This window comes from Panacibacter microcysteis, assembly GCF_015831355.1.
Classification (GTDB): domain Bacteria; phylum Bacteroidota; class Bacteroidia; order Chitinophagales; family Chitinophagaceae; genus Panacibacter; species Panacibacter microcysteis.
Genome location: NZ_JADWYR010000001.1, coordinates 173,015 through 288,357, shown reverse-complemented (window position 1 = coordinate 288,357; position 115,343 = coordinate 173,015). Strand labels below are relative to the sequence as shown.

The window sequence follows — 115,343 nt, the reverse complement described above, 5'->3', positions numbered from 1 at the left end:
GTACAGCCGGCATCGCGCTTTGCTATTGTGGGCTGCGCCATAATGCGCAAGCCCGATGGCACCACCAATATTGCTTTTACAGGAGTAAGTGATACGCCTTTCAGAGATGGTGGGGCAGAAGCTGCTGCATCATCATCAATCGATGCTGCGCTTAATGCTGCCATAGCAGGTGTATCTGTCATGAGCGATCATTATGCATCTGAGGAATACAGGAAACACCTGGCAAAGGTGTACCTGAAAAAAGCGTTGCAGGCGGTTTCGTAAAGCGATTCGTTTGTTAACAGGTATAAAGGCGGCAGCATGCCGCCTTTTTTGTGCCGGTGCAGGATTGTAATGGTGTAAGAAGGTATTGCACTGCTGAGTAGTATTGTTGCCGTACAAGTGTGCGACGCAACGAACGATGAGCAGTATTGCTGCAGCCGGGTACACAAAATATCCCTTTATTGTAACAGCCCGTACGCGGAAAAACACAATCCATCCGCACAGGCAGCAGTTCATCTGGTGAAACACGTAAAATAGGCAACGCTATTGTAAATTGCAGGAAGGGTTAATGCATACATGATTAAACTTCCGCAATATACCAGGCAAGACAGGCTGATCATACTGATCATTATGCCGGTGCTGGCTTTTATGGTAAACTTTGTTTACCTGGGAAGCGGTTACTTTACTTTATGGGCTTTCCCGGTTGCTACGCTGGTCTCTGTGGTGGCTATCACGGTTGCCTGGCAGGTGCTTACGTGGATTGCGGTTACGCTGCGCAACAGGTTCCCGGATGATAAGCAGCTGATCAGGCGTTTGTCCATAGCACTTGTGCTGTTTGTGATCATTACTGCACTTACTTTTTCGGGCATTTTCTGGGTGTTCAGCAAACTGAGCATCACCAGCAATTTTGCAGATGAAACGCGGCTGAAGTGGATGTTGATGGCCGGTGTTATCATCAATATTTTTATAACGCTCCTGCATGAAGGAATATCAGGTTTTGAAAAATGGAAGACCACCATTACTGAAACCGAGGCGTTGAAAACAGAATACATGCAAAGCCGTTTGCTGGGGTTGAAGAGCCAGCTAAACCCGCATTTTCTCTTTAACAGCCTCAACTCTTTGTCTTGCCTGATACATGATGAACCTGTAAAAGCCGAAAAGTTTTTGGATGAAATGAGTAAGGTTTACAGGTACCTGCTTAAGAACAGCGATGAACAACTGGTGGATCTTTCTACAGAGTTGCAGTTTACACGTTCTTATTTCTACCTGTTAAAAGAAAGACACGGCGAGGGCCTGGAACTTACGATTGATATTGAAGAATCACAGATGAGCAGGCAGTTGCCGCCGCTTACTTTACAGATATTGCTCGAGTCTGCATTCAACATGAATGCAATAAGTAAAGATCAGCCATTGAAAATAGCACTTACGGTAACGGAAAATGGCTGGCTGCAAATAAAAAACAATGTTCAGCGTAAACTTACCGATACATTGGTTGACAGAACGGGCATTCAAAACCTGTCTAAAAAATTCAGGTTGTTGTGCAACAAATATATTATTGTTAAAGATACCGGTGCATACCAGATGATCAATGTGCCATTGATCGGGGAAAAGGAGGAGGTGCTGATATGAGCCCCTGGAAACCCAACAGAATGGAATGGATCACTTTCTTTGCATTGATGCCTTTTATTGATGTGCTGCTTAATTACCTGTTGTTTGGGGAAAGAATATGGAGTGATGTAAAAGTGTGGTTGTACTCTTTCCCGATCATTTACCTGCAGGGCTTTTGCTCATGGTACCTGCATATAGTGGCCATGCATTTTTACCGGGTAAGGTTCCCGTTTTTAAAGCAGGCCGTTTACCGGCTTTTACTGTTGTTTTTTACGCATGTGGGTCTTTCATCGCTAACTTTTGTAACGCTTTTTTATGGTTATGACATGCTTCATTTCCTGGGTTATGTATTTGACGGTAATAACCTGCGACTTGCCATTATAGCTGCCGTAGCACTTACGCTGATTGCCACTACCGCATGGGAAGCGGAATACATGATCTCGAAATGGAAAGAAAGCCTTGCCGAAAAAGAACAACTGGAGCAAATGGCTTTACAATATGAATTTGAAACACTTAAAAGCCAGGTAAACCCGCACTTTTTGTTTAATTGTTTTAATACCCTTTCTTCCCTTATAACAGAAGACCCTGACAGGGCAGAAATATTCCTGAACGACCTTAGCAAAGTGTACCGCTATCTGTTACGCAATAATGAAGACGGGCTTTCCACATTACAGAATGAACTAACGTTTATCAACTCTTATTTCGAGTTGCTGAAAACAAGGCATGGCGATACAATAAACCTGCAGGTAGAAGTAGACAGGAAATACCACAACTATTTAATTCCGTCACTTACGCTGCAGTTGCTGGTAGAAAATGCGGTAAAGCACAATGTTATTTCAAGGCAATCGCCTTTGTCGATAGATATTTTCAGTATGCCCGGTAATAAACTTGCCATCAACAACAACCTGCACCGGAAAACGCAGAATGTACACTCCAACAAAGTGGGTTTATCAAACATAAAAATGAAGTACGAGTTGTTGCAGCAGCAGGGTTTTAAAATATTGGAAGACCAGCGGAATTTTACCGTTATTCTTCCGCTGATCTGGAACAATACAGGCGATAAACACTTAGCCTTTCATACACAACCATCTGTTCAATCATCACCATAACCAAAAAACAATTGACACATGAAAATATTGATTGTAGAAGACGAAGACCTTGCTGTAAAAAAAATACAGAAAACCCTGGCAGAAGTAGATGATGCCGCAGAAGTAATTGGCGTAACAGACAGTATACAAAGTACCGTAAACTGGCTTGAAACGCATACGGCACCAGATCTGATATTGATGGACATTGAACTTTCTGACGGGCAGAGTTTTGAAATATTCAGCCGCACAAAAGTAAAGAGTGCTGTAATCTTTACTACTTCTTACGATGAATATGCACTGAAAGCATTTAAAGTAAACAGTATCGATTATTTGCTGAAGCCGGTGCAGAAAGAAGAACTGAGTGCTGCACTGGAAAAATTTAAAACCATGGTTGGTTTTAAGCCTGCAGATAAGAGCGAGATAAGTATGGACGCACTGGTGAAAGAACTGCAGCAAAAGCTACAGCCAAAAGAATACAGGAAAAGGTTTCTCGTTAAGCATGGCCAGAAACTGGTGTCTATTGAAACAGATGATATTGCTTACTTCTTCAGTGATGGCCGGTTGAACTTCTTTAAAACAATTGATAACAGGAAGTTTGTGGTAGACTACACAATGGATGAGCTGGAAGATATGCTCGATCCGCAACGTTATTTTCGCATCAGCCGCTCTTTCTATGTTTCTGTAGAGAGCATAGAGCAGATACATGATTACTTTGGCAACAGGTTGCTGTTACAGTTAAAACCATCTATAGACAAAGAAACGATTGTAAGCCGCGAAAAAGTTACCGACTTTAAAAAATGGATGGGTAAGTAAGTATGTGTAACCGGCAGCGGTGCAGGTGGCATCGCCCGTTGTGTCACTCACTTCAGCGTTCTACTTTTATGGCGGCTGCGGCGTTTTGTATCTGCAGGCAGCGCATGGGAAAATATTCATTTGTGCATGGCTGCGTATAAAGCTTCGCTTTGCCCAATAATGCTTCAACAGTACAAGAGTGCGACGCAACAGGCGATGCCATAATTTACAAAAGCACGGCTCAAAAAAAAAACCCGCAATTCTGCGGGTTCGTTATTGATAAGCCTTTTATTACGCATACATTTCTTCGCGTAGTTGTTTTACCCTTGCATCTTCCATGTATTCATCAAACGTCATCAGCCTGTCTATGGTGCCCTTAGGCGTTAACTCAATTACACGGTTGGCAACAGTTTGCATAAATGTATGGTCATGAGATGTAAGCAAAACAATACCCGGGAAGGTTTGGCAACCATCGTTAAAGCTTTGAATGCTTTCGAGGTCCAGGTGATTGGTTGGCTGATCGAGCACAATGAGGTTGGGGTTTTGCAACATCATGCGGCTGATCATACAGCGCACTTTTTCACCACCGCTCAATACGTTTGTTTTCTTCATGATGTCATCTCCGCTAAACAACATTTTACCAAGAAAACCACGGAGGAAAGGTTCATCTGCATCAGTAACATGTGGTGGTACAAACTGGCGCAGCCAATCCATCAGCGTTAGGCCTTCTGTAAAGAATTCCTGGTTCTCTAATGGCAGGTATGCTTTGGTAATTGTTGTGCCCCACTCAAACGAGCCACCATCTGCGGTGCCGTTACCATTGATGATTTCGAAGAAATTGGTTACAGCCAGCGGGTCTTTACTAAGAAAAGCAATTTTTTCGCCTTTATTAATGCTGAATGAAAGGTCTTTAAACAATGGACGGCCATCAACGCTTTTACTCAGCTTCTCAACATTTAAAATCTGGTTGCCCACTTCGCGCAATGGCTGAAAGATGATGCCGGGATATTTCCTGTTGGACGGTTCAATTTCTTCGATATTCAGTTTTTCCAGTGCTTTCTTTCTCGAAGTTGCCTGCTTACTCTTCGATGCATTGGCAGAAAAGCGTGCAATAAAGTCGATGAGCGCCTGGCGCTTCTCTTCCATCTTCTTGTTCTTGTCTGTAAGCTGCCGTGCAATTAATTGTGAGCTTTCGTACCAGAATGTGTAGTTGCCGGTATAGATCTTGATCTTGCGCTTATCAACATCTGCCACGTGTGTGCAGATCGTATCCAGGAAGTGACGGTCGTGGCTTACCACCAATACCACATTCTGGTAGTCTGCCAGGAAGTTTTCCAGCCAGCCGATTGTTTCAATGTCGAGGCCATTGGTAGGCTCATCCAGCAACAGGATGTCGGGGTTGCCAAATAAAGCCTGCGCCAGTAATACACGCACTTTAAGCGTACCCGGAATATCTTTCATCAGGCTTTGGTGGTATTCGTCTTTTACGCCAAGGTCGTTTAACAGGCTGCCGGCATTGCTTTCCGCTTCATAGCCGCCCATTTCACCAAAGTCGGCTTCCAGTTCGCCGGCACGCATGCCATCTTCTTCTGTAAAATCTTCTTTGGCATAAATGGCTTCGCGCTCATGCATTACATCCCACAGGTGCTTGTGGCCCATGAGTACAGAGTTTAAAACCGTTTGTTCATCAAATTCAAACTGGTTTTGTTTCAATACCGCCATACGTTCGCCGGGCGTAATATCTATAGAGCCTTTGTTAGGTTCAATTTCACCGCTTAATATTTTAAGAAATGTACTTTTACCGGCACCATTCGCACCAATAACGCCATAACAATTGCCTTTGGTAAAGTTTAGGTTTACCTCATCGAACAGCACCCGCTTGCCGTAAGCCAGTGTTACATTTTTTACACTAATCATTGATTACTTGCTAAATTTTGAGGGTGCAAAAGTACGGCTAAACACGGGAAATAAAAAGGAAAGAAACTTATGGGGCCGGCGATAGTTTTTCATGGCATCGGCTGTTGCCACGCTCGTTTCAACGTTCCGCTTTTATGGCGGCTGCAGCGATCCGTGTTTTTGGCCTGTGGCGAAAGCGAAGAGCAATATTGCATTGGCAGTTATTTTTTGAATGGCAATTTGGCTAAAGCCATCAGGAGTTGTTTTCCTCCCACGCCCTGAAGGGCGGGGTAATAGCAGAGTAAAAGTGGAATCTGTCTTCTTTTAATCAGCGTGCATGCTTCTTTATCACAATGCTTTCTCAGGTATTGCCGCGCCCTTAAGGGCGCGGCAAATGAAAATATTTAATTGGCTTTAGCCAAACAGGGCCTTACTTTCAGCATTAAAATGCCATATATAAAAGTGTGGATACATTATGTCTGGAGTGTTAAAAACAGGCAACCAATCCTCATAGATAAGTTCAGAGATAAATTGTTTCAACACATAAGGGAGAATGCAATAAAGAAAAATATTTACCTGGATAGGGTAAATGGCTACACTGATCATGTGCATTGCCTTATATCTTTAGGCTCTGATCAAACAATAGAAAAAGTAGCCCAGCTTATAAAAGGGGAATCATCTTTCTGGTTTAACAACAAATCAGGATTTAAATCCCACCGTCTCGAATGGCAGGATGAATACTTTGCTGTGTCAGTAAGTGAGTCAATGCTTGACACCGTGCGAACTTATATTGATAAACAGGCAGAACATCATAAAAGGAAGAGTTTCGAAGAAGAGTACAATACATTCATTGATAAATATGATTTTCGGCAATTTGGCTAAAGCCATCAGGAGTTGTTTTCCTCCCCCGCCCTGAAGGGCGGGGTAACAGCAAAAAATGACTTTCTCACTCCATTTATTTTTATAGCCACTCTTACTGTTTACAAGAAGCTGCAGCAAGCTCATAACGTTTTCTCAACGGTCAAAATCTATCAATAATCAGCACACACAATGCAACACATCTCAGGGCGTTCAGCAATGATAGTATCTTAACCACGCTTCTGTAAAATTCCAATATAAGATGCACGTCAGAAACACCTGCTATATATTACGTACACAATTTCTCCACTGCAAACGTTTGTACCCTATATTTATTCACCGTTTTCAAACATAAAGCTGCATTATCACGTTCTTACTTTAGTGCTAATTGCATTTTAATGTGTAAGAAATACGGTTTAAATAATAAAAGCTAAATTGCGGCGCATTTTTCACCAAAACGATTGACATGAATTTTAGAAGTTTTCAGGTTCCTTACCAGGTAGATGAGCAATATTCTAAACGTGTTGCCTATTTCTCAATGGAGTTTGCTGTACACAATGCATTAAAGATTTACAGTGGTGGTCTTGGCTTCCTGGCTGGTTCTCACATGCGTAGTGCGTATGAACTAAAGCAGAATCTTATCGGTATAGGCATTTTGTGGAAATACGGCTATTACGACCAGGCACGCAACCAGGACCAGACATTACAGGTCACCTGGATGGAAAAAATATATTCTTTTCTCGAAGATCCAGGAATCAAGTTCCAGATATTGATACATGAACATCCTGTTTGGGTAAAGGCATATTACCTCAACCCTGAGACGTTCAACACAGCACCTATGTTCCTGCTCAGTACAGATTTGCCGGAAAATGATTACGTGTCTCAAACCATTACACACCGGTTGTACGATGCAAACGTAGCAACAAAAGTTGCCCAGTTTATACTGCTGGGTGTAGGCGGCGCAAAACTGGTAGATGAGTTGGGTTTTGCTCCCGATTTTTATCATCTTAATGAAGCGCATGGTATATCTTCTGTTTTTTACCTGCTCAATAAATTCAAAAGCGTGGATATGGTACGCAAACACCTTGTGTTTACTACCCACACACCGGAAGAAGCCGGCAACGAAAAACATGACATTTACCTCTGCCATAAGATGAGTTATTTCTGCGGTCTCAGCATAGATGAAGTACGAAGACTTACCGGCTTAACAGATGACCAGTTTAACCACTCACTCGTAGCATTGCGTTTTGCAAAAATTGCCAACGGCGTATCGCAGCTCCATGGTCATGTGTCGAGGGAGATGTGGGGTAAGTACACCGGTATATGCCCGATCATTTCTATTACCAATGCGCAAAACTGGCGCTACTGGGCAGATAAGCAGTCTTATCGTGCCATGGAAGAAGGGAATGACTGGGCCTACGATGACAGGAAGAAATACCTCAAAAGAAGGGCATTCAATAATGTGATTGCAGACCAGACAGGAAAACTGTTTGATCCAAATATCCTCACTATTGTATGGGCACGCAGGTTTGCAGGTTATAAACGTGCAGACATGATTACCCACAACAAAGAAAGGTTTGAAGCACTTATGAACAATAAGAAATACCCTGTGCAGATCATCTGGGCAGGCAAGCCTTACCCGTTAGATTATCCTGCCATTTCACAGTTCAACAGCCTGGTACACCTTAGTAAGAATTACAAAAATATGGCTGTATTAATCGGGTATGAATTGTGGCTGAGCAAACGTTTGAAGCAGGCAGCAGATATATGGCTCAATAACCCACGTGTCCCCCGCGAAGCTTCGGGCACAAGTGGTATGACTGCAGCCATGAACGGTGCAGTAAACTTTTCAACAGATGATGGTTGGATACCTGAGTTTATCAACCATGGTCACAACGGTTTTGTAGTGCCAAAAGCAGACTATGAAAACATGACTGTTCATGAACAGGATCAATACGATCTCGATAAAATGTACGACATTCTCGAAAACCAGGTATTGCCATTATACTATGACAATTACGATACCTGGCGCCAGATCATGAAAAACGGAATGCGTGATGTGCGCTTCCAGTTTGACAGTAATCGTATGGCCCACGAGTATTATGAACTGATGTATCAATAACATACTGTGTATGTCAAATCAGATCCCGCCAGGAAACTGGCGGGATTTTTTTTATACACGAAATATTATGTACCCGGCTGCAGAACATGCATCAGGCTGTTGTTGCGTCGCACTCTTGTACTGCAAGCGCTCTATGCAGCAACGGGCACAGCCTGGCTGCATACATCACCGTCTCGTTTACAATATGGCTGCTAATAACATACTATAAAATCATAGCCTGGCAATTTAACGCCTATTGCCTTGCAGCTAAAATTTAAAGGGTGCTGTTATGGAAATTATAAATACCTGCATCTGGTAGTATAAAAGCATTATTTTAAAGGCGTGAACAAGAACGCATACACAAATATCACCGATCAGCAATTGCTCGACCGCTATTATGCAGAGCAAAACAACCAGTTGCTTGGTGTATTGCTGGAGCGCTATACCATGTTGTTGCTTGGTGTATGTATGAAGTACCTGAAGAATGAAGAAGAAGCAAAAGACGCGGTACAACAAATATTCCTGAAAGTAATTACTGAATTACAGAAATATAAGGTGGATTATTTTAAGAGCTGGTTATACATGGTTGCACGCAATCATTGCCTGATGAAGCTGAGAGACAAAAGTGGCAGGTTAATAAAAGAGATACAGGATCATATGCCCATAGCAGCTGAAACAACAGATGCAGTAACCTTACAGGAAAAGGATGCCATACTAAATCACATCGGCGATTCTCTGGAAGAACTTACCGAAGAGCAGAAAACATGTGTAACTTTATTTTACCTGCAAAAGAAAAGTTATAACGAGATTGCCTCTGTTACCGGCTTTACCCTTATGCAGGTGAAGAGCTATATACAAAACGGCAAACGAAACCTGAAAATACTTGTAGAAAGAAAGATGAATCAATAATGGCAGACCTTGGAAACATATTAGCCAACGATGATCAGTTGAATGAAGATCAGTTACGCAGGTATCTTGCAGGTAATGCTGATGCCAGTGATATTCATGCTGTGGAAAAGCAAATGGCTGATGATGATTTTATGAATGATGCTGTAGAAGGTTTACAGGATTTTTCTTCTAATGCCAGGCTGGAAGATTATGTATCGCAACTTAATAAAAAGCTGCACCAGCAACTGGAAGTACCAAAGGAAAGAAAAAAGAAAAGAGCTATTAAAAACCTTACCTGGGTTGTAGTTGCAGCAATCATTATATTGTTGTTATGCATTATTGGTGCATGGATCATTCGCATACAACGCGAACGGGAAAGCCAGAAAAAAAATATTATTACAACCGCTTTTGTAATGCAACACAAATCTATACACGGGTAAGCCTGTTAATAATGGCTGCGTGTTGCGGGTATTGTGTTACAAGCTTGTTCCTGCCGGCAAGTTCAAAATCTTCAAAATCAAAACCCGGGGAGACCGTACAACCCACAAAGCAAAAACTGCTTTCTGCTGCCGGCTCAGATGCAAACCAGCAACCCGCCGGTACAACAAACTGGAATAGCTCCCCATTTAAAACACTACAGCCAAGCCTTGTGGTGGTCAGTTGTCCGTTTACATCTATAACATGAATAAGCAGGCAATCACCGGCATAAAAATGCCAGCATTCATCACTTTGAATACGATGAAATGCCGAAAAGTTTTCCTGTTGCAGCAAAAAATAAATAGCGGTCGAAAAACTCCGGTCTCCTTTAAACCGCGCTGGCAGAGCAGCTTTGTCCACTGTTTCGAAAGACCTGTATGTTTCTTTGTAGAAGCCTCCTTCAGGATGTGGAAGCATATTGTATGCAGCTATTAATGCAGCTGCGTTTATAGCCTGGTTATGCATGCGTAAATATAATGATCAAAAGGTTTTTATTGCGTATGGTTATGTGTACAGAGACCGGTTGTGCTACTGCCCAATTGTATTGTTGCAGTTAAAGTGTGCGACGCAACAGGCGGTGATAGTAGTAATGCAGCTGACATACAAAAAATAATGCCTGTAATAGATAACCTGTAATGTTCAATTACGTTTTTCATTTTGGCGGCTACACATACAGGAGTACATTTACAACACAATATCTAACGATAAAATGTTGCACTATGGCACTCGATAAATTTGGCATTGCTAAAAGAATTGCGCAGGAACTTGAAGACGGGATGTATGTAAATCTTGGTATTGGTATTCCAACGCTCGTGGCCAATTTTATTCCGCAGGGAATGACGGTTATTTTGCAAAGTGAGAACGGGATGCTCGGTATGGGGCCGTACCCTACGGCAGATGAAATTGATGCAGACCTGATTAATGCGGGCAAAGAAACCGTAACAGTTATTCCGGGTGGTGTATTCTTTGACAGTGCGGAGAGTTTTGGCATGATAAGAGCCGGGAAAATTGATCTTACGGTATTGGGAGCAATGGAGGTGAGCGATTCGGGTGATATTGCCAACTGGAAGATCCCCGGCAAAATGGTGAAAGGCATGGGTGGTGCAATGGATCTTGTGGCGAGTGCAAAAAATATTATTGTTGCCATGCAACATACAAACCCTAAAGGCGAGAGTAAGCTGCTTCGGGAATGCTCTTTGCCGCTTACCGGTGTAAAGTGCGTTAAAAAAGTAGTAACCGAACTTGCCGTACTGGAGATTACGCCAGATGGATTTTTATTGACAGAAACTGCGCCCGGCGTAACGGTAGAAGAAGTCATTGCCAAAACAAAAGGACGCATACGTGTGGCAGATGATGTAAAAGAAATGTTGTTGTAGATTTTGTGTTAACCGAATCTGTTACAGCAGTTTATTCGTATCTGGAGACATTGTTGATGTTTCAGATTTTAATGATGTTGAAAATACGGTGCCCGGAACTTGAAAAAAAACTTAAAATGCCCTTAACTTTACCGCGTTGTTGTAGATAGCTTAAGAGCACAAGTCAGCCATTAAACCGTATAAATTCTGTCTTTTATGAGTATTGCCCTTTTAGGTGTGTACCCGGCTGCAAAGCCTTTATCATCTTCGTTGCGTCGCACTCTTGTACTGCAGAATAACATGCGGCAAAAATGTCTGAAACGGACAAAAAAAGCTTTATCAGGCGAAATATTAAATTCCGTACAGCGTTTATAGTTTTTTAGCGTTTTCTAAACCAGTTGGTGAAGAATGATGCGGTTTTAAGTTCCGCATGGAAAATACCCATTATAAAATATTACACGCAGCAGGTATTGCAGGAAGCAGGTAGTCTTTCGTTACTGTGCAAGAGGCGTGGGTGTGTGGTAATAAACACTCTAAAAAACACCGGGTTAACTGTTTTAAAAGTTTGAAGACCAGTAGAAGCTTATGATCTCAATTTGCACATTGTGGCAGCATCGTATTTTTTTGTTCAGGCGTCTTACACTGCTGGTAATAGCGGTTTTTTCATGTGTAGTTGTTTTTTCGCAGGTAACTGCAGATTTTAATGCTTCGGTTACTACGGGCTGTAGCCCTCTGCTGGTAAAATTTACAGACGCATCGTCAGGCGCTCCATCACAATGGCTGTGGGACCTTGGTAATGGTGTAAGATCAACGATTGACAACCCCAGTACAATCTATTCTACACCGGGTACTTATACAGTAAAGCTTCGTATACGAGGTGCAGGCGGGGAAGATTCAATAATCAAAACAAATTATATAACGGTTTACGCAAAGCCGACACCTAAGTTTAGCGTTTCGCCGGCAACAGGTTGTATACCCCTGGATGTAAATTTTGTAGATTCCAGTGACCCTGGAAGTGGTACCATTCAAAGCTGGGTGTGGGATTTTGGTGATGGAACTTCATCAATTGACCAAAGCCCTGCCCATACATACATATCGGCCGGCACATTCAATGTCAGTTTATTCCTGGTAAATAGTTTTGGTTGTCAGCAATCTGTAATAAAACCAGCCATTGTTAACCCTTCAGACTCTGTGCATGCAGATTTTGATTATAATTATACTAACATTTGCCGCCCGCCAACGCTGGTTAATTTTACAAATAAATCGGTTTCTGCATCGCCACTCACTTATGCATGGGATTTTGGCAATGGCGCAACATCTGCGGCTACTAATCCATCGCAGACATACACCACGCCGGGAACGTTTAATGTGCGGCTGATTGCAAACAACGGCACTGGTTGCGCTGATACCGTTACCCACCCTATTTCAATAGGTAACGTTTCGGCCAATTTTTCCATACCGCAGGGAATTTGTATAAACGAGCCGGCGGTTATGCAGGACTCATCCAGCCCTGTTGCAGTTTCAGCCACCTGGGATTTTGGCGATGGCACAACAGGTACCGGCTTGAGCGTTACGCATACATACACTACCCTTGGTACTTACACAGTTACCTATACTGCAAATTTTGGAGGATGTACAAGTATTGTGACCAAAACGGTAAATGTAACAGGCAAGCCGGTTGCGGCTTTTAACTCTGCATCAGTACTTACATCGTGTACGGCACCTTTAACGGTGGCATTTAACAATACTTCTGCCGGGGCAGCAGGATACCTGTGGGATTTTGGAGACGGCTCAACATCAACCGAATTTGCACCGCAACATACTTATACCATTAGCGGTAACTTTACTGTTAAACTAACAGCAACAAGTGCAGGCGGTTGTAGTCACACTATCACAAGAACGAACTATGTACGTATCAATCAGCCAAAAATAACAGGGTTTTCGAATTTACCATTTTTAGGCTGTGCACCCGCAACTGTTCCATTCAAGGCCATCATTACCAGCCCGGAGAAGATTGATACATACCTCTGGAGTTTTGGAGACGGTGCTACATCCGGCCAGCAGGCTCCTACGCATACATACCAGAATACCGGAACATTCAATGTAACACTAACTGTAACCACTGTCAGTGGTTGTACCGCTACATACACTTTACCATCTGCAGTTGATCTCTCTCCAAAACCGGTTGCTGCCTTTAACGCCACTCCTGTAAGCGGTTGTGCATCTGATAGTATACATTTCAGGGATGAAAGCATTGGTAATGTGGATACATGGACGTGGCTTTTCGGAGATGGCTATGCAAGCTCCAGCCAAAACCCTATACATCATTACAGAGATACAGGTAACTTTTCTGTAGTGCTTATTGTGGCTTCGAATGGTTGTAGTGATACGTTGGAAAGACTGAACTACATTAACATCGACCCGCCCGTTGCCGCGTTTACAACCAATGAAAGCTGTGCTTTGCCATACATAAAGGATTTCCAGGACAATTCGATAGCTCCACAAAGCTGGAACTGGGATTTTGGTGATGGCTCAACATCAACAATACCCAGCCCATCGCACACATACACAACACCTGGAACATACACAGCTACATTGATCGTAAAGAATGCAGGTTGTTCTGATACGCTTTCCAATACTATTTTGGTGATTGATGAGCAGCCTAAATTTAAAGCACGTCCTTTAACAGGTAAAGCCTGTAAGTATAACGATATTGAATTCTCGGCAGGCAATCTTAATATGGCGAACGTTACGGGTATAAGATGGATTTTTGGCGATGGCATTACCACCGTTTTTAGTGTTAACAACGACACAATTATCCATCGCTTTGACAGTGCTGCAACATTCAACACAAGAATGATCGTAAGCTATATCAACGGCTGCTACGATACCATTTTTTCGGAAACACCGATTGTTATCAAAGGGCCTAAAGCAGATTTTTCCAATGCAGCAGGAACCTGCGCAGGTTCTTTGTTTACGTTTACAGATTTGTCAATACCAAATACGGCAGCACTTACACGTTGGGATTGGAATTTTGGCGATGGTAACACCGCTACTTTTAACAGTCAGCCTTTTCAACATACTTATGCTGATTCCGGAACGTATGCGGTACAATTAAAAGTCTATGACGCTGATGGTTGCTATGACAGTGTGCTTAAAGCTGCGTCTGTAATAATTGGCAAGCCCTATGCTATTTTTTCCATTGCCGACACTTTAAAGTGTACCTCTAATGATGTGGTATTTGTGGATTCATCGGCCGGTTTGTCGTTGCAGTATACGTGGGATTTCGGTGACGGTACTACTTCTGCACAGCAGTCGCCCGTGCACAGATACCAGAATGAAGGCATCTACACCGTTAAACTTAAAGTAACAGATGTGTACGGTTGTATGGATTCGATGGTTAAACCAGCTTCTGTCACCATTTCTAATCCTATAGCCGCATTTACAATCTCAGATTCTGCTTCTCGTTGTACATTGCCTGTTCAGACTACCAGCCAGTCTCAAAACTACAGTACGCTAAACTGGGATTTTGGAGACGGCGGTACATCAACTCTGGATGATCCATTCCATTTATACACAGTACCGGGTCCATACAAAATAATGTTGGTTGCCCAGGGTTATGGTACATGCTACGATACCGCCTACCGCAATGTTGAGTTAAAAGGTCCGTATGGTACATTTCAATTCACCAATAATGATGGCTGTTTTCCTCATGCTGTAAATTTTAAAGCTACTGCAACAAGTACCGTGGCATATATATGGGATTTTGGTGATGGTGCGGTAAAGAAAACAATACCTGACAGCACTTCTTATACTTATACAACTCCGGGTATATTCGTACCCAGGCTGCTGCTGGAAGATTCCAGCGGTTGTACGGTTGCAATAGAGTCTTCAGATACAGCGAAAATACTTGGTGTAAAACCCAAGTTTTACTTCCAGGGCAGTATTGGTTGTGATTCGTCGCTGGTTTTATTTACCGATTCGTCTTATGTTTCATTAGATCCATTAGCAAGCGTAGTATGGAATTTTGGTGATGGAAATACTTCCGGTGTTGTAAGCCCGGGCCATTATTATAAGGCATCAGGAGATTACCTCGTTACCCAAACGGTTACTTCCGTAGCAGGATGTATTTCAACCTATACTTTGCCAATACAGGTTGACATAAATAAAGCGCCCAAACTTGTACTCAGCGTAACTGATTCTGCCTGCGTGAACAGTGAAGTTCTTTTCGGCGTAACAGATACGGCTGCAATTCCAGAAACCTTGCAATGGCTTTGGAATATTGGCAATGGCAATCAATACAACACGCCGTCATTCAGCTATACATATACCGCACCGGGTGTATATACAGTAAGTGTAACAGCTACTGCAGATGTAACCGGTTGTGCAGATACAGTGTCAAAAAGCCTCACAATACTTGGACTACCTGCGGTAAACGCCGGTGTAGATACGTCTATATGTGTAAACACATTTGCAACCCTTAGTCCATCGGGTGCGGCAAGCTATGTGTGGGTTCCAAATGCTTCATTGAGTTGCACAAATTGTACAAACCCGTTGGCCGGTCCTTCGGCAACTACTACCTATTATGTAACCGGCGCCGATGCTTTTGGTTGCCAGGCATCAGACTCGGTTGTGGTAAACGTGGTATTGCCTACCAGGCTCGTATTGTCAACCAACAGCGATACATTATGTACCGGTAGTTTTATACAACTGGCCGCGAGTGGTGCTGACAGATATCAATGGCAGCCGCCAACAGGCTTAAGCAATCCAGGTATCAGCAATCCTGTAGCTACGCCCTCTGTAAGTACTTTATACACTGTGACAGGTAGTGATAATGTTGGGTGTTTCGCCGATACACAGCAGGTATATATAGAAGTAGCGCCGTTGCCTGTCTTCTCTATAAAAGATAGTTTTGTTACGCTTAATGCAGGTTCTCAGTATACCATCACCACTACCAGTTCTCCGGATGTAATTTCCTGGAAGTGGGAGCCGCCGACAGGTTTACAAACACCTGTATCAGCGCAGCCGGTGGCCTCTCCCAAAACCAAAACAACTTATATAGGTACCGGTATAAATAACTGGGGTTGTACCGCCACCGATCAAATAACCATTGATGTGTTGTGCAATAATGCCAATGTATTTATTCCAAATACTTTCTCTCCAAACCGCGACGGTGTAAATGAAATATTCCTGCCACGCGGTAAAGGGTTGTACAGCATTAAATCGATGAAAGTATTTAACAGATGGGGTGTAGCGGTGTTTGAGAAATGGAATTTTGCAGCAAATAATCAAACGCAGGATGGCGGCTGGGATGGTAATTACCAGGGTAAGCCGCAGCCATCAGATGTTTATATTTATGTTATTGATATTGTTTGTGAAAATGGTACACCGCTTAGTTATAAGGGTAACGTAACGTTGATAAGGTAGTGTACAGGAATACTTAAAGAACTACAATGGTAGTTTGAGAATAATTAACCGGGTAGTGCTGTTGCCGCACAATGATATGGCGTACAAGAGTGCGACGCAACAGGAGCTTAATAAAGGATCAAAAAGCCGGGTACATAAAATAAATAACCCGTAATGCATGTTTAGAACTAAAAAAGAAAAACAGAGACCTGTGAGTTTACCGATACGAAAAAATGTGAAATGTAATATTATGAAGGCTGCCAGCGCCATAATACTGTCAATGACAGGTTTTGCTATGCATGCTTTGGCACAGGATCCTCACTTTTCGCAGTTTTTTGAAGCGCCTCTTTTACGAAATCCATCACTTGCGGGGCTTTTTGCTGGCGATATACGTGTACAGGGTGTATATCGTAACCAATGGGGCAGCGTTACTATACCTTACCAGACCGGTTCTTTGAATGCAGAATATAAACAGCCGGTAGGCCAGGGAAATGATTTTCTTACTACAGGCCTGCAGTTATTGTACGATAAAGCGGGTATTACAAATTTTACCACCACCAATATTTACCCGGCCATTAATTATCATAAGTCTTTGAGCGATGTGGAGAACAGGTATTTATCACTTGGGTTTATGGGTGGTTTTGTACAAAGGCGTATAGACAGGTCTAAAATGACCACCAATAATCAGTATGACGGCAATGGTTATAACCCGGGCCTGGCAGATGGCGAGTTGTTTACCCAAACAAATTATAATTACTGGGATGGCAGCTTCGGCATGTCTTACAACTCTTCTATAAAAGGCAGTGAAACAGACAATTATTTCATCGGCGTGGCGTATCACCATTTTAACAGGCCGCTCAACTCTTTTTATAAAAATCCGCCGGTGGAATTGAAACCGAAATGGGTGGTTTCCGGCGGTATGCGCTTTACCACATCTGAAACGTCTTTCATTACCATACAGGCAGATTTTAGCAAGCAGGGTGAATATAATGAAGCTATTGCCGGCGCAACTTATTCTGTAAAAATTGGAGAAGATTATACAAAGCCGAAATATGTTATTCATGCCGGCGGCTACCTTCGGTTGAAAGATGCATTTATACCGGTAATAAAACTAGACTACAACCCGTTTTCCATATCTATGAGTTACGATGCCAATGTTTCCCAGTTAAAAACTGCAAGCCAGGGCAGGGGCGGGTTCGAGCTGGCTATTTCCTATACAGGCTTTCTCGATCGCAACAATACCACGCAAAACGCGGTACTTTGTCCAAAATTCTAGGAAAGTAATGGGCCCGGCAGCAGAACATGTATGATGCTTCCGTTGCGTCGCACTCTTGTACTGTTGAAGCTATACGCAGCCACCGCGAAGACCGAAGCGGACTTCTTTCCGCATAATCTTTCCTGTCTCACCGTTGCACAATAAGTATTAATACTGATTTTTTGAGGTGTTTTTCAACAATTGGCCCTTAGATTGGTTAATGTTCCTGTATTTTGCATTATTAATAATCAATTAAAGAACATGAGCACAATAATAGGACAAAAAGCACCGGAGTTACAACTGTACGATACAGAAAGAAACCTTGTAAACCTGGCCGATCTTCAGGGCAGCAATGTACTGCTACTCTTTTTTCCATTGGCATTTACAGGTGTTTGTACAAAAGAGCTGTGCAGCGTAAGAGACAACATTGCTGCCTATAACAATATAAATGCAAAAGTGCTTGGCATTTCAGTAGATTCTCCGCAAACCCTTGCCCGGTTTAAAGAAGAGCAACACCTGAATTTTCCGTTACTGAGCGATTTTAACAAAGAGGCTTCTGCAGCATACGGTTGTTTGTACGAGTCATTTATTGGATGGATGAAAGGTGTTTCCAAGAGGTCTGCGTTTATCATTGACAAGGATGGCCTCGTGCAGTATGAAGAGGTGTTGGAAAATGCCGGAGAACTGCCAGACTTTGAAAAAATCAACCAAAAATTAGCGGAACTCAATTAATATTTGATAAAAACGTTAAATTGCAGATTCGTAAACAATAATATGTTGGTACTTTTATTGTACCAATTTATCTTATGAATAGAATTTTACACATTTCTTTTCTTACAAAGCGTTTGCTAACCTTCATCATAATAATTTTGATGACAGGTTATTCATTTGCTTCAGGTACCCAGGTAAAGATTATAAAATGCTATCCCAACCCGGCTACATCTGTTGTAAATTTTGAATTTCAAAATGGTGGTGATAAAAATGCAATCTTGCAGATTTACAGCTTCTCAGGAAAAAAAATGAAAGATGTTTCACTTGCATCAGGAAAAGCAACTGTAATCCTGGATAATGATTATTATCGTGGTATTTATGTTTACAGGCTTACAGATAAAAATGGACGCATAATAGAAACAGGTAAATTCCAGGTTGTTAAATAAGATTAGCCAAAAATATTCTTACAAACCACGCTTACCAGCGTGGTTTTTTGTTTAGGCAAGCCTGTACATTTTACCCGGCATGCTTATTACAACGTTTTGAAGTTCCAGGCTAAGTATACCTGCTGCTATTGCGCTGGTGCTGAGGTTACTTTTCAGCAACAACTCGTCTATATGCATACCCGGATTGCCGGACAGCAGATTTACAATCGTTTGCTCGTCAGCAGATAATTCTATAAATAATTCTTTTTGTACTTTACGTGTATTGTTTTTTTTCTGCCAACCCATTTTTTCAGCGAACTGTTGGGCATCTGTTAATAAAGTGGCGTGGTTATTTTTAATCAGATAGTTGCAACCCGCGCTTTTTGCATCAATAATTCTGCCCGGGCAGGCAAAGACATCGCGTCCATAGTTATGTGCCAGTTCCGCCGTTATCATGCTGCCGCCTTTGATGGCGGTTTCAACAACAATAGTTGCATCTGCCATGCCTGCTACAATGCGATTGCGCCTTGGGAAATTATGCCGGTCTGCCTTTGTATACCTGGTGAATTCAGTTAACAAGCCGCCCTGCAACATCATATCTTTTGCAAGTGCTTTATGCTGCGGAGGGTAAATATTGTCAAGGCCGTGTGCCAGCACACCAATTGTTGGTAACCCGTTTGCAAGTGCCGCCCTGTGCGCAATAGCATCTATACCAAAAGCCAGGCCGCTAAGTACTAAAACATGCTGTTCCCGAAGGTCTTCCACCAGTTTTTCTGTTACCTGTTTGCCATAGTCTGTGCTCGTTCTGGTGCCGATAATACTGATGATTTTAGCATGATTAAGATCTGCATTTCCACGGTAATAAAGCAGGACCGGCGCATCAATACACTTAAGCAAGCGCTGCGGGTAATCTTTGTCTTTTATGAAAAAAGTTTGTATTTTATATTTTTCAATGAACAGCAACTCATCTTCTGCCAGGTTGAATTGAGTAAAGTTTTTTACTGCGGCAGCCCTGACTTCGCCAATCAAATCTACCTTTCCCAGTTTTGAAGCGGAGGCTTTAAAAACAGCTTCTGCGCTGCCAAAATGCTCTATAAGCGCTTTTGCCTGAACAGCACCAATATTTGGAACCATGGTAAGAGCAACCTGGTAAAGTGTGTCATGACACATGTAGCTATCCGTTTTTTACGGATAAAGATAAAGGGTTTGCTAAAAGTTATGATGATATTTAATAATATGTACCGGTGAGCTTCTTTAAATCATGCACCATTGAAATATTCGCCTGGATCTTCGCAGTTGCTGCATATAGCTTCAACAGTACAAGAGTGCGACGCAACGAACGCTTAATATTGCTACAGGAGCCTGGCTAATAAAAAAATGACCGCCTGTAAAGACGGTCATTTATAAACTTAAATGTTTGTTTACTTTTTTAGCGCTTCTGCCATGGTTTTACCAATATCTGCAGGGCTTGCCACCACATGAATGCCACACTCAGCCATGATCTTCATTTTAGCTGCAGCTGTATCATCTGCACCACCAATGATAGCGCCGGCATGTCCCATTCTGCGGCCTGGAGGTGCAGTTTGACCGGCAATGAAACCAACAACCGGTTTGGTGCCATTTTCTTTTATCCAGCGGGCAGCCTCAGCTTCCATACCGCCACCGATCTCTCCAATCATAATAATTCCGTCTGTATCAGCATCATTCATAAGTAATTCAACAGCCTCCTTTGTGGTGGTTCCAATAATAGGATCGCCACCAATACCGATTGCTGTAGTAATACCCAGGCCCGCCTTTACAACCTGGTCTGCGGCCTCGTATGTAAGGGTGCCGGATTTTGAAACGATACCGATTTTACCTGGTTTGAAAATGAAGCCAGGCATAATACCCACTTTAGCCTCGCCGGCGGTGATAACGCCGGGACAGTTGGGGCCGATCAATCTTGTAGATTTACCACGCAGGTAATCTTTTACTTTCACCATATCCTGCACAGGAATACCTTCTGTTATACAAACCACCAATGCTATACTGGCATCGGCTGCTTCCATAATTGCATCGGCAGCAAAAGCCGGTGGTACAAATATGATGCTTACGTTTGCGCCGGTATTTTTTACCGCATCTGCCACAGTATTGAATACCGGTTTATCCAGATGTGTACTGCCACCTTTGCCAGGTGTAACACCACCTACTACATTTGTTCCGTACTCTATCATCTGGCCTGCATGGAAAGTTCCTTCTGTACCGGTAAAACCCTGTACAATGATCTTCGAATTTTTATTCACTAATACTGACATGATGCAATTTTTTTCGGTTGCGCAAAAATAGGTGAAAGCACTTATAGTTTAGACTTTATCATCAGCAGTTTTTAGCATGTATAAGATGCGATGAGCTTTTCTTAGCCCCGTTATTTTGCTGCCGGGTTAAGCTTGCCACTTGACTGCCCTGGCCAACAACATTGCCAAAGTATTACTATTTTTACACATTCATTCAAAACCTGCTCTGCAATAAGAATCGTAGATCGATGGATGATAACACCCATTGTTAAACTAATTGTAATTGCCTGCCGTATGTAAAAGAGTTGAGATTCCTTTTTTTAACTGGACTAATTTTGGTTTTGTATGGCATTGAAGAAAAAGCTGGGTTTGATTATTTTGTTGCTAACGGCGTATGTAAACATCATTCATGCGCAGTCGAAGACATTGAGCGGAATTGTATTGGATAAGCAAAGTGATGAGCCTATACCTTATGCATCTGTGGTGTTTAAGGTTAGCGGCCGCGGTATGATAACGGATTCTGCAGGGAAATTTTCCTTCTCATTAAACACATGGCCTGCAGGCGACACACTGCAGGTACTCAACGTTGGTTATAAAATAGCTGAAATCCCCGTTGCACTGCTGAAAGATTCTGCATCTGTTACCATTTATATAGAAGTTGAGGCACCCAAAAATGAGGCTGTTGTAAAAGCCAAATACAACAGGGCGCTCTGGTTCTGGCGAAAAATCATTTCAAAGAAACCAGTTAATGACCGTTCCAACTACAGCAACTTTGGCTATGAAGTGTACAACAAGCTCGAACTGGATCTTAATAAAGTAAACAGGGATAAACTGGAACGGAACTTTGCACTAAAGCCGCTGAAATTCGCTTTTGACTATACCGACACGTCTTCTGAAAAAGACCCTTTTTTGCCGGTTTACCTTACTGAAACAATCTCTGATTATTATTACGAGAAAAAACCTTACCGTACAAGAGAAGTAATCAAGGCCACCAATGCAAGCGGGTTCAACAACGAAAGCTGGATGAAACAACTGGGTGCAACCTACCAGAATGTAAATGTGTACAGCAACCTTATTCCTGTGCTGGATAAATCTTTTATTTCGCCTTTCAGTGATAATGCAGACAACTATTACAACTTCAAATTACTCGATACACAATACCTGGGCGGCCGAAGGCTGGTGCATTTTCAATTTAAACCTAAACATGTAGGTGAGAATACTTTTGAAGGTGATAGCTGGATACATGATACAACATTTGCGGTGCAGAAAGTTACCCTGCGGCCGGCACTCGATGCAAACATCAACTTTGTTACGGGGCTTACATTGATACAGGAGTATAAACTGGTAAGCGATTCTTCGTGGTTTTTGTATAAAGACAAGTTCGTGGTTGATATTGCTCCGGTTGGTGCCAACCGCCTCGGTTTTAAAGGAAGAAAAACCACCACCTACAGAAATGTGTTGATCAACAGCAGCACAGTGATCAACGAACTAAATAAAGGTAAAAGCAATGAAGAGATCATCCTCGTTCCAAATACCACAGACCTGCCAGATTCTTTTTGGGTGCAGCACCGTTTCGAGCCCCTCAACAAAAACGAACAAAACATTTATAAACTGCTCGATACACTCGAGAACAATAAAACTTTTCTTTTCTATAAAAATTCAATAGACTTTCTTACCACCGGTACAAAGTATATTGGCAATTATGTTATTGGTCCATGGTATTACTGGTTTTCCGGCAACAGGTGGGAGGGTACAAGGGTACGTTTCGATCTGTCTACCAATCGTGGTTTTAGCCAGCACTGGTATTTGCACGGTTACCTGGCTTATGGGTTTACAGATAAAAAATACAAAGGCCAGGCTGAAATAAAGTACCAGTTTAGCCGAAAGCCATGGAGCTACCTGCTTGCCTCTTACAAAAGTGATCTGGATAATGGCCAGGTTGTGTACGACCAGCTGGGCAGCGATAACGTATTTGCTGTATTTGCACGTAAACCCAATGTGCCATTTAAATTTCAGCAGATAACAGAAAAGAAACTCGAGTATTTTACCGAAACCAATAAGAATTTCTCCGTTGGGTTAACGCTTTCCAGCAGGCAATACAAAGCATTGCTCAATCTGCCTGGCAAGGACGCTTTTCCCACAACTGATGGCGAGCCGCTTAACTCTTTTGAAACACGTCTCAGGTTACGATATGCATACCAGGAGCGTTTCCTGGAAAGCAATTTTGATCGTTCCAGTTTTGGCAGCCAGTACCCCATTGTGCAACTAGTCTTCACACATGGCTTCAGCGGCGTACTCAACAGCAGCTACGATTATAATAAAATCGATCTGAGTATTTCTGATTACCTCAAAATTCCGCCATACGGCACACTGCGTTACAATTTCTTTGCGGGCAAAGTATTTGGTACGCTGCCTTACCAGATGCTGGTACACCAGCCGGGCAATGAGTGGTACTACTACAGTTATCATTCATTCAATCTCATGAACCGTTTTGAATACCTTACCGACCGCTATGCTGGCTTTAATATCGAGCACAATATTGGCAGTGGACTGTTCAGGTACATACCCATTACACGTAAACTTAAACTCAGGCAGTTTTGGGAGGTAAAAGGGGTTGCAGGCAATCTTAGCAATGCCAATAAGCAGCTCAATTTTGTTACCGGTGCGCCATTCAAATCGCTCGACGGCAACCTTTATATGGAGGTGGGAACCGGTATTGATAATATCCTCAAATTCTTCCGCATCGATTTTATATGGCGTGTGTTGCCACGGCCTCTGCCGGATGTGAAACAGCAACGTTTTGGTGTTTTCGGCGGCTTCAGGTTTACATTGTAAGATTTATGGGGAGCCGGGCATTGGAACAACTATTGAGCTCCTGTTGCGTCGCACTCTTGTGCGCCATAAGCGGTGGCAGCAACGATACTGCATTTCAACACAGGTCCTGTGCAAACAGTTTGAAACCTGCAAACTCAAACTTTCCTTCTATTTTTACCGCATGTTATTACCAAGGTTCCTGCATTTTCTAAAAGAGCAGTTTCATTTGCAGCCCGCACAAACAACATTACTGCTGGCCGTAAGCGGTGGCATAGACAGCGTTGTATTAACCGATCTGTGTGCTAAAGCAGGATTTGATTTTCTTATTGCGCATGTTAATTTTCAACTGCGTGGCGCGGAAAGCGACAGAGATGAAACCTTTGTACGATCGTTACAGACGAAGTACAATAAAAAGGTATTTGTACAGAAATTCGATACCGCAGCGTACGCTGCAGAATACAAACTATCTATACAGGAAGCAGCCCGCAACCTGCGTTACGAATGGTTTGCATCACTGCTGAAAAAAGAGCTGCCTGCAGGTTCAAAACTTGCAACTGCGCACAATGCAAATGATAATATTGAAACGCTGCTCATGCATTTTTTTCGCGGAACGGGTTTGCATGGTTTAACAGGTATGCCTGTAAACGATACCAGCAGGCACATAATACGCCCCTTGCTGTTTGCCAAACGAAACGATGTTGTTGTTTATGCGCAGGATAACAATTTAACATGGGTAGAAGACTCTTCCAACTCCACAGATAAATACACCCGCAACTATTTTCGGTTGCAGCTTTTGCCCGCCATTAAAGAGGTTTTTTCCAACGTAGAAGATAACCTGCTGGCAAACATTCAGCGTTTTAGCGAGGCTGAAGATCTTTATATGCAGGCTGTAAAGCTGCACAAAGCAAAACTGCCGGAGCAAAAGGGTAATGAATGGCATGTACCAATATTGAAATGGCAAAAGGCACAACCGCTGCAAACCATTACCTGGGAAATTATCAGGGACTTCGGTTTTGGCAGTGCACAGGTTAATGAAGTACTCAAGCTTTTTACAGCATCTAACGGCAGTTTTATAACAAGCGATACCCACAGGATCATCCGTAACAGGCAATGGCTGATTATAGCGCCGGTACAAAATGAAATTGCCGCAAATATTGTGATAGGGCAATTAACCGGCCCCATACATTTTGAGCATGGGGTACTGCTTTTCGGGCAGGTAACAAAACCACAGTCAGTAACACAAACAACAGCACTTGCGGTAAATGTAGATGCGGCTTTGCTAAAGTTGCCGCTGTTACTGCGTAAGTGGAAGCAGGGCGATTATTTTTACCCGCTTGGCATGCAGAAAAAGAAAAAATTGGGTAAGTTTTTTATAGATAATAAATTGTCAAAAACAGAAAAAGAAAAAGTGTGGGTGATTGAATCTGATAAACGGATTGTCTGGGTTATCGGTTACAGGATAGATGACCGCTTTAAAATTACCACGCACACCAAAACCGCTGTTTCTATTGCTTTTGAGCCCCGGACCTGACTAGACGTTGTCAGACCCCTGTTTTTTTCATTTGCAACATCGAGGTCAGCCGCTGCTTAATATGCAGTATCGTTGCTGCAGCAAATTATACAGTACAAGAGTGCGACGCAACGGAAGCTTAATGCCCAGGCAGATGCCCGGCCCCTAAAAATTGTTGATATAATTTTTAACCTCTTCAATAAAAATAGATACCGGCCTGTAATCGCTGAGGAAGTAACAGGTTACAATCATAAACGCAAGACCGTAAAGTGCTCCCCAAATATGTGCGGAGTGGCCAATATTGGTATTGCCCTTCTTGTCAAGGTAAGCGGAAACAATGATAAACAGTGGTGCGAACACAAAACCCGGAATGGGGATTGGAATCGGGAATATGGTAATGCCGTCTGCCGGTCTTAACAATATGCCAATAAATACAACCGCAGAAACAGCCCCGGATGCACCAAGGCTTGCATAACCATAATTATTCTTATGCTTGTTATAGCTGGGCAGCTCACTTACAATTAAGGCTGACAAATACATGAGTATGTACAACAATGCACCGGTTTGTTCAAAAATGCTTTTGAATGCAGCTTCTGTAATGCGCCCAAAGAAGTAAAACGAGATCATGTTAAACGCCAGGTGTGCAATGTCTGCATGTATTAAACCATGAGTTAAGAAGCGATACCACTGGTTGCGTTCAGTTATATAAGGCGGGTAAAAAATGAGTTTGTTCTTTATAGCTTCATCAGAAAAAGCTACAAACGAAACAATACAGGTAATAACCATTATCGTGATGGTGACTTCCATTGATTTTTGCTTTAAGGCTCCGTAAATATACCCTAATGAACCAAAAACCGCCTGTGAATATTGTGTAAAGCCTTTATTGATTATGAATGGTGATACTTTTCGTTCTTTAAAATTGTACATGCACGATACACCTGTTCTGCGAGGATAAGCCTTACCAGCATATGTGGAAAAACAAGCTTGGAGAGGCTCCAGGTAAAATTTGCGCGGTCGTTTACGGTGGCGTCTACACCAAATGCGCCACCGATAAGGAATACCAGTCTTTTACTGCGCTCATTGGCGCGTTGCTGTAGTAAGTTTGCCAAATCGGGCGAAGAAAGTTGCGTGCCACGCTCATCGAGGAGAATTAAATAATCATCTTTTGAAAGAACCTGGAGTATTGCTTTCGCCTCCTGTTTTTTCAGTTCGTTGTCAGACAATGCGGCAGCATTTTTCGGCGGTGCAATAACCTGCCACCCGGCAGCGAAATACTTGCCGATGCGATGGGTGAAATCTTCCACGCCGTGTTTTATATAAGGCTCATGCGCTTTGCCTGTAGAACACAATAATATTTTCATCCCCTAATCTTTTTATATAACGGCCTTCCATTTAAACCCGGCTTCAAATGTCAGCAAAATGTTATTTCAGTATATTTATTTCTGAAATCAGAATAGTCTACTAATTTTGTCGTCAATTAATTTTAAAACATGCATGCACCTGTTAACTGTTGTTGTTGTATTGCTACTCCGTAAACAGAGAAGTGCGTGTGTAATTATAAAAGCATAATTATTCCCTTCTCCAACAAAGAAGGGTTTTTATTTTTTAAAAGATACCTGAATGGAATACCCCGGCTATATTCTTACAAGGCACCTGCCATCGGTTAAAGAGATCAACACATTTACAGATGAATTAATGGCTTATTTGTTTCCGGTAACGGATGAGCCGGATATGTTTATTGAGCACCACGAAAGCATGATGTATAAACTGAAAGAACATTTTATGCGGCTGCTTCAATCAGTAGATACCGGCGACAAGCTTAACAAGGATGCCGTGGCAGATCAGTTATTTGCAGCGTTGGCAGGCATTAAAGATCTGCTGCTGAAAGATGCCAACCTTATTCTTGATTTTGACCCCGCAGCCAGCTCGCTGGAAGAGGTGATTCTTTCTTACCCCGGCTTTTATGCTATCATGGTACATCGCCTGGCGCATGTTATTTATAAAGCAAAAGTGCCGCTTATTCCGCGGTTTATGAGCGAATGGGCACATAGTAAAACTGGTATTGATATCAATCCCGGTGCTACAATTGGTTCACCATTTTTTATTGATCACGGAACAGGTGTTGTAATTGGTGAAACTGCAAAAATTGGCAACAACGTAAAAATATACCAGAGTGTAACACTGGGTGCCATGGCCGTACGCAAAGAAGATGCACAGGTAAAGCGCCACCCTACCATAGAAGATAATGTGATCATTTATGCCGGTAGTACCATATTGGGTGGTAATACAAGTATTGGGCACGACAGCATCATTGGCGGTAATACCTGGGTTACGCAAAGTGTACCGCCCTTTAGTGTGGTGTACCATAAAAACCAGACGATCGTTAACGACCGCAAAGATTTTGAAGAGCCGTTGAATTTTATCATATAAAAAGCAACAACCCATCAACATATTTATACTTATAATGGTTAAGACAATTGAAAAACTTTGAAGAATGAAAGCGAACAATATTTTAGAAACGATCGGCAATACGCCGCACGTACGTGTAAACAAACTCTATCCATCAAATATTGAAGTGTGGAGCAAGCTTGAGAAAGCAAACCCGGGCGGTAGCATCAAAGACCGCATTGCGTTGTCTATGATTGAAGATGCAGAACAAAAAGGGCTGCTGAAAAAAGACAGTGTGATCATAGAGCCCACCTCCGGCAACACAGGTATTGGCCTGGCAATAGTGGCAGCAGTGAAAGGCTATAAGCTTGTACTGGTAATGCCTGAAAGTATGAGCGTGGAGCGCAGGCGGCTAATGAGTGTATACGGTGCAACTTTTGAACTTACACCCCGCGAAAAAGGAATGAAAGGCGCTATAGAAAAAGCAAAAGAACTGGTGGCCTCTACGCCTGATGCATGGATGCCGCAGCAGTTTGATAATGTTGCCAATATTGATGTGCACGTAAAAACAACGGCACAGGAAATACTTGCAGATTTTCCTGAAGGGTTCGATTACCTCATTACCGGCGTTGGTACCGGTGGTCACATTACCGGCGTAGGAGAAACATTGAAAAAACAATTTCCTAACCTGAAAGTCTTCGCAGTAGAACCGGAGTTGTCGCCTGTTTTAAGCGGTGGCGCGCCTGGCCCGCATCCCATACAGGGCATTGGTGCAGGTTTTGTGCCAAACAATTTACACAGTTCTGTGTTAGATGGGGTAATACAGGTTAGTAAAGATGAAGCTTTCCTGTATGCACAACGTGCCGCAAAGGAAGAAGGAATTTTCCAGGGCATTTCAAGCGGCGCCACGATGGCCGCACTGGCTAAAAAATTGCCTGAAATACCTGCAGGCAGCAAGGTGCTGATATTTAATTACGACACAGGTGAAAGATATTTGAGTATTGATGGGCTCTTCGCGTAAATGCAAAACCGCTGAGACAAAACGGAGCACATCGCTTATTCTGTAATGTCTCAGCGGTAAAATATATTTTTGCATCATGAAGTATTACCTCGTTGCGGCAGCCTGTTTTTGTATGCTGCTTTCCTGTGAAAAAGAGATAAAGATCAACATCAATCAACAGGCACCTAAACTGGTGGTGGATGCAAGCATTGAGAACAATGGTGTACCGTTGGTCGCACTTTCTACTTCACTCAACTATTTCAATACGATTTCACCGGAAGAACTGGCAAATTCTTTTGTGCACGATGCAGTAGTTACCGTTGGTAATGGTACCCAAACGGTAACGCTGAAAGAGTATAGCATTACAGATACCAGCGGGTTCACGCTCTTTTATTATTCTGTCGACAGCAGCGATTTCGCTCAAATATTGATTGGCGAGCTGGACAAAACGTATACGCTCAATGTTACCACCAAAGACGGAGAAACATACAGCTCCACCACTACTATTCCAAGGCTTACAAAAACGGTTGACTCCTTATTCTGGAAGCCCGTTCCTTTTGTAGAAGACACTACTTTGTGTGCTTTAATGCTTACGGTAACCGACCCGCCGGGCCTAGGCAATTATGTACGCTATTTTACAAGTGTAAATAATGGTCGTTTTCTGCCAGGTCTTAATTCTGTTTTTGATGACCAGGTGGTAGATGGCATAACCGTTACCCTGCAGTTTGATGCGGGCTGGGATAAAAACAGTCTCGAAGACCCCATTCAGCAGGAGAGTTATGGCTTTGTACACAGGGGAGATACTGTAACACTCAAATACTGCAATATAGACCGCGCTACCTATCTTTTCTGGAACACCTGGGAGTTTGCGTGGCAAAGCAATGGCAACCCGTTTTCTACACCGGGCAAAGTATTGGGAAACATCAGTAACGGTGCACTGGGTGGCTTCAGCGGTTATGCGGTGCAGTACAAAACGCTCATTATCCCCAAGTAATGCAGATGTATTTTGCAGCATTATTTATTATGTAAGCACAACGTAACTTTGCCGTCTTTATAAGTAAGAAAGACATTATGAACCCTGCTGCAGTGCAGGTATCAGGCTTCCGTTGCGTCGCACTCTTGTACTGCAAAGCAGCAGTCATCTTTTCATAGCTTCGCGGTTTATACCTGCAGGTAATGTATAGTGCCATTTAGCAGGTGCTGATACGCTACGCTGCAGCCGCCATAAAAACGGAACGGTGCAGTGAGTGACACAACAGGCGATGCTCAAAGAACAACAGTTTGTAAACAAAAAATTATTGAATACGATATGGAAAACGGCGTTACAGAAAAAGTACATTGTTTAATTATAGGTTCCGGCCCGGCTGGTTATACTGCTGCTATTTATGCAGCACGTGCCAATATGAAGCCGGTGTTGTACCAGGGTATTCAACCCGGTGGCCAGCTTACTATTACAACAGAGGTTGAAAATTATCCCGGCTACCCTGAAGGAATACAGGGCCCTGAAATGATGGTAGATTTTGAAAAGCAGGCACTGCGCATGGGCACAGATGTACGTTATGGCCTGGCTACAGCGGTAGACTTTAGCGGCCCGGTACATAAAGTACAGATAGATGAAGGCAAATGGATAGAAGCAGATGCAGTAATTATTTCAACAGGTGCATCAGCCAAATGGCTGGGGCTTGAAAGCGAACAACGCCTCAACGGTTATGGTGTTAGCGCATGCGCAGTATGCGATGGGTTTTTCTTTCGTGGTAAAGAAGTGGCCATTGTAGGTGCCGGTGATACGGCGTGTGAAGAAGCGTTATACCTGTCCAAACTGGCAAGCACCGTGCACATGATCGTTAGAAAAGACGAAAATGGTATGAAAGCCAGTAAGATCATGCAGGACAGGGTAAAGGCCACACCCAACATCAAAATATACTGGAACAACGATACCCTGGAGATTGTTGGTGAAACGAAAACAGAAGCTGTGCGTATCAAAAATAACGTTACCGGTGTGGAGCAAACGGTCCCGGTAAGCGCATTTTTTGTGGCCATTGGCCATGAGCCCAACAGCGGTATTTTTAAATCATTTCTCGACATGGATGAAGCCGGTTATATAAAAACAGTGCCCGGCACTTCTAAAACAAATGTAGAAGGTGTATTTGCAGCAGGTGATGTACAGGATAAAATTTACCGCCAGGCTGTAACGGCAGCAGGTAGCGGTTGTATGGCAGCGTTGGATGCAGAAAGATATTTAAGCGCAAAAGGATTGGTGTAGCATACAGACAATCGTAATGAAGAAGAAGCAGCTTTAACAGGCTGCTTTTTTATTTTTACAACTGGCACATATTTTTCTTTTATTGGTGATGGTTATACTAACCATTCAGTTAAATTTGTTATGAACAAAACACCTCGTATGGCAGGCAATACATCGCTTATGAAATTGCATTTACGCTACAGGCTCTGGATAGCAGAAATGAATGAAGACATTACTGTACTCCGGATCTTTGATGATCACCTCGCAGAACTGGCTGCAAAAAAGCAGGATGCTGAAACAACCGGCTTTGTAAACAAATCAAAAGAACAGTTTGCGGATTTTCGCCGGCAGATAGATGAACTAAAACATGAAATGCACCTGCACAAAATGAATATTGCAGCGTTTATGCGCGATGAAGAAAATGCACGGCAGGCCAACGCCGCAGATGAGGAGCATGTTTCACTGCAAAAACGGTACATAGACTTCAGGGAAAGATTTGATAAAGCCAAACAGGTATTTGCCGAAACAGAACAGTAAAACATACAATTTCCAGGTATAAAAAAAGGTCCGCCTTGCAGCGGACCTTTTTTGTGGCGCACACTTTATACGTTGCGCTCAAGGTATGCATTCCTGAACTTGCCTTTTGGATCGTATTCTTTTACCATTGCTGTAAAGGCAGTCATTTTTTTATAACGGCTGAGTAAATCTTTATGCTTGTAAGTGAATAACTTTCCCCAGTGTGGTTTTGCATCATATGGTGCGAGTGTTTTTTCAATCACGGGTAACAACCGCATTACTTCAGGTATTTCCTGTTTCAATGTAAAGTGAATAGCTACCGAATCCTGTTTGTAGCAGGGGCTCATCCAGAGATCATCTGCGGCTATGGTACGTATCTCCGTAATAAAAAGATGCGGGCCTACCTGCTTTCCGAGTTTTGCTACGGCAAAGATCGCTTCTGCAGCGTCCTGCTTTGCAACAAAATATTCTGCCTGCAATTCCACACCACTGCTGGGTGTAAAGCCCATTTTAAAATGCGGCATTCTTTCAAACCATGGCCCCGCAACACCCATTTGATCGGTACAGTTTTCTGCAGACAGTGTGGCGATGGGATGCATATTCTTTGTCGCAGCTTTAGCGCCAAAAAATTCTGGCGGCGCACTAAAGCCATCTGTATCTTTTGTTTTAATCCAAACTTCATTGATCGTATCACTTTGCCAGTCCGTAAAAAGGCTTACGCTGTAGCCGGCACCAACAATCTGTTCAAAGTTTGTTTTAAGTGCCTGCATTGGCAAATGCTCGTATACGTACTGCTTCATAGCAAAGGTTGGTTGTAACTGTAGCGTTACTTTGGTTATTACACCAATAGCGCCAAGTCCCACAACCACCGCGTTAAACTTGTCGCCGTCTTTTGCTTTTGACAATGTATGCAATGTGCCATCTGCACTTACAAATTCAATAGCGGTAACTGCTGAAGAAAGATTGCCGTTGCCTACACCGGAGCCATGGGTTGCGGTTGTTATAGCACCGCCAACAGAAATATGTGGCAGGGAGGCCAGGTTGTGTAACGCAAAACCCTTTTCTTCCAGGTAGGGTGCAAGTTCACCATACTTTATACCTCCTTCAACGGTTACGGTTTTGTCCTGCCCGTTTAATGAAACGATCTTATTCAGCTCTCTCGTAGATACCAGGTTGTGTGTGCTGTCTGCTATGTCATTAAAGCAATGCCTTGTGCCAAGCGTTTTAGCTTTGTCAAGTCGCTTTACAAGTTGTTGTATTTCTTCCACGGTTGTCGGGTAAAAAACTTTATCGGTACTGTATGTAAGATTGCCTGCCCAGTTTTTCAATCTCCCGCCCGGCATCCACGATGCAAGGGGTGCTGTTAAAGGTGCTGTCATTAATGCAGAAGTTAATTTTAAAAAAGTTCTCTTTTTCATGGCAAAAACAGTTGGTTCAACTCGTTAATTAAAGATAAACATTGGCAGATAATGCAGACAGAATGTTTTTTTGAGCCCGGCACCTGTAATGCTGCTGATCGTCCCTTGCGTCGCACTCTTGTACTGCAGATCTTTGTTCACCAGCCCCGGTTACAACGGCGCATGTTTTTTCATATTCCTATTCAGCTTAGTTTTGCCGCATGCTTACAATAGAGTTAACAGGCCTGCGGTTTCATGCATTTCATGGTTTGTATAAAGAAGAAAAGAAGATTGGCGGAGATTACGAAGTAAACGTTACCGTACAGCATTTGCCAAAGAAAATTCCCGTACAACATATTGATGACACTATTGATTATTCGGTTGTTTACAACCTCGTAAACGAACTGATGCAAAAGCCCGAGCCGCTGCTGGAAACAGTAGCCAGCGCCATTGCCACAAAAATTTTGAATAAATTTTCACAGGCCGAAGAAGTGAGTGTGAGTGTTACCAAGTTAAATCCGCCTATTATTGCATTCCAGGGAAGTGTTGGTGTAAAGTGCGTATTGAAGAAACAATAAAACAGCTTAATAATCTATGATGAAGTATTGTATAATTGTATGGGTATGTTGTGTAGGTTTAAGTGTTGCAGCGCAGGATGTAAATGTGCTCATAAAAGAAGCATCCAACCTGGAGAAGCAGTTAAAGGAAGCAGACGCGTATAAAAAATATGAGCAGGTTACCGTGCTCGACGCGAAAAATATTACGGCGCTGGTTAAGTGTGCAGAGATCAACTGTGCTATGGGTATGCGGCAAAAAGAGGAGGCCGCAAAGGCAAATTATTATAGTGCCGCGCACAAATTTGCGTTGCAGGCTTACGCAGTTGACTCCAACAATGCCGATGCCTGTTACGCCATTGCCATGGTGTCTGGTAAAATGACAGAAGTGGCTGATGATAACAGGCAGATACTGGCATACGCAAGAGATACAAAGAAGTATGCCGAAAAAGCCATCAGGCTAAACCCTGACCATGCCAAAGCAAATTACACGCTTGGCAAATGGCACCTGGAAATGGATAACCTGTCCTGGATAAAAAAAGCGGCAGCGAAAGCTATAAAAGGAGGTTTGCCAAAGGCTGATATTGACAGTGCTGTATACTACATGGAACAATGCCGCAAACTGGATATGTATTTTGTAAGAAACTATCTTGATCTTGCAAAAGCATACGAATCCAAGAGCAGGCCTATGCAGGAAATGGACGTACTCAATAAACTGGTAAAGTTGCCCAACCGCACACCCGACGATGCTGCGCTGAAAGAAGAAGGCAGACAAATGCTGGCAAAAATTCAATAAATAAACACCGCATATATGGAACTACAACAACAGTTTGAACAAGCTGTGGCAAACAGCAAAACATTGAGTGAAAAACCTTCCAATGAAATTTTGCTGCAGCTATATTCATTATACAAACAGGCAACCGAAGGCGATGCTGCTGAAGATAATGCACCCGCCAATCCATTCGATTTTGTGGGTAAAGCAAAATTCAATGCATGGAGCGAGCTGAAAGGCAAATCGAAAGAAGCAGCTATGCAGGCTTATGTTGATCTTGTTCAAAAATTGAAAAGCTAACATTACACTGTATTGGCAAAAGGGTTTTAAATGCACAGCATTTAAAACCCTTTTTTGTTTTATTGCTTTATCGTGCAGGTAAATGATCAGCGCTTTCGCATAGCAGTGTTGCATATGGTGCGGAACGTACAAGTGAGTGACACAACCGCAGCTTCATAGCAGCAATGCAGCTGGTTACAAAAAATAAAAACCCCAAATTCAATGGTGGCAATGCTTTCAGGCCATTAACAAAAAAATATTTTGAAGCAATTTACCTGCCGCGCTATCTTTGCACATGGCAACAATAAATAACTCCCAACGCAACAAGTCAACCGGTTCCCGCTTTTTTGGAGAAGGTTTAACCTTCGATGATGTGCTACTGATGCCTGCCTACAGCGAGGTACTTCCCCGCGAAGTAAATATCAAAACAAATCTTACAAAAGACATTACGCTTAATGTGCCCATGCTGTCTGCAGCTATGGATACCGTTACCGAAGCCAATCTTGCCATAGCACTTGCAAGAGAAGGTGGTATTGGTATACTGCATAAAAATATGAGTGTTGAAAAACAGGCAGAGCAGGTGCGTAAGGTAAAAAGAAGTGAAAGCGGTTTAATTGTTGATCCCGTTACACTACATGATGATGCTACAATTGGCGATGCACTGCGCCTGATGAAAGAGAATAAAATTGGTGGTATTCCTATTATTGATACAAATAATGTGTTGGTTGGTATTCTTACAAACCGCGACCTGCGTTTTGAAACAAACAAACAGGCCAAGGTAAAAGAAGTAATGACCAAAGAAAGACTTATCACCGCGCCACAGGGCACTGATATGAAGAAAGCAGAAAAAATTCTGCAACAATATAAAATTGAAAAGCTGCCTGTGGTAGATAAAAAAGGCAAGCTGATCGGTTTGATTACCTACAGGGATATTTTACAGTTGAGCAACTTTCCCAATGCTGTAAAAGATGTAATGGGCAGGCTGCTCGTGGGTGCCGCTTTAGGCATAACCAAAGACCTGCTGGAAAGGGCAGAAGCGTTACAAAAAGTAGGTGTTGATGTTGTAACGCTCGATAGCGCACACGGCCATACAAAAGGTGTCATTGATTCCGTGAAACTATTGCGTAAAAATTTTAAAGACCTGCAGATTATTGCCGGCAATATAGCAACGGGCGAAGGTGCAAAAGCGCTGGTTGCTGCCGGTGCCGATGCAGTAAAAGTTGGTATTGGCCCGGGCTCTATCTGCACCACCCGCATTGTTGCAGGTGCAGGCGTGCCGCAGCTTACAGCCATTATGGAAGTAGCTGCCGCCATGAAGCAAAAAGGCACGCCGTTGATTGCAGATGGAGGCATCCGCTATACCGGCGACATGGTGAAAGCGTTAGCGGCCGGTGCATCTACTGTTATGATGGGCAGTGTATTTGCAGGAGTAGAAGAGAGCCCCGGTGAAACCATTATTTACGAGGGCCGTAAGTTTAAAGAATATCGAGGCATGGGCAGCATCGGTGCCATGCAGCAGGGCAGCAGCGACCGATACTTCCAGGATGTGGAAGACGGTATAAAGAAACTGGTTCCCGAAGGTATCGAAGGGCGTGTGGCATACAAGGGAAACCTGAACGAAGTGGTAGCACAGTTTGTAGGCGGTCTTCGTGCAGGCATGGGTTATTGCGGTGCAAAGGACCTTGCAGCATTACAACAGTCAACATTTGTAAAGATCACCAATGCAGGTATGCGGGAAAGCCATGCGCATGACATTGAGATAACCAAAGAAGCACCAAACTACAGCAGGAAATAAAACTGTGTTTATAACATGCAAAAGCCGGGCTTAATTAAATATTATGTGCCCGGCTTTTGTATTGTATGGCATCACCTGTTGCGTCGCACTCTTGTACTGAAGAGCTGTATTCATCAGCCCCGGTTACAACGGTGCATGTTCTTTCATACATTACTTTTTAGTGCGCATTGCTTTTATTTTTTTTACAGAATGGTCTTTCAAAAATTGTTGGTAAGCTTTTGTTTCAATACCATACAAAGCAATTTTACCTTCTTTGTCTGCATGTACACCAAAACCGAAGCGTTTGGTAAGCGGAGATGCTCTCATACACGGCTGGCCTTTTGAAAAAAACAACACCCTTGCATTTTTATATTCAGCTTTGGTCAGGTCGTTTTTCATGGCATACACTGTAAACAAAACATCGTCAGATGTAAACCTGTAAGGGTTTTTGGCAATAAGGTCGTATTGCATTTGAGCAATTGTTTTTGTATCACCTCTTGCTTTGGGTATTTGGCTTACCTGTGCAGGACAGTCTTCTGCAACTTCTATAAAGGTGTCAACATAATTTGTTGTATGTATTTTGTTTTCTATACCCATACCCGGTTTGTTCATGCTAACGTACACAATTATTTTGCAGGATTATGTTTTACACAGGCTTCAATCTTCTCTAATAAATATTAATTTCATGCACATATATAAGCACAACAATTTGCCACATGAAAAAAAGAAACCTTGCACTATTGGCTGCATTATGTTTTGCAGCCTGTAATAATAACACGGGTACAATAGCAAAAGATGTAAACCCGTCTTTTGTTTTAAGTAATGCAGATACGGTGTTGTTTAACTCTTTTGTTGATTGTAACATGGCCGAAGCGTGGATAGGAGATACCTTCAGAATTTTCCCCGGTAAGTATGGAGAAGATACGCTGTGGGGAAATGCACACGACCTGCGTTTTGCAGACGGGCACAATGCGGCAGAAGCTTTTGCTGCAGATTCAACAGGTTTTCATATGCCACTTTTACCACCCGTAGCCAAAAGAGGAGACACTGGTTTCCATGGTGCCATGTGGTTTGAAACCGTGTACCAGAGTGATAAAGATCAGTCAGGCAAAACATTATACGCGGTTTACCACAACGAGAACTACCCGCAAAACCTGCCTTACGACAGTGCAACAGGGCAGGGGTATAAAAACTACCTGTGGCCACAGGGTTTGCAGGGCACCACTTCACCTGCGGCGGTGTGCCGTATAGGTATAGCCAAATCAACAGACGGCGGGCATAGCTGGCAAAACAAAGGATTGTTTATTGAAGATCTGCAGCCCCGGATGATCTTGAAACCACACAATACTTCCAACACATTTGCCGGCGGTGTCGGGGATCCATCGGCCGTAAGGTCGGGCGATTACCTGTACCTTTTCTTTGGTGAATACAGCTACCCGCAGGTATATGATTCTGCCACTTATAACAGGCAGACAGAATGGAGTGGTCAATGCATCAGCGTTGCACGTATAGCGCTAAACGATCTTGATAACCCGCAGGGAAAAGCGCAGCGCTGGGATGGCACAAACTTTAATGCGCCGTGGAACGGCGCCGGTAAACCCGTTGCAGCGTTGCAAATACCGATGGATAAGGGTGGCAGTGCGGCTTCTTCACCGGAGGGCGGTTTTCATTGGGGGCCTTCCGTAAGCTGGAACAATTACCTGGAATGTTGGGTGATGCTTATGGGGCATGTAACCGGGCCAAGCTGGGCAGGCAGCAGTATTTACATCTCTTTCAACAAAAACAAAGACTTTAGTGCGGGTAATAATGCGCAACAATGGACAACACCAAAGTTGCTGCTTGACAGGCCGGGTTATTTTCTCTGGTATCCTTCACTGCAGCCGCTCGATTCAGAAGAAGATATAAAAAATCATCATACCTGTATGAACCTGGGCAGGAAAGCCAGGTTATATGTAAAATATATAAAACCTGATAAAAGTATTTATGCTTCTGCACATATTATTGAGTTTAATAAATAGGTGTAACAGCAACAAATAAGCAGGTATGGTGGAAAAATAGTTGGGAAATCTGTGGTAAAGGAAAAAATGGTGTTTTTCACAGATTCACAACGGTTGATCTACAAAATATAAATCGTGTTTGGGTGGTTGAAAAAAGGACAATGCAATACTACGCCGCGCATTCCTTTCAAAAAATGTGATTTTTCACATATTCCGATGTGATTTTTCACACCGCGCAATGTGATTTTTCACCGCAGTTGTAATTGAATGGTGCAAAAGTGTTATAGCCTAATTTTGGCAAAAACACTACTTTATGGATTTCGACGCATTTGTGCACAGTGTAAAAGACAAGCAACTACCTGCTGGTCTTTCAGTCTGCTTAAACTCGTTGTGGTATGATGCTGCTGGAGACTGGGCTACAGCGCACAGCCTTGTTGACAGCCTTACCGACAGCAAGGCCTGCCTGGTGCATGCATATTTGCACAGGAAAGAAGGAGACACGTGGAATGCTGACTACTGGTACCGCAGGGCAAACAGTAAGAGGCCAGCTACTTCATTAGAAGAGGAATGGCGAACTATTGTACAGGCGCTACTCTAGTATTATACATAACCGTAATAAATGCTTTGAGAATTTTATTTATTTGTAATGACAGTAAATTTTAGCAGGGAAAACATCTTACAGGTTGCCGGGGATATGTGGCAAAACCATCAGCAACACAAAGTATGGGCGTTTTTTGGAGAGATGGGTGCAGGCAAAACAACTTTTATACATGCGCTCTGTGACGTTTTGCAGGTGAAAGATGCAGTGAGCAGCCCCACATTTGCTATTGTTAATGAGTATAAAAGCGGGATGGCAGGTTCCATTTATCACATGGACTGGTACCGGCTGAAAGATGAAGAAGAGGCGATACAGGCAGGTATTGAAGATTGCCTTTTGAGCGGCCATTTGTGCCTGGTGGAATGGCCCGGTAAGGCACCCGGACTGTTGCCCGATGATACACTGCGTATCTACCTTTCGCTGGTAGATGAAAATACAAGAAGCATGTACACGGACACCGGAGATGCCCAAAGTTCCGAACGATAAAGTGCTTGCGACGCAACAGGCGATGCCACAGTGTTCTGCTGCTGGTACGATAAAATCTTTCTGTGAATAATTTTGTTTTAATTTTACTTAAACGGTAAATATCAAACCATTTCAATGGCTACATCAAAACCTATTGTAAGTACATCTTTCAGCTACGAGACGTTAGAAGAAACATTAGACATAAAATCAAAGCGTGCAAGCCTGCATATTGGTTTGCCGAAAGAAACGGCTTTCCAGGAAAACCGTGTGGCGCTTATACCTGATGCCGTGGGTGTACTGGTTGATAACGGACATGAAGTAATTGTGGAAACAAAAGCCGGTGAGGGAAGTAAATATACTGACAAGGATTTTAGTGATGCCGGTGCAAGAATTGCTTACGAAAAAGAAGAAGTTTATAAAGCGCCGATACTGATAAAAAGTGCGCCTGTTATAGAGCAGGATCTTCCGCACCTGCAGATGAACCAGACGATCATTTCTCCTATTCATCTTTCTGTTTTGAAGAAAACCATCATTGAACAAATGATGGCGAAGCGCATTACAGCTTTTGGATTTGAAAACCTGAAAGACGACAGCGGTACATACCCGATTGTGCGCAGTATGAGCGAGATTGCCGGCAGTGCCGTAATGCTGATTGCCGGCCAGTACCTGGGCAGCCCTAACAATGGTAAAGGTGTTTTGCTGGGTGGCATAAGTGGTATTCCGCCTACAAAAGTGATCATTATCGGCGCGGGGGTGGTTGGTGAGTTTGCCACCAGAACTGCACTAGCCATGGGTGCATCAGTAAAAGTGTTTGATAACAACGTTTACCGTTTAAAGCGCCTGCAGAATAACCTTGGTGTACGGGTATGGACCAGTGTACTGGAGCCACGTATACTTGCCAAACAATTAAAAACCTGCGAGGTTGCTGTAGGCGCACTGAGTAACGAAAATGGCCGCAGCCCGATTGTTGTAACAGAAGAAATGGTAATGGCTATGCGGCCTGGCAGCATCATTATTGATGTGAGCATAGACCGTGGTGGTTGTTTTGAAACCAGCGAGATAACAACACATCAGCACCCTACATTTGAAAAGCACGGAGTTATTCATTACTGTGTGCCCAATATACCGAGTGGTTTTGCAAGAACCGCCAGCCATGCAATCAGCAATGTATTGATGCCGCTTTTACTGGATGCCAGTGATGAAGGCGGTTTGGACGCTATGATATGGCACAACTTTAACCTGCGGCATGGCGTGTACATGTACAAGGGCCATCTTACCAATTTTTACATCAGTCAGCGTTTCGATTTAAAGTTTACCGATCTTAACCTGCTTATTGCAAGCAGGCGATAACATGTTTCAACTGTAATGATGTTGTGCTGGCATTTAGCCGGCCCGAATTAACTGCCCGTTTTTGCCCTTATAAATTTTATGCGGGTTCAGCACCTTATTTTGCCTTTTCAGCAGCCCTTTCTTCCGGCAGCTTTATATACATTATATCTTTTATGTATGTTTCGGTCATATACGTATTGATCAACAACTAACAGCTTATTCAAAGTTTCACTTACCTGTTTTATAATGCCTGTCATAAATCTAAAAAATACAACCATGAAAAAGTTTACGTTTATTGCTGCGCTTTTTATGTGCAGTTTTTCTGCCGCTTTTGCTACGATCATCAAAGTAAATGTTTCCGATTTCCAGTTTCAGCCTAAAACGGTGAATGCAAAAGTGATGGATACGATACAGTTTGTCTGGAAAAATGGTAACCATACCACTACTTCTGTAACTATTCCGGCCGGTGCAGTAGCATGGGACCGCATAATGGATTCTGCGCATAAAAGTTTCAGGTATGTACTGCGGGTGGCCGGTACGTATAAGTATAAATGCACCCCACATGGTGTAATAGGTATGAATGGTACCATTCGGGTAACAGCAGCGCTGAGCGCCGGACTGAGTGATATTACACTTAGTGGTAATGACCTGCAGGCACAGGTAAACTGGAAAACAAAAACAGCAGCAGATATTGCGTATTTTTCTGTAGAGCGCAGTACAGATGGCAACAGCTTCCGGGAAATTAAACGCATTCTGCCATCTGCTGGTAATGCATATAGTTACACAGATAATGATGCAAAAGAAAAATACGTGTATTACCAAGTAAAGATGGTTGATAAAAAAGGCAATGCAGAGTATTCGAACATATTAATGCAAACGCGCAATGTGAATGATGATAAACTGGTAACCAGTCTGAGCCCAAATCCGGTTTCAAAAGAAGGCCACCTGTTACTACAGTTTAGTGCCGGAGCAGAAGGAGCCATGCGTGTAAAGTTATTTACCCAAACCGGTAAACTGGTAAAAGAAGTTTCTATGTATGCCACAAAAGGAATCAACAACGGGCACTTACATATGGGAGGCATGCCTCCGGGTACGTATTATATTGTGTGTACCCTGGGTGCAAAAACAGAGAAACACACCATTATGATGAAATAGAGAACTATAAAAATGAAAAGCTGCCGGCGCAAAAAACCGGCAGCTTTTTTATTGCAATACCATTACGGTGTTGAGAGAAACAGTAAAAAATTTACTTAGATTTATTTCAAAATATTTGTATGCGTTTTCTGAAATGGCTGCTTGTTATAATATTAATATTGGGTATCATCTACCTCTTAGGCCCCAGCCCTGAAACACCGGAATATTCTTTGGCTATGCCTGCGGTACCTGCACAAAGCGCAACACTGGAACATTTTGTACGCAGCAATGAATCCGTGCATAAGCTTAAGCCCGGTAATGAAGCCCGGATCATATGGGCCAATGATTCACTAAAGCAAAAGACACCGTATGCCATTGTTTACCTGCATGGCTTTTCAGCATCGCCTGAAGAGGGCAACCCCATACATACCACCATTGCAAAAGAATATGGCTATAACCTTTACCTGGCAAGGCTTTCAGAGCATGGGCTCGATACGGCAGAACCGATGATCAACCTGACACCGCAATCGTACTGGGAATCTGCCAAACAGGCGCTTGCCATAGGCAGGCAACTTGGTGATAAAGTAATCATTATGGGTACATCTACCGGTGGCACAAATGCCTTGCAGCTTGCTGCTGCTTTTCCAAAAGATATAGATGCGCTCGTACTCATGAGCCCCAACGTGGCCATCTTTAACGACAAGGCATACCTGCTAAACAATCCCTGGGGTTTGCAGATTGCAAAAGCCATTACAGGTGATGATCATGTTACATCTTCCGATGACCGGGATATCTTCAAAGCCTACTGGTACCACCACTATCCTTTGCAGGCAGCGGTACAGTTGCAGGAACTGCTTGAAACGACCATGACCAAAGAAACATTTCAAAAGGTTACGCAGCCATTGCTCCTGCTTTACTACTACAAAGACTCCATACACCAGGATAGTGTGGTAAGTGTAGCTGCCATGCTTAAGATGTTTGACGAAGTGTCTTCTGTAAAAAAGGAGAAAAAAGCATTGCCAAATACCGGCGATCATGTGCTGGGCAGTTATATAAAATCAAAAGACCTGCGCAGTGTGCAACTTGCAATCGACGAATTTATGCAGCATACACTGGGTTTGCAGAAGCAACAGGATATTGTTATAGACAACAGCGTGCAATTGCGGCATTGATTTTTTTGTGAGCCCGGCTATAGTGGCTGTGGCATCGTCCCTTGCGTCGCACTCTTCAACTGTTGAAACTTTTTGAACAAATGCGCAGACCTGGGCATAAGTCCCCAGTTGTCATCTTCGGGTAGGAAAGATCTCCTGTTTTTCTGATACACATCTCTTATGCATGAGCGTTGGTTTGTTGCATGGCGCAGTTTAAACCGCGAACTGCAGCTGCCATAAAAGAGGAACCCTGAACCGAGCGTGGCAACAGGCGATGCCACCTGCGCCGCTGCCGGCTACATGATCCTTCATACTTATTGCTCCTGCCATTTTATTTGGTATTCTCTTTGTTATTTTCGCACAAATAAATTGTATGAAAAAGGTTTTATTGTTTTTGATGGTTGCTACCGTTATGGCATGCAACAACGGCGACCGGCAGACAAGTGCTCATGAAGATTCCACATCGCTGGTAAATGAACCGGCCGGTACATCTGCGGCAAATAACAACAATGCAGACACTTCAACTACGAATAATATTACACTGCCGGGCCAGGTATGTTTTCGCAGTGTTGTACAAAGAGATACCGTCTATATTAAACTAAACATTAAGGATACGCTTGTCTTTGGCGAACTTGAATACAATATGTATGAAAAAGATGATAACAAAGGCAAGTTTAAAGGGTTACTGGTCAATAACATTCTTACAGCTAACTATACATTCAGGTCAGAGGGAACCTTATCTGCAAGACAGGTAATGTTTAAACTCGATGGTGAAACCCTTACAGAAGGTTTTGGAGAGATGGTGGAAAAAGACAACCGTTTTGTGTTTAAAAATCCTTCAGAAGTGCAATTTACACAGGTATATAAAAGAATAGATTGTAAATAACATAATCTAAAATGATGCAAAGATTTTTGTTGTACCTGTTGTGTTGCGTAGCGTGGATATTGAATGCATCTGCGCAGGAGCCGGCATTCCAGGTTATTCCGTTAGGTGTAAAAGGCGGGCTTGATGAAAGTAATTTATCTGCCTATATGGTTGCTGCAGCCGGAACAACGGATTATATAGCTTTTGATGCAGGCACTTTGTATGCAGGCATTCAGCAGTCGGTTAATAACGGCTTATTCCCTGGCAGAAGCGTAACTACTGTGTTGAAGCAAAACATAAAGGGTTACTGTATTTCGCATGCGCACCTCGATCATCTTGCTGGGCTTATTATCAACTCGCCGGATGATACTGCAAAAAATATTTATGGCATGGATTATTGTCTCGATGTTTTAAAGAGCAATTATTTTACCTGGAAAAGCTGGGCAAATTTTACAGACGCCGGGGAAAAGCCTTTACTCAATAAATACCATTATGCATCCCTGCAGGAGGGGAAAGAAACACCACTCGCCGGTACAAATATGTTTGTAACAGCATATTCACTCAGCCATGGTAAACCTTTTGAAAGCACTGCTTTTCTCATCAGGCATGCAGATAATTATTTACTGTACCTGGGAGATACCGGGGCAGATACGATAGAGCATGCGCAAAACCTTTCTGTGTTGTGGAAAACTGTAGCTCCGCTGGTAGCGGCCGGCAAGCTGAAAGGTATTTTCATTGAAGTGTCTTACACAAATGCACAGCCGCTCAATAAATTATTTGGCCACCTTACGCCTGCTCTGCTTACCGCTGAGCTGCATACTTTAGCAGGCTATGCCGGCAGCGTGTATATGAAGCATTTGAATGTTGTTATTACACACATAAAACCTGCAGAAAACGCAGAGGCCATTATACAGAAAGAATTATCAGACGCGAATACAACGGGTGTACAATATTTGTTTCCTGAACAGGGGAGGGTGATGTTTTTTTGATTATAATAAATAAACGTAGAAGAGGTAAATCTTTCTGTTTAGTAGGGGTTAAAAAAAGAGGCTGTCCAAAATTTTCAGACAGCCTCTTTTATCTCTTTTACTAAATTACAGAATTACTAAAGTGCCAGATTGTGTGGTTGTTCGACTTATTACGCTGACAATGTAGGTGCCGGGTAGTAAATTTCCTACATTAATCGTTACGATGTTATTGTCCACATGTTTATATGACTGCATATATAATTGTTTTCCACTAAGCGAAGAAATTTTAATACTACATGTGCCCTTTATGCCCGTTAGCTTAATGGTTGTTACACCAAAGGATACCGGATTTGGAAACAGTGTTAGCTTGCTATTGTTTTGCAGAGATGTTGTCGAATTATCGGCAAAAATTACTTCTGGTACAGATTTGCCCGATGATGAACCTGAAAGTTTATAGACAGCAAAGCCACCGCGTGATTTTCCACTAATAACATTGAAACTTCCACCCGCCAGCACATTTCTCTCCGACTGATAAAGAGATCTGATATAGTTATTGGGCCCAGGATTAAATGGAAGCAATACAGTGCCTGTAGCTGTTCTTGTTGCGGCCATATATTGTCTCGTGTTTCCATTTAAAGTAGTAAAATATCCACCAGCAAAAACGGTGTCAGCAACCGCTGTAATCGCAAGTACACCACTATTTGCATTTGGATTCCACGAGGCAAGGGCATTGTTAGTAATGTTGTATGCTGCAAGATTATTGCGTATAGCAGTGCCATTATTTACAGAACTGAATGAACCTGCTACATACAGATTATTACCGCTTATTTTTAAAGCGTTCACAGTACTGTTTATGTTAGGATTAAAACCTGTCGCAATCCCTGTTGTTTTATTAAGTGATGCAAGTCTGTTGCGTAAAGTAGCGCCATTAACGGAGGTAAAACTGCCGCCAATATAAACACTGCTCGTACTTAAAGCTAAAGCATTTACTGACCCATTTGTATTTGGATTCCATGACTGAAGTGCAGCCGAAGCATTTATTGCAGCGGCATTGTTGCGGGAGGTATTTTTTACGGTTGTAAAGGTTCCGCCAAGATAAAGGATTGAGCTTGCGTTATCATACTCTAAAGCGTATACAGTACCCTGGGAAGCATTGTTTTGTACAACGGGGTCAAAGGCCGTTACTGATCCTGTTGTTGCGTTCACAGCAGAAAGACTTGTTCTCGCTACTCCTGCTATAGTATTGTAGTTACCTCCTACATATACATTGGTTCCATTGCGTAAAATTGCATAAATAGTTCCATTGGGAGAAGGATTCCACGAAGTTACCAGGCCTGTTGCAGAATCTATAGCGGCAAGATTTGTACGTGTAGCACCTTTACAGAAATCAAATTCACCTCCCAAAACAATGTCAGAACCATTTATTGTGAGAGTGCGGACTAAATAATTAGCGTTGGGGTTCCAGTTAACCAGCGTTGCGTTTACTGCATTTACAGCAGCGGCATTGTTTCTTGTTGCACCCTTGGCCTCGTCAAAGTATCCTCCAAGGTACACATTTGTTGAATCTGCGAATACGGTGTACAAGTCCGCATAGCTATAATTCCCAGCTCGTGATAATTGTGGATTCCATGTTTGTAAAGCACCCGTGTTCAATAGAAAGCAAGCGGCACCGGTATGTTGCTGACCATTAACGTTATCAAAAGAACCGACCGCAAAGATTCTATTATGATTTACAGCTATGTCATAAACGGTATAATCGGGCGTTGGATTCCATGAGTTCATCAAACCGGTGGTTTTTGATAAGGCACCAAGGTAATTTCTGGCGTTATATTTTGTAAAAGTAAAATAACCTCCGAGTAGTACATCCTTGTTGTTAAGGGCTATAGTGTACGGGTAATAATTCAGGTTAGGATTCCAGCTTTGAACTGCTGCGTTCAGGTCTGATATTTTTGCAACAAATCCGCGTAATGTAGTATTAGCTTTATCAAAATTTCCGCCGACATATACCATAGAATCGTTTGCGGCTACGGCGTAACAATCAGCGTAACTGCCCTGGCCATTCAAAGATAAATTCGGATTCCACCCGTTAATGGCACCTGTTGAAAGACGATAGGAGCAGACACCATTGCGTGTTACACCGTTAGCGGTATTAAAGGGTCCGGCTACATACAAATTTTTGCTATTCGCAGAAAGATCGTACACATAATAATCTAATATGGGATTCCATGCTGTTGCTATTCCGCTAGAACGTCTAAATAACCCCAGATAACTACGGTTAGCATAATTGCTATAATTAAAATAGCCAACGTAGGTGATGTCTGTGCCGTTTAGATAAATATCGTTTACAGTGCCATCAGGAGATGCATTAGTAGTTGCAATAGCGTTGTTTGTAACGTTTGCAGCGGCGAAGTTGTATCTTGTAAAGGTGCCGGCTTTGTCAAAATCCCCGCCAATATAGATGATCGTAGGTGTAGCCCACAAAGCACGGACTGACACCGAGGTACCCGTTCCGTTTCGTGAAAGGCTGATATTCATTGGGTCTAATACACCAGTAGAACTATTAAAGGCAGCTATCCCGTTTCTTGTAACACCATTAACCGTATTAAAATCGCCACCTATGAAAATTTTTCCTCCTGACGAAGTAATGTCGTAGACAATGTAGTCAATGGAGGGCGTCCAGTTTGTGTAGCTTCCCGTTGAATACCTTAGCATGCCTGCATACGTTTTGCTAACTTCTTTGAAGGCGCTAAAACTTCCGCCAACAAAAATATTAGTAGAAGAAGAGTCAAGTATCATTGAATTGACGGTAGAGTTTGCTGTTGGATTCCAGGATTGAAGAGTACTAGTTGAAATATTTGATGCTGCAACGTAGTTCCGAACAAGGCCACTTACGTTTGTGAAAGCACCACCAAAATATAAGACAGAACCATATTTACCTCCAATTTTAAAAACCGTGTTGTTGACATCTGGATTAAACCCGGTGATGTTGCCGTTGGAAATAACAACGCATCCAATACGATTACGTGTAATGCCACCAAGACTTGTAAATGATCCGCTTACATAGCAATTGGCACCATCCACAAAGAGATCATAAACCGTACTGTTAGCATTTGCCCAATTCAAAGATGCTCCGTTTGTAGTATTGAGTTTTGCTATATAACTTCTTCCAATACCAGCTAATGTAGTAAAACTCCCACCTACAAGAATATTTGCACCAGATAAAGCCAAATCCTGTACTGTGCTGTTTGCATCCGGATTCCATAGTGCGTCCAGTACGCCGGATGCATCAAACTTTGCGAGCCTGTTTCTTGTGGTTGTGCTATTTGCAAGGGTGAAGGTGCCGCCGGCATAGACATTGATTCCATCAAATAATATTTTGTATACGGCGCCATTTAGAGTCGCTGACCAGGTTTTATTACTGCCTGGATTAGCCGTATTCAATGCTCCAATATAACTTTTAGATGTACCATTTACGAAAGTAAAATTGCCGCCTATATATAGCGTTGTGCCCGTTAAAGCTATGCTTTTAACTTCTCCGTTTATTGAAGGTGCCCATGCTGTTATTACTTCAAATGCCGGTGATAACTTGGCAAGATATGCCTGGTTAACGCCACCGATTTGTGTAAATGAACCAGCAACATATAAATTACCACTCGCATCTTTTACAACATCGTTAATTTGTCCATTTGTAGCAGGAAATTTAATATCAGGATTACTATTAATGGTATTCAATTTTGCGCTATAAGGGCTATAATAACCTGTTTGTGAAAAGTTTCCTCCTATTAATATCGTATCATTAAGTATGGAAACTTTATTGACATTTGAGTTAAATCCTGCAAACCCACTTATTACATTTCCGTTAGTTTTTGATAAGGCGGCAAATCTATAAGCGTTTTTTCCTTTTATATTAGTAAATATTCCCCCGGCAAGTATGGACGTGTCTTTCAATGTTAGAGAGTAAACATATGAGTTTGCGGACGGATCCCATGTTTGTACAGCACCTGTTGACGAGTTTAATTTGGCGATATAATTTCTTGATGATCCGTTTACAGTAGTAAATGAACCTCCTATATACAAATTGGTTCCATCTTTTGCAATGGCATAAACAACTCCGTTAAGTACTGTGTTAAAAGCTATATCTATAGTCTTATCAGCTTTTATTTTCGCAAGATAGCTTCTTGTTTGGCCTCCAATTGCAGTAAAACTTCCGCCGATATACCATCCTCCTGAACCATCTCCAATAATACATTTCACTTCGCCATTTGCTGAAGGCATCGATTGATCGGGAATACCCGATCCAACTTTGATGCCTGACAAATAATCTGTACGAAAACCAAGTTTGGAAAAATAACCGCCTACATATAAAGAATCTCCTCTGGCAATAATTTTACTTACTGTACTATTTGCGTTAATTGAACCTTCCAGGATAGCCCCGGTCGTATTATTAACCCTTGTAAGGTAAGGTCGGTTTTTATTTGATATTCCTACTGTGGTAAAAGAACCGCCGATATAAATAGCAGTATCTATTGAAGCAAGTGTGTAGACTGTAGAATTAGGCGCCGGATTCCAGCCAAACAGGGCACCGGTACTCGTATTGACTGCTGCCGCGTTTTCACGGGATGTGCTATTTACGGTAGAGAATGAACCTCCGATGTATAATTTCGTATCTGCGCGAAGCAATGTCCTCACCTCACCATTCGTATTAGCGGTAAAACCAGGAACCACTAATCTGGAAGCATTTATTCGCGCAAGGTTGTTTTTTGCAACGCCGCCTATTTGAGAAAAGCTGCCCCCGATATACCAGCCGCCGGCGCCATCTGGTATTATAACTCTTACTATTCCGTTTGTTGATGGGAAATCTGTATTTGCTATGTCGGAGGTATCAGTTAACGCTGACACATAATTTGTTTGAAGGCCCGTTTGTGTGAACTGGCCTCCAATTAAGAGTGTGTCGCCTTTGCTTTCTATAGCATAAACGGTACTGTTTGGAGTAATAAATCCATTTTTTGCAACGCCTGTCGTTCTATTCAAAACGGCGAAATAAGCTTTGCTTTTTGTGCCGATAGTAGTAAATGAACCCCCTGCATATACATTGTTGACATCGGCGGAAATAGCGTATACATAACTATTTGCTGCCGGATTAAAACTTAAAGTACTGCCATTTGAGGTGTTAACAGCCCCGATGTAAGTTCTAGATACTCCGTTTATCGTTGTGAAAGTGCCCCCCACAAACAACTGAGTGCCATAGCGGAACAAGCTGTAGACTGAACCATTGACTACAACTGTAAAGGCGGGGTCTACGGTTTTATTTGGTAAAATATGCACAAGACTATTTGTATTTATCCCATCGTAACTGTATAAGGTACCCCCAATAAACCAACCGCCAGCTCCATCAGCAACTACGGTCCGCACAGTACCGTTAAATGCCGGGAAATCCATGTCGGGATAATCAGAAGATTTAGTAACAAGAGCCGAAGAGCCTGTCATAAGACCAACATAGTTAAACTGGCCGCCGATATAGTAGGTACCTGAATTTTTATGGACACTATAAACGGTTCCGTTTGTCGAACTCATTTTTTTTTCTATCGTTTGCGAATGAGCATATAAGTTTGCGAACATGGCAAACGCCAACTGCAGGTAAAATCTGGTGTTCATTTTTGTAAATTGAAGTGGAAGGAATGATTAGGTAAACAGATTAATTTTGGTAACTAAATCTACCATTTATTTACCTCAAATGCAAGAGTATTTGTTAGGAAACATACAGAAGACAAAAAATCAGTAGAAATACCTAAAAGCAGGCGAACCAGATTTTTTCAGCATCGGATATAATGTTAATCACAATTTCTAGTAAAGCTTGTGAAATAAAAAAAAGAGCCAGCTCTAGACAGAACCGGCCGTTGCTAACCTATGAAAAACACCAAATTTATTTCGAACTTTATTTTCAGTCTTCACTATTCGCTCATCAACAGTACAAAGTAACGACGTAAATGATCGCTGATAAATAGAATAGAATATTATAATTCTGTAGAATTTTTACTACTTGGGCTTAAGCAATTTTAAGGTGGTATATGCAATCGGCAATGTATCAGTACTGTTACAATTTTATATCGTTCCAATCGTAATGCGTAATTACAGTTTATGAAAGCAAATGGGTTTACATCAGTTGCAGCAGGGTTATTATTTGCCATACTATGGTCATCAGCGTCCGCCGCTACCAAAATCGGGTTAGCATCTGCGCAGCCTTTTGTTATAGCTGTACCACGCTTTTTCATAGCTGCATTAGTTATGCTGCTTATTGCACACGCAATACTTAAAAAGCCGGTGCCTTCAATCGCCGAGCTCAGAAAACTGGCTGTTTACGGGCTGCTGAATGTTACAATCTACCTGGGCCTGTATGTAATAGCCATGCAGCATGTTTCTGCCGGGCTGGGGTCTTTGTTTGTTGGTACAAATCCTGTAATGATCAGCATCATCACGGCTGTGTGGCTAAAACAGCCTGTTACTTTTAAAACAATTGGCAGTCTGTTCCTTTGCTCTGCTGGCATTGTTATAGCGGCCTACCCGCTCTTGCAGGAAAGTTATGCAACACCCGCTGGTTTACTTATACTGCTTATAAGCATGATTTCTTATTCCGCCGGTGCCTTGTATTTTTCCCGCAGCACATGGAACCACCTCCATATACTTACCATCAATGGATGGCAAACCTTATTGGGCGGTATTTTCCTGTTACCCTTCTTATTTACTTCTTACGATCAGTCTGAAAATGTATTTGATTTACGCTGGCTGGGGAGCGTTCTGTGGCTTGCTGTTCCCGTATCCATTTTCGCGGTGCAGTTGTGGCTGTATCTCTTGAGGGCAAACCCTGTAAAAGCCTCTTTCTGGCTCTTTCTTTGCCCCATTTCCGGTTTTTGTATTGCCGCCGTACTTATGGGTGAACCTGTTACAACCTATACTATTATTGGTGTGGTCTTTGTTATTGCCGGACTTTACATGGTACAAAGGCAAAGTAAGGCCTAACCAGACGTTGGCTTCGCTGTAGCCATGCTCTTACAAATTCGGGAACAATTACCAATAGTTTTGTTGCTGGTGCGCACTTTTATCATTTCCTTTTCATCGCTTCTGTTATTGCTTTCTCCGCCAGTGGCTCCATTACTTTGTACCCGGCTAATGTAGGATGTACGCCATCGTAAGTGAGGTCTGCCTTTAAACCATTGCGTTCATCTTTCATAGGCGTAAAATAATCAAGATACACAATGTTGTGTTTTGCGGAATAGTCCTTTAGCATGCCATTCAATTTTACCACCTTGTCTGCCGGTGAAAGCCCCGGCCGCCATGGAAAATCGTATGCAGGAAGTACAGATGATATAATGACTTTTATATTGTTTGCCCTGGCGAGTTCTGCCATGGTAACAATATTGCCGAAAGTTTGTTCCGTCGTTATAGGGCCGGTATTTTGTGCAATGTCGTTAATGCCTGCAAGAATTACTACCACAGCCGGTTTAAGCTCTATAACATCCTGCCGGAAACGTAAGATCATTTGCGGTGTTGTTTGTCCGCTGATGCCACGATCCAGGTAATTTTTTCCAGGCGCAAAAAAAGAGGAGTCAGCATTCTTCCAGCCTTCTGTTATTGAATTACCCATAAAAACAATACGGGGTTTGGAAGATGCCATTTGTGCTACCTTGTCGTTTTCTTCCTTATAGCGTGTAAGGTTTGCCCAGTCGTTGCGCTGCCGCTCTTCGTCCTTTTTACGCATCTCGTCAAGCTGTGCGTCTGTAAAATTCTTCATCCATTCGGGTGGGTTTTGGAGTTTGAGATAGCCGTTTACTTTCAGCCAGTCGCCAAAACGATCTATCCAGGTATCGCTTGGTAAATGCTGCACCCGCATGCCAAAACCATGGTTGCCGGTTGAATACATATGAATTTCTGCGGAATGATTAGCTGCCACCCATTTCTCGTATAAGTTGGTGCTGTGTGGTGCCAGTTTAAGACCATCGTCTGTTGCTGCAACAATAAACATCGGCGGTGCATCCTGCGGTATGGTACCGATCATTTCAGTGGGAAAAAACGGGTACACAGGAGCCACGAAGTCTGGCCTGTTTTCCGGCGTATAATCAAAAGCTGCTGCGGTGGCTACTGTGCCACCGGCAGAGAAACCAGCAATACCGATCTTGCCGGGGTTTATGTTATATTCTTTTGCATGCGCCCGTACATAGGCTATAGCGGCTTTGCCATCGGCTATGCATAGAGGAATAACTGCTTTGTTTTCTTCGTTGAATTCTTTCTTGCCCCATTTCTCGGTCATTTCTTTTACGGGATCAGTAGTAACGCTGTGCGCCAGCCTATACTTTAATACAAAACAGGTTACTCCTTTATTTGCGAGCCACCTGGCCACATCAAAACCTTCACTGTTTATAGATAATGCGTGAAACGCCCCGCCAGGGCATATAACAACCGCGGTGCCGGTGGCTGATCTTTGAGCGGGTTCAAAAACAGTGAGTGTTGGTTTGGAAACATTGTATACAGCTGTTGTTTGCCATGCATTGTTATTATTTTCTGCTTCATCCCAGGTCCAGCTTTCTGAGCCCGGCGCAGCACCTTCGTAAAGCCTGATTACCTTATCCTGCGCATACAGCGTAACAGCGGAAAATGACATAAAAAGGAACAGCAATAATCGTTGAAGCATGGTAAAATTTTTTTGGTATTCAATATAACCAATTTTGAAATGATTAAAACCAACGAGTAATGAGAAGCATGGAATAAATATGTCAGCAAAGCCGAAAACTGTAACGAAACCTGAAGGGGATAAAGATTTCCATTACTTACTCCGGCATTTGCTGACTTATTTGCTGTTGTGGTATTCATTCAATCGCCCGGCACTTCGCAGTTGCTGAGTAGCGCCCCGGCCGTACAAGTGAGTGACACAACAGGCGATGATAGTAGTAATGCAGCCTGCTACAAAAATACTATACTCCTAATTTTTTGGTAAGGTATTCATAGCTTGCGGTAATGCTTGCCATTGCATCTTTAGGCATATCGTGCTCTACAAAAAAATGCTTCATACCGGCAGTTGCAGCCGCATCGAATATGCGTTTGTAATTGATGGTGCCGCTGCCAACGGGTAATATATTTTCGAAAGTGGCATCTACATCTTTTACGTGCCATAGCGGAAAACGGCCGGGATGTTGTTTGAAAAGTTCTACGGGGTCTTTACCGCCTTTTGTAGCCCAGGCAAGATCAAGCTCCATCTGCATCTTTGTTTGCGATAAAAACATTTCGTAAGGTACCTGGCCCTCTATGGTGTGAAACTCCGCATCGTGGTTGTGGTAAGCAAAACCAATACCTGCTTTTTTACAGGCTTCATCTGTTTTATTCAATACTTCAATTGAAGCGTTGATATCGCTTAATGTGTTTATAGGCGTATTGGCGCATACCAGAAATTCCACACCGCCTTCTGCTGCTTCGTCTACCAGTTCCTGCATGTTATCAGCAAGGTTACGCATTGGCGGAATTTTAATTGGGTTGCCATTTGCATCTGTGGGCATCTTTGCGCCGGGCGGCATTTTGAAAGGGGCGCCGAGTACATGGTGCGATTTCCAGCCGAGACCGATGCTGGTAAGGTATGCGGCAAACTCTTTTGGCTTCATACCATAATAACCGCCTTTTTTACTGAATGCAGATTCTATTTCTGTATAGCCTATTGCTGCAATTTTCTTTAACGTGCCTTCTACATCATTATCAATCTCGTTGAAAAATGTAAAAAGCTGTAAGCCCACTGCATGAGCTTTACTGCCATGGAAAAATGCTTTACTGTTGCCGGATAACAATAGTCCACCCAATGCAAGCGCACCGGAGTTTTGCAAAAATTTTCTGCGGTTGTACATATCAGTTGTTTTAATTTATTGAAGGAGAGATCTGCAATCGTAATGGTATTACCTGTTTCCCGGCTAAACAATCTTTCTTTGCTGTTGTAATAGTTTCAAACTAACGGCCCGGCACTGAAGCCGGGCCTTATGGTGGTTGGTTTAGAAACTATGCTTCGTATTTATATTCCTGTGCAGCAATAATCATTCCGTAATAAATACGCATTGAAGATACAGTTTTTTCGTGCTGAATATTTTATCTTGAAGTAAATTTTTACTTTTATTCAATGATGCCTCAACACAACGCAACAGAGTTTATTAAAAAAGGGGAGAAGGAATACCTTCATCATTTATCTATCGACTGTGTGTTGTTTGGGTACCACGACCGCCATTTAAAAGTACTGTTGCTCAAATGGAAAGACGCTGAAAAATGGTCTTTGCCCGGCGGTTTTATAAGGCTGGATGAAAACCTGGAGCAGGCGGCAACGCGTATTCTGAATGAGCGAACAGGGCTTGATGAAATATTTTTACAGCAGTTTCAAACCTTTGGAGAGCCCGGCCGCTCATACCGCAGCAAAGAAGATGTGGCGCACCTGTCCACCATCACCAACGCAGCAATGGGCCCTGACCACTGGCTGCTGAAACGCACCGTCTCTATCGGTTACTATGCGGTTACAGAATATTCAAAAGTAAACCCGCAGCCAGATCATCTGTCAGACGAATGTACCTGGTGCGAAATTGATGCCGTGCCCAGGCTCATTTTCGATCATAACCTTATTTTTTCTGAAGCACTGAAGGCTTTGAGAATGCAGATATACCACCAGCCGATCGGGTATAATTTATTGCCCGAAAAATTTACACTGCCCGAGATACACGACCTGTATGAAACCATTCTTGGCAAAGCGCTTGACCGCAGAAATTTTGCCAAGAAAATCGTATCACTTGGGTTAATCAAAAAGCTGAATGAGCGTAAAAGCATAGGCGCACACCGCTCACCCTTTTTGTACAAATTTGATAAACGCAGGTATGATAAGGCTTTGAGAGAAGGTATGATACTGGCTTTCTAAATTTATGTACCCGGCATATGTACGTTGTGGCATCGCCTGTTGCGTCGCACACTTGTACAGTATAATTTATGGCATCAACGATGCTGCGTGCCAACGCCGTTACAAACAAAATCTATCGGAACAATAGTTGCGCAAAGGCTTCCAGGTTCCTGCGCCAAACCATCCACGTGTGTGCCCCTGCAGTTTCGGTATACTTATAATTTACTTTTGCTTTATCCAGCCACTTTGTGAAGTCTTTATTGGAGAACAGGAGAAAATCTGATTTGCCGCACGATATCCAGAGCAGTTTTACCTGTTCATTTATAGTATTGCCCAAAGACGGGAAAGTATATACATACACATCCTCGTCTGTAATTTTTTTATTAACAATAGGCGTGCCTGAGCGGCCTGCACCACGGTACATTACAAACGCACTGCTAAAGCCACCTATCCAACTAAATTTATCTGTGTTGTTGAGCCCTGCAAATACAGCTTCTGCGCCACCCATTGAAAGACCTGCAATTGCACGCAGCCTGCTATCCGCAGCAGCACGGTAATTTTTTTCTATGGCAGGCATAATTTCTGTAACCAAAGATTGCGTATACTTCTCAAATGATCCCTCACCGATCATAGTTTCGGGTACACCATAACCCAATGTATTCACCATGATCATCGGTTTTATCTTTCCCTGTGCAATAAGGTTATCGAGTATAATATTGGCAAAGCCTATTTGTGTCCAGGCTCTTGCATCGTCTCCTATACCATGCAGCAGGTACAAAACGGGGTACACATCTTTGCCGGCGGCATTGTAACCGGGCGGTGTATACACGTAATAATCGCGATCATCGCCAATAACCGTTGAATGGAAAAGATGCCTGGTTACGGCACCGTGTGGTACGTGCTGTATATCCCAGCTGTTGGGCGGGTTAGCAGGTAAAACCACAAGGCTTTGCCCGTTGCCATTATACCCAAACTTTGCCAGCGGGTTAGATGGGTCTGTAACACTAAAACTGTCTACCAGGAAATTATAGGCATAAATATCCGGCAGCAACGCTTTTGAAGTGGTGCTCCATAAACCCTTTGTATCTTGCTGCATTGGCTGTGTTTGCCCGTTGAGCGATAGCATTACTTGTGCAGCGTATGGCGCACGAAGCCTGAATGTTACGGTACTGTCTTTATTTACGATGGGTGGCGTGGGAAGCGTGAAGAAACCGGGTCTTGCGGCAGATGGGTTTTGCGCATGGATGGTGAGCGACAACAGAACAAGCACCGTTACAACCAGGTATTTCATACAAGTATTTTATGGTAAAAAGTAGCTTCCTGAAAATAGACAATGTTTTTTGAAAGACTTTCTTTATAACACCAAACAGGCTGCATGGTTTAGCGGTGCGCAATAAAAAAGGCACCAACGTTGCGCCGCACACTTTTCTCTCGCTCAAGTAGGTTCGTTAGAAGCGTATCAATTCTGTCCCAATTAATATCAACTAAAAAACAGCCATCCTGAGGATCAAAAAAATTTCACATGGTGTGGAAATCTGAACGCTGCAGCTACAGTAATAGCCGAACGTTCAAATGTGCGACGCAACGAAGATGCCCAAAGAACTGTAGCTGGTTACATTATTATTTTAACGTGTAATGGCCAGCGCAAATTGTGTGTTTCAAAGGTTAGCGCAATATGTTACTGCATGCCCTGTGTGGCGCCCTGCATACCTTCTGCCTGGCTCTTCATATTCTGGCGTTTAAACAATGATGCATCCATTTTTCCAAAACGGTAACTGAAATTCAAACGTACCATTTGCGGGTTGTTTAAACGATAGTAGTTCTGGGTAAAATACTGGCTGTATGAATATTGATCCTGCTTACGCGTTCTGAAAATATCACTAACGCTTAAGGTTATGCTTGCTGCATTGTTTTTAAGAAAGGTTTTCTTGAAAGCTGCATCTACACCCCAGAAGGCGCGTATGTAACCCTGTGCGGATGCCTGTGCCTGCATCATAGGAGGGCCTGGCTGGCCGCCACCGTTACTAACAGGCAGGTTTGTTTTGCTCTGGTAATCGCCGCTTAATTGTATGGTAAAATTCTTTGGCAGTTTAAAGTTGTTGTTCATTTTACCAAACCAGCTCCACAACGCATCCTGCGATGTGCCAATATTGTCTGTGTTGATCTTCGAGTTATATACGTTGATGTTGGCCGTAAAATCCCACCATTTTTTTACATAGTTAACAGACGTTAATTCTGCACCATAACTATAGCTGGAGTTGGCGTTAACAAACGTGTATATAAGGTCTTCTTTGCCTGTTAGCGGGTTAATGTCTTTATCGAGAAAACTGGTAATAAGGTTATTGCTTTGCTTAAAGTATACAGACCCTAACACCGTATTGTTTCCCTTAAGCGTTTTTGTATAAGACATCTCCAGGGAGTTTGTAAATTCCGGCTGCAGGTTGGGGTTTCCACGCCTGATGTTGAGGCTGTCTGTATAATCTACAATCGGTATAAGCTGAAAGAAATTTGGTCTTCTTACACGTCGTGTATAACTTAATTGTACTTCCTGTTTGTTCTTAAGCTTCTGGCTCAGGAACAAAGACGGGAAAAGACTTAACGGGTATTTGTTACTAAAAGTTTCACCGGTATTGGTAAGCTCGCCGGTATAGTTGGAGCTTTCTGCACGCAGGCCTGCTTTATAACCAAAATCTTTAATGGCACTGGTAACAGACACATATGCTGCATACACGTTGTCTTTGTTGCTGTAATTATTTGTTGCAGACGGTATCTTGGAAAAATCATCTGCGTTTATACCTTTTATAAATGTTTCGTTGTTGTTCTTAATCCTGTTGAGCTGTGCACGTAAGCCTGCTTCCAGTTTTGTTTTTTCGGTAACAGGTTTTACATAATCTGTTTGTATGGTGAGGAACTTATTGCCGCCGCTGCTTACTACCTGCTGGTATTGCTTACCGCTTACAGTGGCGCCTGTGTAATAGCTGGTGGTGTACATAGAATTACCTTCGTTTTTGCCATTAAAATAATTGGCATCACCAGTTAACTCTTCGCCGGCTTTTGGAAAATTATATTTGAAACCGCCCTGCAAACCGGTGGCATTAAATTCCCTCGTGTTTACAGACACACGCTCACTAAAACTTTGCGTTGTGGCGCCCGTTTTAAACAGGCTGTCTGTGGTAATACCAATCGTTTCATTTGGTTTAAACTCGCCATGTACTTTTACCGCCGCCAGTGATAACGTTAGCCTGTTGGTGACAAAGTAATCTAACCCCAGCCTGCCAAACATAAAACCACCATTTGTTTTGTTGAGGTTGTTCTGGTAAACGTGTGTTTGTGTATCGCCAAAATTCAGGCGATCTGTAGTACCTGTTGTTTTGTTGCGCATCATGTTTACCATGGCTGCTGCAGAAAAATTTATTTTACCTTGCCTGAGGTTGAAATTACCGCCGCCGTTAACGCCGCCTCTTCTGTCCACGCCGGCCATTACGTTACCATTATAACCCGTCTTTTTGTTTTTCTTTAATACGATATTCAATATACCCGCATTACCGCCGGATGCATCATATTTCGCAGAAGGGTTAGTGATCACTTCCACATTTTCTATGGCATCTGCCGGAATCTGGTCGAGCGTTAGAGTAGTCGGTCTGCCGTCAATATAGAGCTGCGGTGCGGCATTTCTTAGTTTCACATTCCCATCAATATCTACCTGTAAAGACGGAACATTTTTCATAACATCCAGTGCCGTACCGCCTGCGCTTACAATGTTTTTATCTACGCTAAAAACTTTTTTATCAATATCCATTTTAAGACCGGAAGTAGTGGCAGTAACCGTTACACCCGCCAGTTGCTTTGCATCTGCGGCAAGAGTTATATTTCCAAGATCTTTATCAATGTTATTAAGCATGCTCGACATGGCGCTCATTTGCTGCTGTGGTGTAGCGCCCGGCTTTGCGGCATTGGGGTCCATCTTCATTTGAAAAACCACGGGCTGCTCTAAAATCTGAAAACCTACTGCAGAAATCTTGAGTTTTAACTGGCCAAAGATCGGTAACTCTTCCAGGCTGAATTCCCCGTTTGCCTTTGTGGTAACGCCTTTTAGCAACACCTCTTTTTTCTTTTTCGTAACTGTATCGAATTTTGTCTGGAGTAATATAACAGAAGCCTCGCCTATTGGTTTGCCGAGACTGTCGATGATCTTTCCATAAACATGCCCCATATTCATTGACTGTGCATTTCCTTTTCCACCACCCGGTGCGCCCGGGAACTGGGCCATGGTGGCAGAAGCCGTAAGTACAACAAAAGCAATGAGTAAAATCCTCTTCATAAGTATAATTTTGATAGCGCAAAGATATATTGCGTAAAAGCGACCGAATAGGGCAAATGAGACAATCGGAGAAAATTTTGCGACAAAAGGACTAAACTCGTTACCAGTGCAGGGAATTTTTATTAACCCGGCTTTTGAACCATGCATGAAGCTGTTGTTGCGTCGCACTCTTCAACTGCAGCAACAACAATGGGGCAACGCGAAGAGCACATTAACCTTGGAGCGATAGCAGAAAACCTGGCTATAATACTTGAATAAAGAGGGTACAATAAAAAAAGCGGTTGCCTTAAACGGCAACCGCTTTTTAAGATCAGTAAATTATTAAAACTTTATTGCGGCACCAAGCTGCACGCCATTGTTTACACGGTACGTGCTGGTGGTTTTTGAAATATCCAGCAAACCCTGGTTGTAACGGGCATAAATGCCTACATGCTCTGTAAAGTTTACACCCAGCCCGGCATTAACGCCAAGATCTACCTTACGGTAATTATCGGTAACATCTGTTTTATCGCCGCCGCCTTCGTTTTTAACTTTAGAATTGAGCAGGAAACTTACCTGTGGCCCAAACTCCACGTAGAATTTTTTTGCAGGAAAATATTGCATCATGAAAGGCGCCTGTATATAATCTGCAGTAAGCACACGCTTATCACCCTCCTGGTTTATAAACTGCTGCCCCTGCGCTGCGTACAGGATCTCCGGCTGAAAACACCAGTTTTTATTCAGTGTGTGGTGTACAAAAATACCACCATGTCCCGTGGTCCTGTAATCGCCGTTAAGGTTGGAAAGACCTGTTAAGCTTACCCCACCTTTAATACCAAATTTTGGCATTGTATGCATCCATTGTTTGTGGTTGGCAGTTTGCGCACCGGCTGTATGTGCAATTGCTGCGAAAGTAATAATCGCCGCTCCCAGAATCATTTTTTTCATAGTCACATATTTAATTTCACCACCATTTTTCAAATGCTGTGCCATGTATAAAATGAGGGTAGAAACATTTGACCGGTAAATTGCCGAAATCATTGCTGGTCAATGGTTTTGGTACCGGCTATACCGGTAAATAGTATTACGGTACTGCTTGCCGTTAAGGATGTGGAAATGTGTAGAATTAGTACGTCATATAACAGCAGCCAGCATAATTAGAAAGTTTTCGTGCGCCAAAAGCACGCCGGCAAATTGCCAATGTTTACTGAATAATTTCAATTAATCAGGTGCAGTTCAAAAATTTCTATTTCTTTGCGTGAATCAACAGAAAAGGATGAAAAAACGAATTGCATTGGTTACGGGCGGCTATAGCGGCGAAGCGCAGATCAGCTATAAAAGCGCAGTAACTGTAGAGCAAAATGTAGACAGGGAAAAATATGATCTCTATAAAATAGATATATGTAATGAAGGCTGGTTATATGATGATGGCAACAGCTGTACTGCGGTAAACAGGAATGACTTCTCCGTTACCGTAAATGGTGCGTATATAACTTTTGATGCCGTATTGATGTGCATTCATGGTAACCCGGGAGAAGACGGAAAATTACAGGGCTATTTTGATATGCTGAAAATTCCTTATACCAGTTGCGATGCTGCAACCAGCGCCCTTACATTCAATAAGAGATATACCGTTGCTGTGGCTGCCTTTAGCGGAATAAGGGTTGCACGTTCTGTACTGTTAATCAAAAACCGGTTTACCAATCCTGAAGATATTATCAATACGCTGCAGTTCCCGGTGTTTGTAAAACCCAATAACGGCGGCTCCAGCATTGGTATGAGCAAAGTAAACAGTCCGTCGGAAGAGTTGGGTGCGGCAATAGAAAAAGCATTTAAAGAAGACGACCAGGTACTTGTAGAAGAATTTATAGAAGGGCGTGAACTAACCATCGGTGTATTCAGAAAAAATAATGAAGTCATTACCTTGCCAATGACCGAGATCATCTCAAAAAAAGAGTTCTTCGATTTTGAAGCAAAGTATCTTGGTAAAAGTGACGAAATAACGCCTGCGCAGGTAGATGAAACGGTGGCGGAAAAAGTGCGGACAGCAGCAAAAAAGATTTATGAGGTATTCAACTGCAAAGGCATTGTTAGAATTGATTTTATCTACAATGAAAAAGCAGGAGAGCCGTTTATGCTCGAGATTAACACGGTACCCGGCCAGAGCGAGGCAAGCCTTGTACCCCAACAGGTAAAAGCAATGGGCTGGACATTGCAGGAGTTCTATACAGCAGTGATTGAAGAGGCCTTTGCCTGATTTGGAATTGCCACACCAAATGCAGAGATTTGATTAAACCCGGGCAAATTATTTTTAGTACCAATAATAGCAAACGCCAAAATACACTACGTGTTTAAATTCATTACGCATAAGTCTTTCTTCATAAACCTGCTGGTAATAATATTGCTGGTTGGTATACTCGTCTTTTTGTTTTTTAGTTTGCTGGGTTCCTTTACCAACCACAACGAAACACAAAAAGTGCCTTCCGTTACAGGCAAGTCTTACGAAGAAGCAGAGAAAATTCTTGCAGCAGCAGGTTTCGATGCAGGCATACAGGATTCTGTATATGCAGACACCGCAAGACCATTGCAGGTATTGCGCCAGTCGCCCGATGTAGATGCAGTTGTAAAAGAAGGCAGAACGGTTTATTTAACCATCAACCGTGCTGTACCTCCACAAATCGATATGCCAGACCTGCGAGGCTTTTCAATAAAAAGCGCAGAACTGTACCTGCAGAGCCTGGGTCTTAAAATTGGTGATACATCGTATGTGTACGACATAGCACGCAATGCCATCAAAGACCAGTTGTACAACGGCAAATCAATACAGCCGGGTACCAAGATCAATATGGGAAGCAAGGTAGACCTCGTAATAGGTAATGGTGTAAGCGATATAGAACTTGATGTTCCCAACCTCGTGGGGCTTACCGTAGCGGAAGCCAAATCTGTTCTGGGCAGTAACAATATCATACTCGGCGCTATGATCCCGCTGGATGCTGTTACCGATACTGATAATGCATACATTGTAAACCAGAAACCGATACAACTTACCACCAATCCAGATGGTACTACCATGATCAACAAAATCAGGCCGGGACAGATCATGGATGTATGGATCAGTAAAGAAAAACTTGTGGCACCACCAGCCGAATAATTAATACACACAAAACATATTCTTATATGCAAACCACTACTGTAGACGCTTTAAAAGCACGGATAGATAACGGCGAAGAAGTAAACCTGCTCGATGTGCGCGAAGACCATGAAAGAGCAGACTTTAACATCGGCGGTAGACATATTCCGATTGGTAAAATTCAATCCATGCAGTTCGATGATATAGAAGACTGGAAAGACAAAGAAGTGATCGTGTATTGCCGTAGCGGTAACCGCAGCGGTATTGCAAGCACATTCCTGGAGCAGGCAGGGTTTAAAAATGCTGTAAACCTTACCGGCGGCATGCTTGCGTGGCAGGAGAAGTTTGGAAAATAATGTAGCCGGCCGCAGTGCATGTGGCATCGCCTGTTGTGTCACTCACTTGTACGGTTATAACAATATTCAGCAGCTGCGGGTGCAACAGCGTTAGTAAAAGAGCAAGCCTTTAAGCAAAGCTGTAGTAAACACATCATCAGCAAATTCATACAAACCTGTTAGACCAGCTTCTAACAGGTTTTATATTTCATGCATTTTGTAAATTCAAAACAGTGCATCCAAAAAGATTACTGATAAGAGATTTCTTATACAACCTGCCGGAAGAGCGTATTGCGCGCTACCCTTTGCCGGAAAGGGATTTAAGTAAACTGCTTGTTTATAAAAACGGTAGTATTGAACAGGATAATTATTACCACCTCGGTAAATTTCTGCCAACAGGCTCGCTGCTTGTTTTTAACAACACCAAAGTGGTAGAAGCACGATTGCTTTTTCAAAAACAAACCGGCAGCACCATCGAAATATTTTGCCTGGAGCCCGCTGATGAATATGCAGACATTACCACGGCTATGCTGCAAAAAGGAAATGTATACTGGAAATGCCTGGTGGGCGGTGCAAAAAAATGGAAAGAAGAAACACTTACAAAAACGATCCATGCAGGTAATGTGCAGTTTAAGCTGCAGGTGAAAAAGGTGGAGAAATTCTCTGATTATTTTCTGATTGCATTTAGCTGGAATAACAGCGCTTTATCTTTTGCAGAAGTACTGCACCTTGCAGGCGCCATGCCGTTGCCTCCTTATTTAAACCGCAGCGCAGAAGAAAGTGATAAGGAAAGATACCAGACCATTTATGCAAAGCATGATGGCTCTGTTGCTGCGCCAACCGCAGGTTTACACTTTACTGAAAGATTGTTCGAAAAACTGGCCACGCAAAACATTCAGAAAGATTTTGTAACACTACATGTAGGTGCAGGCACTTTTAAACCTGTGAAAGCCGAAAGTATGCAGGAGCATGAAATGCATACAGAATTTATAGAAGTAAACAGGTCGTTGATAGAAAATATTCTGGCACATGCTGACAGCACGGTGGTTGCGGTAGGCACTACGTCGTTAAGAACCATTGAAAGCCTTTACTGGCTGGGTTTAAAAGCAAAACTGGATCCTGGCATTGCTATAGAGCACCTGCAGGTTTACCAGTGGGATGCATATGAACTTGACTGGCAGAATACCACAACAAATGAAGCTTTAAATTGCCTGCTGCAGTGGATGGATAAACATGGGGTAACAAAACTGGTCAGCAAAACACAGGTTATTATTGCACCGGGCTATGGTTTAAAGGTTGCGCATGCGCTTATTACAAATTTTCACCAGCCACAATCTACCTTGTTATTGCTTGTTGCTGCAATTATTGGTGAAGACTGGAAGAAAGTATACGATTATGCATTGCAGCACGATTTCAGGTTTTTGAGCTATGGTGATGGTTGTTTGCTTTTTCCGCCGGCGTATTAACTGTAAAACTAATTGACAGAAACCAGCAGGTTGTAGTAAATGCGTAGCCTGGTATGGAGTGCGAACAGCTGATGAGCGATATACAGTTGAAGAGTGCGACGCAACCGGTGCTTGATTATGATTCTTTTGCCTGGTACACGAAAATTTTTTTATGCATTATCACCGAGCGGCATTTCGAGCGTAAAGGTACTTCCCTTACCAAGCGTACTATCTACCCGCACACGGCCTTTGTGCATGTCTACCACCGTTTTTACATAACTCATACCGAGACCAAAACCTTTTACATTGTGTATGTTACCGGTATGTGCACGGTAGAATTTTTCGAAGATGCGTTTTACGGTTTCTTTGCTCATGCCAATACCATTGTCTTCAAACTGTATAACCAGGAACTTTGGTGTGGAATGCGTGGTAATCTTTAATTGCAGCGGATCTTTTTCTTTGGAGTATTTAATAGCGTTATCAATAAGATTGGAAATAAGATTGGTAAAGTGTGCTTCATCTGCATTGATGTTGTCGTCTTTTGCATTGAGCTGTAACGTAGTGGCGGCGCCTTTTTCCTGCATTTGCAAACTAAAATTATCCAGCACTGTCTGAATAAGTTCATGCACATGAATAGACTTTATATTCATACGTATATCCTGCCTGTCCATTAACCCCGCCTGTAAAATTGTTTCCACATGTTTGCTCATGCGTTTGTTCTCATCTTTGATAATGCCGCTGAAGTATTCAAGCTTTGAGCGGTCTGCCAGTACTTTTTCATTTTTCAATGCATCTGTGGCAAGTGAAATGGTGGCCAGCGGCGTTTTCAACTCATGCGTCATGTTATTGATAAAATCGCTCTTGATGGCATTTAGCTTGCGTTGGTTAAGGATCGTTTTTACCGCAAGGTAAAAGGCTGCAATAATAATTATGTTGAACAATACGGCACCAATGATAACCCACGTAATGGAGCGCCACACCTGTGTTTTAAAATCAGGTATAATCAATATCAGGTGTTCATATGCCATGAGTCCTTCCAGGTCTGTGCCACTTTCGGGTACGATGGCAATTTCTTCGCGCCGGTTATGCACCGTATCCATAAGCTCTTTAAAGAAATCAGGCGATTGCAATTCCACAGCCCTGAAGTCAGAAGCATTGGAAGTAACGGCAAATTCGAACCGGAAGTTTTTCAGCTCTTCCCTGTCAAAGGCATGCCGCAGTGCAGAGTCAATATCCTGCTGGGTGTAGCGTTCTGCAATGGTGGGCATTCGTGTAATACCAAATGTAAGATCGTTGGGAAAGGCCAGGTCCCGTTTGCGTTGCAGGCGCATCATTCTGCCGGCCAGTGTTTGTTTGCCTATCTGCTCAGAAACAGATACGCCGGCACGGTCTACCTTGTAAAGAAAACGCTCTCCCTGTACTACCAGAAGATTGGAAACCCATTGCACCTGTATAACAATGAGGCCTGCAATAGATAATGCAATAAGTACAACAATAACGGGAAAAATTTTCTTCATGCCTTACAAATATATAGATACGGCCGAAAGTAGTGCAAGTTTGCAAAGAATGTTTACCAGCTTTTTAACGGTACGATATGTGTAAATAGTTATTTTCAATACTCAATAAAAACATTAAATTGTACTATGCCTGACCTCATCAACGGAACCATACTCATTGCTGATCCCTTCCTGAAAGATCCCAATTTTATGCGTACTGTAATTTTCCTGTGCGATCATGAAGCCGCAGGCAGCTTTGGTTTTGTGCTTAACCGCAAATGGAAACGTGTGGTATCTGAACTTGTGCCGGACCTGGCGGATTGTAATTTTCCGGTACATTATGGCGGGCCCGTACAAATGGAAACACTCCATTTCCTGCATCGTTGTCCTGATGTTATAAGCGGTGGAGTGGAAATAACGGATGGCATTTTCTGGGGCGGCAATTTTGAAGAAGTGTCTGTATTGATACAAAGCAACTGGATAAAGGAAAACCAGATACGGTTTTTTGCAGGTTACAGTGGATGGAGTGAAGGACAACTTGAAGAAGAAGTGAAAGAGAAAAGCTGGCTTACCACCAAAGGCAATAAGAAACTCGTTTTTCACCACGATGAAAACCTCGTTTGGCAGGATGCCATTAAACAAATAGGCGGGGAGTACGAACAGATCATTCACTACCCGATAGATCCCACATTGAATTAGTATTATGAGCCCAACTGTTGAGTAAGCATTGAGCCCGGTTGCGTCGCACTCTTGTACTGTATAACTTTATTGAGCATGTGCGAAGTGGCTGTGTTTTATTGAACTGGTTGTATATCGGTTTAAAGTGTAAGTGTTTGGTTAGCGGTCTGACGGCTTTAGCCGCCTGACCGGAATTGCTCCTTCGTCAGGATTTAATCAAAACAGCGGTTCGCGCTTAATCGCTCTGAATGCAAAGGTTTAAAAACAGCCTGCCTGCGAATGCGATTGCATCATAAAAATGTTTGCCGCTATTAGAAAGATTTTACACGACTAATTCAATTTTACAAATCTCGTTGTGGTTACACTTTTGTCACCGGCAATTCGTAAATAGTAAATACCCGGTTTGAGATATTGTATGTTTACTTTATCTGAACCATTAAGATAGCCTTTCAGTACCTGTTTGCCCAGTTGATCATTGATAGTGAATGATGATTTCTTTGCGACACTTACATTGATATAACCGTTCGCAGGGTTAGGATAAATTAAGGGCAGCGTATTCTCATTAAACATAAAGTCTAACACTTCAGAGTAAGTTGTTTTTCCACTTTCATCAATCAACTTCAGGCGATAAAAATTTTTGCCTGTACTGTTATTCCGGTCATTGTAAGTGTAGCTTAAGATTTGCCCTCCGGTATTTTTGTTTTCCGCTGAATAAAGACTTAAATAATCAGTTCCATTTTTACTATGCTCTAACCAGCATGTTGTATAACTGCTGGTTTGTAACTGCCATGAAAGCGTTACCGAAGCTAGTTCTTTAAAACCTTTGAATGAAAGCAGTATAATTGGTAAAACAATATCATTGTTGTATCGGGTTAATGTAACAAATTGTTTTATTGAAAAAGGCGTCTCCGACATTTTTTCACCTGCTGTGGTAATTTTGTTGTCTGGTTGTAATATAGCGTCATAAAAGGTTGCACTGTCATTTATTACAATACCACTTTGGCCAAAAGACTGATCAAAGCTTCCATCAGCAAGCAATTTTAGTATGCATCCACTTTTTTGATAAGGGCTGATTACACCTGCTATCATTAGCGTGTTGTCTTTTTGAACAAAAAGACTGGTACCATACGAGGAAGAATTATTGGTATTAAACAAAAATTTGCCGTCGGTGCCAAAATTGGTGAATGGTTTACCTGAGGCATTGTATTTTGCAACTATTACTTGCTGGTTTAGATAACCATAATCATAGCTACCTGTTATATAGTAATTATTATAATTATCTGTTTTTATTTGATGTGGCGTTATATAATCTTCCTTTACTATACCGTTAATTCCGAAAGAACTATCAACAGATCCATCTGTATTCACCCGCATAATAAAGGATTGAGTTAGTCCCCAAAATGGCCTGCTATCACCGGCTATAATAAACTTACCATCCTTTTGTATTGCAAAACTGTAAGCACGATTGAGGTATTCTTTTTCAATAATCAGCAATAAACCATTTTTACCGAAACCCGAATCAGGTAAACCGGTTGGTTTTAACTTTTGAATCATACACCCAACACTGTCTTTTCCTTTTTCAATATAGCCACCTACAAAGATGTCTCCATTATCAGCTGTATGAATCTCTGTTGCTTCAATATTCATCCTGGAAGAAAAAATACCATTGGTGCCAAAAGTGCTGTCGATCGTGCCTTCAGGATTATAACGTATAACATTAAACTGGTAGTCAAAATTCATATCATCCGTTTCTTCCAGCGCTAAGATTTTTCCGTTCTGTAAAACTTCTATTTTTCTGAAACGGTCATCGCTGGTAGAAGAATATATACTTGTATGTAATACTATACCGTTTTTTCCAAACGTTGAATCTACTGTTCCATTAAGGTTATACCTGATAAGTACAGCGTTTCTCAGATGATCTGAAAAATCAATTGCGCCGCCTATTATTATTTTATCTGGCCCCTGCATAGCAATAGACAAAGCGGTTGAGGGTCTTTTTTCATAAACCTTGGTAAGTACTGTGCCGTTGATGCCAAATGTAATATCAGGTGTGCCGGGTTGGGCCTGAACCGTAATAGCAAAAAGGAGCAATAACAAAGTGTACAATGATTTACGTACAACGGGTAAATTAGGGTTCATGGGTCTTAAGGATTTAACGTTGGCGATAAAAATAGATTATTTAAAACTGCATAATCATACATAATTATGTGGGGCTTTATTATAAGATAGTATGCGAGGTATAATATGAATGCTGCGCACGTTATAAAACGCAACAGTATAGTGAGTAATCTGCCGGTGTCAGATAAACTGCAGCGCTACAGCCGCCATTAAAGCGGGACGCACAAGTGAGTGACACAACAGGTGATGCCATGAAAAACTGATGCATGGTGACAAAAAAAGAAGAGCCGTAACCGGCTCTTCTTTCCAAAAATATGTTGACAAGGCTATTTTGATATCCTGATGATCATATCTGCATTATTGCCGTTATCGGTGCAGACATATACATCGCCGTTTGGTGCAATTGCCACATCTCTTAAACGCCCATACTGGTGTTGGAGAAAAGCTGTTTCAGATTCTACAGCAGTGCCGGATGCATTAAGTTTTAGCTGTAATAATTTTTCATCTTTCAGCACAGCTACCAGCAATGAGTTTTTCCATTCCGCAATTGAATCTTTATCGTAATAGTCCATGCCGGAAGGAGCGATCGTTGGCGTCCATGCATATATTGGTTCTATTGTTTTATAATTATTGGCAAAGCGTACTTCGCGGATAGAATCCTGGTTTATGTAGCCTTCTATATAAGGCCAGCCATAATTGCCTTTTCTTTCAATGATGTCTATTTCATCATCAGTTGTTTGACCGTGCATAGAGCTATACATTTTACCGTTTGACGCATAAACAAGACCCTGCGGGTTACGCATGCCTGTAGCCCATACAGCATTGCCAAACGGATTGTCGGCAGGTATAGAACCGTCAAGATTTACACGAAGAATTTTTCCATTGAGGCTGTTGCGGTTTTGCGGCAATAAATAACGGTGATTGGCATCAGCCGTGCTGATGAAAAGCTTCATATCTGGCGAGATAACCAGGCGTGCACCATTGTGAATATAGTTGCCATTTTTTTTGCCAATAATACTGTCTACGAGGATTGTTGGTGAAACAAGTGTTTTGCCATCGTACATAAAACGTACAACTTTCTCAAACATGGTATCGCTTGGCGCAAGATAATTGTACACAACGTACACATATGGGTTTGTTTCAAACTGCGGGTGGAGTACCATACCCATTAAGCCATTGTAGTTAGTGGTGGTAGCTACATCTGCAATGGTTGCCACCGGGGTTACTTCACCCGTTGCAGGATTCATCCGGTTAACGTGGCCTTCCCTTTCAGTAAACCATATGTAATTATCGGGCCCCCACAAAATTTCCCATGGATAATTAAGCTGGTTATTTAATACTGCAACAGTTGGCTGAAATGATGACACAGCATTCGTAGCTGATAATGCATCTACACTTTGTGTAGTGAGGTTTTCTTTTTTACAGGCAAAAAGAATAGTGGCAAGTGCCAGGGTGGTAATTGTTACCCTCATAGGTTAAATTTTAAAAAAGGTGAGATGGAAATGTATCGTTATTGCAAGTGGCAATAAACATGCTACTTGTATCACCAAGATGATTACGAGGCTCAACCGGGAGTTTCTATTGTTGAAACGGTATATATAATTGTCTGGTGCGTTAGCACCTTCCGTGGCACCTGTAGAGAAAAATAAACAGCCTTTCATAACAGGTGTTGCATAACCGAACCACACAATAAGAATAATATAAATGCGCAATAAGAATTATAACGTATGCGGGTTACCTTTTTAAGTGTATAATAAAATCTACATATATACATTTATTGCAGTGTGTGAAGGATTATTTTAAAAATTTGTTGTGAAAAAGAATGATGGAAACGTTTTATGACTAATTTTATTTCGACGATCCTAAAAACATTAAACGTACCATTTTTTTAAGCCTGAACTATGAAAGCACTTTCCCTTGCAGTTGCAATTTTATTGCTGTCTTTTTGTTATGCCAATGCGCAGATTACCGGATGTACTAACCTTGTAAATCCTTTTTATGCTACAACACAAATCACGAAGATTTCAAACCCCGGATTGAACTATGCAAGAACGGGATATGTAAATAATGACGTCAGCTATTTGTCTGATTCTTTAAGCGGCAGACCTTGCAGTACCGGTAATACATGTGTGAACGGAAATTCTATTCTTAATTACGAAGTGTATTATCCGAATATTTCCTATTCGGACGCAAATAAATTGCCTGCGTTTGTAATGTTTCACTCTGGTGGCTTTTCTGATTGTTCCAGCAATCAAAACGGTGCAGAACAGGTTTGTATGCAGTTTGCACAGCGGGGCTATGTTGCGTTCAACATTGAATACAGAAGAGGAAGAAACGAAGATCCACAGACAAAATATACATCGGCCAGCCACTGGCTTGCGCTTTATCGCGGCGTTCAGGATGGAAGAGGTGCTTTGAGAACAATTGTGTCAAGAGAACTGGATAAAAGTCAACCTTACAGGATCGATACAAGCAGGATATTTGTGGGAGGCACAAGCTCGGGTACAGACCTTGCGTTGATGGTAGCCTATTTTACCGATGATATGATGATTCGATTGTTTTCAGGAGTTGGTGCTGTGCTTGGGGCAGCCAGCGTAAACCGATATGCCGGAAATTCACCTTATAGAATACGAGGAGTTCTCGATATGTGGGGCGGATTTCCAGTACCAACTACATATGCTGCAAACCCCGTAGATTTCATTAAACTGAGCCCTAATATTCCACCAATTATTGCATTTCACGGAAATCAGGACAAAGAGGTGAATATAAATACTTCTAATAAATTCTTTTCAGAAGGAACTGTTTATAACTCTGAAACATTATGTACCAGTAGTAAAACGTTCAGATTACCATCAAACGGAAGAAATGTCTCAGACTTTAAACTGTTGGGTTCACAAGGCTTATATGATATTGTAAAAGGGCAACTCGGCATTAAAAGTGAGCTCTATATCGACTGCGATATGGGCCACGGGTTACAACAGGGCGAGTCTGATTTTGGACTGGGTACCTCAGTGCCTAATAAAGATGTACAGGCTTATATTGTACAAAGGGCTGTTACCTTTTTTCAATATATAACAAACCCGTCTTTCCCTTCTACGCTTACGCATACCCGGTTTGTCGATTGTGTAAACCCTCGCTCCGGTTGCCTTGGCGATGCTTCAACGCTTTGCAGCAATACTGCGGTATGTCCCGCATCTGCGATTGCTGCAGTAACAGCAGAGCAGCAAGCCATCAACAAAACTGAAACCGGCGAAATAAAAATTATACAGCAGAACAAATCGGTTGTCATCAGTTTTTCGAAGCCTGCTCCGTCGTCTGTAAATGTATTCAGTATTACCGGCACACGTATGCTGTCAAGAAACATCAACGAAACACCTGTTACGATAGACTGCAGCAATTTTACTGCGGGCGTTTACATTGTACAGGTAATAAAAGACGGGCACACCATGTCAAAGAAAATAGTGTTGTAACTTTTTTTGTGAAAAAAAAAGTTTAACCAATCAGTCCCTGGTCATAAGCAATTTTCATGGCCTGGGCCTTGCTGTTGACGTGCAATTTCTGGTATATATTGGCAATGTGTTTTCTTACCGTTAGTACGCTTATATTGGTTAGTTCCGCAATTCTTTTTGCGTCGTAACCTTTTACAGTGTGCTGCAGAATTTCGGCTTCTCTTTCTGAGAGTAATGAACTTATATTGTCTGTATTTTTCTTTTCAGGAATATTTACAGAAGCATTGCTTAGCAATTGTAGTGCTTTTCTTGCAATAGCCGGGCTTAGCGGCGCACCGCCATATTCTGCAACGGATGTAATAGCATGGTGTAGCATGGCTGCACTTTCATCTTTCAGTAAATACCCGTGTGCGCCTGCTCGTATTGCTTCAAAGATTTTGTCATCATCATCAAAGATGGTAAGTACGATAAAAAAAATCTGCGGATAAAGCGATCGTGCAATACTTATCGCCTGAATACCGTCCATTTCCGGCATTTCTATGTCCATGAAAATAATGTGGGGCATCTTTTCAAGGGGCAAGCCTTTTAACTGCTCCAGGCAGTCCTTTCCATTTACTGCAGAGAAAGAAAGCTTTACATCATTAAACTGGCTTATTTTATCGGCAATGTTTTTCCGGTTTATCGATTTGTCGTCAGTTATGCCTATGTTCAATATTTTCATATGCCCACTACTTTTATAGTTCTTTAAAATACCAATTTCCACCATACACAAATGTCCATTTATTACAAGGCCTCACAATACTTAATTTGTAGTATCGCTTATTGAAATGCGGGTGCCATTACCTGCAGCGGACGTAACATTCAGCCTTATGCCTGCATCCGCAGCCCTTGCCTGCATATTACGCAGTCCGTTCCCGTCACTGGTATATTCGGCCGGTAAGCCTTTCCCATCATCTGCAACGGAGATGTTCATTACGCGGTCACTCTCTATTTTTATCATCACATTCTTTGCATTACTGTGTTTTAGGGTATTGTGTACCGCCTCCTGCACAATGCGAAAAATATTGAGTGCTTTCTGGGAACCGATACGAATATCCTCTTGTATGGCTTCTTCCACAACAATATTGATCGATTCATAACTTGGCCTAAGTTTGTTGACGTAGTTTTTCACCCGGTCACTGATGCCGGTGATGGTTATATTGTCTTTATTCAATACCCATATCGTATCCCTGAGAGAATGAATGATCTCCCTGGAATGTTGTTGCAGGTTGTGCAGTTGTTCTTCATTGCCATTAAATCCTTTATGCGCTATGCTTTCCACATCTGCAGAAATAGCAGAAGCATAAGCGCCGATATTGTCATGCAGGTCTGCAGCAATTCGTTTGCGCTCTTTCTCTTCCGCATCCAGTATTGATTGCGATGCCTGCCTTTTTTCTTCTTCTATAGCTAACCGCATTTTCAACAACTGTTTATTACGCTGGTTGCGCCACATTAAAAAAGTAATAACCGAAGCCATTACTATAAATACCAGTGAGCCATATAGCAGGTAATTTCTTTGTGCAATTTTGAATTGTTGTGCCGCAATAATATTCTCTTTTTGTTCCACATCATATTTAGTCTGTATCTCAGCAATGGCCGCTGCTTTGTTTCTTTCATATACAGAATCTTTCAGATCAATGATCTCTTCCAGCACAGCCTGGTATTCAGTAAAATTTTTATCCTCTTTCAAATAGCGTGCAAGCGCCAGGTAAAATGGTAACCGTGATGATGGCTCGGTATTAAACGTTTTGGCAGAATCTTTCGGTTTTTCCTTGTAGTCACCACGCTCCAGTTTGCTCCAGCAAAAAGCAATGGCTTTCTTTAACTGGCCCGTATTGGCGTAGAAATCAGCAATCTGAATATTGTCGTCAATAATGGCATCGGGCGTATTGTGTGCTTTTCTCCTGCACTCCTGCATCTGCTTCAATGCATCTTCCGCTTTCTCAAGTTCTCCTGCGCCAGTATACACAACAGACATAAACCTGTAGGCACCTGCAAGCCGGTCATACACTTCTATCTTTTTACAACAGTTAATGCCCGTGTTCAAATAATACAAAACCGAGTCATGCTTGTTCTCTTTGTGCAGTAACTGCGCCCTCGAAATCAATGGAGAACCTTTATACTTTTCAAAATTACCGGCACAAAAACGAAGTGATTGCTCATTCCATTTCTTTGATTCATCTAACTGGTTCAAACCCATCAGCACGTTACCGATAGAATTCGCTACACCAATAATATGCATCGTGTCTTTGTATTTTTCAACTTCCGTAAAAAGTGGGTACAGCACAGCAAGACAATCCTGTATTTTTCCGTCTGCTCCAAATGCAACTGCATTCAAACGTTTAAGCCTGAAGTAAATGCTGCGCCGGTTATCATCCGTTACAGGGTTTTTAGGAAGTTCTTTACCAATCACGTACAATGCGCTGTCCGTCCAACCCCATTGTATATAATCCTGCGCAAGCGTTAGCTGTGCAAGGCTTTTGTAAGAATCGTTTTTCGACCTTCCTGCCAGTTCCAAAGCTACATAGGCATACTTATCAAGACTGTCCTGGTTTAAATTAGAATAGTCTTCGCAGTAAGCAAGAATAGCGGCAAGTTTAGCTTCGGGCTCCGTTGTTTTATCTGCAATGCTTTTTAAACTGTCAATCTTTTTTGTTTGGGCTGTAGTGGTAAAATAAATTAGTAGCAGGAATAAAAGAGGTAATAACCGGTTGAACATATGAAGGAAGTTTTTTGGTTGTCAGCTAAAGTATTTCATGGGTACATCGTTGCGTCGCACTCTTGTGCTGAAGATAATATATTGAGCTTTAAAAACAGCCCATCCGGTCATTTCTTCATCGAATATTAATGTCTTCTCACGGTCACCGCGTTCCGGTCAGCATTACCCATAGAACAAAAAACCCCCACTACTACAAATTGAGTATTTCCTGCTTTCCGCTTTTAAACAATTTTTGAAGCCTCAAAGAATATTCAATCAAAATCATGCTTTATGAGACACGCAAAAATTTTACTCTTCATGTTCGCTTCATTGTTGCTGCAACGGGCAATGGCTGCAGAAACAGAACCAAACAACACGAGTGCCACGGCAAACACGTTAGCGGCAAACGGCAGCAATTCAGGAAAAATAAATTCCGCCGGAGACATAGACTGGTGGAAAGTTACTACAACGGCAGATGGCCGGCTTGATGTAACATTAACACCTTTATCGGGCAGGTATACATGGGTGTATATATATGATAAGAATGGTACAACCTTGCTCAACTCAAAGTACTCCAACGGCGCATTCACGTTTAGCCAGGACGGTCTTGCTGCCGGTACTTATTACCTTAAAGTAAACACCTACTACGGTACCGATACAGGAAGTTATAATATCAGCAACACACTTGTGCAACCTGCAGATGCCAATGACGCAGAGCCCAATAACAGCCGCGCACAGGCCAAAATTTTGCCACTTGCAGGAAACAGAACCGGCCACGTTGGTTATTACTACGATAATGCGAGAGATACTGCAGACTGGTGGCAGGTTACCACAAATGCAGACGGGCAGTTAAACCTTACACTTACCCAGGGCAATGGTGAATATGTGTGGATCTATTTGTTTGACAACAATGGCACAACCCTCTTAAATTCACAATACAGCAATGGCACCTTTACGTTAAGCCAGAACGGGCTGGCAGCAGGAACCTACTACATCAGGGTAAATTGCTATTACAACAACAAGTTTGCGCCATATAAATTGTCGAATACTTTAACCCTGCCTGCACAGGCAAACGATCCTGAAGCCAATAATACAAAAGAACAGGCAGTAAACCTCGGTGTTAACTCAACCGCCACCGGCCATATTGGTTATTACTACAACAATATAAGAGATACCTTCGACTGGTATAAAGTTACCATACCCGAAGATGGTATGATAGCACTTACCCTTACACCTGCTATTGGTGAATATGTTTGGGCATACCTGTTTGATAACAACGGCACCTCCTTGTTAAATTCTTCTTACAGCACCGGTAAATTTACCATCAATACAGATGGGCTGGCCGCCGGCACCTACTATGTAAGGGTAAATTGTTATTATAACAACAAGTTTGCGCCTTATACATTAACTGACAGTCTTAAAAAGTATACGAACAAAACCGACGCCGAACCAAATGGCAGCGCTTACCTCGCAAAAACCTTGTCTGCAAACCAGGCAAACAGTGGTCATGTTGGTTTTTACTACAACAATAAACGCGACACAGCAGACTGGCATAAGATAAACTACACAGGCAGTCAAAATGGAACAATGACCGTTACGCTCAATTTTGAAGATCCTTTTACCAGCGGTTATAATTATACATACATGACTATTTACAAAGACACGAATGCTGCGCCGCTATATAATACCTATACCAATGCAGGCGTGCTTACCGCTAACCTTTCCGCCTTGTCGCAGGGTTATTACTGGGTTAAAATAAGATGTTATTATGCCAGCGATTTTCAGCCTTATAGCATCACGCCTACATTTACACAAACAAAAGCCGTTATAACTGTTCAAAGTACCACGGTATCGGCAGCCTGCGACAGTGCCAGCAGTATAACATTCAGATGTACAAAAAGCAAAGCTCCATACAGGGTACAACTGTACCGCAACGGCGTGGCGTATAATGCTGTAAGAACGGTAAACAATACCGCAAATTTCACCTACACCAATTTACCTTCAGGTGTGTATTATGCCACTGTCTTTGGCGATGGCGCAACAGGCAGTGCATTCGGGCGCAGCACAAACGTCGCTTTGGTACCCATACCAACCAATACAAGAACAACAGCCATTACCAATGTACAGGCAAGGCTAAACTGGAACACAGTTACGTGCGCAAAATATTTCAGCGTTAAGTATCGTAAGGCAACAGATACCGCGTGGGTAACCACCAATACCAATGGCAATACAACGTTCCTTATTATTAGAAACCTTACCGGAGGTACACAATATTTCTGGCGCGTAGCTTCAGCCGACAGTGCCAATAACCTGTCTGCAATCGGAAATTATACCGATAGTGTTGCCTTCACTACAACCGCAGCTCTGGCGGGCAATGTTGTTGAAAGCGGTGTTACTGTAAAACCGGTACAGCAGGATAAGTTGAATGTTCGTATATATCCAAACCCTGTTACTACTGCATTTACAATACAGCTGAGCAATATGAACGCAAACAATAAAGTTTCACTCACCCTGCGCAATATGAACAGTGCAATTGTCTGGAGTAAAGCAAATGTACCTGCGGCATCTGTTAATAACAGCAAGATTGATGTAGCAGCTTTTGCCAATGGGTTATATATACTCGAAGTAAAAGATCATGCAACAAATGAAATAATAACATCAAGAATTGCCGTTGCTAAATAAACAGCATTTATGTAAACACAAAGGCTGTCCTTAACCGGGGCAGCCTTTTTTATTGCCGGCTTCATCTATCTGCAGCGGTCATTTTTTTGAGCCCGGCAGTAGTACTGGTGGCATCGCCTGTTGCGTCGCACTCTTGTACTGTAACACTCCGGGCGGCAGTTGCGGGTGTAATGGCGTATCATGTTTGCACACCTGTTATGGTGAAAAATCGCTATGTGAAAATGTCATTTGTATGGTTGATACAGGCCTGGTAAAAAAATGTGTTGATAACAATTGCAGGCAGATCTTGTGTTATATATTAGCCTTACAATAAACACAGCAAATGAAGAAAATAGCATTACTCGGTTTCTTATGTTTTTCGCATGGTGTATTTGCGCAGCAGCCTGCCGATAAATATTACCTTATTAAAGCAGGAAAAATATATGATGCAGAGAACAATCGTTTTGTAAAAGAGCAGCAGATTCTTATAAAGAACAATACCATAGAAGCCGTTGGCTCAAAAGTAGATGCACCCGCCGGGGTTGTGGTAATTGATGCAGGCAACGCAACGGTTACACCCGGTTTGATTGATGCCCACACACACTTGCTAACCATGAGCGCGCCTGGCGAGAACCTTGCTGCCGATGCGTTGATGCATGATGATGCATACCGCGTGTTAAGGGCGGCAGGCTTTGCAAAATCTTACCTCGATGCCGGGTTTACCACCATCAGGGATGTGGGCAATTCCGGGCAGTACCTGGACTGCAGGGTTTCTTCTGCCATTGCACGCGGTTATATTGCAGGTCCGGAAATGCATGTTTCAGGGCCCATTATCAGTGGTGAAGGCGGGCAGTTTTACCAGTTGCCTTTTCATGTCAAAAACCAGGTTGCTGCGCAGGAGTACAGGGTTGTAAATGGCGTGGAAGATGCAGTAAAAGCAGTAAAGGAGCATGTGAACCATGGTGCAGACCTTATAAAGATCTGTGCCAATAGTGAGCGCATCAATCTTACCCCCGACGAGATTGCTGCTATTGTAAAAACCGCACACGAGTATGGCTTAAAAGTAACTGCGCATGCCACTGCAGATCCTTTTATAAACATGGCGGTAAAAGCAGGCGTAGATGGGATAGAGCATGGCTACTATATTACAGACAGTACGCTGGAACTGATGGCCGAAAAAAATGTATACCTCGTGGCAACAGACCCATCTGCAAGGCTGATGGTGAAGTCTTATAAGCTGATGGGCAATAACAACTACACCACAGAAGATGCAAAAAAAGAGATTGCTGTTTTGCCTGAAAGAATCAACAGGGCTTTGAAAAAAGGCGTGCTTGTAGTGGCAGGGTCAGATCAGTACATAGATTATAAAGACACTTATGGAAACCTGGCCAAAGAGGCCATACTTTCTTATTACGATGCAGTGGGTGCGGCTACCGCACTGCGTTTTGCAACCTGGAATGCTGCTATTATTTTAAATGCCAAAGACCGAAAAGGAGTAATAAAAAAAGGTGCAGCGGCAGACCTTGTTATTTTCAACGGCGATATGGAACAAAACTTTGAAAAGACTTTGTATGATGTAAAAAGCGTTTTTATCGGTGGTAAGATGATTAACCCGTAAATGTTGCAATAACCACGCTGCACATTGCTGAGTTACCTGCTGCAGTACAAGTGAGTGACACAACAAAAGCTCAATAGTAGCAATGCAGCTAAGTAAACAGATACTACACCCGGCATTTGCCGGGTGTTTTTATATAAACCTGTGTGTAACTGATGAAGATCATATGAATTTTTTTTGAGCTGCTTTATATTCAGTGTAAGATTGGTTGATATGAAAACACTACTGCTTTCGGTCTTGTTGCTGTTTGCCTGCACTGCGATAACCGCTCAACAGCCTGCTGCAAAACCGGCATACACCTACAAAATAATTACCGCAAACGGCACTTACGGTTATGATATTTATGCAAATAAAAAAATGCTGGTGCATCAGCCATCTGTTCCTGGAATGCCCGGAAACAAAGGGTTTGCGCTGAGGAAAGATGCCGTGGCGGTAGCAAAGCTTGTGATTAAAAAACTTGAACAGGGTGTAATGCCGCCGACCACTTTAAAGCAGGAACTGGAAGAGTTGAAAGTATTACACGATTAATTTTTAAACACCATTATATGAAAACGCATATTGGTCTTTTATTAATGCTGCTTACACCGGGTATGTTTGCCGTGGCGCAGGATAGCTGGGTACAGAAAGCAGATTTTGGTGGAGGGGTACGTACTGGTGCTTCAGGATTTTCGCTTAATGAAAAGGGCTACGTTGGCACAGGTTTCTATGACGGTCAGTGGCTAAAAGATTTTTGGGAATACGACCCCGCCACAAATGTATGGACGCAAAAAGCAGATTTTGGAGGTGTACCACGCGAAGGTGGTGTGGGTTTTAGCATTGGCGACAAAGGGTATCTTGGTACAGGAGAAAATGGAGATGAGTGGCCGTTTACGTTTCGAGATTTATGGGAATACGATCCTTTAGCAAATGAATGGGTGAGAAAAGCAGACATACCCTTATCCCGAGGCAGATATGCAGCAATTGGTCTTGCTATTGGAAATAAAGGCTATGTAGGCTTTGGCAGTTACTTTGGGGAGTATGATCCTTTTTGCTGGGATGATTTATGGGAATTCGATCCTGTGCCTAATGCGTGGACAAGTAAGTCCCGTCTGATCGGAGGGGCAAGACGTCACGCAAGTGGATTTGTTGTCGGAGGAAAAATGTACGTTGGCACTGGTAATTTTTTTGACGAAACAAGCAGCGGAACTATTATGCTTAATTACAAGGATTTTTGGCAATACGACCCTATAGCCAACGCCTGGACCAGGAAGGCAGACTTTACACCTGGTGAGCGAACACATACTTGTGGTTTTGCATTGTCCGAAAGTGGCTTTTTTAGTGGCGGGTATGATGTTGCCAGTGCTACAAGAAAAAAAGATGTTTGGGAATATAGTACAGTTGCTGATGAGTGGATTCAGCGAAATGATTTTCCTGGAACCGGGAATTATGGTTTACTGGCGTTGGTAATTAATAAAACAGCGTACATGGGCATAAATGGACCAGAAAAAGATTTCTGGCAATACACTCCTTCGATAGCTGTACAGGATACTTGTGCTACACCATATGCTTTACAAACAATTCATGTGGCAGACACGGCTGTGTTACTTGGCTGGAGTCTTCCGGAAGACACTGTAAACGGTTACAGGATCAGGTGCGAAGCTGTTTATGCAAATGATGTGCATAAACGGACCGTTGCTTCAAATACCAGCCGTGTGCTTATACACGGTTTACTACCCGGCACAACTTACAAATGGAAAATGAAGAGTTTTTGTGCGGCCCACACAGCTGCATGGATAATCGGCCCGGCATTTACTACAAAGCGGGTACAGTCTTTTAGTGCAAATACTTCTAACGATCTGCATACTGCAACAAATGTAGTAAGCGTTACACCTAACCCGTGCAACGGCAATTTTATTGTAACACTGCATTTGCCGCAGCAAATACAACAGGCAGAGGTTTGCTTGTATAGCGCTGCCGGCATTAAAATCTGGCAACAAAAAGCAGTGCCTGTTGCAGGGTTGCTAACAGCAGGAATAAACCTTGCCGGCAACGTTGTACCAGGTGTTTATATGTTAAAAATTAATCATAATAACGGGAGTGTAAAGTGCCGGGTAGTGGTAGAATAATTTCAGGGCGCAATAAGTGTTTCCCGGTTACGTTTTGTGGGTAAAAAACTATTCCTATTTTTAATGCTTTAATAAAGCGAGTCCACAGATCATACCTAAATCCTTTATAATGAAACTGCTGATTACACTGTTTGCCGTATTTGTATGTGCCGTTAAAATCCAGGCGCAGGAAACCATTAAGTATGGAAAAATTGATGCTGCTGATTTTGATGTCACTTCTTCCATGATAAGCAGCGACGTTAATGCTATTGTTCTTGCTGATATTGGAAGCTCTGAGTTTGAGGGTAACAACAAAGGTTGGTTTACACTGGTTTTTAAACGAATAAGGAGGGTAAAAATTCTTAACCTGAATGGTGCAGATGCTGCAAACTTTAAAATACGCCTGTACACAGATAATGGTTATTATGAAGACAGGAAAAGCAAGGAAGAACTGGTCAATCTGAAAGCAACAACCTATAACCTCGAGAACGGCAGTATTATAAAAACAGAACTTGATTCAAAAACAGTTTTTGAAGACAGGCTAAGCCGTAACTGGGTAGAAAAAAAGTTTACCATGCCTGCCGTAAAAGCCGGCTCTATTATAGAATTCTCTTACACCATTAATTCAGACTATATTTTCAACCTGCAGCCATGGTATTTCCAGGGCAAGTATCCATGCCTGTGGAGTGAGTATACGGTTAAAATTCCGGATTGTTTCTCCTATGTTACACTGTCAACCGGCTATAACCCTTATACAATTAAGACTGCCAAACTTGGTGCACAGGTTTACCGCATAGAAGACATACCGTGGAAGAAGGGTGAAATTGGCTCAAATACGCCGGATGTTTTTATGATTAATGCAAATGTTGGCATCAATCGCTGGGCAATAAAAAATGTACCTGCTGTTAAAGAAGAAGATATGGTTTCCGCCACCAACAACTACATTTCTAAAATAGAGTTCCAGCTTTCAAAAACACATTTTACCACACCGCCGGAAGATAAAATGCATAACTGGCTTACCGTAAGCAAAGAGTTTATGCTACACCAGGATTTTGGCTTTCAAATAGATAATGCCACATGGTTAAAGCCGGAAGTAGATAAGTTGGTAAATGATCAAATGACTGACGATGAAAAGGCACGAACCATCTATGCGTTTGTGCGGGATAATTTTACGTGTACAGGAAACGGCGGCATCTTCCTTACGCCGGATACTTACCTGCGAACAATTTATAAGCAACGAAAGGGAACCGTAAGCGACATCAACCTCATGTTGACTTCCATGATAAAGCAGGCTGGTATAAGAACAGATCCTGTTATCCTAAGTACGCGTAATCACGGGTTTGTGCATCCCGTGTACCCCATACTGGATAAATACAATTATGTAATAACGAGGGTTAAAACAAATGATCATACTTATTTGCTTGATGCGAGTAACAGGTTCCTGGGTTTTAACAGGCTCTCAAAAGACTGTTATAACGGTCTGGCAAGAGTGATAAGTATAGATACAGCAACGCTTAAGCTTTATGCCGATTCTCTGAAGGAAACAAGTTACCAGTCATTGTTTGTAATTAACAATGAAAGTAAGAATGGCTACTCAGGTACTTTTTCAACAACCTACACGTACGATGAATCTGTGAACCTTCGAAGCACGTTGTCCTCTCAGCAAATAGGCGACTATATTAAAAATTTTGCATTAAGGTTTCCACAGGAGATCAGGTTGTCAGACGTAGCTTTCGATTCTCTGCATGCATACGATGTGCCTTTAAACATGCATTACAATTTTGCAATTGATTTTAATAATGCAGAAAGGTTATACATCAATCCGTTGTTTGGAAATGCGTTAAAGGAAAATCCCTTCAAAGGAGATTCCAGGCGCATGTTCCCCATTGAAATGCCTTATTGTACGGATGATGTTTTTACAGTAAATATGGAAGTACCACAAGGTTACAAAACGGAAGAACTGCCAAAGTCTGCAAGAATCAATCTTCCAGACAATGCAGGGTTCTTTGAATACATTATACAGCAATCAGGTGAGCGTATACAATTGAAGTCACGCATAAAGATCGATAAAACAGTGTACGGAGCAGAAGATTACGAGATGCTGAAAGATTTTTACAGCAACATTTTGAAAAAGCAAAGCGAGCAGATCGTGTTTTATAAAAATACGCAGTAGTGTATATAATGCCGGCATTAAACGGCCGTTAAATTGCAGCGTGCAGCTTTTGTTTAAAGTATAAAAGTGTTTTCTTTATCCAAATTATATACGTATCATGTCAACCTACCATTACCCTCCCTCACCGGCATTTATCAATGCCGAAAAACTGCAGCCTTCACCCGCTTTTCGCAAACAGGTAGCAGGTGTTATTACTTCAATCATTTTGTTTCTGATCGTTTATTTACTACTCGTTGCGGCATCAATTGGCCTTGCCATTATTTGTTGTTTTATCGGTATTAAGATCATTGTAACAATACCAAAGTTCATCACCATTATCCTTGGCCTTGGCCTTGTGGCCGTGGGTATTTCTGTTATTTTCTTTTTGATCAAGTTCATCTTTGCTGTTGCAAAAAATGAAAACCCCAACAGGATCGAAATAATGGAAAGCGATCAGCCGGAATTGTTCGCATTTATCAGGAGACTGAGCGAAGAAACCAAAACACCTTTCCCTAAAAAAATATACCTCTCACCAGATGTAAACGCATGCGTGTTTTATAATTCCAGTTTCTGGAGCATGTTCTTCCCGGTTCGTAAAAACCTCGAAATTGGACTGGGCCTGGTTAACAGTATTAATATCAGTGAGCTGAAAGCTGTGATAGCGCATGAGTTTGGGCATTTCAGCCAGCGCAGTATGAAGCTGGGTGTTTTCACCTACAATGTCAATAAGATCATTTACAACATGCTGTATGAAAACAACAGCTATACTTCTTTTTTAAATGCATGGGGCAACCTGCATGGGGTACTGAGTATTTGTGCAATGATCACCGTTAAAATTGCTGAAGGCATACAGTATATATTGAGGGCTATGTATACACTCATCAATAAAAATTACCTGGCGCTCAGCAGGGAAATGGAGTTTCATGCAGATGCTGTTGCAGCAAGTGCCGCCGGTGGAAATAATGTAGTGAGCGGGCTCAGCAGGATTGAAGTGGCCGCCGGTTGTTACAATACGGCGCTGAATAAGGCAGGGGAGTACCTCAAACAGCAGAAGGTCATTAAAAATATGTTCGAAGGTCATTATACCATTTACAATGAAATGGCCTCGAAGTTTAAACTGCCTGTAAAGAACGGCTTACCAGAAATATCTTTTGCTTTTGTAGATTCCTTTTCTTCTTCCAGGATCAATTACAAAGACCAGTGGGCAAGCCATCCTGAACTAAAAGAAAGAAAGCAACACCTTGATCTGTTAGATATGAATGTGGCAGCAGATGAAACAACTGCATGGAATGTATTCAAAGATAAAGATGCCTTGCAGGAAAGCCTTACCGTTAAATTGTACCAGCACGTTCCTGGTAGCGCAGGCATGCAGCTTATAGATACAAACAATTTTAACCAGGATTACCTGCAGGAGATAGAGCAATACGATCTGCCCGAAGATTATAAAGGTTTTTACGACAGGCGCTACATCGAAACTGCTGACTGGGATTTTGATGAACTTACACAGAGAAACAGTGCGTATACATTTGAGCAGCTTTTCAATGAAGCCAACAGCCGGTTGCAGGCTTTTATCAATACCTGTACCGCAGACATTGAAACAGTAAAAGCCATCAAAGAAAAAAAGATAGCGGTAAAAACATTCGATTTTGATGGTACAAAATACAACCGGGAAGAATGTGATACCGTATTGGAAATACTCGAAAAAGATCTGGCAGCTAAACAGGCTTTGGTCAAACAGTTGGATAAAGAAGCATTCGTCTTTTTTTATGCATTCACCACAGAGCTCGATGTATATTACCGGTCATACAAAGCGATTGAGATTAAATACACACAACTCACACAGGTGGTAAATAATCTCTTTGAAATACTCAATCCATTTTACCAGGGCGGTCTTTCTATAGAGCAGGTAAACGATGGCATTAGCCGGCTCAAAGACAACCATGAAATCCAGCTCAAAAAATGGTTGCAATTATTGGTGGATGAAGAAATGATCACTACGCAAAATAATCCTGCACTGCACGAAAAAATAATAGCCTTCCTTTCGAAGCAGTACGCTTACTTTCACGATGGTTCGTTCAGGAATGATGAGTTGAATGAGCTTACAAATATTGCTGTGGAAGCTACTGATGCGTGCAACGATCACAGATTCCGTAAATACAAATTGCTGTTGCAGCAGCAGCTCGATGGTTATTATAAAGCTGCAGGAAACACTGCATTGTCTGCTTAGAAAATACCTGCCTGTGTTGGTCATCACTCGTAGCTGTGCCGGTGTTTTTTAGTTGGGTATCAGCAGTAGTATTTCATGGCATCGCCTGTTGCGTCGCACACTTGTACGGAGGGATGTGTGTCAGCTGTTCCATTATTATTTCGTACACGTGTAGTCTTAGACAGGCCCACATATCTTCCAAACATTGAGGTAATACTTCCCATATATGAGGGAATGATTTCCAAACGCAATTCTTTAATTGGTCATTTACGCAACGGCATAATTATGGTTGGTTATTCTTTAAAATATTTTATGGACATAATTATTCAACACCTTGGATTTACTGCAAGCGAAACACTTGATGCATTCATTCGTGAAAAAGTAAATGCGCTTAAGAGTGATAAAATTGTGAGAGCTAATGTTACATTATATTTTGCTTCAGAAGGTAATCCTGACAACCAGGTATGTGAAATAAGGCTTGAAGTGCCGGGTAACGATTATTTTGTAAAAAAAGGTAATGCTCATTTTGAAACCGCAGTAAGCGAATGTGTAGATATCCTTCAAAATAAGTTAAAGAAGCAACGCGACATAAACATAAGCCAGCGGCATGCCGATGAGGGTCTGATTCAAGACGAATTACTTGCCAACCAAAACGACGATGAAGAAACTGAGTTGGAAGATGTGGTAAAATAAATCAACCTAATTGTTGTGAACCTGTAAGTATTAATTGCTTGCAGGTTTTTTATTGTAATAGTACCAGAAAGCAAGAGATTCATTATAGTATAAAGTCAACGTGTACATGCTCCGTTAACCAAACACCATTAGCTGAAAGATAAAATGCATAACCTGCTGCAAACATTTCACCGGCTTTTATTTCCAGTATAATTGGTTTACCTCTTCGCTCAGCAACTTTTGTGGCGGTTGTTGTATCTGCGCTTAAATGTACATGATGCCGATTCATTTTTTGCAAACCATCCTTCATGATTGATGCAAGAAATTTTTCGACCGTGCCGTGGTATAAAATGGCCGGCGGTTGTTGTTCTGTATAACCTAATTCAACCCCAACTGAATGACCCTGGCTTGCTCTTATTTTGGTGCCATCCTCATTGAATGCAAAACGTTTTTTGTTATTGGTATCTACAATGTGTTGCAGTGTAGCGAAATCAATATTTACATGATGCTCGTTAAGTCTTTGAATGAGTTCATCAACATTTGCATAGCCGTTTTCATCTAATACAATTCCATATTCTCCTGGTTTGTGGCGAAGAATATAGGAGAGAAGTTTGGAAAGATGAGTGGTTTGGTTTTCCGTGAGCATAATTGAATCTCTTTGAACAGAATAAATTCATTTGTATAAGTGTTGTTCACTTTTATATAATTTCCGTCGTTTTAAATAAATATCATAGTTCATTATTCTTTTTGCATTGTCACTGTAGCCATTGTGTTGTACAACTACCATAGGATTACATACAAAAAACCGACCTTTATTTTTCAAACCTCTGTCTATATGATATTGTTCATCGACAGATAGGAAAGTGTCAAAAAATCTTTCATGAATTATATATAGCATAGTTCCTGAAAAATCTTTTACAGAATTGTCGTTTTCTATGCTCCCCCCATACAATACCGCCTAAGTAAAGATCAAAATCATTTGGGTCTTTCTTTAAATAGAAATCAAACGCCCCAACATCTGTAAACTTTATGTCATCATCTGCTATAAGTATAGATGTTAATTTAATAGATTTCGCATATTGCACTATTTGTTATGAGCCGAGGAAATATTTTTTAATTGTACTCTCCTGATTGGCAATTACTTCCTAGATTTTTAAGTCGGCAATATTCTAAAGCTTAAGTTCGTTTTGAAACACTTCAAGACGATCTATCTTTTTTGGCAAATAAATAATGTTGATTTTCAACTAGAAAGGTTTGATTAATCCTCAATTCGCAATTCGCAATTCGCGAATTGCGAATTGTTGTATATATTTGATGAATGAGAAAGCATAATGGGATGCGTCCCCAGGATATTCCTATTTTATTAAAAATAGTTTCTTTGGGAAAAACTTTATGGCAGGCAAAAGATCTTGCTCAAACGTTATTTATAAGTTCGTCTGAAGTATCGGAATCTCTAAACAGAAGTTCTATAGCCGGACTCATTGATTACAATAAAAAAAGAGTGAACAGGCAAAGTCTGCTTGAATTTCTCGAGCATGGCATTCACTATGTTTTCCCTCAGCAACCAGGCAGTATGACTAATGGAATTCCAACAGCACATTCCCATCCATATCTGCGACAATTTTTTGATAGCGATGTATTTTATGTTTGGTCAGACCTTCATGGAAAAGAAAGAGGATTATCAATCGAACCTTTTTATCCAAAACAAGCTTCGGCTGTCAAAAATGATGAAACACTATACAAGCTACTTGCTTTAGTAGATGTAATAAGAGTAGGAAGACAAAGAGAAATCAATCTGGCTGTGAAAGAACTTTCAAAAATATTATTATCATGAGCAATCATAGGAATATAGTTCGGATAAAAGCTGTGCATGGTGCTCTAAAAGACTTAAGAAAGGAAGTCGTTTTTGTTGGCGGTGCTACGGTCTCATTGTATGCGGATAGAATGGCAGAAGAGGTAAGACCAACTGATGATGTTGATGTGCTTATAGAATTGTGGACACATAGAGGTTATGCGGAACTAGAAGAAAAGTTGCGTAGCATTGGATTTACGAATGATCAGGAATCTGGAATTATTTGCAGATTTACAATTCAGGGCATTACAGTTGATGTAATGCCAATTGAAAAAAGTGTACTAGGCTTTTCAAATAAATGGTATCCTGAAGGATATAAAAATGCCATAGACTACGAAATAGATGATCATGTAGTAAAAATTTTTAGCGCTCCATATTTTATTGCTTCTAAACTTGAAGCTTTTAAAAGCAGAGGTAAAAATGATGGGCGTACTAGTACTGATTTTGAAGATATTGTGTTTGTCTTCGAAAACAGATTTTCTATATGGGAAGAGTTGAAGCAATGCAATGAAGCAGTAAAGGAGTATCTAAAGAGTGAATTTAGAAATTTCCTTAACAGTCCTTTGTTTGAAGAATGGATTGATGCACATGCTGGATATGGATCACCACCTGCGACTTATTATATTACGGAACAACTTAAAGAGTTTGTAAATACTTAAATAAGAAGCAGATGTATGTTGAGTAGAATATCCAACAGTTCCAGTGTGTGACGCAACCGCAGCTTAATAGCACCACTACAGCTTAGTACATAAAAAACATACAACGCAAAATTATTACGTTGTATGTTAAACATCATTCCCCTTCCACTACATCTCTTTTATTATTCTTTCTTGTACGGTTGGTTTCGGCGCCGCACATCTTTACAATCTTTGGCGTAAACTTGCCCACCACATCAACCAATGCTTTCTGATGTTGCATCACCACTTCAATATCCTTGTACGCAAATGGCGCTTCATCTAAACCGCCGCCGAGCAATTTTACATGGTGTTTGGCGAGTTCTTCTTTGAGTGCATTGTTCGTAATGTTTGCCATGGCTTGTGTGCGGCTCATCTTTCTACCGGCACCATGCGATGCAGAGTTGATGCTCGCTTCCTCGCCCTTTCCTTTTACAATAAAGCCGGGCGCCGTCATGCTGCCGGGAATAATACCCAACACATCTTTACCGGCAGGCGTGGCTCCTTTGCGATGCACAATTACTTCCTTGTTATCATACCTTTCTTTCCATGCAAAGTTGTGGTGATTCTCCACCATCGTTATCGGCTTGCGGCCTAACTGTTTTGCAATCTTTTGGTGTATGATGTGGTGACAGGCACTTGCGTAATCACCCGCAAGGTTCATAGCCAGCCAGTATTCCATGCCTTCTGCTTCATTAAGCGTTAACCAGGCAAGATGCTTTGCTTCCTGTGGTAAACGGCGTTTGCTCATGGCAAGTTTTGTATAATGATTGGCGATGTTGGCGCCCAATGCACGTGAACCGCTATGCGTTAAGAATCCAACGTAGGTGCCTGCGGGAACATTCAGCGTAGCATCTGTTGCCGGCACATCAACAATGCCAAACTCAGCAAAGTGATTTCCGCTTCCTGATGAGCCCAACTGTTTCCATGCACGGCCATGCAGGCTCTTCAACAGCGGCATTTCGTAGAACAGTGCATTATCCATTACTGCATGATCTGCTGCATGCTGAAACATTGCACCGCTGCCAAACAAAGTAGCTTCACCAAGTTCACGTGTAAAGAACGCCTCACGCTGTGTAAGGTCTTTTACGTCTATATCAAAAATGCTTAAACACATACGGCAGCCAATATCAACACCAACGCCGTAAGGAATAACCGCATTCTCTGTTGCGAGCACACCACCAATCGGCAAGCCGTAACCGTGATGCGCATCGGGCATTAAGGCACCTGCAACTGCCACCGGCAATTTGGCTGCACTGTACATTTGTTGCAAGGCGCCCTGTTCAATATTGTCTGCACCAAATATGTTGAAATGCACACCTTCATTGTTCAGCGAAATTTCAGCGCCGTCTGCCTTTTCTTTTGGCAATAATTTTTCTGCAATTGGTTGCAGTGTTTCATGCGTTGCATAATCTTTTGGCGATTGTAACACCGCCTTTAAAATATCAAACGCTGCTTCTTTTGTGTGATGTTTAAAATGTTTTTCCATCACGTTCATCGCCACGGGAATTACAGGGCTTTCGGGGTAGCCGATAGCACGCAATTCTTTGGCTGTTATTTTTAGCCTGCTCATTATTAATTTTTATTTTTTGCCATAGATGAAATTTTTTCAAAAAAATCTATGGACACATTTTCTTTAAGATAGTTCATCACTTCTTCATCATTAGCCTCACTGGTGATTGGATTTTGTTCAGCATATTTTCTCATTTCTTCATATTCTTTTGGTGGGATCATAGAAAGTTGTTTTACAAGCTTAAATCTATCCTTCGCCATACTTCTGATAACACTTACCATTTTTTCGGTAATGATTTCACTTGGAGCTTTATATGTGCCGTGAATAAATGAAGTGTAAAGACTATAGTTTTTATAATCGTTTATTTCTTTAGCAGCTCCTATTTCCAGGAGCATATGTTGTAGTATCTCTTCTCCTTTTGATTTATTATTATTCTTAAACAATTGAATAGCCCAAAGAATACTTATAGATCTGGCTTTTCCAGCTTTCTTAAGGTGGTCTTTAAAATTTTCTTTTAGTTTTTTCTGCCCTTTGCTGTCTTTGTATGTTCCAAATAACAAACTTTCATAAATATCCATCGCTTTCCCTGCTTCCTCAATAGCTAACAGATATAAAGCATGTGCTCTTGGTAATCTAACATAATCCAAAAGCAAATCGGCATCTGAAATCAAATCTTCACTATTTGAAATACTTTTTAATACTGCAATGAGTAAATCGTTCTCGCTAAAATTCATCATTAAATTATTTAATGAAAACAAATAAAGTTACCTGAGCTTGAAATGTTTTATGGCATCGCCTGTTGTGTCACTCACTTGTACGTTTGGAACTGTGAGGAGCAAGATTTTCAATTTCGTCTATAAAAGACATCGTTTCGTAAAGTTTGTTTTGTATTAATTCGTCTTTTGGATATAATGAATTCAGAATTACAATGATAAACATTAACGATTTAGGAAAAGCTGTAACTGCTTTATCAATATTGGCAAGTTGATCCGCTGGTTTTATTCTTGATAGTCCATAAAACATGTTACCAAAGTGATCATACTTTGAATAAAACAAATAAGCGTCATAAATACTTTTATAGCTTTGTAATTCCCTAGAAGTTAATAATACATTGAACATCTGTTTAGGGCTTCTAAAATTTGTCATCTTAATAATAGGTTTGCTTCCGTCAAATGAATATTCTTCAAAACAAGATGGATTCATTTTGACTAAGTTTTTGTACATGTTAGATAAAACTTCTTGTGGCAATCGATTTTCTAGAGTTTCAAAATAATCCAAAGTGTTTCTCACACTATCACATAGCATCATCAATGTAAAATTTTTTAATTCTTTGTAGCAGGTTTGTGGATCTTTTAGGTTTTTCCCGTAAATATCTAATGCGTTTAGAACAATCAAATAATCGAGCAAAACTGCTCTAAGTATAATTCCTGAACCGTAATCGACCTTGGTTTTTTTGTAAAAATTAAACACCAATATCTTCAAACTTTGTGAAGCAAAGTTTAGTCTGTCAAGTATGCACATACAAAACATTGTTACTTCGTCTAATTCATTTTTATGAAAATGTTCTGTAACTTCATCGGCTTTTTTAATTACAAAATCTAGTCTTCTAAAAATATTCTCCATAAACGTCTATATTTTATTCGTCATCTATTATAACAAAATTATTTAGTTATTTACCCACTCGCATTTTATCCTCTGCACTATAATTTTCGCTTACACAAATACTCATACTTTCAATAGTTATAAAATTTGTTCAATAAAGTTCCCTTAGTACAAGTGTGCGACGCAATCAAAGCTTCATAGCAGCACTGCAGCTAAGTACATAATTATACTTTTAAAAAATACAGGGTAATAGGCGAAAAGCGTACGCTGCTCTGCCACTGAGCTACAGGCCCATTTATTTTGTTATTGGTGGACCTGGCAGGACTCGAACCTGCGACATGCCGAGTTATGATTCGAAGTAACGCTGATCTACGACACCTGTAAAGAATTGAATGATGTAACAAGGTAACAAACGAAAAGTGACTATTGTTATTTGCTTAACCGCTTAGCTACATTTCGATATTTCGAAATGACAGGATTCGAACCTGTGTAGAATAATCCACGAAGTAACACTTCTCTACGACACTTGTTTGTATAGTAGGCAGGGCTCGAACCTGCAGCCTCTTCGTTCCAAACGAAGTATCCACCCAATTGGAATGCTGCTATATAATTATATCGGTTATAAACGCATAGTGGCTTTAGATTTTCAGTCGAAGTATCACTGTGCTACGACACGCTGCAGTTTTAAAAAGGGCGATAAAGCAATAAGAGTTGTGGATTTGAACCACGGGTCCCGAAGACCTTACCGAAGGATCTCTCACTTACGGCACCTTTTGTTTAGGGTAAACTCTACGCACCAAAAAATTGAGAAGGGTAACAGCCAACAAGAGCTTTCGTTTGCTTTTTATACAAACGGTTGGATTCGACCAACGATGGCCGCGAAGTACCTCTCATTTACGACACCTTTCAATAAAATAATAAGGAGTAACAAGCGGGTTGAGCAACGGGAACGCTGTCATGCGGAGGAGTTGCACCTCTTCTGAATTGCTTCAGAATCCTTCCCTGAATTGGAGACGAAGTAACTCATCCCTACGACATCCTTACAATCAATTATATCTTCAAAGAACTTTTTTAAAAAAGTAGTATCCTGTTTTTGAAACAGGACACTACTTGTATGCAACCTGCATTAGTCAATTGTTATGCTGTTGATCTTCGTCAATGCATCGCTTCCCTTTTCAATTGCAGCGAGTATATCAAAGATCTTATCGCTCCATCCTGCCACCAGGAATACATCATCACGCACAATGTTCAGCGGAGTGTTTCCGTTACCAGCCAGGTCAAACAAATAGAGTTTTGCTTGCGGCGCTATATGCTTGTATTGTTTCCACAAACCCGCAATAGTCTCACTTGTGTTATTGCTGTTCCACAACTGGCAGTCTGTAAACATCATCACTTTATCAACCGCTTTTTTACGCCGCAACAGGTCTTTAATAACAAGGTAACCATTGGTGCTGTAACCAACTTCTCCTTCCCGGCGGTAGAATGCATCAACATTTGCCAGAATATTTTTCTTTGGCACATTCATCACTTTCCACGTATCTCCAAACATACCTGTGATGACATTTTCACAACGGTTTTGCAGCAACATGGCCAGCATTAAACCAATATCATAGTTCTGTACTTTGCTTTTTGAACTTAGAGCTTGTTGCATGCTTCCGCTTACATCTGCTGCAATTACAACTCTGGTATCAGCATCATATCCGGCAATGTTGGCAGCACTAAATGCTACTGCATCTTCCAATGCATCCAGCACTTTAGATACATTGCCATTTCTCAGCTCTTTCAATTCACGGTATGCGCTCAAAAAACGAAACGGTAATTGTTTGCTGTTTGCTACCGCTTTTTCGTTAGCAATATAATCGCATACTTTTTTCAATGCTTCTTTACTTACTGCTGCTCCCAATATATTGCGCAGGTTACGCAATGTGGCCATGTAACCAAGTTTGTTGCTAAAGATCAGTTCTTCCCATTTTGTACGAAATGCTGCCTGCTTTACTTCAGCAGAATCAAACTTTTGCTGGCCCAGTGCACTCAGCTCAACTTCCCATGTATAGGGTGCCTGCAATTCATCTTTCACAATTTTATCAAACAACGCCTGCTGTGCGTCATCTTTTGCTTTAGGGTGCACCAGGAACAGTGCATCTCTTAGTTTTACACTGGCATCCCGGTTGTATTTGGCAAACTGGTATTCATCAAATTTGTTGAAAGCTGCTGCCAGGCCTTTTTGCAATTGTTTGCTTAGCCTGTTTAGTTGCTTTACATTATCTCTTCCGTTTGAAAGTGAGTAATAAGAAAGCAATTCAGTTACTTCATCGGCCCGTTGTACTACACGATTGGTAAGCCTGCTTACCAGGTCGTTACCATTGTGTCTTTTTGCAAGTTCTACAGTAAGCACCAGCGGTATGCTGCGCAGGTACATTGCTTCCCGAGCATATATAGCCAGTTTAGCTACAAATTCCGGGTCATTCTTTTCTATCAGGTCGCAGATGCGTTGCAGCCTGCTGTCTGCAGTTTCATAAAACTGGTTACTCAAAGAGGCTGTTACAACAGCAGTGTATAATTCCATTGCAGGTGTAAGTACAAATGCTTTTGCGCCTTCGTAGTTGGTGGTTTCTTTTACTGCGTTTTTAATTCTGAAATTGAATTTCATAATAGCCTCCTTTGTTGTTTTTGGTTATCTGCTGCAACACTTTGTGCATCTTTCGTTGTGTCACTCACTTCATCGTTCGGTTCTTTATGCAGCAAACGCGAAGATCGAAGCGAAGTTTTGGCGTTGTAAGCAGTTATTTGCTTTGACCATACAAACCTCTGAAGTAACTGTGCAATCTTTTTGCACAGTAAAAATTATTTTTTATTTTTCTCAAAATTTTTTTCATGCCGGTAAATCGCAATGCCCTGATACGCTACCGCACAATTGACAAATGCCTGCAAAACCGCCGCCGCAAGTGGACCATCGAAAACCTTATAGAAGCCTGTAACGACGCACTTTTCGAGTATGAAGGCATCGATAAGGGTGTGAGCGTTCGCACCATACGACTTGATCTTAATGCCATGCGCAGCGACAAACTGGGTTATAATGCACCCATCATCGTTACAGACAAAAAATATTACAGCTACGAATACCCCGGTTATTCCATCACCAACATCCCACTTACCACCCAGGACTTGAGTATTCTGCAGGAAGTATCTTACCTGTTGAAGCAATTTAAAGGTTTCAGCCACTTTAATGAGGTTACAGAAATGGTGAACAAACTGGAAGACAAAATATACAGTGAACAACATCAGCAAACACCTGTAATAGACTTCGAAAAAAATGAATTGCTCACCGGTATTGAGTGGCTCGATGGATTATACAAGGCTATTATTAATAAAACAACTGTAGTATTAACGTACCAGTCTTTTAAGGCCAGGCAGTCTAGCGACATTTTATTTTATCCATATCTTTTAAAAGAATACCGTAACAGGTGGTTTGTACTGGGGATGAACAAAAAAGGAAAAGAGATTGCAACCTTCGCGCTTGACAGGATACAAATGGTTACCACTGCAACCCAAGAACCATACAAAGCACATAAGAACTTTGATCCGCATACCTACTTCAAAGATATTGTTGGTGTAACCCGCAATGCAGCCGATAGCCCGCTGCATATCGAGTTCCTGGCAGACTATCACCAGGCCCCTTATATAAAGACCAAGCCTGTTCATCCGTCGCAAAAAATCGTGGAGGAACGAAAGGATGGTGTAGTGTTCAGCATCGATGTTATACCAAACTTTGAACTGGAACGCGAACTGATCGGCTTTGGTGAAGGGCTGAAAATTTTATCTCCCGCTTCATTTATGCGTCGTATCAGGAGACGCATCAGGTTGATGCATGAAGTCTACTTTAATGAAGAGCCGGGTGTTGGCTAAGACCGGATCTTTATAAACATTGTATCGCCCTTGCGCCATTCATTGCTCATGGTGCGAACTACAACGCTTACATTATTTGCCAACACCTGCAATTCATAAAAACTGCCCCGAAAGCTCATTTGTTCAATTACGCCTTTTACGCCTTCTGCGGGGTTTTTACTTAGCACAAACTCTTCAGGCCGCAGCATTACCGTTTTACCATTTAATTCAATGCCAAATACTGCAGCATCGTTGGCAGTAAGCAAATTGTACCTGCCAAACATACCTGCTACATATTCATTTATCGGTGTGTGATAAATTTCTTCCGGCGCTCCCTGCTGAACGATCTTTCCTTCCTTCATTACAATAATTTCATCTGCCCATGATAAGGTATCGTGCGGGTCGTGCGATGTTAAAATGCAGCTTATCTGGAAGCCGTCCGTCAGTTCGTCCAATACGGTTTTCAATATATCTGTATGTATGGGATCAAGATTGGAAAACGGTTCATCAAGCACCAGCAGCACCGGTTGTTTTACCAGCAACATACAAAGTGCAATGCGCTGTTTTTCGCCACCGGATAGTTTATTGGTTCTGCGCCTGAGCAGGTGTGTGATCCTGCATATGTCAAAGAGCTTACCAGCGTTCTCTTCGCTGAGCTGGTTGCCAAACCATACGAGTTCTTCCACATAATAGTTATTGAGCAACTCGTAGTGCTGCGATAGGTATGCAATTTTTTTGTGCCCGGGCAATAATTGTTCCTCAGAACCGGCAACTTTTTTTGCTTCAAACAACACTGTTCCGCTATCAGCCTGCCCATGCCCGCTGATGATCTTCAGCAAAGTTGTTTTGCCTGCTCCTGATTCTCCGGTAATGGCAATTTTCTGTAATGGCTGTTGCTCAAAACTGATATCATCCAGCAGGATAATGTCATTCACTTTTTTACTGATATGTTGTACCTGTAGTAATGCCATGCGCCAAAAATAACCAATGTAGCATTGCAAGCTGCAGCATTCACTATTTGATGTTACACAATGCCCAATAGTATTGTTGCAGTTGAAGTGAGTGACACAACAAAAGCTTAATAGTAGCAATGCAGCTAAGTTCATTACAATTATTTTCACAGATACTGGTTTACAGTCAATGCATTTTCCTCCGCCCAGTTCAGCATATATCTTTTCACTTCGTCAGACACAGGTCTGTTCATTTTTCCTTTTGCCTGAACGATCTTTCCTGAGGAAAGATTCACCTCAACTGTTGCCAATCTTTCCAGCAATACATTCCCGACATATTTTCTCATAGAAAAAATAGCAGACCTCCCTTGCGAACAATACAATGCATAAGACGCTACGCAATGTTTCATTGCCTGTCCTTCGGCAGATAATAGCTTAGATTCAGTAAGTTCTTCCAGCACCAGCACTTCTTCTTTCTTTTTTATCCTGAATCCTTCAATGCCACATGGTTTCCAGCAAAGACCAATATTTTTTATGTGTTTGAACCTGTTATGCCATACATCGCTTTGCCTTAACAAAGACTGCAGTGTTCTTCCTTTCAAATGATAATTCACATGCTGTTGTTTCGCGTCTCTTACATAATCAATCAGCTCGGTTAGTTTTGCAAGATTGAACATACCTCCGTGTATAACAATTTGTAAAAACGCCTGCCAGAAATCTTCATCCGCATAAGGCTTGTATCCCAACCATGATGCTACTATTCTGTTTGCCAGTCTTTCATCTCCACCCAAACCTCTTACCTGTGCCCAGCGTATTGCTTCCTGTATGGTGAAATTACCAGGTGCAATTGTGAAATAATGCCCCATTTTTTGAGTAAAGGGAATGGGCATATCTTTCAGTTCTTTTACTTTTCGGCCATCACCCAGGTGAATAAACCAGTTTATAAAAAGCTTATGCTTCTTCTCGAAGAATGCTTTGTACAGGAACTTTGGAACGCTGTAGGCGCAAAACAAAAAGTCAGCAAGTTCATGCAATTGCATCAAAGCGTTTTTAGATGTTGGTTTCCAATCAAAAATATTTTTCCGCCAGTAAGCTTTAAACTTCGCCATATTTATTACCGCTTCTATATGCTCTTCTGCCACAATTAATGCAGAAGTTTTATCTAGATGGATAAACACATCTCTCAGCAGGATTTTGGTGTCTTTACCTGCAGTAGCAAAACATTCACTAATCTTCCATATCCTTTTATCTGTGCCAAAAAAGGCATTCAGCTTATCGCCTGTATACAATTGCATTATCACTTCATCAAACTTCTTGAAGCGTTTATTGGAATAGCGTAACGCCTCTTCCAATAATTTTTCTTTTTCTAAGTGTAAAAGCAGTTGCTTTTCTCTTTGAATCTTAGATGTCTTTCCCATAGTAGTAAGTTTTTACATCGCCTTGTAGCTGTTAATTTTTCAGTTCTCATTTTCTGTGGTAAAAACTGAACAGGACTGATCTTTCTCATTTTTATTTTTTATAGTCGCTGCGCTTTACATGCAGCACCTTGTTAATAATTACTGTACTATCTTATTCGCACAGCTGCTGCTGGCAAATGCGTAAGGTTTAGCTTTAAATCCAAAGCCCATTCCCATGATGTAGCCCATCGCTTCTTTCAAAGCATCATTACTTTTAAAGTTGGGGTTCGTATTAATGTCTGCATGCACTTCCATATCAACATTAAATGCAATAAACAGATCACATAACCTGAAGGCAATGTCAATGCTTCGTGCAACTTCTTCCAGCATCCTTTCTTTAATGGCCATTTTCCGCTGTACCATTTCGTTGTGTATGTACATAAAGCCGCCTTTGCCTTTGCGTATAAAAACGATCACTGTTGCAAACTCAATCTCACTGCCTTTTCGCTGACTGTCTGTACCAATACATACACGCAGCGCGTGGCCATTTTCTTTTTCAGTTATCAGCATCTGCCTCACTTCTGCCTCAATCGGCTGCCTGATCCTTCTTCCGTCGAGCCGCCGCCATTGTTGCTGTTCCATTGTTATCGGTTTTAGTTGAGTTACCAGCATTTGTATTTAGTTGCACTAAATGCTTTATTTATTATTGTTTCAGCGGTAGCATTTCATGGCATCTTCGTTGTGTCACTCACTTGTACTTTCTGTTAATGTGGCAACTGCAGCGATCACTGTAGTTGCAACACCTGTTTTATAGTCGACGTATAGTGCAATACAGGTGTGGACGAAGCCGGGTTCGAACCGGCACTGTTGCGGCTTCAACGCAATGCTCTGCCAATTGGAGCTATTCGTCCGTTGTATGTGCCATCACCTGTCGGCTTAGAAAGGCTTGAACTTTCATCATCGCTGTCGGAGCGTAGCATTTTCCATTGAGCTATAAGCCAGCCTCTGTGCGACTTTCAGATTCGAACTGAAAACATCCGGCTTATGTTTACCTCTCATTAAGCGAGGAAGCAGGATATGTTACCGTTACACCAGGCCGCATTTTTTTTATTGGTTGACTCCGGGGTCCGAACCCTGTTCTCCACATGCACAGTGTGGCACTTTACCACATAAGCTAAAGCCAACATAAAAAAAGCCCGGTCCATTTTACATGACCGGGCTATACCTCCTTTACTGACTGCATCAGCAAAGCTTGTTATACCTTTCCGGTCGTTTATGTTTTTTCCTACATATCATCAAGATCATAAAAGGATTATTGTATATATAATTTGTTAATCGTCATTTCCCAGGCACATTGTTACAGACTTGTCTCATTAGTATTTTGCTATTACACATCGTTGTTGAAAAACGTTCCAACCGTACAAGTGTGCGACGCAACGGATGCTTAATACTTGTTCTTTAGCCTGGCCCCAAAACTTACTTCTTACTACTTACAACTCACTACACAGTCACTGTTTTCCACTTGCCACGCCTGAATAATATAAACGCGGCAACAGCCATCAATGTTTCTGCAACGGGGATGGCTATAAACACACCCGTGGGACCCATTTTAAAATATTGCGCCAGTAAATAAGCCAGCGGTATTTGAAAAAGCCAGAAGCCAAAAAGATTGATCCATGTTGGTGTCCATGTATCGCCGGCACCATTAAAAGAACTTACGATCACCATGCCCACACCATAAAAAATGTAACCTGCAGTTATAATGCGTAACGCTTCTGCCGCTATTTCTTTAACCACAACGTCGTTTGTAAAAATGCCCAGTATGGGTTCTGCACCAAGCAGGAATATCAATGAAACAATACCCATGAATACACCGCTGTATTTGGCCGTTTTCAACACAGACTCCTGTGCCCTGTCTGGTTGTTTGGCACCCAGGTTTTGGCCCACCAATGTTGCTGATGCATTGCTTAAACCCCATGCTGGCAGTATAAAAAATATTACCACGCGTATAGCGGTCTGGTAGCCCGCAGATGCAGTGCTGTGGCCAGTTTCAGCAACAAGCCTTGCCAGCAGTATCCAACTGCACGAGCCAATGATAAACTGAAACGTACCAGGTGATGCAATGTTTACCAACGACCTGATTACAGGCCACTCCATCTTTATATTCTTTCGGTGTATTTTAATAACACCTGCTCCTTTAAAAAGATGGTATAGTTGATACACTACACCTATGCCCCTGCCAATGGTTGTTGCCATTGCTGCGCCGTTTAAACCAAATGCAGGTATGGGGCCAAGGCCATTGATGAGCAAAGGGCACAATACAATGTTGCAACAGTTGGCGATCATCAGGCTCTTCATAGCCATAGACGCATCGCCGGCACCACGAAAGATACCATTGATCAAAAACAACAGCATGATGACAATACTTCCGCCCATCATAATACGCGTGTAAGTTGTGCCCATAGCAATTGTTTCAGGTTCTGCACCCATAAGCCGTAAAATATCTGCAGCATATATAAAACCTGCTACACTTATTATGGCTGTAAGTATGAGTGATAGCCATATGGCCTGTACGCCTGCTGTTGCAGCAGCATCCGGGTTTTTCTCCCCAATGCGTCTTGCCACCACCGCAGTTGCCGCCATGCTTATACCAATGGCCAGTGCATACATAATAGATAATACACTCTCCGTTAAACTAACTGTTTGCAGTGTGTGCTGGCTGTTGTGTAAGTGCCCCACGAAAAAAAGATCTACCAGCGCAAAAACGCTTTCCATGCTCATTTCAATGATCATCGGTATGGCAAGCATGAATACCGCTTTGCGAATACTGCCGCTTGTATAATCCATCTGTTCATCGCCTTTGAGCGATTGCTTTATTAAGGCAAAGATGCTCTTCGTTGTATGGTTGCTGTTCGACATTGTTGTCGTAATTTTTTAGTAATAAAATGCAATAACACTTTCCGGCCAATGGCATAGTTAGCATTATCTGGTTGTCAACTGTAGTTTTTTATGGCATCGCCTGTTGTGTCACTCACTTGTACTGTATAGCTATGTGCAGCAACGATGCTGCATATGCCAGGCAGTAATAAATGCAGTTTTTCGTTTTAGTTGTGTACCACATTTAACTGCAACGCTGCATACATAGCTTGCGGGCGATGTTGTTGAAGATGGTTGAGCTGCCTTGCGCAGCCCAACACTTCAAGCGGGTTAAGGGTTGAAACCTGCCGCATTAAAGACCCGGAAGTAACCCTGGTCTTAATTATTGCTCATTGTTGTGTGCTTTGCAAAACCAATGATCCTGGTTTGTGCAGTGGCAGTTGACGCTGCCGCGTTTGCAATTCTGAAGCCGGCAAGAGCCTGTACGGTATTACGTGCCCAGCCATAATCAGTAGTGTTATGCAGCAAATGGCAATAGTTACTGCCTATTTCTATCATTCGTTCATTTGCCATGATGAAGATCGTATTGTTGAAAAAAGTTTCTCCCTGATCGTGATCAAAAAACGAGTGCTGGTAAATTTCCTTTACGTCTTTGTCAAACATTTCTTTTATATAAGCATATGCTTTTGTAGGGTCTGTTTCACCAATAAAACTTATACATGGTAAGGTGTTGAAACGTAGTACATATAACGCTTTCACGTCTACGTAATGACCGTTGAACAACATGCTTATATTATTTATTTTTCTGTTGAATCTAAAGCTCATCTTAAACCTCCGCTTTAAAACGTTCAGGGACTTATTACCGGCATTCGCCCCGGCGGGTGTTTCTAAGGTGATGTAAATAAGGCGTACGAGCATAAAGATCAGCAACGGCAAAAAAGGTGTCATAGTTGTACGCTTTATTTCATCATCTAATAAAAAACCCGGCGAGGTTTTAGCCTGGCCGGGTTTTCTATGCGCCTGCTGCATCAGCAGCGCACAACAAACCACAGCCGTTTAATCAAAAAATTTAGTGTTGAGTTTGAAAGATCACAGAAACGAATACTTGTATTGACTTCATGGCAGCTATTAACCACTATGCGTTTTGGTAAAAATGGTATCTGTTTCCTGGTGATCATTTTCCGGGATATATGTTGAGCTTTCAACAAAAAACCCCGCTTTGTGCGGGGTTTATGTATTGTCAGTTAGTTTTAGTCTTTACCAACTTACAGCTACTGAATCCCCGCTGATGATATAACCCACATTAGGGTTAAAGCACCTGGTAATATGTTGTAATGCGAGTTTCATTTTGCTATAAGTTTTGTTATTTTTTACGTCACAAAATTGTAATTATTTTTTCAATTGCGCCAAATTTATTTTGGGTTTTTTCTAAAATATTTTTTTTGATATCGCCGTAATGCTTTCCCGTATTGCATTTCAGCCGATAAATATTTTTCAGAACCTGATATTTTGTATTAGTACTGTTACAATTTCCCAGTAGCCAAGGTTATCATCAAAATGAAAAATAACCGACCATTCGTCATTCCAGTTGATTGTTTCATTGACTAATGTTGCTGTTGCACTGTAGGTGCCTTTTACCGTGCAGGCGGTTTCCTCTATTACGCATTGTTCTACGGTTGTTGCATTCAGTATGATATCTTCAAAAGCATCTTTGAACCTGTTGATGATAAGTTTGAATTTTTCTTCTGAAAGATCTTTATGGTCGTTTAGCGTTATTTTGTTTGCGTAGCCATGCAGTGTTTCAACGGGCTGCCTGGAAAATATTATTTTGATCCCGTCTTCGAGCGCGGCCCTGGAGTTTTCAAATTCATAGTCGGGGTAGAAGTCATCGTACACAAAACCACTCACCATTCCCGGAATGGTAACATCGTCTGTTTCATATTCAAACAGGTCTTCTGTAGTAAAGCGGTAAAGTTCGCGGCTCGTTACTGCAGGATTATTTACAGAAACTTCAATACCATGTTCTATAAGATAGTTATACAGCGCAAGCCATTCGTCTTCTATTGCTTCATCAGGTATGTCGTTTACCGGTTTAAATTGTGCCGGCCTTCCAATTTTATCAAACACCGTTGTTGTTTTATGCTGGTCGAACTGTTTCTCAAATTCAAGGATGTTTTTTAAAAACTTGTTTTCAAAATCCGCCGGCAGTTCTACTTCGGGATCAGTTTTTTCGAATGTTGCTCCTTTCTCAAGCATCAGTTTCATTTTAAGAAAATCGTTCTCTGCTTTCAGTCTTTCTTCTTCGCTCATGTTTTCGAAATCTTCCATAGTTTGAGTTTATATAACAAAATACAAAAAAGTTAATATTTACTGGCATAATTAAGGACATGAACATTACCGTAAAGGTCATAAGTTTTATAAAACAAAAAACCTTGCACAACTGTGCAAGGTTTTTTGTTGAAATGCTGTTGTATTGCTTACAGCAGTTTATTTACTTTATTTTTTATTTGTGCCTGCGCATATGCAATATCGATGCTGCAAATAGCTGTACAGTACAAGTGAGTGACACAACTGGCGATGCCACATGCACTGCAGATGGCTACATACAACAATTTTACCTGGCATTGAACTGCATATTCATAAAGCCGGCCTGCGCTTTCTCTTCAGGGCTTTTAACCTTGGTTATAACGTATATGCTGTGAAACTGCCCGTCTGTTACTGGTGTAATACTTACGCGTACAGGGCCAGCCTGTGTTTTTGGTGGCGGCGGGGCAAAACTGCCGGTGCCGATCACTTTTCCGCCAGGTGCATCGAGTCTTATTTCGATATCGTACCCATATTTTGGTGCATCCTGCCAGCCTGCAGAGAGTCCAATGCTTTTTATACCATTGAGATCGATACTGTCAACTGCAAACCAGCCATTGGCAGGAATGATCATGATATTCATGCCATTAAATGCAATACCGGTAAAGCCTTCTTTTTTCTCTGTGCCTTTAAAGAAATATGTGTTGCCTGCCAATGCTATACTGTTTCTGCCAGTTAACGCTTTGGTGTTTGCGCTGCCTTTGTCTGTATAGCTTGCAGATAATACAAGCGATGCGGTTGGCTTCTTATTGGCTTCAGGAATAATAACACCCTGTGCAGGCAGCGATTTTTTTACAGCAGCCTTGTTATCCAGCGAAAGTATCCAGGTAACCACCTGCTGCAGGTCTGACTGTGGTATGGTAGGATGCGCTGCCATTGCCACCTCGCCCCATACACCGGAGCCGCCGTTCCTGATCTTTTGCATAAGATAGTTCATAGCGTTCGGGTCTTTTGCATATTTCTTGGAAACAGCGATGAAAGAAGGGCCGACAGAAGTTTCTGCTTCTTTATGACAGCTCTTACAATCAAGCGAAAGCATAATGCTTTTACCACTAATCGCCGCTTCGCCCTGCTGGTGGCCCATTGGTGATGCTGCTTTATCAAAGCCTTCAGCATAATCAACAGAAACAAACAGGTTTGCCGGGTCGAATTTTGATGTGTCTTTGGGATCTGTTACGGTCACTTTGTAATTAATGGGCTCGCCCGGAAGATAGAAAGAACGGTTGCCCGATGTAAGCGCAATCTGTACTTCAGGTGTTTCATTGCCTGCATACACATCAATGGCATCGCTTTTGGTAACTGCGCCTTTCTCATCTTTAACGCTTACACTAATCTTGAAATCACCTGCAGCATTGTAAGTATAGTCCAGAGAAGGCTCTGTTGTTTCTTTCGTTGTTCCATTGCCAAGATCCCATACATAAGATAGTTTTTCTTTTTCTGGATCTGTTGCGGTAACATTCAGTTTAACTGCAAATGGCAACACGCCGGTGGTTTTATCAATCTGTACATCTGCAATTTTTGGCGCCAGGTTGCCACCATTGTAGTCAATGCGTGAAAGACCGGCATCAGCGTTTTTAGAGAACCAGCCTGTTCCGTATTCAAGCAGGTATAAACGGCCATCAGGACCTACTTCCATATCTATACAGTTGGCCAGTTTAATGTGCTCCATAAATGGCTCCATCTTGTCAAAATCTCCGTTGGGCAACATACTTACGGCTTTTATCCAGCCACGTATCCAGTCGTACATAATCAGTTTACCGTTATAATAATCAGGCAGCCTTGTAGAGTCGGGGTAAAGGTCTGTATAGTATACCGGACCGGCCATAGCGTTGCGCCCACCGGCACCCACCTGTGGAAAATCGTGCGAGTTACCATAAGGGTACCAGATAAATGGCGGAGACACTTCAGGCAATTCGGTCAAACCTGTATTATTCCTGGAATTGTTGATCGGTTTTGCCGTATCGAAAGGTTCTCCGGATACGCCTGTTGCGTAATCAAATGCACGGTAAGGGTAGTTGCCACCCACAAATAACGGCCATCCGAAAAAGCCCGCTTTGCGTGCCTGGTTCAGCTCATCGTAGCCGCGCGGGCCGCGTGTAGCAAAACTGTCGTTATTGGCATCAGGTCCAACTTCTCCCCAATAGAGATAACTGTTTTTCTGGTCAACGGAAATGCGGTAAGGGTTACGGTTACCCATCACAAATATTTCCGGTCTTGTTTTATCTGTTCCTTTGGCAAAAAGATTACCATCCGGAATTTCATAAGTGCCGTCATCTTTTACGCGAATACGCAGGATCTTTCCGCGCAGGTCGTTGGTATTACCTGCAGATCTTCTTGCATCGTACTGCATGCGGCCCGGTAAATCATTCATGGGGCCAAACCCGCTGTTTACAAACCTTGCTCCGGGCTCATCAAACGGTGTGGAGTTATCACCTGTTGAAAGGTATAATAAACCATCCGGGCCAAAGGCAATGGAGCCGCCCGTGTGGCAGCAAATTTCCCGTTGCGATTTTACTTCAATAATTACTTTTTCCGTTGCATTATCTATCGTGTCATTTTTGAAAGTAAATCTTGACAGGCGATTAACAGCACTATCAATAGGGCTGTAATAAATATACACCCAGTTGTTTTTAGCGAAGTTGGGGTCTTTCTGCATGCCGAGTAAACCTTCTTCAGCATTCACGCCCGGTGTATTTGTTTTCCAGTAAACATTCAGGAAGCCTGCCTGCTTTACTTTCTTCGTATCGTTTTTGTATAACATGATCTCACCACGGCGCTGACCAACCAATATGTCAAAATTTGGCAGAATGGTCATTTCCGTAGGTTCAAAAAACTCACCCTGTACCAACGGTACTTTTGTAAAACGATCTTCATCCGGTGGTAACTGTGTTTTTGCTTTTTTGTAATCCAGTTCTTCATTATCGCCCATGGCGTATTGAATACCGCCCAAAAGATGTTTGAGGTAGTTTGGTTCTGTGTATGAATCTTCAGTATGCCCAAGTTCAGTATAAAACGCACGGCCGCCATCGTAATCATGGTACCACGACATGGGGTGAACCGCACCATTGGTACCACCTTCGTAAGAAGCTTCATCTATGGTGATGAGCACATGTATATCTGGATTAATCTTTTTAAAATTGTACAATTCATCCGTTCTTTCCCATACCGTGTCTGTAAAGAATTTAGTGGCCGGAAAATCTTTGTCTTTAATAATAAACTTTGCCTTTTGAGGTTTGGGATGGCCGTTAAAGTACGCACCAACAAGCCTGCCATACCAGCCCCAGTCGTATTCAGTATCTGTGGCAGAGTGTACGCCCACATAGCCGCCGCCTGCCTGTATATATCGCTCGAAAGCTGCTTCCTGCCTGTAGTTCAGCACATTTTCTGTTGTGTTGAGAAATACTACGGCAGCATAATTTTTTAGTGAATCTTCGGTGAAGTAGTCGGCACTTTCTGTTGTATCAACATCAAAACCGTTTTCTTCTCCCAGTTTTATAATGGCTGCTTTGCCATTGGGTATGGCGCTGTGCCTGAAAGCCGTGGTTTTTGCAAATACCAGCACACGTGGCCTGCCGCTGCGTTTGTTGCTGCATGCAGCATATACAATAACAACTACAGCCAGGATGAGGAGCGGAACAAATTTTTTCATTTGGCGATCTATAAGTTTTAACAGGTAAATGATAGCTATAAATGTAGGGTTTAGAGCCCATATAATCGAGAAGTTTTTTCAAACGGTATAAATGACGCAATGAGCCACGCAATTGCCTTTGTATGTTCTGCTCTTACTATAATGGTAAAAGATAAAAAGCAGCATTTTTCTTTGTTAGCCGGCATGGGTTCTTTGTGGCATCGCCTGTTGCCACGCTCGGTTCATCGTTCCCTTTGTATGGCAGCTGTAGCGTGCTGCTTTCGGGAACTGCGTAATGATACTGCCCTGCATAAGCAAAACTTTTGGTGGTATTGATTAGGCTGCTGTTCACCTGCCACAGCAGCGCAGTTATATGGTGCGTCGTTGTACCCCCATTTGTTGCATCATGCAATGCAGTACACGGGTGCGACGCAACAAGGCTCATAGTAGTACAACAGTTTGTAACAAACAGATACTAACGTGTGGAAATATTTACCGGCATTTGACAACAAAAAAATTCCTGATAAAGAAAACCGCTTTTACCCGTTTACCGTACATGATGTCAACCTAATGTTCATCACTAAAACTTATTTATGAAAAAACGCAGCGTAAAAAAGATATTGCTCATCAGCCTCTCTACGTTTGTTTTGCTGGCGGCTGTGCTTGCGGTACACATTTACATGGTTACACGGCCAAAGGCTCCTACAGCAAACACGAAAGTGATGGCGCGGTTAGATTTTAAGCAAGCCATCAACAAAGAAGATGCAGCGAAAATTACCGGCTGGCTGTATGCACAGAATGGTGTTGACCGTGTTATGTGCAATGAAAAATCCGGTATTGCGGTATTTACCTTTTACCCGGTAAAAACAAATGCTGATGTACTTACCAGCGAATTAAAAAATGAATTGCATTACAGCGTGGTAAGGTACATGCCTTCGCAGGAGGAATTACAAAGTGGCTGCCCTGTTGGTGCCGGTTCATTTACTTCTAAAGTTTCAAGTTCAGTTTCACATCTCTTCAATTAAAATTCATAGTATGAAAAAAACATCCTTATTATTAGTGGCAGGCATTACGGCATGTACATCATTTTTTGTAGCATGTAATAAGAACGACGATCCGCCAATGCCAACGGCAATGACATTGTATGATTCACTGGGCGGCACAGCAATGGTTACCGATCCTGCAAATACATCAATGCAAATTGAACAGGGCCGTTTGGGTATTCGCTCTGTTGTAGACAGCACCATTTTTGTTATTGCAGCAGATCCGGAACTGAACCCTTATTTTGCTACGCTGCTGGCAGAAGTTACAGCAGGCGACCTTAGCGGTTTTCAGATGCTGAGTGATAATCTTACCGATTTTCTTTGTGTAGCTACTGGTGCAACAAACTTTACGTACGATGGTCTTAACATGGTAGACGCACACGACCCCGCGAAAAACCCACGCATGAGTGGTAAAGCAGATGATGCTGACTTTGACCAGTTTATTGCAGACGTAGTGGTAGGTGCACAGAAAAATGCATTACCAGATTACCTGATTGCACGTGTTGGTGCATTATTGGAAACTTTAAGAGATCCGGTAGTACAACAATAGTTTAATTGGAGTGAAATATAAGAGAGCGCAACAGTATGTTGCGCTTTTTTTATTGGTATAACAGGTATATGCAAAATTAGTAATCCATGTTTTCTTTCATCTGCCTGAGCTCGGCAATGCGCTGGTTGAAATCGTATGGTTGTTGTTCAAGTTCTTTGATCTTTTCATCTATGATGAGTAAGGTAAGTTTTCTTGCTGCATTGCCGGTAATCTGGTTGTGTACGCGCAGGCATTGCTGGTATAAGTATTCTGTAAGCTTCATAAAGCAAGCAATTATTGTGTGTAAGAATTCATTTGCAATTAAGCAAATAGGTACGGCTTGTAAAGTACAATAACTTATGAAATTTCTGTAGGACTTGTTCTACAGTTTAAGCTGTTTTTAAAAGGCGGCGGTGAATGGTGAAGGGTGAATGGTGAAGGGGAGAAGGTGGTGGTGAGTTCGCATGGTTTTCATATCACATATCATCTCTAAGCCTCACGTGCCGTATCCTATGGACTAAACTATATACCCTAAACCATCACCTTAAACCTTATTCCATATATCTTAAACCTTATTCGATATACCCTAAACCGTAAACCTTACGTCCTTACCACCCCTCAGCCTTTCTTCAATTATCTTCTTTAATCATAAACAGGGTGATCTGTTTTTTATTGATGGCAGTATTGAATGCGGCGGTGGTATAAAACTGTTTACCGCGAAAATTATTGAGGGTGATGGTTGTATTGTTTGGCCTGATCATAATGGTTTTAAAAGGTTTGCCTGCGGCAAATGATTTGTCTTCATCAATATAACGCTGCATGGCTTTTACAGCCTGCACAGACATTTGTGCGCAGGAACTTTGCGGATCGTAGGGGCCAAAATAAGTTTTAATTTTTTCATGTGTGCATTCCATTATGGTGTCGCTGTCATTAAACCGGATCTCACCATCAGCGGGCGTCCATAATGTAATATGCGGTTTGTTGTTTTCATAACCGGCAAATACAAAAGCGTTATTTTTCAGGCTTGTATTCAGTTGTTTTTCGTAGCGTGTTTTCATAAAATCAACATAGCCTTTTACAGCTTCAGAGAAGGACTGTTTTTTCCGGTGCAGCTTATTATACTCACTGAAGGACGCACTCAGGAAACGGTTGCTATCCAGTATACCGGTACCTTCATAACAAACACTGAAACCTTTTAGTGTATAAATCTTATCGATACTGTCTACCAGGCCGATTGTTTTGTCTTTATCAGTAAGCGTAAGCCTGGAATCTACTGCCAGCATAATTCCATCTTTTCCTGTTGCAACAAGTATTAACGTGCCGTGTACATTGTTGTAGGTGTTCTGCGCCTTTAACCCAATAGAATATATTAGTACTAATACAATGGTGATAGAAAATCGCATGCAGTAATCTTTATACAATATTACATGATGCTTTGTATATGTCCTGGTGATAAATTTCTACAACACCGCGTTGTTTGCAACAGCTCTTGTAATCTGGCATCATGTTTGAATTTCAGGGTTGAAACTAAATATCAATCAACTTTTGTTTATGAAAAACGTAGTTAAAAGAAATGCCATTACAGCTTTGCTTATTGGCATTGGTTTACCAGCCCTATGCCAGCAGGATTCAACTTTAGCAACTGCAACAACCAAAGCTCCTGTTGCAACAGATAACATTAAACCATTTACAGGTACAAAAGGATTCAGAACATTTTCAATTGGTGTAAATGGTGGCTTACTTGCGCCTGTGGCAGGTATTGGTGGCAGCAATGATTTTACCCGGTGGAAAACGGGTTTTGCTTATGGTGCTTACATTAAAAACCAGTTCCGTCATAACCTTGCCCTGCAGTTAGATTTCTTGCGGGGTACAACAGAAGGAGACAATGAAAAGAAACTTGGAAACGGTATGTCTTCCGATAATCCATACAGTTCGTTTAAAACAACACTTGACTGGTCAGCCAGTTTAAGTGGTGTTGTTACGTTGGGAAATATCAACTTTATATCACGTAAAGTTGCTGTTATACCTTACTTGTCTGCCGGTGGTGGTATTGCAGCTTATAAGCCGGAACTTACAAGTAATAACGGACAAACGACAGAGTACAAGGCCAATGGCGAATCCATTAAAGAATTTTTTATACCAGTTGCAGGAGGATTAAAGATCAATGCCGCGCCCGGTTTAAATATCGACCTGGGTTACCGTATGCATTTTCTTGATGGTGATAATTTTGATGGCTATGCAGCAGGACCGGGAAAAGATAAGTTCTCTTACGGTTTTGCAGGCCTTGAGTTTGCAATAGGTAAGAAGAGCGCACCTCAGTTGATGGTAAACAATCCTGTAGCAGCATTACAACAGGATCTGCAGGACCAGAATGCTGCCATGAAGGCGTCGCTTGATGCAAGCATGAGCGCCAACGAGGCTAAACTTGCTGAAGTGAATTCATTGAAAGCAGAGATTGCGAAAATGAAGATGGACTCAGATGGTGATGGTGTAGCTGACATATTTGATAAATGCGCAAACACACCGGCAGGCGAAAAAGTAGATGGCTCAGGCTGTACACTGCCCAAACCGGAAGTGAAAACAGAAACGAAGGTAGTAGTAACGGAAGAAGACAGGCGAATTGTAAGCGATGCGATAAAAAACCTTGAATTTGATTTTGGTAAGGCCACGATACGCGCCAAATCTCATGCAAGCCTCGATAAAGTTGCCGAACTTTTGGTGCAGAAAAACTTTACATTGAAACTGGCAGGCCATACAGATAATGTAGGTTCAGAATCTGCAAACCTTAAGTTGTCTAAAGACCGCGCTGAAAGTGTAAAAGCTTACCTGGTTTCAAAAGGTGCTAACCCTTCAAGGATTGAAGCAACAGGTTACGGCGAAAGCCAGCCAATAGCATCTAACAAAACAGACTCTGGCAGGCAGCAGAACAGAAGGGTTGAGTTTACACTGTTTTAAGTAAAATACAATAACCAATCATAAATGAAAAGATGTATCCATACAGGTACATCTTTTTTTATGTGTTGTTTACATGCAGCAAGACTGTAGCCGCGAACAAAAGCTGCATTGCATCCTGCAGTACAAGTGAGTGACACAACAGGAGCCCAATGCTTATTCAAATGCCGGTAACATCATTTTTGTGTATGCTCAGCCTCGTAATGTTGTATTAATGCATCGCCACCAAAATCATTTTTCAGATCCCTGATAACCGTGTGCACATGGTTGCCGTTGTTTTGCGTATTATCGTATTCGATAATGAGGGTATTGCTTTTAATGCGGTAATATTTCGGGTGGCCTGCACCATTCTCCGTACTGCCGGCCCATGCAAAGATCAGTTTATCAAAACCAGCCTGCTCTATTTCATGCATCATTTTTGTTGCGAAAAGGTGTGTGTAGCGTTGTATGTACACGCTGAGCAACTGCATAAAGATCTTTTGCTGTGCAGGATTGAGGTCGTGATAAGCAATGCCTTCATTGCTTTCGAGCATAGCCTTGCGTTGGTTGGTAGTAAGAATATCTGCAGGCGCTTCTTTATTATAAATCGCTTGTTGCTTTTGCTTTTCATCAAGCGCATTTATGAGTTCGAGCCCAAGCTGTGTTTCATCTTTTAATATTTCCTGTCCTTTTTGCGGGCCGCTTAATACCACCGCCGGGTTAGCACCGAAAAAGCCCGGTGTTACAGCCACCAGTTTTCCCGAAGCGGCGGAAAAACTTAACGACAAATGATGGCCGTCAATACGCCAGCCCCAGGTGTTTTCAGACGATGGTTCATTGAAGATCGTTATGAAATATTTCCCGGTATCGCGGTGATGATCGTCTTCCTTTCTCTGCTCTACGGCCTTCAATATTTTTTCAAGACTTATGATTGCTGTTGCCTTAGTATAACCATTTTTACTCAAAGCGGTTTTCATCAAAACTGCTGCAGCATTGCGTTGTGCAGTATTCATTTCGCTCAGTTTTAAACCTTTGCGATCATCTTTCGGAACATAATACCAGGCGTATCGCTCTTCGTTGTTGTATGGGTAAATGATCTTTTCTTTTTGTTGCGGCGTAAGCAGTTTAAGCAGTTGCTGCGCTGCCTTAAGCATATCATTTTCCTGTGCAAATATTTGTATGCTTGTAAACAACAACAGGATTGTGAGTTTGAGGCGGAAGGTCATACGGCAAACATTTGTACGAATGTAGCTGTATTTAAAAATACCCGCCTGTATTATCGGCGTGGCTGCTTATTTTAGTAGAAACCTTTTCAACATGCTGATGCTCCGTATTGCAGCCTTTATGCTGCTGGGCTTACAAACTGCCCATGCACAATACAACAGTTCTATTACCGTGCAGCCCGTGCTGAAAGCCGATACCAATGCTATTGGCCAGAAAATTATGTATCCCCATGTGCCCGATGCAGAAGTAACCATACTCAAAATAACAATGGAACCCGGGAAAACAACAGGCTGGCACAAGCACGAAATACCAGTGTTTGCTTACGTACTCGAAGGCGAGATAACTGTAGAGATAGATAGCAACAAAACAACGGTATACGGCCCGGGATCGGCCATAGCGGAAACAAGAAATGTGTACCACCGCGGTATAAACTATGGCAAGGTAAATGTTGTATTACTGGCATTCTATATCGGGGCGAAGAACAAAAAACTGTCTATACCGAAAGAATAACATTCGTTATTGCGCCACATTAAAATCACACAAAACGGGTTAAGAAACACCCAATACCAGGTGCCTTGGTATTGCGGGCACAAACAACTTTTCTAAGTTGCTGAAAATTTTTTATATGAAGCAATTGCTGTGCGCCGTCTCGTTTTTAGCTGTGCTGCATGCCACAGCGCAGGATGTGGTAGATTACCGCTACGCGCAAAGTGCGGTGCGTAACCAGAAAGGCCGTGGTACCTGTACTGCGTTCTCCATCTGTGCCGCACTGGAAACCTTTCCCGGTGTACCAGGTGATTTAAGCGAACAATACCTCTTTGCAAAAGCCAAGTTTGGAAGGCTCATGGATAAAGACACGGCAAGCATGGCTGATAACGAAATGCTGGAATACTACCTCGACATACTGGAAAAAAATGGCGTTATCACAGAATCGAAAATGCCGTATGATACCAATGCTGTAACCTTTACCAACGACAGGGATGTCTTTACCCAATTTTCAGATGTTACAAAAGGTTCACGTATTTACGACATGCTTACCTTCTACAATGTTACTTACCGGATTGCCAAAGATTCATACGCTTTTTATGCCGGTGACGATGCAAAGGATACAGAGCGCATCAAGTATTGGCTACGCAACGGTATCAAAGGCATACCGGTAAGTTATCATATTAATTCTGCAGCATGGTTCTCTCTGAGTAGTGATGCGCCGCTTATAACGCCTGACAGCATTGCGGCCATTGAATTGTATGGTGATACCATGTCTTACACCGCGGCAAAAAATGCGCAGCCAGACATCATTAGTAAAATACGTAACAACGAAGTTGGCCTCGTGCCGTTGTGGTCAAACGGTGTATTGGATGGTGGCCATGCAGTAACCATTGTGGGTTATAACCAGGATGGTTTTATCATCAAGAACTCATGGGGTAAATCCTGGGGAGAGCATGGTTATGCAGTTGTCAGTTACGACTATCACAAACTATGGTGCAAGAAAGCGCTCATTTTTAGCAGGTACAATGTAAACAGCAACTTTAAACCCAAAGCTGGTGAAACCTATGATGCGCAGGACATCTGCCTGAAAACGATGCCTATACTTTCCGCAGAAAATGAACCATTGATCGGGCTCTCGTTTTTGTATGACGGTGATAAACCTGCGCCTGCGTTTAAAAATATTACCATTAAATTTTATAGCACCAGCAGGGCAACCGCGGTGAAAAAACTGGTAGACAAAGCCGGCGTGTTAATTGTGCCCGGTGCTTATAATAATGGCTACTTTACTTTCAAAAAGCTTGATGTTGACTGGAACGATCTGTACAATAACCAGGTTAGTGCAGAAGTAACATTTACGCTTGCCAATGGAAAAGTCCTGACCAACACATACCCCATGCTCGAATGGAAAAACCGCACCCTAAAACCCGGTTACCTCGATGCTTTGAAGATCGATGGTGATATGTAGCATTACGCGCTATATTTTAATTGTATAAGTTATGTACCCTGCGGCAGTGCAGGTGGCATCGCCTG

At 42.0% G+C, this 115,343-nt stretch carries 90 protein-coding genes and 3 tRNA genes (1 of these 93 cut by a window edge); 55 read left to right on the top strand and 38 right to left on the bottom strand.

Annotated features, from left to right (window positions below):
* The 4 genes from I5907_RS01215 to I5907_RS01200 all read left to right on the top strand — a co-directional run.
* Positions 1-264, top strand: partial view of an FAD binding domain-containing protein gene (locus I5907_RS01215; RefSeq protein ID WP_196988927.1) — the final stretch only. The gene continues 549 nt to the left of window position 1, outside the view; 264 of the gene's 813 nt are visible here — the last part of the coding sequence; its start codon lies off the left edge, out of view; its stop codon occupies positions 262-264.
* Between the two features lie 294 nt (positions 265-558).
* A complete protein-coding gene (locus I5907_RS01210; protein WP_196988926.1) occupies positions 559-1,611 on the top strand; it encodes a sensor histidine kinase in 1,053 nt (350 codons plus the stop codon).
* The gene (locus I5907_RS01205) at positions 1,608-2,699 is read left to right on the top strand and encodes a sensor histidine kinase (protein WP_196988925.1); all 1,092 of its coding nucleotides are present in this window, start codon (positions 1,608-1,610) and stop codon (positions 2,697-2,699) included. The genes I5907_RS01210 and I5907_RS01205 overlap by 4 nt, the downstream gene beginning before the upstream one ends.
* A gap of 18 nt (positions 2,700-2,717) precedes the next feature.
* The gene (locus I5907_RS01200; RefSeq protein WP_196988924.1) at positions 2,718-3,491 is read left to right on the top strand and encodes a LytR/AlgR family response regulator transcription factor; all 774 of its coding nucleotides are present in this window, start codon (positions 2,718-2,720) and stop codon (positions 3,489-3,491) included.
* Positions 3,492-3,761: 270 nt separating this feature from the next.
* On the opposite strand, the gene I5907_RS01195 is transcribed toward I5907_RS01200, so the two are convergent.
* Entirely contained in the window at positions 3,762-5,387 is a 1,626-nt protein-coding gene (locus I5907_RS01195) for an ABC-F family ATP-binding cassette domain-containing protein (protein WP_196988923.1), read from the bottom strand.
* 387 nt (positions 5,388-5,774) lie between these two features.
* Between I5907_RS01195 and tnpA the strand changes: the two genes are divergently transcribed.
* The 4 genes from tnpA to I5907_RS01175 all read left to right on the top strand — a co-directional run bounded on the left by tnpA (position 5,775) and on the right by I5907_RS01175 (position 9,653).
* Entirely contained in the window at positions 5,775-6,248 is a 474-nt protein-coding gene (gene tnpA / locus I5907_RS01190) for an IS200/IS605 family transposase (RefSeq protein WP_231401925.1), read from the top strand.
* Positions 6,249-6,690: 442 nt separating this feature from the next.
* On the top strand, positions 6,691-8,346 hold the full coding sequence (glgP, locus tag I5907_RS01185) for an alpha-glucan family phosphorylase (RefSeq protein WP_196988922.1): 1,656 nt from the start codon (positions 6,691-6,693) through the stop codon (positions 8,344-8,346).
* A gap of 321 nt (positions 8,347-8,667) precedes the next feature.
* On the top strand, positions 8,668-9,234 hold the full coding sequence (locus tag I5907_RS01180) for a sigma-70 family RNA polymerase sigma factor (RefSeq protein WP_196988921.1): 567 nt from the start codon (positions 8,668-8,670) through the stop codon (positions 9,232-9,234).
* Complete coding sequence (locus I5907_RS01175) at positions 9,234-9,653, top strand: hypothetical protein (protein WP_196988920.1); 420 nt, start codon at positions 9,234-9,236, stop codon at positions 9,651-9,653. The genes I5907_RS01180 and I5907_RS01175 overlap by 1 nt, the downstream gene beginning before the upstream one ends.
* Here I5907_RS01175 and I5907_RS01170 read toward each other — a convergent pair.
* Positions 9,640-10,155 carry a cupin domain-containing protein gene (locus I5907_RS01170; protein WP_196988919.1) on the bottom strand — a complete coding sequence of 172 codons (516 nt, stop codon included), beginning with the start codon at positions 10,153-10,155 and terminating at the stop codon, positions 9,640-9,642. The two genes, I5907_RS01175 and I5907_RS01170, sit on opposite strands and share 14 nt — an antisense overlap.
* A gap of 254 nt (positions 10,156-10,409) precedes the next feature.
* On the opposite strand from I5907_RS01170, the gene I5907_RS01165 reads away from it, so the two are divergent.
* The 5 genes from I5907_RS01165 (at position 10,410) to I5907_RS01145 (ending at position 18,863) form a co-directional block, all read left to right on the top strand.
* Positions 10,410-11,066: a 3-oxoacid CoA-transferase subunit B gene (locus tag I5907_RS01165; RefSeq protein WP_196988918.1), complete on the top strand. Its 657-nt coding sequence runs from the start codon at positions 10,410-10,412 to the stop codon at positions 11,064-11,066.
* A gap of 564 nt (positions 11,067-11,630) precedes the next feature.
* Positions 11,631-16,472 (top strand): PKD domain-containing protein, encoded by a 4,842-nt coding sequence (locus tag I5907_RS01160; protein ID WP_196988917.1) that lies wholly within the window; start codon positions 11,631-11,633, stop codon positions 16,470-16,472.
* A gap of 229 nt (positions 16,473-16,701) precedes the next feature.
* Positions 16,702-17,727, top strand: a complete 1,026-nt coding sequence (locus I5907_RS01155) for a PorP/SprF family type IX secretion system membrane protein (RefSeq protein WP_196988916.1) — start codon at positions 16,702-16,704, stop codon at positions 17,725-17,727.
* Positions 17,728-17,967: 240 nt separating this feature from the next.
* Positions 17,968-18,438, top strand: coding sequence for a redoxin domain-containing protein (locus tag I5907_RS01150; RefSeq protein ID WP_196988915.1), 471 nt, complete (start codon positions 17,968-17,970; stop codon positions 18,436-18,438).
* Between the two features lie 74 nt (positions 18,439-18,512).
* Positions 18,513-18,863 carry a T9SS type A sorting domain-containing protein gene (locus tag I5907_RS01145; protein ID WP_196988914.1) on the top strand — a complete coding sequence of 117 codons (351 nt, stop codon included), beginning with the start codon at positions 18,513-18,515 and terminating at the stop codon, positions 18,861-18,863.
* A gap of 51 nt (positions 18,864-18,914) precedes the next feature.
* Here I5907_RS01145 and dprA read toward each other — a convergent pair whose 3' ends face one another.
* Together dprA and sucD are read right to left on the bottom strand one after the other, a co-directional pair.
* A complete protein-coding gene (dprA, locus tag I5907_RS01140; protein ID WP_196988913.1) occupies positions 18,915-20,012 on the bottom strand; it encodes a DNA-processing protein DprA in 1,098 nt (365 codons plus the stop codon).
* 251 nt (positions 20,013-20,263) lie between these two features.
* Positions 20,264-21,136 (bottom strand): succinate--CoA ligase subunit alpha, encoded by an 873-nt coding sequence (gene sucD / locus I5907_RS01135; protein WP_196988912.1) that lies wholly within the window; start codon positions 21,134-21,136, stop codon positions 20,264-20,266.
* A 324-nt stretch (positions 21,137-21,460) separates the two neighbouring features.
* Between sucD and I5907_RS01130 the strand changes: the two genes are divergently transcribed.
* Together I5907_RS01130 and tilS are read left to right on the top strand one after the other, a co-directional pair.
* Positions 21,461-23,950: a DUF5686 family protein gene (locus tag I5907_RS01130; RefSeq protein ID WP_196988911.1), complete on the top strand. Its 2,490-nt coding sequence runs from the start codon at positions 21,461-21,463 to the stop codon at positions 23,948-23,950.
* A gap of 160 nt (positions 23,951-24,110) precedes the next feature.
* Positions 24,111-25,460 carry a tRNA lysidine(34) synthetase TilS gene (gene tilS / locus I5907_RS01125; RefSeq protein ID WP_196988910.1) on the top strand — a complete coding sequence of 450 codons (1,350 nt, stop codon included), beginning with the start codon at positions 24,111-24,113 and terminating at the stop codon, positions 25,458-25,460.
* Positions 25,461-25,604: 144 nt separating this feature from the next.
* Here the strand turns inward: tilS and I5907_RS01120 are convergent, their stop codons facing one another.
* Positions 25,605-26,246 (bottom strand): rhomboid family intramembrane serine protease, encoded by a 642-nt coding sequence (locus tag I5907_RS01120; protein ID WP_196988909.1) that lies wholly within the window; start codon positions 26,244-26,246, stop codon positions 25,605-25,607.
* An 80-nt stretch (positions 26,247-26,326) separates the two neighbouring features.
* Positions 26,327-26,800 carry a 23S rRNA (pseudouridine(1915)-N(3))-methyltransferase RlmH gene (locus I5907_RS01115; RefSeq protein WP_196988908.1) on the bottom strand — a complete coding sequence of 158 codons (474 nt, stop codon included), beginning with the start codon at positions 26,798-26,800 and terminating at the stop codon, positions 26,327-26,329.
* Positions 26,801-27,059: 259 nt separating this feature from the next.
* Here I5907_RS01115 and epsC point away from each other — a divergent pair, with 259 nt between their 5' ends.
* From epsC to I5907_RS01090, 5 genes are all read left to right on the top strand, one after another.
* Positions 27,060-27,869 (top strand): serine O-acetyltransferase EpsC, encoded by an 810-nt coding sequence (gene epsC / locus I5907_RS01110; protein ID WP_196988907.1) that lies wholly within the window; start codon positions 27,060-27,062, stop codon positions 27,867-27,869.
* Positions 27,870-27,933: 64 nt separating this feature from the next.
* Positions 27,934-28,848 carry a cysteine synthase A gene (gene cysK / locus I5907_RS01105; RefSeq protein WP_196988906.1) on the top strand — a complete coding sequence of 305 codons (915 nt, stop codon included), beginning with the start codon at positions 27,934-27,936 and terminating at the stop codon, positions 28,846-28,848.
* Between the two features lie 76 nt (positions 28,849-28,924).
* A complete protein-coding gene (locus I5907_RS01100) occupies positions 28,925-29,821 on the top strand; it encodes a DUF4249 domain-containing protein (protein WP_196988905.1) in 897 nt (298 codons plus the stop codon).
* A 315-nt stretch (positions 29,822-30,136) separates the two neighbouring features.
* Complete coding sequence (trxB, locus tag I5907_RS01095) at positions 30,137-31,090, top strand: thioredoxin-disulfide reductase (RefSeq protein WP_196990966.1); 954 nt, start codon at positions 30,137-30,139, stop codon at positions 31,088-31,090.
* 159 nt (positions 31,091-31,249) lie between these two features.
* Positions 31,250-31,606, top strand: a complete 357-nt coding sequence (locus tag I5907_RS01090; protein ID WP_196988904.1) for a hypothetical protein — start codon at positions 31,250-31,252, stop codon at positions 31,604-31,606.
* Between the two features lie 65 nt (positions 31,607-31,671).
* Here the strand turns inward: I5907_RS01090 and I5907_RS01085 are convergent, their stop codons facing one another.
* Positions 31,672-33,003 carry an FAD-binding protein gene (locus I5907_RS01085; protein ID WP_231401924.1) on the bottom strand — a complete coding sequence of 444 codons (1,332 nt, stop codon included), beginning with the start codon at positions 33,001-33,003 and terminating at the stop codon, positions 31,672-31,674.
* 200 nt (positions 33,004-33,203) lie between these two features.
* On the opposite strand from I5907_RS01085, the gene folB reads away from it, so the two are divergent.
* From folB to guaB, 4 genes are all read left to right on the top strand, one after another.
* A complete protein-coding gene (gene folB / locus I5907_RS01080) occupies positions 33,204-33,560 on the top strand; it encodes a dihydroneopterin aldolase (RefSeq protein WP_196988903.1) in 357 nt (118 codons plus the stop codon).
* A gap of 16 nt (positions 33,561-33,576) precedes the next feature.
* Entirely contained in the window at positions 33,577-34,332 is a 756-nt protein-coding gene (locus I5907_RS01075; RefSeq protein WP_196988902.1) for a hypothetical protein, read from the top strand.
* Positions 34,333-34,347: 15 nt separating this feature from the next.
* Complete coding sequence (locus I5907_RS01070) at positions 34,348-34,608, top strand: acyl-CoA-binding protein (RefSeq protein WP_196988901.1); 261 nt, start codon at positions 34,348-34,350, stop codon at positions 34,606-34,608.
* Positions 34,609-34,882: 274 nt separating this feature from the next.
* Positions 34,883-36,382, top strand: coding sequence for an IMP dehydrogenase (guaB, locus tag I5907_RS01065; protein ID WP_196988900.1), 1,500 nt, complete (start codon positions 34,883-34,885; stop codon positions 36,380-36,382).
* A gap of 150 nt (positions 36,383-36,532) precedes the next feature.
* Here guaB and I5907_RS01060 read toward each other — a convergent pair whose 3' ends face one another.
* Positions 36,533-36,973, bottom strand: a complete 441-nt coding sequence (locus tag I5907_RS01060) for a DUF6157 family protein (protein WP_231401923.1) — start codon at positions 36,971-36,973, stop codon at positions 36,533-36,535.
* 104 nt (positions 36,974-37,077) lie between these two features.
* Between I5907_RS01060 and I5907_RS01055 the strand changes: the two genes are divergently transcribed.
* From I5907_RS01055 to I5907_RS01020, 8 genes are all read left to right on the top strand, one after another.
* Positions 37,078-38,379, top strand: a complete 1,302-nt coding sequence (locus I5907_RS01055; protein ID WP_196988899.1) for a hypothetical protein — start codon at positions 37,078-37,080, stop codon at positions 38,377-38,379.
* A 292-nt stretch (positions 38,380-38,671) separates the two neighbouring features.
* The gene (locus tag I5907_RS01050; RefSeq protein ID WP_196988898.1) at positions 38,672-38,956 is read left to right on the top strand and encodes a hypothetical protein; all 285 of its coding nucleotides are present in this window, start codon (positions 38,672-38,674) and stop codon (positions 38,954-38,956) included.
* A gap of 48 nt (positions 38,957-39,004) precedes the next feature.
* Positions 39,005-39,442: a tRNA (adenosine(37)-N6)-threonylcarbamoyltransferase complex ATPase subunit type 1 TsaE gene (gene tsaE / locus I5907_RS01045; protein WP_196988897.1), complete on the top strand. Its 438-nt coding sequence runs from the start codon at positions 39,005-39,007 to the stop codon at positions 39,440-39,442.
* Positions 39,443-39,556: 114 nt separating this feature from the next.
* Entirely contained in the window at positions 39,557-40,771 is a 1,215-nt protein-coding gene (locus tag I5907_RS01040; protein ID WP_196988896.1) for an alanine dehydrogenase, read from the top strand.
* A 255-nt stretch (positions 40,772-41,026) separates the two neighbouring features.
* Positions 41,027-41,905 carry a plastocyanin/azurin family copper-binding protein gene (locus tag I5907_RS01035; RefSeq protein WP_196988895.1) on the top strand — a complete coding sequence of 293 codons (879 nt, stop codon included), beginning with the start codon at positions 41,027-41,029 and terminating at the stop codon, positions 41,903-41,905.
* Positions 41,906-42,024: 119 nt separating this feature from the next.
* Positions 42,025-43,056 carry an alpha/beta hydrolase gene (locus tag I5907_RS01030; protein ID WP_196988894.1) on the top strand — a complete coding sequence of 344 codons (1,032 nt, stop codon included), beginning with the start codon at positions 42,025-42,027 and terminating at the stop codon, positions 43,054-43,056.
* 352 nt (positions 43,057-43,408) lie between these two features.
* Entirely contained in the window at positions 43,409-43,921 is a 513-nt protein-coding gene (locus I5907_RS01025; RefSeq protein WP_196988893.1) for a hypothetical protein, read from the top strand.
* An 11-nt stretch (positions 43,922-43,932) separates the two neighbouring features.
* The gene (locus tag I5907_RS01020; protein ID WP_196988892.1) at positions 43,933-44,889 is read left to right on the top strand and encodes an MBL fold metallo-hydrolase; all 957 of its coding nucleotides are present in this window, start codon (positions 43,933-43,935) and stop codon (positions 44,887-44,889) included.
* A gap of 105 nt (positions 44,890-44,994) precedes the next feature.
* Here I5907_RS01020 and I5907_RS01015 read toward each other — a convergent pair whose 3' ends face one another.
* Positions 44,995-50,523, bottom strand: coding sequence for a beta strand repeat-containing protein (locus I5907_RS01015; protein WP_196988891.1), 5,529 nt, complete (start codon positions 50,521-50,523; stop codon positions 44,995-44,997).
* Between the two features lie 483 nt (positions 50,524-51,006).
* On the opposite strand from I5907_RS01015, the gene I5907_RS01010 reads away from it, so the two are divergent.
* Entirely contained in the window at positions 51,007-51,885 is an 879-nt protein-coding gene (locus I5907_RS01010; protein ID WP_196988890.1) for a DMT family transporter, read from the top strand.
* Between the two features lie 82 nt (positions 51,886-51,967).
* Here the strand turns inward: I5907_RS01010 and I5907_RS01005 are convergent, their stop codons facing one another.
* Together I5907_RS01005 and I5907_RS01000 are read right to left on the bottom strand one after the other, a co-directional pair.
* Positions 51,968-53,554, bottom strand: a complete 1,587-nt coding sequence (locus tag I5907_RS01005; RefSeq protein ID WP_196988889.1) for a GDSL-type esterase/lipase family protein — start codon at positions 53,552-53,554, stop codon at positions 51,968-51,970.
* A gap of 280 nt (positions 53,555-53,834) precedes the next feature.
* Positions 53,835-54,752 (bottom strand): sugar phosphate isomerase/epimerase family protein, encoded by a 918-nt coding sequence (locus I5907_RS01000; protein ID WP_196988888.1) that lies wholly within the window; start codon positions 54,750-54,752, stop codon positions 53,835-53,837.
* 266 nt (positions 54,753-55,018) lie between these two features.
* Between I5907_RS01000 and I5907_RS00995 the strand changes: the two genes are divergently transcribed.
* Positions 55,019-55,798, top strand: a complete 780-nt coding sequence (locus I5907_RS00995) for an NUDIX hydrolase (protein WP_196988887.1) — start codon at positions 55,019-55,021, stop codon at positions 55,796-55,798.
* A 112-nt stretch (positions 55,799-55,910) separates the two neighbouring features.
* Here I5907_RS00995 and I5907_RS00990 read toward each other — a convergent pair whose 3' ends face one another.
* From I5907_RS00990 to I5907_RS00980, 3 genes are all read right to left on the bottom strand, one after another.
* The gene (locus I5907_RS00990; protein ID WP_196988886.1) at positions 55,911-57,068 is read right to left on the bottom strand and encodes an esterase; all 1,158 of its coding nucleotides are present in this window, start codon (positions 57,066-57,068) and stop codon (positions 55,911-55,913) included.
* Between the two features lie 387 nt (positions 57,069-57,455).
* Positions 57,456-60,098: an outer membrane beta-barrel protein gene (locus I5907_RS00985; protein ID WP_196988885.1), complete on the bottom strand. Its 2,643-nt coding sequence runs from the start codon at positions 60,096-60,098 to the stop codon at positions 57,456-57,458.
* Between the two features lie 321 nt (positions 60,099-60,419).
* The gene (locus I5907_RS00980; RefSeq protein ID WP_196988884.1) at positions 60,420-61,025 is read right to left on the bottom strand and encodes a porin family protein; all 606 of its coding nucleotides are present in this window, start codon (positions 61,023-61,025) and stop codon (positions 60,420-60,422) included.
* A gap of 328 nt (positions 61,026-61,353) precedes the next feature.
* Between I5907_RS00980 and I5907_RS00975 the strand changes: the two genes are divergently transcribed.
* From I5907_RS00975 to I5907_RS00960, 4 genes are all read left to right on the top strand, one after another.
* On the top strand, positions 61,354-62,334 hold the full coding sequence (locus tag I5907_RS00975; RefSeq protein ID WP_196988883.1) for a D-alanine--D-alanine ligase: 981 nt from the start codon (positions 61,354-61,356) through the stop codon (positions 62,332-62,334).
* 90 nt (positions 62,335-62,424) lie between these two features.
* Complete coding sequence (locus I5907_RS00970) at positions 62,425-63,228, top strand: PASTA domain-containing protein (protein ID WP_196988882.1); 804 nt, start codon at positions 62,425-62,427, stop codon at positions 63,226-63,228.
* A gap of 26 nt (positions 63,229-63,254) precedes the next feature.
* A complete protein-coding gene (locus tag I5907_RS00965; RefSeq protein WP_196988881.1) occupies positions 63,255-63,563 on the top strand; it encodes a rhodanese-like domain-containing protein in 309 nt (102 codons plus the stop codon).
* A 212-nt stretch (positions 63,564-63,775) separates the two neighbouring features.
* On the top strand, positions 63,776-65,008 hold the full coding sequence (locus tag I5907_RS00960) for an S-adenosylmethionine:tRNA ribosyltransferase-isomerase (protein ID WP_196988880.1): 1,233 nt from the start codon (positions 63,776-63,778) through the stop codon (positions 65,006-65,008).
* 149 nt (positions 65,009-65,157) lie between these two features.
* On the opposite strand, the gene I5907_RS00955 is transcribed toward I5907_RS00960, so the two are convergent.
* Positions 65,158-66,504 carry a sensor histidine kinase gene (locus I5907_RS00955; protein ID WP_196988879.1) on the bottom strand — a complete coding sequence of 449 codons (1,347 nt, stop codon included), beginning with the start codon at positions 66,502-66,504 and terminating at the stop codon, positions 65,158-65,160.
* A gap of 126 nt (positions 66,505-66,630) precedes the next feature.
* Between I5907_RS00955 and I5907_RS00950 the strand changes: the two genes are divergently transcribed.
* A complete protein-coding gene (locus I5907_RS00950; protein WP_196988878.1) occupies positions 66,631-67,182 on the top strand; it encodes a YqgE/AlgH family protein in 552 nt (183 codons plus the stop codon).
* A 309-nt stretch (positions 67,183-67,491) separates the two neighbouring features.
* Here the strand turns inward: I5907_RS00950 and I5907_RS00945 are convergent, their stop codons facing one another.
* Both I5907_RS00945 and I5907_RS00940 read right to left on the bottom strand, forming a co-directional pair.
* Entirely contained in the window at positions 67,492-69,300 is a 1,809-nt protein-coding gene (locus I5907_RS00945; RefSeq protein WP_196988877.1) for a T9SS type A sorting domain-containing protein, read from the bottom strand.
* Positions 69,301-69,605: 305 nt separating this feature from the next.
* Positions 69,606-70,751, bottom strand: a complete 1,146-nt coding sequence (locus I5907_RS00940; protein WP_196988876.1) for a PQQ-dependent sugar dehydrogenase — start codon at positions 70,749-70,751, stop codon at positions 69,606-69,608.
* A gap of 429 nt (positions 70,752-71,180) precedes the next feature.
* Between I5907_RS00940 and I5907_RS00935 the strand changes: the two genes are divergently transcribed.
* Positions 71,181-72,749, top strand: coding sequence for a T9SS type A sorting domain-containing protein (locus tag I5907_RS00935; protein WP_196988875.1), 1,569 nt, complete (start codon positions 71,181-71,183; stop codon positions 72,747-72,749).
* A 22-nt stretch (positions 72,750-72,771) separates the two neighbouring features.
* Here I5907_RS00935 and I5907_RS00930 read toward each other — a convergent pair whose 3' ends face one another.
* Both I5907_RS00930 and I5907_RS00925 read right to left on the bottom strand, forming a co-directional pair.
* On the bottom strand, positions 72,772-73,449 hold the full coding sequence (locus tag I5907_RS00930; protein WP_196988874.1) for a response regulator: 678 nt from the start codon (positions 73,447-73,449) through the stop codon (positions 72,772-72,774).
* Between the two features lie 81 nt (positions 73,450-73,530).
* Positions 73,531-75,486, bottom strand: coding sequence for an ATP-binding protein (locus I5907_RS00925; RefSeq protein WP_196988873.1), 1,956 nt, complete (start codon positions 75,484-75,486; stop codon positions 73,531-73,533).
* Between the two features lie 270 nt (positions 75,487-75,756).
* Between I5907_RS00925 and I5907_RS00920 the strand changes: the two genes are divergently transcribed.
* The 7 genes from I5907_RS00920 to I5907_RS00890 all read left to right on the top strand — a co-directional run bounded on the left by I5907_RS00920 (position 75,757) and on the right by I5907_RS00890 (position 86,876).
* Positions 75,757-78,147 carry a T9SS type A sorting domain-containing protein gene (locus I5907_RS00920; RefSeq protein WP_196988872.1) on the top strand — a complete coding sequence of 797 codons (2,391 nt, stop codon included), beginning with the start codon at positions 75,757-75,759 and terminating at the stop codon, positions 78,145-78,147.
* A 322-nt stretch (positions 78,148-78,469) separates the two neighbouring features.
* Positions 78,470-79,744, top strand: coding sequence for an amidohydrolase family protein (locus tag I5907_RS00915; protein WP_196988871.1), 1,275 nt, complete (start codon positions 78,470-78,472; stop codon positions 79,742-79,744).
* A 210-nt stretch (positions 79,745-79,954) separates the two neighbouring features.
* Positions 79,955-80,269, top strand: coding sequence for a DUF4907 domain-containing protein (locus tag I5907_RS00910; RefSeq protein ID WP_196988870.1), 315 nt, complete (start codon positions 79,955-79,957; stop codon positions 80,267-80,269).
* A 17-nt stretch (positions 80,270-80,286) separates the two neighbouring features.
* Positions 80,287-81,846 carry a T9SS type A sorting domain-containing protein gene (locus I5907_RS00905; protein ID WP_196988869.1) on the top strand — a complete coding sequence of 520 codons (1,560 nt, stop codon included), beginning with the start codon at positions 80,287-80,289 and terminating at the stop codon, positions 81,844-81,846.
* A 109-nt stretch (positions 81,847-81,955) separates the two neighbouring features.
* Positions 81,956-83,998 carry a DUF3858 domain-containing protein gene (locus I5907_RS00900; RefSeq protein WP_196988868.1) on the top strand — a complete coding sequence of 681 codons (2,043 nt, stop codon included), beginning with the start codon at positions 81,956-81,958 and terminating at the stop codon, positions 83,996-83,998.
* A gap of 97 nt (positions 83,999-84,095) precedes the next feature.
* Complete coding sequence (locus tag I5907_RS00895; RefSeq protein ID WP_196988867.1) at positions 84,096-86,204, top strand: M48 family metallopeptidase; 2,109 nt, start codon at positions 84,096-84,098, stop codon at positions 86,202-86,204.
* Between the two features lie 291 nt (positions 86,205-86,495).
* Entirely contained in the window at positions 86,496-86,876 is a 381-nt protein-coding gene (locus I5907_RS00890) for an HPF/RaiA family ribosome-associated protein (RefSeq protein ID WP_196988866.1), read from the top strand.
* Between the two features lie 82 nt (positions 86,877-86,958).
* Here I5907_RS00890 and I5907_RS00885 read toward each other — a convergent pair whose 3' ends face one another.
* The gene (locus I5907_RS00885) at positions 86,959-87,501 is read right to left on the bottom strand and encodes an RNA 2'-phosphotransferase (protein WP_196988865.1); all 543 of its coding nucleotides are present in this window, start codon (positions 87,499-87,501) and stop codon (positions 86,959-86,961) included.
* Positions 87,502-88,173: 672 nt separating this feature from the next.
* Between I5907_RS00885 and I5907_RS00880 the strand changes: the two genes are divergently transcribed.
* Positions 88,174-88,689, top strand: a complete 516-nt coding sequence (locus I5907_RS00880; protein ID WP_196988864.1) for a hypothetical protein — start codon at positions 88,174-88,176, stop codon at positions 88,687-88,689.
* Positions 88,686-89,366, top strand: coding sequence for a nucleotidyl transferase AbiEii/AbiGii toxin family protein (locus tag I5907_RS00875; RefSeq protein ID WP_196988863.1), 681 nt, complete (start codon positions 88,686-88,688; stop codon positions 89,364-89,366). The genes I5907_RS00880 and I5907_RS00875 overlap by 4 nt, the downstream gene beginning before the upstream one ends.
* Before the next feature lie 133 nt (positions 89,367-89,499).
* Here the strand turns inward: I5907_RS00875 and I5907_RS00870 are convergent, their stop codons facing one another.
* From I5907_RS00870 to I5907_RS00850, 5 genes are all read right to left on the bottom strand, one after another.
* On the bottom strand, positions 89,500-90,954 hold the full coding sequence (locus I5907_RS00870; RefSeq protein WP_196988862.1) for an RtcB family protein: 1,455 nt from the start codon (positions 90,952-90,954) through the stop codon (positions 89,500-89,502).
* A 2-nt stretch (positions 90,955-90,956) separates the two neighbouring features.
* Positions 90,957-91,631 carry an AbiV family abortive infection protein gene (locus I5907_RS00865; protein WP_196988861.1) on the bottom strand — a complete coding sequence of 225 codons (675 nt, stop codon included), beginning with the start codon at positions 91,629-91,631 and terminating at the stop codon, positions 90,957-90,959.
* Positions 91,632-91,698: 67 nt separating this feature from the next.
* Positions 91,699-92,517: a hypothetical protein gene (locus I5907_RS00860; RefSeq protein WP_196988860.1), complete on the bottom strand. Its 819-nt coding sequence runs from the start codon at positions 92,515-92,517 to the stop codon at positions 91,699-91,701.
* 512 nt (positions 92,518-93,029) lie between these two features.
* A tRNA-Pro gene (locus I5907_RS00855) sits at positions 93,030-93,102 on the bottom strand.
* A gap of 520 nt (positions 93,103-93,622) precedes the next feature.
* On the bottom strand, positions 93,623-95,146 hold the full coding sequence (locus tag I5907_RS00850; RefSeq protein ID WP_196988859.1) for a TROVE domain-containing protein: 1,524 nt from the start codon (positions 95,144-95,146) through the stop codon (positions 93,623-93,625).
* 224 nt (positions 95,147-95,370) lie between these two features.
* Here I5907_RS00850 and I5907_RS00845 point away from each other — a divergent pair, with 224 nt between their 5' ends.
* Positions 95,371-96,402 (top strand): helix-turn-helix transcriptional regulator, encoded by a 1,032-nt coding sequence (locus I5907_RS00845; protein ID WP_196988858.1) that lies wholly within the window; start codon positions 95,371-95,373, stop codon positions 96,400-96,402.
* Here the strand turns inward: I5907_RS00845 and I5907_RS00840 are convergent.
* The 10 genes from I5907_RS00840 to I5907_RS00795 all read right to left on the bottom strand — a co-directional run bounded on the left by I5907_RS00840 (position 96,399) and on the right by I5907_RS00795 (position 108,042).
* A complete protein-coding gene (locus I5907_RS00840) occupies positions 96,399-97,352 on the bottom strand; it encodes an ABC transporter ATP-binding protein (RefSeq protein WP_196988857.1) in 954 nt (317 codons plus the stop codon). The two genes, I5907_RS00845 and I5907_RS00840, sit on opposite strands and share 4 nt — an antisense overlap.
* 146 nt (positions 97,353-97,498) lie before the next feature.
* Positions 97,499-98,749, bottom strand: a complete 1,251-nt coding sequence (locus I5907_RS00835; RefSeq protein WP_196988856.1) for a PcfJ domain-containing protein — start codon at positions 98,747-98,749, stop codon at positions 97,499-97,501.
* Positions 98,750-98,887: 138 nt separating this feature from the next.
* A complete protein-coding gene (locus I5907_RS00830) occupies positions 98,888-99,370 on the bottom strand; it encodes a ribonuclease H-like YkuK family protein (protein WP_196988855.1) in 483 nt (160 codons plus the stop codon).
* Positions 99,371-99,566: 196 nt separating this feature from the next.
* A tRNA-Phe gene (locus I5907_RS00825) sits at positions 99,567-99,639 on the bottom strand.
* A 20-nt stretch (positions 99,640-99,659) separates the two neighbouring features.
* Positions 99,660-99,729, bottom strand: a tRNA-Ser gene (locus I5907_RS00820).
* A 499-nt stretch (positions 99,730-100,228) separates the two neighbouring features.
* Positions 100,229-101,647 (bottom strand): MATE family efflux transporter, encoded by a 1,419-nt coding sequence (locus I5907_RS00815; RefSeq protein WP_196988854.1) that lies wholly within the window; start codon positions 101,645-101,647, stop codon positions 100,229-100,231.
* A gap of 336 nt (positions 101,648-101,983) precedes the next feature.
* Positions 101,984-102,553 carry a hypothetical protein gene (locus I5907_RS00810; RefSeq protein ID WP_196988853.1) on the bottom strand — a complete coding sequence of 190 codons (570 nt, stop codon included), beginning with the start codon at positions 102,551-102,553 and terminating at the stop codon, positions 101,984-101,986.
* Positions 102,554-103,099: 546 nt separating this feature from the next.
* Positions 103,100-103,933 (bottom strand): hypothetical protein, encoded by an 834-nt coding sequence (locus tag I5907_RS00805; protein ID WP_196988852.1) that lies wholly within the window; start codon positions 103,931-103,933, stop codon positions 103,100-103,102.
* Between the two features lie 286 nt (positions 103,934-104,219).
* Positions 104,220-107,618, bottom strand: a complete 3,399-nt coding sequence (locus tag I5907_RS00800; protein ID WP_196988851.1) for a ThuA domain-containing protein — start codon at positions 107,616-107,618, stop codon at positions 104,220-104,222.
* Positions 107,619-107,754: 136 nt separating this feature from the next.
* Positions 107,755-108,042: a hypothetical protein gene (locus tag I5907_RS00795; protein WP_196988850.1), complete on the bottom strand. Its 288-nt coding sequence runs from the start codon at positions 108,040-108,042 to the stop codon at positions 107,755-107,757.
* Between the two features lie 148 nt (positions 108,043-108,190).
* Here I5907_RS00795 and I5907_RS00790 point away from each other — a divergent pair, with 148 nt between their 5' ends.
* Positions 108,191-108,622 (top strand): hypothetical protein, encoded by a 432-nt coding sequence (locus I5907_RS00790; RefSeq protein ID WP_196988849.1) that lies wholly within the window; start codon positions 108,191-108,193, stop codon positions 108,620-108,622.
* A gap of 10 nt (positions 108,623-108,632) precedes the next feature.
* Positions 108,633-109,190: a globin family protein gene (locus I5907_RS00785; RefSeq protein WP_196988848.1), complete on the top strand. Its 558-nt coding sequence runs from the start codon at positions 108,633-108,635 to the stop codon at positions 109,188-109,190.
* A 76-nt stretch (positions 109,191-109,266) separates the two neighbouring features.
* Here the strand turns inward: I5907_RS00785 and I5907_RS00780 are convergent, their stop codons facing one another.
* Positions 109,267-109,452 carry a hypothetical protein gene (locus I5907_RS00780; RefSeq protein ID WP_196988847.1) on the bottom strand — a complete coding sequence of 62 codons (186 nt, stop codon included), beginning with the start codon at positions 109,450-109,452 and terminating at the stop codon, positions 109,267-109,269.
* 346 nt (positions 109,453-109,798) lie between these two features.
* Positions 109,799-110,572, bottom strand: coding sequence for an Ntn hydrolase family protein (locus tag I5907_RS00775; RefSeq protein WP_196988846.1), 774 nt, complete (start codon positions 110,570-110,572; stop codon positions 109,799-109,801).
* A 148-nt stretch (positions 110,573-110,720) separates the two neighbouring features.
* Between I5907_RS00775 and I5907_RS00770 the strand changes: the two genes are divergently transcribed.
* Complete coding sequence (locus I5907_RS00770) at positions 110,721-112,124, top strand: OmpA family protein (RefSeq protein WP_196988845.1); 1,404 nt, start codon at positions 110,721-110,723, stop codon at positions 112,122-112,124.
* A 173-nt stretch (positions 112,125-112,297) separates the two neighbouring features.
* Here I5907_RS00770 and I5907_RS00765 read toward each other — a convergent pair whose 3' ends face one another.
* Positions 112,298-113,326 (bottom strand): DUF3500 domain-containing protein, encoded by a 1,029-nt coding sequence (locus I5907_RS00765; protein WP_196988844.1) that lies wholly within the window; start codon positions 113,324-113,326, stop codon positions 112,298-112,300.
* Positions 113,327-113,417: 91 nt separating this feature from the next.
* On the opposite strand from I5907_RS00765, the gene I5907_RS00760 reads away from it, so the two are divergent.
* Positions 113,418-113,834 carry a cupin domain-containing protein gene (locus I5907_RS00760; RefSeq protein ID WP_196988843.1) on the top strand — a complete coding sequence of 139 codons (417 nt, stop codon included), beginning with the start codon at positions 113,418-113,420 and terminating at the stop codon, positions 113,832-113,834.
* Positions 113,835-113,949: 115 nt separating this feature from the next.
* Positions 113,950-115,278 carry a C1 family peptidase gene (locus I5907_RS00755; protein WP_231401922.1) on the top strand — a complete coding sequence of 443 codons (1,329 nt, stop codon included), beginning with the start codon at positions 113,950-113,952 and terminating at the stop codon, positions 115,276-115,278.
* The last annotated feature ends 65 nt before the right edge of the window (positions 115,279-115,343 follow it).

What these genes read in the sequence shown, in the direction of transcription:
- I5907_RS01130 (WP_196988911.1), top strand. Translation starts at nt 21,461, where the DNA reads ATGGCATTGAAGAAAAAGCTGGGTTTGATTATTTTGTTGCTAACGGCG.
- epsC (WP_196988907.1), top strand. Translation starts at nt 27,060, where the DNA reads ATGGAATACCCCGGCTATATTCTTACAAGGCACCTGCCATCGGTTAAA.
- I5907_RS00830 (WP_196988855.1), bottom strand. Translation starts at nt 99,370, where the DNA reads ATGGAACAGCAACAATGGCGGCGGCTCGACGGAAGAAGGATCAGGCAG.
- I5907_RS01155 (WP_196988916.1), top strand. Translation starts at nt 16,702, where the DNA reads ATGAAGGCTGCCAGCGCCATAATACTGTCAATGACAGGTTTTGCTATG.
- I5907_RS01085 (WP_231401924.1), bottom strand. Translation starts at nt 33,003, where the DNA reads ATGAAAAAGAGAACTTTTTTAAAATTAACTTCTGCATTAATGACAGCA.
- I5907_RS01115 (WP_196988908.1), bottom strand. Translation starts at nt 26,800, where the DNA reads ATGAAAATATTATTGTGTTCTACAGGCAAAGCGCATGAGCCTTATATA.
- I5907_RS00800 (WP_196988851.1), bottom strand. Translation starts at nt 107,618, where the DNA reads ATGAAAAAATTTGTTCCGCTCCTCATCCTGGCTGTAGTTGTTATTGTA.
- I5907_RS01040 (WP_196988896.1), top strand. Translation starts at nt 39,557, where the DNA reads ATGGCTACATCAAAACCTATTGTAAGTACATCTTTCAGCTACGAGACG.
- I5907_RS01145 (WP_196988914.1), top strand. Translation starts at nt 18,513, where the DNA reads ATGAATAGAATTTTACACATTTCTTTTCTTACAAAGCGTTTGCTAACC.
- I5907_RS01000 (WP_196988888.1), bottom strand. Translation starts at nt 54,752, where the DNA reads ATGTACAACCGCAGAAAATTTTTGCAAAACTCCGGTGCGCTTGCATTG.
- I5907_RS01160 (WP_196988917.1), top strand. Translation starts at nt 11,631, where the DNA reads ATGATCTCAATTTGCACATTGTGGCAGCATCGTATTTTTTTGTTCAGG.
- I5907_RS00880 (WP_196988864.1), top strand. Translation starts at nt 88,174, where the DNA reads ATGAGAAAGCATAATGGGATGCGTCCCCAGGATATTCCTATTTTATTA.
- I5907_RS00915 (WP_196988871.1), top strand. Translation starts at nt 78,470, where the DNA reads ATGAAGAAAATAGCATTACTCGGTTTCTTATGTTTTTCGCATGGTGTA.
- folB (WP_196988903.1), top strand. Translation starts at nt 33,204, where the DNA reads ATGCTTACAATAGAGTTAACAGGCCTGCGGTTTCATGCATTTCATGGT.
- I5907_RS01025 (WP_196988893.1), top strand. Translation starts at nt 43,409, where the DNA reads ATGAAAAAGGTTTTATTGTTTTTGATGGTTGCTACCGTTATGGCATGC.
- I5907_RS00790 (WP_196988849.1), top strand. Translation starts at nt 108,191, where the DNA reads ATGAAAAAACGCAGCGTAAAAAAGATATTGCTCATCAGCCTCTCTACG.
- I5907_RS00910 (WP_196988870.1), top strand. Translation starts at nt 79,955, where the DNA reads ATGAAAACACTACTGCTTTCGGTCTTGTTGCTGTTTGCCTGCACTGCG.
- I5907_RS00995 (WP_196988887.1), top strand. Translation starts at nt 55,019, where the DNA reads ATGATGCCTCAACACAACGCAACAGAGTTTATTAAAAAAGGGGAGAAG.
- I5907_RS01170 (WP_196988919.1), bottom strand. Translation starts at nt 10,155, where the DNA reads ATGCATAACCAGGCTATAAACGCAGCTGCATTAATAGCTGCATACAAT.
- I5907_RS00975 (WP_196988883.1), top strand. Translation starts at nt 61,354, where the DNA reads ATGAAAAAACGAATTGCATTGGTTACGGGCGGCTATAGCGGCGAAGCG.
- I5907_RS00780 (WP_196988847.1), bottom strand. Translation starts at nt 109,452, where the DNA reads ATGAAGCTTACAGAATACTTATACCAGCAATGCCTGCGCGTACACAAC.
- I5907_RS01055 (WP_196988899.1), top strand. Translation starts at nt 37,078, where the DNA reads ATGAAAAAAAGAAACCTTGCACTATTGGCTGCATTATGTTTTGCAGCC.
- I5907_RS00935 (WP_196988875.1), top strand. Translation starts at nt 71,181, where the DNA reads ATGAAAGCACTTTCCCTTGCAGTTGCAATTTTATTGCTGTCTTTTTGT.
- I5907_RS00810 (WP_196988853.1), bottom strand. Translation starts at nt 102,553, where the DNA reads ATGACACCTTTTTTGCCGTTGCTGATCTTTATGCTCGTACGCCTTATT.
- I5907_RS00945 (WP_196988877.1), bottom strand. Translation starts at nt 69,300, where the DNA reads ATGAACCCTAATTTACCCGTTGTACGTAAATCATTGTACACTTTGTTA.
- I5907_RS01035 (WP_196988895.1), top strand. Translation starts at nt 41,027, where the DNA reads ATGAAAAAGTTTACGTTTATTGCTGCGCTTTTTATGTGCAGTTTTTCT.
- I5907_RS00805 (WP_196988852.1), bottom strand. Translation starts at nt 103,933, where the DNA reads ATGGAAGATTTCGAAAACATGAGCGAAGAAGAAAGACTGAAAGCAGAG.
- I5907_RS01150 (WP_196988915.1), top strand. Translation starts at nt 17,968, where the DNA reads ATGAGCACAATAATAGGACAAAAAGCACCGGAGTTACAACTGTACGAT.
- I5907_RS01120 (WP_196988909.1), bottom strand. Translation starts at nt 26,246, where the DNA reads ATGGAAGTCACCATCACGATAATGGTTATTACCTGTATTGTTTCGTTT.
- I5907_RS00955 (WP_196988879.1), bottom strand. Translation starts at nt 66,504, where the DNA reads ATGAAGAAAATTTTTCCCGTTATTGTTGTACTTATTGCATTATCTATT.
- I5907_RS00920 (WP_196988872.1), top strand. Translation starts at nt 75,757, where the DNA reads ATGAGACACGCAAAAATTTTACTCTTCATGTTCGCTTCATTGTTGCTG.
- I5907_RS01015 (WP_196988891.1), bottom strand. Translation starts at nt 50,523, where the DNA reads ATGAACACCAGATTTTACCTGCAGTTGGCGTTTGCCATGTTCGCAAAC.
- I5907_RS01200 (WP_196988924.1), top strand. Translation starts at nt 2,718, where the DNA reads ATGAAAATATTGATTGTAGAAGACGAAGACCTTGCTGTAAAAAAAATA.
- I5907_RS00905 (WP_196988869.1), top strand. Translation starts at nt 80,287, where the DNA reads ATGAAAACGCATATTGGTCTTTTATTAATGCTGCTTACACCGGGTATG.
- I5907_RS01005 (WP_196988889.1), bottom strand. Translation starts at nt 53,554, where the DNA reads ATGCTTCAACGATTATTGCTGTTCCTTTTTATGTCATTTTCCGCTGTT.
- I5907_RS00845 (WP_196988858.1), top strand. Translation starts at nt 95,371, where the DNA reads ATGCCGGTAAATCGCAATGCCCTGATACGCTACCGCACAATTGACAAA.
- I5907_RS00895 (WP_196988867.1), top strand. Translation starts at nt 84,096, where the DNA reads ATGTCAACCTACCATTACCCTCCCTCACCGGCATTTATCAATGCCGAA.
- I5907_RS00980 (WP_196988884.1), bottom strand. Translation starts at nt 61,025, where the DNA reads ATGAAAAAAATGATTCTGGGAGCGGCGATTATTACTTTCGCAGCAATT.
- I5907_RS01210 (WP_196988926.1), top strand. Translation starts at nt 559, where the DNA reads ATGATTAAACTTCCGCAATATACCAGGCAAGACAGGCTGATCATACTG.
- I5907_RS00755 (WP_231401922.1), top strand. Translation starts at nt 113,950, where the DNA reads ATGAAGCAATTGCTGTGCGCCGTCTCGTTTTTAGCTGTGCTGCATGCC.
- I5907_RS00775 (WP_196988846.1), bottom strand. Translation starts at nt 110,572, where the DNA reads ATGCGATTTTCTATCACCATTGTATTAGTACTAATATATTCTATTGGG.
- I5907_RS01020 (WP_196988892.1), top strand. Translation starts at nt 43,933, where the DNA reads ATGATGCAAAGATTTTTGTTGTACCTGTTGTGTTGCGTAGCGTGGATA.
- I5907_RS01030 (WP_196988894.1), top strand. Translation starts at nt 42,025, where the DNA reads ATGCGTTTTCTGAAATGGCTGCTTGTTATAATATTAATATTGGGTATC.
- I5907_RS01195 (WP_196988923.1), bottom strand. Translation starts at nt 5,387, where the DNA reads ATGATTAGTGTAAAAAATGTAACACTGGCTTACGGCAAGCGGGTGCTG.
- I5907_RS00840 (WP_196988857.1), bottom strand. Translation starts at nt 97,352, where the DNA reads ATGGCATTACTACAGGTACAACATATCAGTAAAAAAGTGAATGACATT.
- I5907_RS00870 (WP_196988862.1), bottom strand. Translation starts at nt 90,954, where the DNA reads ATGAGCAGGCTAAAAATAACAGCCAAAGAATTGCGTGCTATCGGCTAC.
- I5907_RS01070 (WP_196988901.1), top strand. Translation starts at nt 34,348, where the DNA reads ATGGAACTACAACAACAGTTTGAACAAGCTGTGGCAAACAGCAAAACA.
- I5907_RS00930 (WP_196988874.1), bottom strand. Translation starts at nt 73,449, where the DNA reads ATGAAAATATTGAACATAGGCATAACTGACGACAAATCGATAAACCGG.
- I5907_RS00965 (WP_196988881.1), top strand. Translation starts at nt 63,255, where the DNA reads ATGCAAACCACTACTGTAGACGCTTTAAAAGCACGGATAGATAACGGC.
- I5907_RS01205 (WP_196988925.1), top strand. Translation starts at nt 1,608, where the DNA reads ATGAGCCCCTGGAAACCCAACAGAATGGAATGGATCACTTTCTTTGCA.
- I5907_RS00770 (WP_196988845.1), top strand. Translation starts at nt 110,721, where the DNA reads ATGAAAAACGTAGTTAAAAGAAATGCCATTACAGCTTTGCTTATTGGC.
- I5907_RS01050 (WP_196988898.1), top strand. Translation starts at nt 38,672, where the DNA reads ATGGATTTCGACGCATTTGTGCACAGTGTAAAAGACAAGCAACTACCT.
- I5907_RS00990 (WP_196988886.1), bottom strand. Translation starts at nt 57,068, where the DNA reads ATGAAATACCTGGTTGTAACGGTGCTTGTTCTGTTGTCGCTCACCATC.
- I5907_RS01060 (WP_231401923.1), bottom strand. Translation starts at nt 36,973, where the DNA reads ATGAACAAACCGGGTATGGGTATAGAAAACAAAATACATACAACAAAT.
- I5907_RS00835 (WP_196988856.1), bottom strand. Translation starts at nt 98,749, where the DNA reads ATGGGAAAGACATCTAAGATTCAAAGAGAAAAGCAACTGCTTTTACAC.
- I5907_RS00900 (WP_196988868.1), top strand. Translation starts at nt 81,956, where the DNA reads ATGAAACTGCTGATTACACTGTTTGCCGTATTTGTATGTGCCGTTAAA.
- I5907_RS00885 (WP_196988865.1), bottom strand. Translation starts at nt 87,501, where the DNA reads ATGCTCACGGAAAACCAAACCACTCATCTTTCCAAACTTCTCTCCTAT.
- sucD (WP_196988912.1), bottom strand. Translation starts at nt 21,136, where the DNA reads ATGTCAGTATTAGTGAATAAAAATTCGAAGATCATTGTACAGGGTTTT.
- I5907_RS01165 (WP_196988918.1), top strand. Translation starts at nt 10,410, where the DNA reads ATGGCACTCGATAAATTTGGCATTGCTAAAAGAATTGCGCAGGAACTT.
- dprA (WP_196988913.1), bottom strand. Translation starts at nt 20,012, where the DNA reads ATGTGTCATGACACACTTTACCAGGTTGCTCTTACCATGGTTCCAAAT.
- I5907_RS01100 (WP_196988905.1), top strand. Translation starts at nt 28,925, where the DNA reads ATGAAGTATTACCTCGTTGCGGCAGCCTGTTTTTGTATGCTGCTTTCC.
- I5907_RS00985 (WP_196988885.1), bottom strand. Translation starts at nt 60,098, where the DNA reads ATGAAGAGGATTTTACTCATTGCTTTTGTTGTACTTACGGCTTCTGCC.
- tilS (WP_196988910.1), top strand. Translation starts at nt 24,111, where the DNA reads ATGTTATTACCAAGGTTCCTGCATTTTCTAAAAGAGCAGTTTCATTTG.
- I5907_RS00865 (WP_196988861.1), bottom strand. Translation starts at nt 91,631, where the DNA reads ATGATGAATTTTAGCGAGAACGATTTACTCATTGCAGTATTAAAAAGT.
- cysK (WP_196988906.1), top strand. Translation starts at nt 27,934, where the DNA reads ATGAAAGCGAACAATATTTTAGAAACGATCGGCAATACGCCGCACGTA.
- I5907_RS00890 (WP_196988866.1), top strand. Translation starts at nt 86,496, where the DNA reads ATGGACATAATTATTCAACACCTTGGATTTACTGCAAGCGAAACACTT.
- I5907_RS01090 (WP_196988904.1), top strand. Translation starts at nt 31,250, where the DNA reads ATGAAATTGCATTTACGCTACAGGCTCTGGATAGCAGAAATGAATGAA.
- I5907_RS00950 (WP_196988878.1), top strand. Translation starts at nt 66,631, where the DNA reads ATGCCTGACCTCATCAACGGAACCATACTCATTGCTGATCCCTTCCTG.
- trxB (WP_196990966.1), top strand. Translation starts at nt 30,137, where the DNA reads ATGGAAAACGGCGTTACAGAAAAAGTACATTGTTTAATTATAGGTTCC.
- I5907_RS00875 (WP_196988863.1), top strand. Translation starts at nt 88,686, where the DNA reads ATGAGCAATCATAGGAATATAGTTCGGATAAAAGCTGTGCATGGTGCT.
- I5907_RS00850 (WP_196988859.1), bottom strand. Translation starts at nt 95,146, where the DNA reads ATGAAATTCAATTTCAGAATTAAAAACGCAGTAAAAGAAACCACCAAC.
- glgP (WP_196988922.1), top strand. Translation starts at nt 6,691, where the DNA reads ATGAATTTTAGAAGTTTTCAGGTTCCTTACCAGGTAGATGAGCAATAT.
- I5907_RS01175 (WP_196988920.1), top strand. Translation starts at nt 9,234, where the DNA reads ATGGCAGACCTTGGAAACATATTAGCCAACGATGATCAGTTGAATGAA.
- I5907_RS00815 (WP_196988854.1), bottom strand. Translation starts at nt 101,647, where the DNA reads ATGTCGAACAGCAACCATACAACGAAGAGCATCTTTGCCTTAATAAAG.
- I5907_RS01010 (WP_196988890.1), top strand. Translation starts at nt 51,007, where the DNA reads ATGAAAGCAAATGGGTTTACATCAGTTGCAGCAGGGTTATTATTTGCC.
- I5907_RS01075 (WP_196988902.1), top strand. Translation starts at nt 33,577, where the DNA reads ATGATGAAGTATTGTATAATTGTATGGGTATGTTGTGTAGGTTTAAGT.
- I5907_RS00795 (WP_196988850.1), bottom strand. Translation starts at nt 108,042, where the DNA reads ATGAGCCTTGTTGCGTCGCACCCGTGTACTGCATTGCATGATGCAACA.
- guaB (WP_196988900.1), top strand. Translation starts at nt 34,883, where the DNA reads ATGGCAACAATAAATAACTCCCAACGCAACAAGTCAACCGGTTCCCGC.
- I5907_RS00785 (WP_196988848.1), top strand. Translation starts at nt 108,633, where the DNA reads ATGAAAAAAACATCCTTATTATTAGTGGCAGGCATTACGGCATGTACA.
- I5907_RS00760 (WP_196988843.1), top strand. Translation starts at nt 113,418, where the DNA reads ATGCTGATGCTCCGTATTGCAGCCTTTATGCTGCTGGGCTTACAAACT.
- I5907_RS00765 (WP_196988844.1), bottom strand. Translation starts at nt 113,326, where the DNA reads ATGACCTTCCGCCTCAAACTCACAATCCTGTTGTTGTTTACAAGCATA.
- tsaE (WP_196988897.1), top strand. Translation starts at nt 39,005, where the DNA reads ATGACAGTAAATTTTAGCAGGGAAAACATCTTACAGGTTGCCGGGGAT.
- I5907_RS00925 (WP_196988873.1), bottom strand. Translation starts at nt 75,486, where the DNA reads ATGTTCAACCGGTTATTACCTCTTTTATTCCTGCTACTAATTTATTTT.
- I5907_RS00940 (WP_196988876.1), bottom strand. Translation starts at nt 70,751, where the DNA reads ATGAGGGTAACAATTACCACCCTGGCACTTGCCACTATTCTTTTTGCC.
- I5907_RS00860 (WP_196988860.1), bottom strand. Translation starts at nt 92,517, where the DNA reads ATGGAGAATATTTTTAGAAGACTAGATTTTGTAATTAAAAAAGCCGAT.